The organism is Streptomyces sp. KPB2, assembly GCF_003950055.1.
Taxonomy (GTDB): Bacteria; Actinomycetota; Actinomycetes; order Streptomycetales; family Streptomycetaceae; genus Streptomyces; species Streptomyces salinarius.
In genome coordinates this window covers 3,376,438-3,487,926 of sequence record NZ_CP034353.1, presented here as the reverse complement: position 1 = coordinate 3,487,926, position 111,489 = coordinate 3,376,438, and the positions used below count along the sequence as shown (strand labels likewise).

The window sequence follows — 111,489 nt, the reverse complement described above, 5'->3', positions numbered from 1 at the left end:
CCGCCAGCACGTCCTGCTTGCGGCTGCGTCCGAGCAGCTGCGCGACCACCTCCGGGTCCAGCGCCGTACCGCCCTGCGCCACGCGCACGACCGCGTCCACGAACTCCCGCACCTCGGCCACCCGGTCCTTGAGCAGATAGCCGACGCCCCGGCTGGAACCGGCCAGCAGCTCCGTCGCGTACCGCTCCTCCACGTACTGCGACAGCACCAGCACGCCGAGACCGGGATGCGCCTTGCGCAGCCGCACCGAGGCCCGCACCCCTTCGTCGGTGTGCGTCGGCGGCATCCGCACGTCCGCGACCACGACGTCGGGCAGCTCGCCCTGGGCGTCCAGCTCGGTGATGGTCTTGATCAGTGCCTCACCGTCGCCGACACCGGCCACGACGTCGTGCCCGCGGTCGGTCAGCAACCGGGTCAGCCCCTCTCGGAGCAGCACTGAATCCTCGGCGATGACCACCCGCACCCTGTCCTCCACGATCCTCGGCCCCCCACAGCCCGTGCACCTCACGGTCCGCGCGGCCCGCGCCGCGTCCACGAACCGTCCGTGCGACGGGTCCAGCATTCCAGCATCCGAGGCCGGACGCCTTCAGGCAACGGAAAGGGAACGCGAAGTCCTGGGCGACGGTCCGGGTTCGGCCGCACGATGGCCGGTTCTCGACCACACCGAACCAGCCGGGACGGCCGGGGAGGGGCCGAGGGGAGGGGGAGGGAGAGGAACTGGCCGGCCGGAGGCGGTATGGACGTCCGGTGGCGGCCGTGGCCTGCGCGCGGCCCGTGCGACGCGATGGCCGAACGACTGCGTCCGCGCCGGGGCCCCGGCCGCCGACCAGCGCCCGGGTCGGCGCGGGCGCCCAAGCCGGGGTGGGCGCTGGTCCGGGTAGGCGCCGCCGGGGCCGGACCCGGCCCCGGCGGGGGCCGGGGACAACCCCGGCCAGGGCCGGGGCTCGGGCGGCTCAGCCGGTGGTCGGCTCGGTTCGCCACGGCAGCTCCGCCGTGATCCGGGTCGGCCCTCCGGCCGGTGAGTCCACCACGAGGATTCCGTCCACCGCGTCGAGCCGTTCCGCCAGACCGGCCAGCCCGGAGCCCGCGGACGCGTCCGCGCCGCCCACGCCGTTGTCCACGACCTGGAGCAGCAGCCGGTTCTCCACCCGCCACACCTCCACCGCGGCCGACGTGGCCCGCGCGTGCTTGCTGATGTTCTGGAGCAGTTCCGAGACCGTGAAGTAGGCGATGCCCTCGATCGCCGACGCCGGGCGCTGCTCCAGGTCGACCTCCACCCGCACCGGCACGGTGCAGCGCGAGGCGACCGCCGACAGCGCCGCGTCCAGACCGCGGTCGGTCAGCACCGCGGGGTGGATGCCCCGAGCGAGATCGCGCAGCTCCTGGAGCGCCGTCTTCACCTCGCCGTGCGCCTCGTCCACCATGACGGCCGCGGCCCGGGGGTCCTCCTTCAGCTTCTCCTTGGCCAGCCCCAGATCCATGGCGAGGTTGACCAGGCGGGCCTGTGCCCCGTCGTGCAGGTCGCGCTCGATGCGCCGCAGGTCGGCCGCGGCCGTGTCGACCACGACCCCCCGGTCCGACTCCAGCTCCACGACCCGCGACGCCAGCCGGGACGGCCCGAGCAGCCCGTGCACTATGACCCGGTCCACCGTCGTCAGCGCCCGCACCAGCCACGGCGTCGCCAGCGTGAACAGCAGCCCGACCAGCGCCGTCACGGTGATCTCGAACGGGTTGTCCAGGTAGACCCGGTGCGTCTCGTCGCCGTACAGCTGAAGGCCGTCCTGGCCGGCGTACATCGGGAACACCCAGAACCACAGCGGGTACGTCAGCATCGCCCACCCCATCGCCCAGAAGTTCACGGCGACGACGAACGAGAACACCGACCACGGGAACTGCACCAGCGCGTACAGCAGGCTCCGCCAGGAGACGCCGCTCTTGAGCACGGCCCCCATCCAGCCCATCGGGCCCTGCTTCTTCAGCCGCAGCGGTTCCGGGTCGGACACCCGCAGCCCCAGCAGGGCCCGGGCCCGCGCCCGCTCCATCGCCCCGAAGCCCCTGCACCCGGCGAGCGCCGCCGCCAGCACCGGCACGCCCAGGAACGTCACGAGCAGGCCCGCCCCCAGCGACACCATCGTGACCGCATAGGTGAAGAGCAGGATGCCCACCGGCAGACCCGCCAGGACGTAGCCGAACTCTCGCCAGCTGCGCGCCTCGAACGGCGCCCGCAGCCCCACCGGCAGCCGGTGGCGCCGCGCACCGGCGTCCCCGGGGAAGCCGGACCCGTCTCCGAGTCCGTAACTCTGTCCGTAATCCGTGGCCATCGGTGCCGTCCCTCTCCTCGTCGCCCTACGGCTGAGCTGTCCTATCTCCACCCTCCTGGACCGCACCGCCCCGGCCAATGCAGCCCGTCGGCGTCTGGGAAGGGGGGTTTTCCCTACCTCCCGGGCGCGGAGCCGGCCGCGTCGGCCTGCGTACGGTCGCGCCACGGCAGCTCGGCCGTGACCGTCGTCGGACCGCCTTCCGGCGAGTCGACGACGAAGAGACCGTCGACGGCGGACAGCCGGTCGGCGAGGCCCTTCATCCCCGTCCCGCCGTCGAGGCGCGCACCACCGCGGCCGTCGTCGCCCACCTGTATGAGCAGCCGGTCGGACGACCGCCACACCTCCACGGAGGCCGACCTCGCCCCGCTGTGCTTGCTGACGTTCTGGAGCAGCTCCGAGACCGTGAAGTAGGCGATGCCCTCGATGGCGGCCGCGGGGCGCTCCATCAGGTCGACGGTCACCTTGACCGGCACGGTGCAGCGGGAGGCGACCGAGGAGAGCGCCGCGTCCAGGCCCCGGTCGGTCAGGACCGCGGGATGGATGCCGCGAGCCAGGTCCCGCAACTCCTGCAGGGCCAGCTTCACCTCCCCGTGCGCCTCGTCCACCATGGCCGCCGCCGCGTCGGGGTCCTCCAGAAGCTTCTCCTTCGCCAGACCGAGCCCCATGGCAAGGTTGACCAGGCGGGCCTGTGCCCCGTCGTGCAGGTCGCGCTCGATGCGCCGCAGGTCGGCCGCGGCCGTGTCGACCACGACCCCCCGGTCCGACTCCAGCTCGGCGATCCGCCGCTCCAGCTCATCGGACGGCGACAGCAGAGCGCGCACCATCGCCCGGTCGACGTTGGTCAGGGCCCGCGCGATGAACGGAAGCACCGGCCACAGCACGAACAACGACGTCAACGTGGTGACGAAGGTGAGAACGCCCCAGGGAAACCGGATGACGTCGTACAGGACCGTGCGCCAGCCCACCGGGTCCTTCAAGGACAACCACAACTGCGCGAAGAAGCCGCGCCTGCCCCGCCACGGCAGCGGACTGGGTTCGTCCACCCGCACTCCGAGCAGCGCCCGGGCCCGCGCCCGCTCCAGCTTGCCCAACTGCCGCGCGCCCAGCAGACCGGCCGCCAGCAGCGGGAGCCCGATCACCGTGACCGTCAGTCCCGCACCGACGGACAGCATCGTCACGACGTAGACGAAGCCGAGCAGCGCCGCCGGGAAGTTCGCCAGCAGGTGGGCGATCTCCTTCCAGGTGTGCCGGTCGTAGGCGAAACGGGCCGGCGGAAGGCGGTCGTCGGCCGCTGCGCCGGTGGCCCGGGCGAGGCTCGATGTCGAGAGGCGTTCGGTCATACACGTCAGCGTGCCGTGCGGCGGGGCGCGGCGCCATGAGGTGGACCGCCGGGACGCACTGAGGAAAACCCCACCCCCGTCTCAACGTACGACGGGCTGCTTACCGTCTCTTTATCAGGCTCTAGACTCCCGTGCGTACAGATCGTCGAACGGCAGCACCACGAGGAACAGCGGCTTCACGACGTTTCACGATGGTCGTGATGTTCACGACGTTCACGACAGGGAGCGAGGGCGCACGTGCCGGAACCGACCGTCGGCGGGGCGACCGCCGACGCCGTGACCACCGCCGATGCGACCGTCGGGCTCGCCGCGGACTACTTCCAGTCCTACTCGGTCGTCGGCCTGCTCGCCGTCGTCGGGGTGCTCTTCGTCGCCGTCGCCTTCGGCGCCGGGCGCCTGCTGCGACCCGTGGTCCCGACGCCCGAGAAGCTGCTCACCTACGAGTGCGGCGTCGACCCCGTCGGGGAGGGCTGGGCGCACACCCAGGTCCGCTACTACGTCTACGCGTTCCTCTACGTCATCTTCGCCGTCGACTCGATCTTCCTCTTCCCCTGGGCGACGGTCTTCGCCGACCCTGGTTATGGCGCCACGACCCTCGTGGAGATGTTCATCTTCCTCGGGTTCCTCGCCGTGGGCCTGTTGTACGCATACAAGAAGGGCGTCCTGTCGTGGACGTGAACCCCTCATCTCCCGCACCCTCCGCCGGACCGGTGCCCGCCACCGCACCCGGGCCCGTGCCGCTGCCCGAGCCCAAACGGCTGGGCACCCTCGCACGCCTCGCCCCGGAGCCGATGAAGGTCGTCCTGAACTGGGGCCGCCGCTACTCGCTCTGGGTCTTCAACTTCGGTCTCGCCTGCTGCGCGATCGAGTTCATCGCCGCGTCCATGGCCCGGCACGACTTCATCCGGCTCGGCGTCATCCCGTTCGCGCCGGGCCCCCGCCAGGCCGACCTGATGGTCGTCTCCGGCACCGTGACCGACAAGATGGCGCCCGCCGTCAAACGCCTCTACGAGCAGATGCCCGAGCCGAAGTACGTCATCTCCTTCGGCGCCTGCTCCAACTGCGGCGGCCCCTACTGGGACTCCTACTCCGTGACGAAGGGCGTCGACCAGATCATCCCCGTCGACGTCTACGTTCCCGGCTGCCCACCGCGCCCCGAGGCGCTGCTCCAGGGGATCCTCAAGCTCCAGGAGAAGATCGCGCGGGAGTCCCTGGGGGAGCGGTACGGCGCTTCGCCCCGGCCGTCGACGGCCGCGCTGCGGAGCGGCCTGGTACGACCGCCGGGTTCGGCCTCCGACACCGGGGAGGGGCGATGACCGCTGTCGGCTGGCTGCCCGCCGGCGCCGAGGAACTCTTCGGTGCGGACGCCACGGCCGAGGAGTCGTACGACCTCCTGACCGTCGACGTGCCGCCCGGTTCCTGGATCACCGCCCTGGAGACGGCGCGCGACCGGCTGGGCTGCACGTACTTCGACTGGCTGAGCGCGGTCGACGAACCGGGCGTCGGCTTCCGCGTCGCGGCACACGTCGCCGCGCTGGGACCGGTACGCCGACTGCTGCTGCGTACGACCGTCCCGCACGAGGCACCGGTCCTGCCCACCGCCGTGGGGGTGTACGCGGGCGCCGCCTGGCACGAACGCGAGACCCACGAAATGTTCGGCGTCGCCTTCGAGGACCACCCCGCCCTCGACCACCTGCTCCTGCCGGAGGGCTTCGAGGGCCACCCGCTGCGCAAGGACTTCGTCCTCGCCGCACGCGTCGCCAAGGCCTGGCCCGGGGCCAAGGAGCCCGGCGAGTCCGACCACGGTGGTCCCCGCCGGCGCCAGATGCTGCCGCCGGGTGTCCCCGACCCCAACGAGTGGGGCCCGCTGAAGGGCCAGCTGCCGCCCGCCCCGGCCCGCCCGGCACGAGGCGCGGGGAGGGCGGCGGGGGAGCGCCCGGCCCGCGCGGCGGGCGAACGTCCGGCCCGCCGTACCCGTACGGCCGCCGAGGGCTCCGTCGGTCAGCAGACGCCCGGCGCCGAGACCCCGGCCGCACCGCGCCGCTCCCGTACGGCGGCCGAGGGCTCGGTCAGCCAGTCCTCCCCGGCGGGCGAGCCGACGGCCGCACCGGCGCCCCGGCGGTCGCGCAGCGCGAGCCAGGGCTCCGCGTCCCAGCGAGCGGCCGCCCCGACCGGCGGCGCGACGGACAGCCCGACGGGGAACGCGACGGACAGCCCGACGGGCAACTCGACGGGCAGTCCGTCGGACGGTTCGATGGGCAGGCCGACGGACGGTTCGATGGGCGGACCCACGGCCGGGCCCCCCGCCGACACCGTGGCCGAGCAGCAGGACGTCGCCGGGAACGTCCGCCCCCGGCGTGCCCGGAGCGCGTCGCAGGGTTCGGCGAGCCAGCGGGAGGCCTCGCCCACCGAGGAACCGGCTCGCAAGCCGGCGCCCTCGACACCGCGCAGTCCGGACGCCCCGTGGCACCACGCCCGCCCGGCGTTCGACGAGCCTGCGGAGGCGGCGGCGGAGGGGGAGCCGGAAGCTTCCCAGCAGCCGCCGGACACTCCCGACGGGACAGAGACCCCCAACGAGCCGGACACCCCCGGAGAGCAGGCATCCTCCCGAGAGCCGGCCACCTCCGAAGGGCCCGACCCCGCCGAAGAGTCGGACGCCCCCGGAGACTCGGACGCCACCGAGGAGCCGGGCACATCCGCAGGCCCGGGCACATCCGCAGGTCCGGACGCTTCCGGAGCGTCGGGCACCGCCGGTGAGTCCGACGTTCCCCACACCCCACCGAACCCTCCAGGAGGCCCGCAGTGAACGACGCGCTCGACGTCACCCTGCGCCTCCTGGTCGTCTTCGTCGTCTTCCTCGCGTTCCCCCTGATCGTCGGCCAGACCGAGCACAAGGTCATGGCGCACATGCAGGGCCGCCTGGGCCCGATGTACGCGGGTGGCTTCCACGGCTGGGCCCAACTCGTCGCGGACGGCGTGAAGTTCGCGCAGAAGGAGGACGTGGTCCCCGCCGACGCGGACCGCCGCATCTTCCAGCTCGCCCCGGCCGTGGCCCTGCTGCCGTATCTCCTGGTCCTCCTGGCCATCCCCGTCGGGCCCGGAGAGGGCGCGGTCGGTCAGGTCGTCGACGCGGGAGTCTTCTTCGTCCTGGCCGTCATGGGCGTGGGCGTCCTCGGCTCGCTCATGGCCGGCTGGTCCTCCGCCAACAAGTTCTCCCTCCTCGGCGGCCTGCGGACCGCCGCCCAGCTCCTCGCCTACGAACTCCCGATGCTGCTGACCGCGGCCTCCGTCGCCATGGCGGCCGGCACGGTCTCCCTCGTCGGCATCCTCGACGCCTTCGAGTGGTGGTGGCTGCCCTGGCAGATCGTCGGCGCGGTCGTCTTCTTCGTCGCCGGGCTGGCCGAACTGCAGCGGCCCCCGTTCGACATGCCGGTGGCCGACTCGGAGATCATCTTCGGTGCCTACACCGAGTACACCGGTCTGCGCTTCGCCCTGTTCCTCCTCGCCGAGTACGCCGGGATCGTCGTCCTGTGCGGTCTGACCACCGTCCTCTTCCTGGGCGGCTGGCACGGACCCTGGGGAGCCGACGGCCTCGGCTGGGTCTGGACCCTGCTGAAGGCGGCCGTCCTCGCCTTCGTCGTGATCTGGCTGCGCGTGACCTACCCGCGCCTGCGCGAGGACCAGCTCCAGAAGCTGTCCTGGACCCTCCTCGTCCCCCTGTCCCTCGCCCAGATCGCCCTCACCGGCATCGTCAAGGTGGTGATCGCGTAATGGCCCCCGTCCCCGGCAGCGGCCTGGCCAAGGGCCTGGCCGTCACCCTGCGCACGATGACGAAGAAGACCGTCACCCAGCAGTACCCGGACGCCCAGCCGGACCTGCCGCCCCGCACCCGCGGCGTGATCGGCCTGTTCGAGGAGAACTGCACGGTCTGCATGCTGTGCGCCCGCGAGTGTCCCGACTGGTGCATCTACATCGACTCCCACAAGGAGACGGTCCCGGCGGCCACTCCCGGCGGACGCGACCGCAGCCGCAACGTCCTCGACCGCTTCGCCATCGACTTCGCCCTGTGCATGTACTGCGGTATCTGCATCGAGGTCTGTCCTTTCGACGCCCTGTTCTGGTCCCCGGAGTTCGAGTACGCCGAGACCGACATCCGCGACCTCACCCACGAGCGCGACAAGCTGCGCGAGTGGATGTGGACCGTGCCGGCCCCGCCCGCCCTCGACCCCGGAGCGGAGGAGCCCAAGGAACTCGCCGCCGCCCGCAAGGCCGCCGACAAGCTGGCCGCGCGGCAGCAGGAGACGGACGGGCCCGGCGAGGAGGACCGGACATGACCCTTGCCGCCGCATCGCACGGATTCCTCTCCCCGACCGGTGTCGAGATCGCTTTCCTCCTCGTCGGTCTGGTCACCTTCGGCGCCGCCGTCATCACCGTGACCACCCGTCAGCTCGTCCACGCGGCGCTCTGGCTCGTGGTGGCCCTCGGCGGCCTGGCCGTCGAATACCTGTTGCTCACCGCCGAGTTCATCGCCTGGGTCCAGGTCCTCATCTACGTCGGTGCCGTGGTCGTCCTCATCCTGTTCGGGCTGATGCTGACCAGGGCGCCCATCGGCCGGTCCCCGGACGCCGACTCCGCCAACCGCTGGGCCGCCCTCACCGTGGCCGTGGCCTCCGCGGCGGCCCTGGTGTGGGTCGTCGCAGACGCCTTCCGCACCACCTGGATCGACCTGGACGGGCCGGCCGCCGGCTCCACTGCCGTCACCGGAGCGAGCCTCTTCCAGAACTGGGTCCTCCCCTTCGAGGCACTCTCCGTCCTCCTCCTCGCCGCCCTGGTCGGCGCCATCGTCCTGTCCCGCAAGGCCAAGTCGGCCCGCGCCGGGGAAACGTCCCGGGACGGGGCCTCCCCGTCCGACGCCTCCCCGTCCGATGCCTCCCCGTCCCCGTCCGGCGCCTCCCGCTCCGGCACTTCCCAGACGGGCGGTGCCCGCTGATGCACCTCGCCTATCCCGCCGTCCTCTCGGTCCTCCTCTTCTGCACGGGCCTCTACGGTGTCCTCGCGCGCCGCAACGCGATCCTGGTCCTGATGTCGGTCGAGCTGATGCTCAACGCCGTCAACCTCAACCTCGTCGCCTTCGACGTCTGGCTCAGCAAGGCCGCGGAGGAGACCCTGCACTCCGGCCAGGCCCTGACCCTGTTCACGATCGCCATCGCTGCCGCCGAGATCGGCATCGGCCTGGCGATCGTCCTCGCCGTCCACCGCAACCGCGGCACCTCGGACATCGACAAGCTCCGCGACACCGCCGAGGGCCACGAGCCGGACGGCCCCGACACCGACACCCCCGCGACCGGGACGGCCGCCGAGAAGGCTGAGGCCACCGCGTGACCACGACCACCCTCGCCGTACTCGTCCCCCTCCTTCCCTTCCTCGGGGCAGCCGCCGGTCTTCTGCTGGGCCGGACGGCGCCCGGGTTCGTCCGTCCCCTCGCGGTCCTGCCGACGCTGGCGGCCCTCGTCCTCGCCGTACTCGTCGTGGCCCGCCAGGGCGGCGGCGGGGCGATCGACGCCGTCACGGAGCTGACACCGACCGGTTCGGTCCCCGTCGAACTCGCCCTGCACATCGACGGCTTCGCCGCCCTCGTCGCCGTACTCGTCGGCACCGTCGCCACCTGCGTGCAGATCTACTCCACGGGCTACCTGCGCGACGACCCGCGCTACGCCTCGTACGCCGCTCTCGTCTCCCTGTTCACCTCCGCCATGTTCCTCGTCGTCTACTCCGGCGACCTGATGGTGCTGCTGGTCGGCTGGGAAGTCATGGGCATCTGCTCCTACTTCCTGGTCGGCCACTACTGGGAGACCCCGGAGGCGCGCGCCGCCTCCCTCAAGGCCTTCCTGGTCACCAAGCTCGGCGACGTCCCCTTCCTGATCGGCCTGCTGGCGCTGGCCACCGAGGCCGGCTCCTTCCGCATCACCAAGATCCTCGGCGCGGTGGCGAGCGGATCGCTCGACCACCCGACACTGATCGCGCTGCTCCTCCTGGCCGGTGTGGCGGGCAAGTCGGCGCAGTTCCCGCTGCACACCTGGCTTCCCGACGCGATGGCCGGCCCGACGCCCGTCTCGGCGCTGATCCACGCCGCGACGATGGTCGCCGCCGGCGTGTACTTCGTCGCCCGGCTCCTTCCGCTCTTCGAGGCCTCGCGGGCCGCGATGGTCGTCCTCGCCGTCATGGCCGCCGTCACGATGGTCGGCTCCGCACTCGCCGCCCTCGCCCAGGACGACATCAAACGTGTCCTGGCCTACTCGACGATCGGACAGCTCGGGTACATGACCGGCGCCCTCGCCACGGGCGACCGGGGTGCCGCCGTGTTCCACCTCCTGTCCCACGGCGCCTTCAAGGCGCTCCTCTTCCTCGCCGCGGGCGTGATCATCCACGCCGCCGGCACCAACTCGCTGGCCGCCATGTCCCGCATGCGGGGCCTGCGCGACCGTGTCCCGGACGCCTACTGGACGATGACCGTGGCCCTGCTCGCGCTCGCCGCGATCCCGCCCTTCAGCGGCTTCTTCTCCAAGGAGTCCGTCCTCGGTGCCGCGGAGCACGTGGCCACCGGCCACACCGGGCACGCGCCCGGCGCCGCGGGCTGGACCGTCCTCGTCGCCGGTCTGATCACGGCCCTGCTGACCGCCGCGTACGCGACCCGCATGTGGCTGCTGGCCTTCCGCGGCCGGGGCGCAGAGGCCCCCGACCACGGCAGGCAGCCGCCGGCCATGAACGCCGTGCTCTGGGCGCTCGCCATCCCCTCCCTCGCACTGGGTGGGCTCACCTTCCGCCTCCTGCCCGACTGGTTCGACGACCACGCGCTCACCCCGACCCTGACCACCTCCGTGCTCGGCACGGGAGTGGCACTGGTGGGCGGCATCGTCACCTACGCCGCCTGGCGGCACACCACGGCGCTCGCGGCCCGCACCCCGCTGGGCGCGGTCGCGGCCCACCCCGAGGGCGACGCCGGCCTGGTGGAGGCCGAGGCCATCGCCAGCCACCGGCCCGCCTACGGCGACGTCGCCTCGGCACCGGACCCGTCCGACCCGGGACGGCTCCTGCTGGGCCCGGTGCACCGGCACGCGGCGGCCGGCTTCCACCTGGACGCGGTGTACACGGCCCTCTTCGTCCGCCCGGTCCGGGCCGGAGCGAGTCTCGTCCGGTTCCTCGACCGCGAGGTCGTCGACACCTACGTACGCGCGGCGGGCGCCCTGCCCCGCTTGCTCGGGGCCGCCGTACGACGTGCCCAGACCGGCAATGTGCAGACCTATGTGAGCGCGCTGCTCGCCGGCACCGTCGTCCTCGCGGTCGCCGCCGTCCTCGTCGCCACGGGAGCGTGAGCAGGCGTGATCGATATCAACGAGTCCGTGATGCGGGTCCTTCTCGCGTTCCTCGTCGTCGGCCCGCTCCTCGGTGCCGTCGCCGCCCTCCTGCCGGCCCCGCCCGGACTGAAGGGGAAGTCGCCCGAGCAGGCCGTGCTCCGGCACGGTGTCACCGTCACCGGTGCCGTCCTCCTCGCCGCGGTCGTCCTCGTGCTCGGCTTCGACCACGACCATCCGTCGAAGATGCAGGCCAGCACCGACATCAGCTGGATCCCCGCACTCCACGTGCGCATCCACCTCGGCATCGACGGCATCTCCCTCCCCCTACTGGTCCTGACCGCGCTGCTGACCTTCCTCTGCGCGCTCTACTCGTACTTCAAGCAGCGGCACGAGCGGCTGACGCCGCGGGCTTCGGGCCCGAGCCCGAAGGCGTTCGTCGCGCTGCTGCTCGTCCTCGAGTCCGGCACCCTCGCGACCTTCGCCGTCCTCGACCTGATCCTGTTCTTCCTCGCCTTCGAGATGGTCCTCATCCCGATGTACTTCCTCATCGCCCGCTGGGGCGGCGAGGGACGGGCCGCGGCCGCCTGGAAATTCATCCTCTTCACGTTCCTCGGCTCCGTCGTCATGCTGCTCGGCCTGCTCCTGATCGGAATCACGGCGGGCACATTCGACATGGTGGCACTCGCCACTGACAACGGCCGGTCACTGACCGCGTCCGTGCAGGTCATCGCCGTTCTGGCGATCGGGATCGGGCTCGCGGTCAAAGCCCCGATGTGGCCGCTGCACAGCTGGCTGCCCGACGCCCACACCGCCGCGCCGACCGTCGGCTCGGTCCTGCTGGCCGGCGTCCTGCTGAAGATGGGCACATACGGGTTCGTCCGGATCCTGCTCCCGATCGCGCCGGACGGCTTCCGGACCTTCGCGCCCTACCTCGCGGCCTTCGCCGTGGTCGGCATCATCTACGGCTCCCTGGCCTGCCTGGCCCTCGCCAGGAGAGGTGCGAAGGGCGACCTCAAGCGGCTCATCGCCTACTCCTCCGTCGGCCACATGGGCTTCGTCCTGCTCGGCGTCGCGACCATGACCCCGACCGGCGTGAACGGTGCCCTGTTCGCCAACATCGCCCACGGCCTGATCACCGGCCTGCTCTTCTTCGTGGTCGGCGCGCTCAAGGACCGCACCGGAACCACCGACCTCGACGCCCTCGCCGAGGGGTCCGGCCACGCCCTGTACGGCAAGGCGCCGCGCCTCGGCGGCCTGCTCGCCTTCGCCGCGGTCGCCTCGCTGGGCCTGCCCGGCCTGGCCGGTTTCTGGGGCGAGATGCTCGCGCTGTTCGGCGCCTTCGACCCGGCCCGGAACCTGAGCCGTCCCGCCTTCCTCACCTTCATGGCCATCGCCGCCTTCGGCACCCTGCTGACCGCCGCGTACATGCTGATCGTGGTGCGCCGCGTCTGCATGGGCGCCGTACCGCAGGACGCCCCGCAGCCGCGACTCCCCGACGTGCGCACGTACGAGTTCGCCGCCTGGACCCCGCTCGTCGTCCTCACCGTCGTCGCCGGACTGTGGCCCAGGACCCTCCTCGGGCTGACCGACCCGGCCGTGCAGCAGCTCCTCTCAGGAGGCACCCGATGAGCTCCCCGGCCCAGCCCCTCGCCGAGGCGGCCCTCGCACAGCAGCCACTGGCCCAGAACCTCGTCCAGTCCGTCGACTGGCTCGCCGTCGCACCGCCCACCATCACGGCGGTCGTGGGCCTCGTCGTCCTCGTCGCCGACCTGTTCGTCAAGGACGCCCGCAAGAGCCTGCTCGGCTGGATCTCGGTCGCCGGACTGGCCGCCTCCGCCCTCATGCTGCTGCCCCTGGTGAACGACGACCGCTCGACGTTCTGCCAGAACGGCGAACCCGGCGTCTGCAGCTACACCGCGGACACCTTCACCCTCGCCATCCAGTTCCTGGTCCTCGGCGGCGCCCTGCTCACCGCCCTCCTGTCGGTCACCGCGGTGAAGGACGCCGACCGGGGGCTGCCCGAGGGCGAGTTCTGGTTCCTGCTGCTCTCCTCCGCGGCCGGCGCCGCCCTCCTGCCCGCCTCCCGCGACCTCGCGACCCTCGTCGTCGCCCTGGAGGTCGCCTCCCTGCCCGCCTTCGCCCTGGTCGGCCTCCGCCAGGGCGACCGCAGGTCCTCCGAAGCGGCCCTGAAGTTCTTCCTGTCCTCGGTCACCGCGACCGCGGTCAGCCTCATGGGCATCAGCTTCGTGTACGCCACCACCGGCACCCTCTACCTCACCCAGGTGGCCGACCGCATCCAGCACGTCGACGGGCAGTTCACCACCCTCGCCCAGACCGGCGTCGTCCTCACCCTCGTCGGCTTCGCCTTCAAGACGGCCGCCGTCCCCTTCCACTTCTGGGTGCCCGACACCTACGTCGGCGCACCGCTGCCGATCGCGGCCTACCTGTCCGTGATCGGCAAGGCGGTCGGCTTCTCCGGCCTCATCCTCGTGACCGTCGTCGCCCTGCCGTCCTACGCCGACGTCTGGGGCCCCGCCCTCGCGGCGCTGGCCGCGCTCACCATGACCGTCGGCAACGTCGGCGCCCTCCGCCAGCAGGCCACGCGCGCGTACAGCGCGGTCCGGCTGCTCGCCTGGTCGTCCGTCGGCCAGGCCGGCTACCTCCTGGTGCCGATCGCCGCCGCCGCGTACTCCGACGACCCGGAACGCTCGATCGGCTCCACCGTCGCCTACGCGCTCATGTACGCCGCGGTGAACCTCGGCGCCTTCGCGGTGGCCGCGCTCGTGGGCCGCACGAGAGCCCTCAACCGCGTCGCGGACTACCGCGGCCTGTACGTCTCCAACCCCCTCACCGCCCTGCTCCTGGCCTTCTTCCTGCTCTGCCTGGCCGGACTGCCGCCCGGCATCATCGGCCTCTTCGCCAAGGTGACGGTGTTCTCCGCTGCCGTCGACGCCGGACTCGGCTGGCTGGCCGTCGTCATGGCCGTCAACGTCGTGATCGCGCTCTTCTACTACCTCCAATGGACGGCACTGCTGTTCCGGGCGCCCAAGGAGGCGACCGCCGGCCACCGGGTCCCGGCCCCCCTCACGGCCGCGATCACCGTGACCGCCGTCCTCGCCGTAGCCCTCTCCGGCGCACCCCAGCTGATCCTGCGTTTCGCCGACACCGGGCTCTTCTGAACGCGGCCGCCGGGCACGCGCGCGTGCGGCCCTCGCCCTCCACGCGTGCGTGCCGCCCGCCACGGCGGTCACCCGTACGGCTCACACGCGCCGCGCCGGGCGCCGGGGAACTGGTGGCCCTCGCCTGGCGTTGACCAGTACGGAAGGGTCCACTGGACGTGTCACCCACGGCACCGGTGGCATCCGGAGACCGGGAAGCAACAACAGCGAGCGAGACCAGCAAGCAAAGGGTTCCCCTGCTGCACGACTTGGAGGGCGTACCGTGCACCGCCGGCACAACGGGCTCAGGACCGCAGTACTCCTCGGGGGACTGTCCGCGCTCATCATCGTCATCGGCAGCTTCTTCGGCCGAGCGGGGCTCGTCGTCGCCGTCCTCGTCGCCCTGGGCACCAACGCGTACGCGTACTGGAACAGCGACAAACTCGCCCTGCGTGCGATGCGCGCCCGCCCGGTCAGCGAGTTCGAGGCTCCGGCGCTCTACCGCATGGTCCGCGAGCTCTCCACCCAGGCCCGCCAGCCGATGCCCCGTCTGTACATCTCACCGACGGAGGCACCGAACGCCTTCGCGACCGGCCGCAACCCGCGCAACGCGGCCGTGTGCTGCACCGACGGCATCATGCGCCTGCTCGACGAGCGCGAGCTGCGCGGCGTCATCGGACACGAACTCAGCCATGTCTACAACCGGGACATCCTGATCTCCTCCGTCGCCGGTGCCCTCGCCTCCGTGATCATGTTCCTGGTCAACTTCGCCTGGCTGATCCCCGTGGGCCGGTCCAACGACGACGACGGCCCCGGTCTGCTGGGCATGCTCCTCATCATGCTGCTCGGACCCCTCGCCGCCACCGTCATCCAACTGGCGATCAGCCGGTCGCGGGAGTACGAGGCCGACGCTTCCGGCGCCCAGCTGACCGGCGACCCCCTCGCCCTGGCCGGCGCCCTGCGCAAACTGGAACTGGGCACCAAACAGCTCCCGCTCCCCCCGGAGCCCCGGCTCGAGACCGCCAGCCACATGATGATCGCCAACCCCTTCCGGCCGGGGCAGGGGCTCTCGAAGATGTTCTCCACCCACCCGCCGATGGCGGAGCGAATCGCCCGACTCGAAAAGATGGCAGGTCGTCAGCAGTGAAGACCATCCTCAACGTCATTTGGCTCGTGCTCAGCGGCTTCTGGCTGTTCCTCGGCTACCTGCTCGCGGGCGCGCTGCTCTGCATCACGGTCATCGGAATCCCGTTCGGCATCGCGGCCTTCCGCATCGGTGTCTACGCCCTGTGGCCCTTCGGGTACACGGCGGTCGAGCGCCGCGACGCCGGGGCACCCTCCTGCATCGGAAACGTGCTGTGGCTCGTCCTCGCGGGCTGGTGGCTGGCGCTCGGCCACATTGCCACCGGCATCGCGCTGTGCGTCACGATCATCGGCATCCCGCTCGGCATCGCCAACTTCAAGCTGATCCCCGTCTCGCTGCTCCCGATGGGACGCGAAATCGTGCGCACGGACCAGCCCTTCACGGCGGCCGGAACGACACAGCGGAGCGGCTGGTAAACGACACGGCGGACCGGCTGATAACGGCCTTTGCCGCCTTGGTTGTCCACAGCTTCCGGGTTGTCCACAGGCCCGCCCCGATGTCCGTGAAGGCCTGCATCATGCATGCATGACCGAGACCGAACAGTCGCCGGACCGGATGGCCGTCAAGGCGCGGAACACGTGCAGAGACCGAGGCCCCCGATCACTGCCGGGGAGACGCTTGCCCACAGCGACCTACCGCGACACCTGCTGCCCCCGCACGCCGTACGTCACCACGCCCACCGCCAGGACACCCACGCCCACGACGACCGAGACGGCCGGCAGCGAGAAGGCGAGCACCGCACAGCCGGTCAGACCCAGCGCGGGTACGACCCGGGACATCCTCGAAGAGTCCAACGTCCAGGCCGAAGCGTTGGCCACGGCGTAGTACGCCAGCACACCGAAGGAGGAGAAGCCGATCGCCCCCCGCACGTCCACCGTGGCCGCCACGACCGCGACCACCGCGCCCACCGCCAGCTCCGCCCGGTGCGGTACCTGGAACCGCGGATGCACCGCCGCCAGTGCCCGGGGCAGGTGACCGTCCCGGGCCATGGCCAGCGTCGTCCGTGATACGCCCAGGATCAGCGCCAGCAGTGAACCCAGCGCGGCCACGGCGGCGCCCACCCGCACGACCGGTGCCAGCCCCGGCAGGCCGGCCGCCCGTACCGCGTCGGCCAGGGGCGCCGTCGCCTGCCCCAGACCGACGGGGCCCAGCACGGAAAGGACGGCCACCGCGACACACCCGTACACGGCCAGCGTGAGGCCCAGCGCCAGCGGGATCGCCCGCGCGATGGTGCGCCGCGGGTCCCGCACCTCCTCACCGAGGGTCGCGATGCGCGCATACCCCGCGAACGCGAAGAACAGCAGCCCGGCTGCCTGCAACACCCCGCCGGTGCCGCCCGACAGACCGATGTCCAGCCGCCCGGCGTCGGCCCGCCCCGACCCCAGGCACACCACCACCACGGAAGCGAGGACAGCGAGGACCACCGCCACGATCACCCGCGTCAGCCAGGCGGACTTCTGAATTCCGCCGTAGTTCACCGCGGTCAGCGCCACCACCGCCGCGACCGCCACCACGTGCGACTGCTCCGGCCAGACGTACACGCCCACGGTGAGCGCCATGGCAGCACAGGAGGCCGTCTTGCCGACGATGAACGCCCAGCCCGCGAGGAACCCCCAGAACTCCCCGAGCCGCTCACGTCCGTAGACGTACGTGCCACCCGAGGCCGGATACCGGACGGCCAGCCTGGCCGACGACACGGCGTTGCAGTAGGCGACCACCGCTGCCACCGCGAGGGCGAGGAGCAGCCCCGAGCCGGCCGCGCGCGCCGCCGGCGCCAGGGCGGCGAAGATCCCGGCGCCGATCATGGAACCGAGTCCCACGACGACGGCGTCGCCCAGACCAAGGGTGCGACGCAACCCCGAACCCGCAGGTGTCATGGGTCGCACCCTACTGATCGGCGCAACCACCCGGCGCGGCCGGAACGTCCTCTCCACCAAGACGACATGAACACCGCGGAGGAACTGGCCCGCACCACTGGCACAGTGTGGGCACAGCGAGAAAGGGCAGGGTCACGGCATGACCGTCATCAGCTGGATCATCCTCGGACTGTTGGCCGGAGCCATCGCCAAGTTCCTGCTGCCGGGCCGCGACCCCGGCGGGCTCATCGGCACCACGCTCATCGGTATCGCCGGCGCCTTCATCGGCGGCTGGATATCGGCCCGCTGGCTGGACCACCCGATCAGCAAGGACTTCTACGACGGCGCGACCTGGGCCGCGGCGATCGGCGGTTCGCTGGTGCTCCTGGTCGCCTACCGGCTCCTGTTCGGCAACTCGCGCGACTGAACACGCGCGGACCGGACGAGAAAGGGTGGGCACCCCTGGGCGCCCACCCTTCGCGTCGCCGGCTCAGCACATCACCGGTAGTTCACGAACTGCAGCGCGAAGTCGAAGTCCTGGCCCTTGAGGAGGGCGATCACCGTCTGCAGGTCGTCCCGGCTCTTCGAGGAGACCCGCAGCTCCTCGCCCTGGACCTGGGCCTTCACGCCCTTGGGGCCCTCGTCGCGGATGAGCTTGGCCACCTTCTTCGCGTTGTCCTGGGAGATGCCCTCCTGGATCGACGCGAAGATCTTGTACTCCTTGCCGGAGAGCTGGGGCTCGCCCGCGTCCAGAGCCTTCAGCGAGATGCCGCGCTTGATCAGCTTGGACTGGAAGACGTCGAGGATTGCGTTCACCCGGTCCTCGGAGTTGGCCTCCATGAGGATCTTCTCCCCGGACCACGAGATCGAGGCGCCCACGCCCTTGAAGTCGTAGCGCTGCGAGATCTCCTTGGCGGCCTGGTTGAGGGCGTTGTCGACCTCCTGCCGCTCGACCTTCGAGACGATGTCGAAACTGGAGTCGGCCATGTCCTGTGGCTCCTTGTATCTGGGTGCGTGTCGGGCCGCGTATCGGGTCCGTACCGGCATACGTGGGCGGCCACCGGGCCCGGCTGGGTCCTCGGCCGCATCCGGACAAGCCTAGCCACCCGCCGCGGTCCGAGCGGCGATCAATCGGGTGGCGAAGCACCCCTCCGCATCGGGTATTGTTTACGTCGTTGCCACGGAGCACCGCCCCAAAGCGGTTCGACGGGCAGCGAACCCCGGCGGTGTGCCCGAGCGGCCAAAGGGAGCAGACTGTAAATCTGCCGGCTCAGCCTTCCCAGGTTCGAATCCTGGCGCCGCCACACGGGAACGAAAGGGCCCCGTGACCTGTCCGAATAGCAGGTCACGGGGCCCTTCGTCATGAGCGGATCCGGAAGGGTGGCCCGTGGGGCGGCTCCGGGGCCTGCGCCCGGCGGGCAGACTGGGGTCATGGCCTCGTCCTCCCGTCGCAGAACCTGCCCCGAGTGCCGTCGCGAGATCGCCGTGGTCGCGGGGCGGTACGCGCGCCACGACCCGCCCGGCGCACGGGGGAGTGGCGAGCTCGTGTCCTGTCCCGGTTCGCGCCGGTCGGCGCAACTGGGCGCGGTGCAGCCGTCCTTGGACGGGTACGTCGTCCCCGACTTCCCCGGGCAGCTGCCCCTTTTCTGACCGCTCGTTCAAAGGCCCCCGGGACACCGAGCCCGAGTCGCCGCCCTCAGTTCCCGGCCACCGACTTCACCGCCACCGACACGGGCGTCGAACCGCTGATCAGCTCCAGGGTCAGGCCGTTGGTGGCCGGGGTGTCGATCAGTTCCGCGAGGACGGCGGCGACGTCGTCGCGCGGTACGGGACCGCGGCCGGTGTGCGCCTCCAGGCGTACGAGGCCCGTGCCCGCGTCGTCCGTCAGGGCACCGGGGCGCAGGATCGTCCAGTCCAGGGCGTCCAGGGAACGGACGTACGCGTCGGCCTCGCCCTTGGCGCGCAGGTAGACGTCGAAGATCTCGTCCCCCTGGTGCCGGGGGTCGGCGCCCATGGACGACACGACGACGAAACGCCGTACGCCCGCCCGGACCGCCGCGTCCGCGAAGAGGACCGCGGCCGCCTTGTCCACCGTGTCCTTGCGGGCCGCCCCGCTCCCCGGGCCCGCCCCTGCCGCGAAGACCGCCGCATCCGCGCCCCGCAGCCGCTCCGCCACCTCGTCGACCGAGGCCGACTCCAGGTCCAGCACGACCGGTTCGGCGCCCGCCGCACGCAGATCGTCGGCCTGCTCGGCCTTGCGGACGATGCCCGCCACCTCGTCACCGCGCGCGGCGAGCAACCGCTCCAGCCGCAGCGCGATCTGACCATGACCACCAGCGATGACAATGCGCATGTCTTCGACCGTACGCCCCGACGACCGCCCCCGCCGCCCCGACAGCCGCCCCCGCCCCACGACTTCGCCCCGGCGCCCTGCCCGGGCGTCAGCCTTCAGGTCATGTCCCCGGGCCCGCCCTGCCCGTCCCCGCCGGGTCCCACCGGCCCGCCCTGCCCGTCACGCCGTCCGCGTCCGCCACGCCCCTGCCGGGGCAGCCCCAGGTCGGTCGAGGCGGTCGCGTCGCCGTACTCCCGTACCGCGCTGGTCCGCGCCACCACGCGCCCCCGGTGCACCACGACCCGGCTGTAGGCCAGCGACAGCGCGCCCGCCAGGCGGTCTCCGCGTACGGCGACGAGTTCGGCCGGGAAGCCCGCCTCCACCCGTACCTCGGGCAGCCCGAGAGCCGCCCGTGCCGCCGCGCTCACCGCGTCGTACGCCTCCTCCGGGCGCAGCCCGTGACGCGAGGCCAGCAGGTAGGCGGCCTCCAGGGGGTCGCCCCGCCCCACCGGGTTGGACACGTCCCGCAGCGCACCGCTCCCCGCCGTGACGCGCACCCCGGCCGCCCGCAGCAGCCGTACCGGAGCCGTGCCGTCGGGGCGGTCCGACGCCCCGCAGGCGCCCTGCGGCAGGCAGACCACCGTCACTCCGGCCGCCGCGAGCCCGTCCGCGGCCCGGGAGACCACCTCGGCGGGGAGCCGGCCCAGCCCGTCGCAGGGACCGACGGCCACCCCGGGACGCAGCCCGCCCGCCATGGCGGCGAGGCGGGCCAGCCGTGCCGGGTCGGCGGCGTCCGTGTGCAGGTCGACCGGGCAGCCGTGCTCGGCGGCGACCTCCAGGACGGCCTCCACGTACCCTGTCGGATCGGGGTCCAGGTCCGGACACCCGCCCACCACGTCCGCGCCCATCTTGACCGCGTCCCGCAGGATCGCCAGTCCCTCGGCACCGGCCACCCCGGTCAGCACCCTCGGCATCGCCACCGCGGTCAGGTCGGCGAGCCCGCGCAGCGAGCGGCGGGTCCGCAGTACGGCGGTCAGCGCGCCCAGTCCCGCGACGTCGCCCACCCGTACGTGCGCCCGGAACGCGGTGGCACCGTGCCCCAGCTGGAGCAGGGCGGCCTCGGTGACCCGGCGCTGGACGTCCTCGGGGTCGTAGGAGACGGGGCCCGCGGCGTCGGCCGTGAGGGCCGTGTCGGCGTGGACGTGCGGATCGGCGGGGGCGGGGAGGAGCAGGTATCCGCCCAGATCCACGTTTCCACCGGGGCCGGGGCCGGGGCCGGGGCTGGGAGCGCGGCGTGGGGTCAGGCTGCCGGCCGTGCCGACGGCCTCGATGCGCCCGCCGTGGAGCCGTACGTCCACGGTCCGGCCGTCGGCGAGCCGGGCGCCGGTGAGCAGGAGGGAGCCGGGGCCGGCGGAGTCCGAGGGGGAGGGCGAGTGGGGCGGCTGCGGCTGGCTGTCGGGCATCGCGCTCCTCTGGGCTCGGGGCTGCGCAGTGGGGGACGCAAGATCACGCAGAGTGAGTCGAGCCTAGGACGGTGGTCAGCCCGTGGCGCGGAGGAGCGCAATAGTCGTACCGGTGCCGTCCGCGCGGTCGGGGCCGCCCCGCAGCGGTCCGGACGGGTCGGGGCAGGGTCGGCGAAACGGATTTGGGCGAACGGCGGGCGACCGTGTAATGTCTTCATCGCTCGCCCCAATAGCTCAGTCGGCAGAGCGTCTCCATGGTAAGGAGAAGGTCAACGGTTCGATTCCGTTTTGGGGCTCTGGTGTGAGAGGTTCCCGTCGCAAGGCGGGGCCCGATCGCATCACAGCGGTGTAGCTCAGTCGGTAGAGCAAGCGGCTCATAATCGCTGTGTCACCGGTTCAAGTCCGGTCACCGCTACTCTCAGTAGCCGATTGCGGGGTCGGTCCTTCAATCGGCTACTCTTTCCTGCGTTAATAACATCAATCCGTTCGTCAAGGAGCACTCACGTGGCTGCCACCGACGTCCGCCCGAAGATCACGCTGGCCTGCGTGGAGTGCAAGGAGCGGAACTACATCACCAAGAAGAACCGGCGTAACAACCCGGACCGACTGGAGATGAAGAAGCACTGCCCGCGTTGCAACGCGCACACCGCGCACCGCGAGACGCGATAAATCAGGCTCGTACACGAGGCCGTCCCCGAAACCTGGGGGCGGCCTCGTGTCGTTGTCACCGTTGTCGTTGTCACAGAAGAAGAGCAGCAGCAGGAGGTAGCGAGCACATGGCGCTCGACCAGTCGTTCGTGGGGCGGAGCTATCCGCCGACCGCGCCTTATGAGGTGGGCCGGGAGAAGATCCGCGAGTTCGCGGAGGCGGTGGGCGACGCCAATCCGGCGTACACCGACGCGGAGGCCGCGAAGGCGCTCGGTCATCCGGACGTGATCGCTCCGCCGACCTTCGTGTTCTCCATCACGTTCAAGGCGGCCGGTCAGGTCATCGAGGACCCGCAGCTCGGGCTGGACTACAGCCGGGTGGTGCACGGCGACCAGAAGTTCGCCTACGCCCGCCCGGTGCGGGCCGGTGACCGGCTCACCGTCACCTCGACCATCGAGGCGATCAAGTCGATGGCCGGCAACGACATCCTGGACATCCGCGGCGAGGTCCACGACGAGGCCGGCGAGCACGTCGTGACCGCCTGGACCAAGCTCGTGGCCCGCGCGGCCGAGGAGGCGTGAGCACCGCATGACGAAGATCGCGTACAGCGACGTCGAGGTCGGCACCGAACTGCCCGCGCAGAGCTTCCCCGTGGACCGCGCCACGCTCGTCCGGTACGCGGGCGCCTCCGGCGACTTCAACCCGATCCACTGGAACGAGAAGTTCGCCAAGGAGGTGGGCCTGCCGGACGTCATCGCGCACGGCATGTTCACCATGGCCGAGGCGATTCGCGTGGTCACCGACTGGACCGGCGACCCGGGCTCGGTCGTGGAGTACGGCGTCCGCTTCACCAGGCCCGTCGTCGTCCCGAACGACGACCGGGGTGCGGCGATCGAGGTCAGCGGCAAGGTGGCGGCCAAGCTCGACGGCAACACCGTCCGTGTCGACCTCACGGCCACCAGCGCCGGCCAGAAGGTCCTCGGCATGTCCCGGGCGGTCGTCCGACTGGCCTGACGGGCACCGTCGGGTCCTGTCTCGGGCCGGTCCTCGACCTGTCGGGTCCTGTCTCGGGCCGGTCCTCGACCTGTCGGGTCCTGTCTCGGGCCGGTCCCGCACGCGGTGCGGCCGGCCCGGGCGGGCGGATCCGGGTCAGTCGGCGCCGGTGCGCACCGCCGTGGTCGCCAGCGTCGTGTAGCGCATCGTGAAGCGGCCGCCCAGGGCGTCGATGGCGTGGCCGACCGCGCCCAGTACCGCGGCCAGCTGCTCGGGACGCAACCGGGTGAGACCTCCGGTGGTGGGGAGCAGCTCCAGCCACTCCTCGCGGGTGTAGGACCGCTGCCAGTCGAATCGCCACTGCTCCGGGTCCCCGAACCGCCCGGTCTCGCGGATCCGGTCGGCGATCTTCGCGTACCCCGCCTGGTACGTCTCCAGCGGACGACGCGCCGGCTGACCGCTGAACGGCGAGTCCGGCGCCGCCCGGCGGTAGGCGGCCGCGAACGGCTCGGCCACCTCGGCCGGCGGCTCGAAGACGTGCCCGAAGACGGCCAGGCGCCCGTGCGGGCGCAGCACCCGGGCCGCCTTTTCGGCGCCGGCGACCGGGTCCACCCAGTGCCACGACTGAGCGGCGATCACGGCGTCGAAGGTTCGGCCGGCGGGCTCCCAGGACTCGAAGGTCGCCACCTCGACCGGCAGGCCGCGGGCCCGCGCGAACTCGGCCATCCGCGCGTCCGGCTCGACACCGAGCACGGAGCAACCGGCGGCTGTGAACTGACGGGCCGCTATGCCCGTGCCGCAGCCGACATCGAGGACGTCGAGGACGTCCGGGACATCGGGGCCCGGGCTCCCGGCGACGACCCGCGCCACCAGGTCGTCGGGGTAGCGCGGCCGGGCCCGGTCGTAGCGTCGCGCGTCCGTGCCGAAGGACTCGGCCGTGTGCCGGGCCCGATGCGGTGGCACGGGCTGCGGTTGCGGGGCCGGTTGCGACTGCTGTGGCACGGGCTCGCACTGCTCCGGAAGCCCCGGAAGCCCCGGGCGCCCCGGAAGCTCCAGCGGCTCGGTCGGCTCGGTCGGCTCGGTCGGCTCGGACGGGTCCGGCGGCTCGGGCGAGGATAGAGTGGGCATGCGTTCACTTTAGTGGGCAAGCGCCCACTCGCCAATGCGTGGTGGGCGGGCAAGCGATGAGAGTGCCAGGGGTGCCTGGCGTGAGGGAGGTTCCGCGAGTGCCGACCGGAGTGCATCTTCGTGACGCGCGGCAGCAGCTGTTCGACGCCGCCGAACGCGTACTCCTGCGGGACGGCCCGAACGGGCTGACCAGCCGGGCCGTCACGGACGAGGCGGGCTGCGCCAAGGGCGTGCTGCACCGGCACTTCGCCGACTTCGACGCTTTCCTCGCCGAGCTGGTGCTCGACCGGGCCGCGCAGCTCGAGACCCAGGCACTGGCGCTGCGCGAGGCCGTGGGGACCGGCACCGTGGCCGCCAACCTCACCGATGCGCTGACCACTCTGTTCGGGCCGGTTCCGGTGGCGATCATCCCGCTCATCACCTTCCGGGGCGAGCTGCGCGCACGGCTGCGGCAGGCCATGCCCGGAGGTGGCATCGCGATCCTCTCCCAGGTCGCGGCCGCCGTCTCCGCCTACCTGGCCGACGAGCGCGCGAGGGGGCGCATCTCGGCCGACGCCGACATCGACTCGCTCACCCTTTCCCTGGTCGGCGGAGGGCACCTCCTGTTCGCGGACCGCGATCCCGGCCCGCCGGCCGCGGCGACCGTCGGCAAGCTGGTGAACACGGTGCTCGCCGACGTGCTGCAACGGCGCCCGCGCTGACTCGCCGCCACCTCCCGCGCCACCCGGGACGCAAGGCCCTTGACCAAGTTAGTGATTGAGTACTAACTTAGCCGCATGGTCAGGATGAGCGCAGAGGAACGGCGTGAGAGCGTCATTCGCGCGGCGACGAGCGAGTTCGCCCGGGGCGGCTACCACGGCACGTCCACGGAGGACATCGCCAAGCGCGTGGGCGTCTCCCAGCCGTACCTCTTCCGTCTCTTCCCGGGCAAGAAGGCGATCTTCCTCGCGGTGGCGGAGCGCTGCCTGCGGGACACGCGGGAGGTTTTCGAGAGGGCGTCCGAGGGACTGCACGGCGAAGAGGCCCTGCACGCCATGGCCGAGGCCTACTCGCAGCTGATCGCGGACCAGCCCGAGAAGCTCCAGATGCAGTTGCAGGTGTACGTCACCGTCGCCGCCGCCGAGGCGGCCGGGGACCACGAGTTCGGCGAGATGGTGCGCAAGGGGTGGCTCGAGATCTGGGACACCGTGCATCTGCCGCTGGGGGCGGACATCGGGCAGACGACGACCTTCCTGGCCTACGGCATGCTGATCAACACCCTGGTCGGGATGGGGTTCCCGCCGGGGCACCGCGTCTACGGCGGCATCTACGAATCCGGGCAGGCCAAGACCGGCCGGGAAGGCGCGTAGGGGCGCGCGAACGAGGGCTGGGAGCGAGTACTCGTCGCTCACGCACGCCCGTAAAAGTTAGTCATCAATTACTAATCAATCATCACGTCACGGCGAGTGCACACCCTCTGGGGGAGAGATGTCACAGCACGGAGCACGTCGGAACACACACCACACACCTCGCGGGGGAGCCGTCTGGGCCCTCGTCATCACCAGCGTCGCCGGCTTCATGGCGGCCCTGGACAACCTCGTCGTCACCACCGCCCTGCCCTCCATCCGCGAGGATCTGGGCGGCGCGCTGCACGACCTGGAATGGACCGTGAGCGCCTACACGCTCACCTTCGCCGTCCTCCTGATGTTCGGCGCGGCACTCGGCGACCGCTTCGGCCGCCGCAAGCTCTTCCTCGTCGGCCTCACCGTCTTCACCGGGGCCTCCGCCGCCGCGGCCGTGGCGCCCGGCATCGACTCGCTCATCGCGGCCCGCGCGGTGCAGGGCGTCGGCGCGGCGATCATGATGCCGCTGACGTTGACCCTGCTCACGGCTGCGGTACCCGCCGAGCGCCGCGGAATGGCGTACGGCATCTGGGGCGCGGTCAACGGGCTCGCGGTGGCCTCCGGGCCGCTGGTCGGCGGCAGCCTCACCGAGCACATCTCGTGGCAGTGGATCTTCTGGCTGAACGTTCCGCTGGGCCTGGCCCTGCTGCCGCTCGCCCGCCTCCGCCTCGCCGAGTCCCACGGCACCGGCGCCCCGCTCGACATACCCGGCACCCTGCTCGCCAGCGGCGGACTCTTCGGCATCGTCTACGGCCTGGTCCGCGGGCCCGTCGACGGCTGGACCGGCGCCGTGGTGCTGACCGCCCTCTTCGCCGGGGTCGCACTGCTGGTCGGCTTCGTCCTCTACAGCACCCGTGCCAAGAACCCCATGCTCCCCATGCGGCTGTTCCGCTCCCGCGCCTTCTCCGGCGTCAACGCGGCGAGCCTGCTGATGTTCCTGGGGATGTTCGGCTCGATCTTCCTGCTCAGCCAGTACATGCAGCTCGTGCTCGGCTACTCGCCCACCGAGGCGGGCCTGCGCATGCTGCCCTGGACCGGCATGCCGATGCTGGTCGCGCCGATCGCCGGCATCCTCTCCGACCGCGTCGGAGGCCGCCCGGTGGTCGCCGCCGGACTCGTCCTCCAGGCGGCCGGGCTCGGCTATCTGGCCTCCGTGATCACGGCCGACGCCTCCTACGCGATCCAGCTGCCCGGTCTGATCGTCAGCGGAATCGGCATGGCCCTCTACTTCGCCCCCGCCTCCGCCCTGGTGATGTCCAGCGTCGCTGCGAAGGAGCAGGGCATCGCCTCCGGCGCCAACAACGCACTGCGCGAGGTGGGCGGCGCGCTCGGTATCGCGGTCATGTCGTCGATCTTCGCGGCGCAGGGCGGCTACGAGTCGGCGCAGACCTTCGTGGACGGACTGCGACCCGCGGTCGCCGTGGGCGCCGCGGTGGTGGCCCTCGGCGGCCTCGCGGCCCTGGCGATCCCGGCGCGCCGCCGGACCGGCGACGGGGAAGGGGGCGCCTCGGCCGGACCGGCGCCGGAGCCGGCCCCGGCGCCGGAACCGGTCCTCGCCGCGACGCGCCCGACGACCCCCCACTGACCGCGCGACACCTGAAGCCCGAGCACAACGGACACGAGAGGAGTACGACATGCCCACCCTTCCCTGGACCGTGCCGAACCGCCCTCCCCGGGCCACCGAGGTCCACGTCTTCGCCTCCCGCTTCGAGACCCGCACCCTGTGGGGAGCGCTGAAGTTCCTGGCGCGCACGCCGGGCGTGTGGCGGCAGGTCGGGAGCGCGCCCGGGGCATACGGCGCCTCCCTGAGGGCGGAGCCGTTCAAGCGGACCTTCTGGACGCTCTCCGCCTGGGAGTCGCCCGAGGCCCTCAAGGCCTTCGCCCGCTCCGGCACCCACGCGCCGACCTCCCGCGGCCTGTCGGCACAGATGCGGGACTCGAAGTTCGCCTCCTGGCCGGCGTCGAGCGACGAACTACCGGTGAGCTGGGCGGAGGTACGCAGGCGCCTGACGTGAGAACGGGCCCGGGCACCCGCCCGGCGACGCCCCGGCCGGGCCGGCCGGGGCGTTCCCGCGTTCCCCACCGCTCGGTGCCGTGGGTGCCGTCGGCGGCGTCTCGTAGTCTTGAGCGCGTGCAGGAACTCCACGACGCTCCCCTCGCCCCGCTGACCACCTTCCGACTGGGCGGGCCCGCGACCCGGCTGGTCACGGCCACGACCGACGCCGAGGTGATCGCCGCCGTCCGCGAGGCCGACGACACCGGGACCCCGCTCCTGCTCATCGGCGGCGGATCCAACCTGGTCATCGGCGACAAGGGCTTCGACGGCACCGCCCTGCACATCGCCACGCGCGGCTTCCGGCTCGACGGCACGACGCTCGAGCTGGCGGCCGGCGAGATCTGGACCGACGCGGTCGCCCGTACCGTCGAGGCCGGTCTGGCGGGCGTCGAGTGCCTGGCCGGCATCCCCGGCTCGGCGGGCGCGACCCCGATCCAGAACGTCGGCGCGTACGGCCAGGAGGTGTCCGCCACGATCACCGAGGTCACGGCGTACGACCGCCGCAGCCGCGAGACGGTCGCCCTCTCCAACGCGGACTGCGCCTTCTCCTACCGCCACAGCCGCTTCAAGGCCGAGCCCGAGCGCTACGTCGTCCTGCGGGTCCGCTTCGAGCTGGAGGACGCCGACGGTCTCTCCGCGCCGCTGCGCTACGCCGAGACGGCCCGCGCCCTGGGCGTCGAGGCCGGCGACCGGGTGCCGCTGACGGCCGCCCGGGAAACGGTGCTGAAGCTGCGCGCGGGGAAGGGCATGGTGCTGGACCCCGAGGACCACGACACCTGGTCGGCCGGGTCGTTCTTCACCAACCCGATCCTCACGGACGAGGAGTTCGCCGCGTTCCGCTCCCGCGTCGCCGAACGCCTGGGTGACGCCGTGGAGCCGCCCGCCTTCCCGGCGGGTGAGGGCCGCGTCAAGACCTCCGCGGCCTGGCTGATCGACAGGGCGGGCTTCACCAAGGGGTACGGCGACGGCCCCGCCCGCATCTCCACCAAGCACACCCTCGCCCTCACCAACCGCGGCGGGGCGACCACCGAGGACCTGCTCGCGCTGGCCCGCGAGGTCGTCGCCGGAGTCCACGAGGCCTTCGGCGTGACGCTGGTCAACGAACCGGTGACGGTCGGCGTCGGCCTCTGACGGCCGGCCTCAATAGGCGACGCCCGGCCGGGGGGCTCAGTAGGCGACGCCCACACCCTGCTTGACGGTCCCCGTGTCCTCGATCATGGCGAGCATCGCGTGGGCGACGTCCGCCCGGCCCGCGAAACGCCCCTTGGGCGGGAAACCGCCGACCACCGTCCGGTACCGGCCGGTCAGCGGCTTGTCCTGCAATCGCGGCGGGCGGACGGCCGTCCAGTCCAGGCCACTGCGCGCCACCTCGTCCTCCATGGCGCGCAGATCGACGTACACGTCCTTCAGCACGGCGGAGACGATGCCGCGCACGGCGCGGTCCACGAACCCGCTCTCGCGTGGCTCGGGTCCCACCGGGGCGGCACTGACGACCAGCAGCCTGCTCACGCTCTCGGCCCGCATCGCGTCGAGCACCGTGTGGGTCAGCCGGGTGGCGACCCCCGCGTCCTTCCGGCTGCGGGCGCCGAGCCCGGACAGCACGGCGTCCCGCCCGGCCACCGCCGGACGCACCGCCGCCGGGTCTCCCAGCTCCGCGCGGAACACCTCCAGGCCCTCGCCGGTCACGGACAGCCGCGCCGGGTCCCGTACGACGGCGGTCACCCGGTGTCCCGCGCCGAGCGCCTGCCGGACGATCTCCTGACCGATTCCTCCGGTGGCACCGAAGACGGTGAGTCTCATGGCACACCCCATCCATACGCGTCCGAACGGACCGGTGGGTGAGTACTCACTCACCCCCACTCCCTCTAGAGTGAGCAAGCACTCACCCCCGAGTCAACCCCCGACTGGAGCAGCCATGCCCTCCGCCAAGCCGGCCAGGGAACGCATCCTGGACGCCGCCCACGAGCTGATGCTGACCGTCGGGCTCGCCCGGGCCACCACGAAGGAGATCGCCAGGGTGGCTGGCTGCTCCGAGGCCGCGCTGTACAAGCACTACGCGAGCAAGGAGGAGCTGTTCATCCGGGTCCTGTCCGAGCGGCTGCCCCGGCTGACCCCCTTGCTCCGGGGCCTCGCGGCCGAGCCCGGACGGGCCCCGCTCGAGGACAACCTCACGGAGATCGCCCGCCAGGCCGCGCTCTTCTACGAACAGAGCTTCCCGATCGCCGCCTCGCTGTACGCGCAGACCCAGCTCAAGCGCCGGCACGACGACACGATGCGTGAACTCGGCACCGGGCCGCACCTGCCGATCGAGGGCCTCGACGCCTATCTGCGGGCCGAGCAGGCGGCGAAGCGGGTCAGGTCCGACGCGGACACGTTCGCGGCCGCGTCGCTTCTGCTGGGCGCCTGCGCACAACGGGCCTTCGCGTACGAGGCGACACCGACCGGCGTACGCCCGCCGGTCGACGCGTTCGCGCGCCGTCTGGCCCGGACGCTGCTCGCGGGACTCGGCTGACCCGCGCCCCGCCCGCGGCCCTTCCTAGGCCGCCAGCCAGTCGTCCACCCCCGCGAGCAGCTTCGCCTTCATCTCCTCCGGCGCCGCCGACCCCCGCACCGACTGGCGCGCCAGCTCCGCCAGCTCCGCGTCCGTGAACCCGTGGTGCTCGCGCGCGATCTCGTACTGGGCGGCCAGCCGGGCCCCGAACAACAGCGGATCGTCCGCGCCCAGCGCCATCGGCACCCCCGCCTCGAACAGCGTCCGCAGCGGCACGTCCTCCGGCTTCTCGTACACGCCCAGGGCGACGTTCGACGCCGGGCACACCTCGCACGTCACCTGCCGGTCCGCCAGCCGCTTCAGCAGCCGGGGATCCTCCGCCGCCCGCACACCGTGCCCGATCCGGTCCGCCTCCAGGTCGTCCAGGCAGTCCCGCACCGACGCCGGGCCGGTCAGCTCACCCCCGTGCGGCGCGCTCAGCAACCCCCCGTCCCGCGCGATCGCGAACGCCCGGTCGAAGTCCCGCGCCATGCCCCGCCGCTCGTCGTTCGACAGTCCGAAGCCGACGACGCCGCGCTCCGCGTACCGCACCGCCAGCCGCGCCAGCGTCCGCGCGTCCAGCGGATGCTTCATCCGGTTCGCGGCCACCAGCACCCGCATCCCGATCCCGGTGTCCCGCACGGTCGTCTCCACCGCGTCCAGGATGATCTCCAGCGCCGGAATCAGCCCGCCCAGCCGGGGCGCGTACGACGTCGGATCGACCTGGATCTCCAGCCACCCCGACCCGTCCCGCAGATCCTCCTCGGCGGCCTCCCGCACCAGCCGCTGGATGTCCTCCGGCGTTTGCAGGCACGACCGCGCCGCGTCGTACAGCCGCTGGAAGCGGAACCAGCCCCGCTCGTCCGTCGCCCGCAGCTTCGGCGACTCCCCGCGGCCCAGCGCCTCGGTCAGCGTCTCGGGCAGCCGTACGCCGTGCTTGTCGGCCAGTTCCAGCAGGGTGGTGGGCCGCATCGACCCGGTGAAGTGCAGGTGGAGATGGGCCTTGGGCAGTTCAGAGACATCACGTACACGCTCCATTCCGTGATCCTGCCGTACGACACGCCCGGCCCGACAGCACTTTCCCCGTACGTGGTCTTGCTCGCACAAACAAAGGGGGCCACACCGGAACGTTCCGGTGTGGCCCCTGGAGCGGGCGGGGGACGGTCAGTCCCGCGCCTCCGCCAGCAGCTTCTGGATCCGGCTCACGCCCTCGACGAGGTCCTCGTCCCCGAGCGCGTACGACAGCCGCAGGTACCCCGGCGTGCCGAACGCCTCACCGGGCACCACCGCGACCTCGGCCTCCTCCAGGATGAGCGCGGCCAGCTCGACCGAGTCCTGCGGACGCTTGCCGCGGATCTCCTTGCCGAGCAGCGCCTTCACCGACGGGTAGGCGTAGAACGCGCCCTCGGGCTCCGGGCAGAGCACGCCGTCGATCTCGTTGAGCATCCGCACGATGGTCTGGCGGCGCCGGTCGAAGGCCTCCCGCATCTTCGCCACGGCGTCCAGGTCGCCGGAGACCGCGGCCAGCGCCGCCGCCTGGGAGACGTTGGCCACGTTGGAGGTGGCGTGCGACTGGAGGTTGGTCGCGGCCTTGACCACGTCCTTCGGGCCGATGACCCACCCGACCCGCCAGCCGGTCATCGCGTACGTCTTCGCCACGCCGTTGACCACGACGCACTTGTCGCGCAGCTCGGGCAGCAGCGCCGGCAGGGACACCGAGACGGCGTCGCCGTAGACGAGGTGCTCGTAGATCTCGTCGGTCAGCACCCACAGGCCGTGCTCGACGGCCCACTCGCCGATCGCCTTGGTCTCGGCCTCGCTGTACACGGCGCCCGTCGGGTTCGACGGCGACACGAACAGGACGACCTTGGTCTTCTCGGTGCGCGCGGCCTCCAGCTGCTCCACCGTCACCCGGTAGCCGGTCGTCTCGTCGGCGACCACCTCGACCGGGACACCGCCGGCCAGCCGGATCGACTCCGGGTACGTCGTCCAGTACGGCGCCGGGACGATGACCTCGTCGCCCGGGTCGAGGATCGCGGCGAAGGCCTCGTAGATGGCCTGCTTGCCGCCGTTGGTGACGAGGATCTGCGACGGGTCCACCTCGTAGCCGGAGTCGCGCAGCGTCTTCGCGGCGATGGCGGCCTTCAGCTCGGGCAGCCCGCCGGCCGGTGTGTAGCGGTGGAACTTCGGGTTCTTGCACGCCTCGACGGCGGCCTCGACGATGTAGTCCGGCGTCGGGAAGTCGGGCTCACCCGCGCCGAAGCCGATCACGGGACGTCCGGCGGCCTTGAGGGCCTTCGCCTTGGCGTCCACGGCGAGGGTCGCGGACTCGGAGATCGCGCCGACTCGGGCGGAGACCCGGCGCTCGGTGGGAGGGGTTGCAGCGCTCATGACCCCATCGTTCCAGACCGGAAACCTCACGGGCACAGGGGTTTCACGGACTGAACCGGACCGGTCCACGCCCTGAACTCCAGTCCGGTCCACGGCCTGAACATCAGTCCGGACGTGCTTTCTGTTCGACGCCCGGCCCGTGAGCACGTACACTCTCACCTCGTTGGCCTTCAGCGGCCCGCGATCACCCGGTGCACACCAAGCATCCGGGCGGATGCGGTACGTTGGGGGACGAACAAAGGGTCGTAGCTCAATTGGTAGAGCACTGGTCTCCAAAACCAGCGGTTGGGGGTTCAAGTCCCTCCGGCCCTGCTACACACACCATCGCCAGGATGTGTGCGCATGTACGTACAGCAATGCACCGCCGTGCGGCTCCAACCGGGCGCGGCACGGCCACGACCCGGAATCAGGTGAGGACGAGTGACGGACGCCGTGGGCTCCATCGACATGCCTGATGCCCAGGACGAGGCGCCGGACTCCAAGAAGAAGTCCCGCAAGGGCGGCAAGCGAGGCAAGAAGGGCCCGCTGAAGCGGCTCGCGCTCTTCTACCGCCAGATCGTCGCGGAACTGCGCAAGGTCGTCTGGCCCAGCCGCAACCAGCTGACGACGTACACCACCGTGGTGATCATCTTCGTGGTCATCATGATCGGCCTGGTGACTCTGATTGACTATGGCTTCTCTCACGCCGCCAAGTACGTCTTCGGCTGAGTCGAGAGCGAAGGGCGCCGAGGTACCCGGCGCCCCTTTCGCGTGTTCCACCCCTATGTATCCAGGAAGAAGCAGCCACAGTGTCTGACCCGAACGTGAACGACGCCATCGAGCCGGTCGAGTCCGTCGAGGACGAGCTCGGCACCGTCGAGGGCGCCGACAACGAGGACACCGAGGCCTCCGTCGAGGCCGAGGCTGCCGACGACACGGTCGTCGCGGAGACGACGGAGACGGACCGGGCGGACGAGGCGGACGCCGAAGCGGACGAGACCGCCGAGGCGGCCGACGAGGCCGACGCCGAAGCCGGTGAGGCCGAGGCCGAGTCCGACGAGCCCGACGTCGACCCGATCGAGAAGCTCCGCCAGGAGCTGCGCGTCCTGCCCGGCGAGTGGTACGTCATCCACACCTACGCCGGTTACGAGAACCGCGTGAAGACCAACCTCGAGCAGCGCGCCGTCTCGCTCAACGTCGAGGACTACATCTTCCAGGCCGAGGTGCCGCAGGAAGAGGTCGTCCAGATCAAGAACGGCGACCGCAAGACGATCCGCCAGAACAAGCTGCCGGGTTACGTGCTGGTCCGCATGGACCTCACCAACGAGTCCTGGGGCGTCGTCCGCAACACCCCCGGCGTCACCGGCTTCGTCGGCAACGCCTACGACCCGTACCCGCTGACGCTGGACGAGATCGTCAAGATGCTCGCCCCGGAGGCCGAGGAGAAGGCCGCCCGCGAGGCCGCCGAGGCCGAGGGCAAGCCGGCGCCGCAGCGCAAGGTCGAGGTCCAGGTGCTGGACTTCGAGGTCGGCGACTCGGTCACCGTCACCGACGGCCCCTTCGCCACCCTCCAGGCCACGATCAACGAGATCAACGCCGACTCGAAGAAGGTCAAGGGCCTCGTCGAGATCTTCGGCCGCGAGACCCCGGTCGAGCTGAGCTTCGACCAGATCCAGAAGAACTAGTTCTTCTCGGACGTACGCTTCCGCGCAGGTCAGGCAGGACCCTCGGGGACTGTCTGACCTGCTCGGTTTTTGGCCGCGCATCCATACCCGTTATCGTTGTGCGGTATGCCTGTGTCCGGGTAGCTCCCGGACGTGGGCAGGACCCGAATCGAAAGGACCCGGAGAGCTATGCCTCCCAAGAAGAAGAAGGTCACGGGGCTCATCAAGCTCCAGATCCAGGCCGGTGCCGCGAACCCGGCTCCGCCGGTCGGCCCCGCGCTGGGTCAGCACGGCGTCAACATCATGGAGTTCTGCAAGGCCTACAACGCCGCGACCGAGTCGCAGCGCGGCTGGGTCATCCCGGTGGAGATCACGGTCTACGAGGACCGCTCCTTCACCTTCATCACCAAGACGCCGCCGGCCGCCAAGATGATCCTCAAGGCCGCGGGCGTGGAGAAGGGCTCCGGCGAGCCGCACAAGACCAAGGTCGCGAAGATCACGCGTGACCAGGTCCGTGAGATCGCCACCACCAAGATGCCCGACCTCAACGCCAACGACCTGGACCAGGCGGAGAAGATCATCGCCGGTACCGCGCGTTCCATGGGCGTCACGGTCGAGGGCTGACCCTCCACCCCCGTAAGTCAAGCAGTAGTGGCAGGGCCTGCTCGGCCCGGACCACGACTCCTAAGAAGCCACAGGAGCAGTAGTGAGCAAGCGCAGCAAGTCTCTCCGCGCTGCGGACGCCAAGATCGACCGGGACAAGCTCTACGCCCCGCTCGAGGCCGTCCGTCTCGCCAAGGAGACCTCCACCTCCAAGTTCGACGGCACCGTCGAGGTCGCCTTCCGTCTGGGTGTCGACCCGCGCAAGGCGGACCAGATGGTCCGTGGCACCGTGAACCTCCCGCACGGCACCGGTAAGACCGCCCGGGTCCTGGTCTTCGCGACCGGTGACCGTGCCGAGGCCGCGCGTGCCGCGGGCGCCGACATCGTCGGCGCCGACGAGCTGATCGACGAGGTGTCGAAGGGGCGTCTGGACTTCGACGCCGTCGTCGCCACCCCGGACCTCATGGGCAAGGTCGGCCGCCTCGGCCGCGTGCTCGGTCCCCGTGGTCTCATGCCGAACCCCAAGACCGGCACCGTGACCCCGGACGTCGCCAAGGCTGTCAACGACATCAAGGGCGGCAAGATCGAGTTCCGCGTCGACAAGCACTCGAACCTGCACTTCATCATCGGCAAGACGTCGTTCGACGACACCAAGCTGGTGGAGAACTACGGCGCGGCGCTGGAGGAGATCCTCCGTCTGAAGCCGTCCGCCGCCAAGGGCCGCTACATCAAGAAGGCCGCCATCAGCACCACGATGGGCCCCGGCATTCCGCTGGACTCCAACCGCACCCGCAACCTCCTCGTCGAGGAGGACCCGGCCGCGGTCTGAGCGAACAGCTCGCCCCACCGGTTCACGGGCCCCGCACCTTCCGAGGTGCGGGGCCCGCGCCTTTTCGGCCGACCCCTTTTCGGCCGGCCCCTTCGGCGGCCCCCTATCGGCCGTCCCTTTCGCCCCGTCCCCTTTTCCGGCGCCCTGGGTTAGCGTGCGGGCACCGGACCCGCGCATGGGGCGCAGGAGCCGTACGGGGCGCAAGGGGTGGGCGGATGACGGGTACGAGGGCACGCCGTACGGTCGCCTCGATCGCGGTGTCCGCCGCGCTGGCGTGCGGCAGCGCGTGCACCGCCGGCGAACCGCCCGCGGCCGCGCCGGCCACCTCCACCCCACCGCGGCCGACCGCCCCGTCCTCTGGTCCCCCGGCCCTCACCGGCCCCTCGGCGGACGCCCTGCGGGCCGTCGAACGGGCCACCGGGCGGGCGGGTTCGGCGCGGGTGGAGTCCACGACCGTGATGGGCCGCGAGCTGTCCCTCGAGGCCGAGGGCGCCCTCGGCTGGCGCGACGACGGCCTCACCGGCACCCTGACGATCACCTACACCGGTGGCACGACAGCCGAGACCATGCGCCGCCTCGGCACCACCGCGATGGAGGCCCGGTACCTGCCCGACGCCTACTACGCCCGGGTCGGCGACGAGTTCGCCGAACGGGTGGGTGGCCGGCACTGGATCAAGTACGTCTACGAGGACCTGGAGGACCTCGGCGGCGGGGCGGGCGCCGGGTTCGCCGACCAGATGCGCAACACCACGCCGAACCAGGCGGTGAAGCTGCTGCTGACGGCCGGGGACGTGCTCAAGGTGGGCGAGGAGACGACACGCGGCCGGAGCACCACGCACTGGTCCGGCACGGTGGGCACGGAGACCGCCCAGACCGTCGACATCTGGGTCGACGACCGGGACCTGCTGGTCAAGAAGGTCGAGCGAGGACGCACGAAGACCGGAGAGCTGACCCAGACCGCCTACTACAGCGACTACGGCGTCACGGTCTCCGCGCAGCGCCCGCCGGCCGGGGACACCACGGACTTCAAGGAACTGCTCAGGTCACAGGCGGGTTGAGGTTCGTCCGGCGGCCCGGAATTCACAAGATCGTTCGAACCGATTCGGATACGCTCGCGTCCTTGTCCTGGAGAACTCCTGTGGAGCAGCGGTGCGTTTCCTGTGACGACCGCGCCCCTTGTGCTCCCTGAATCCCGTGGGGGGATATCGATGAAGACTTCCGTACGCGTGCCCGTGGGCGCCGGTCTCGCCGCACTGCTGCTCGCCGCCGGGGCGGTGGGCTGCGGCAAGGAGGACTCCGCGTCCCCGGAGATGACGCCCGCGGCCGCCGTCGCCAAGGCGGCGAAGAACTCGGAGGAGATCAACTCCCTCCACTACCGCCTGACCGGCAAGACGCCCGAGGAGGGCCGCATCAAGGCCGAGGCCGAGATGCAGATGAAGCCGACGCTCGCGATGAGCATGAAGATGACGGCCCTCGACCAGGGAGCCGAGGGCACCGCGGAGATCCGGCTCGTCGACAAGGCCATGTACATCGGCGGCGGCCCCGAGGCGGCCAAGGAGATGGACGGCAAGCGCTGGATCAAGTTCGACCTGTCCGGCACGGGCGTCGACGAGCAGATGAACCAGATGGGCAGCGCCTCCCAGGCCGACAAGAACCCGGCGACCGAGTCCACCTTCCTCACCGGGGCCAAGGACGTCGAGAAGGTCGGCACCGAGACCGTCGAAGGCGTGAAGACCACCCACTACAAGGGCACCGTCACCCTCGCCGACCTGGAGAAGACCATCGGGGACGAGGGAGAGGCCACCCGGGAGAAGCGCCAGAAGAGCCTCGAGCAGTACGAGAAGATGGGCGTCGACAAGCTCACCATGGACATGTGGGTCGACGGCGACGACCGGACCAAGCAGTTCCGCATGCGGGCCGACGCGGACAAGGGCCCGCTGGACATGACCTTCACCTTCCTCGGCGTCAACGAGCCCGTGAAGGTCAGCGCCCCGCCGGCCGCGGAGGTCGCCGACCTGGCCGAGATGATGGAGGAGTCCCAGCAGGGCTGAGGCGTCGCACGCCGGGCCCGGCCGGGTCGCCGCTGGGGCGGATTTGCTTGACACTGCCCCGTTCACGTACGCTTCCACAGAAGCCAAAGACCGCTGGTCGTTGCCGTGTGTTCGAAAGAGGGCACGGTGGCCGAAGGATCCGCTGAACTGCGGACGACCCGCGCAGGTGACTGTGGATGAGCTCCCGGAAGTCCCCGCCCCGTGCGGATGACGAACGGTCGAGCCACGCCCCGAGCGCCTGCGCCGGGGCGTTTCGTTTTCCCCAGTCCTCCTTCGGGTCCGCGCGGTCCGAATCACCCGGAAGGAGGCCGAGGCTCTATGGCGACGCCCGAAAAGGCTGCCGCGGTTGCCGAGCTGACGGACAAGTTCCGCAGCTCCAACGCCGCCGTGCTGACCGAGTACCGCGGTCTCACCGTGGCGCAGCTCAAGACGCTGCGCCGGTCGCTCGGTGAGAACGCCCAGTACGCCGTGGTGAAGAACACGCTGACCAAGATTGCGGCCAACGAGGCCGGGATCACGCTCGACGACCAGCTCTTCGCTGGTCCGACGGCCGTCGCCTTCGTCACCGGTGACCCGGTGGAGTCGGCGAAGGGTCTGCGCGACTTCGCCAAGGACAACCCGAATCTCGTCATCAAGGGCGGTGTCCTTGACGGCAAGGCGATGACCGCCGACGAGATCAAGAAGCTTGCGGACCTCGAGTCCCGCGAGGTTCTGCTCTCCAAGCTGGCCGGTGCCTTCAAGGCGAAGCAGTCCCAGGCTGCCTCCGTCTTCCAGGCGCTGCCCTCGAAGCTCGTCCGCACCGTGGACGCGCTCCGTGCCAAGCAGGACGAGCAGGGCGGTGCCGAGTAACTCGGCTCGCTTTCTGATCCGGGCCGCCTGAGCGGCACGGGTCGCAGCGGGCCGACGTACGCCCGCCACACCCCGTACATCCGGCACCTGCCGAATTAGTGGAAGGACCGCCATCATGGCGAAGCTCAGCCAGGACGACCTGCTCGCCCAGTTCGAGGAGATGACCCTCATCGAGCTCTCCGAGTTCGTGAAGGCCTTCGAGGAGAAGTTCGACGTCACCGCCGCCGCGGCCGCCCCGGTCGTCGTCGCCGGTGGCGGTGCCGCCGCCGGTGGCGCCGAGGCCGCCGAGGAGAAGGACGAGTTCGACGTCATCCTCACCGGTGCCGGCGACAAGAAGATCCAGGTCATCAAGGTCGTGCGCGAGCTGACCTCCCTGGGTCTGAAGGAGGCCAAGGACCTCGTGGACGGCGCCCCGAAGCCCGTCCTCGAGAAGGTCGCCAAGGACGCCGCGGACAAGGCCAAGGAGTCCCTCGAGGGCGCCGGCGCCTCCGTCGAGGTCAAGTAAGACCGCACCGGCACCACGGATCCGTCAGGGTCTGTAACGCCGTAGCACCGAAGAGCGATCATCCATCCGGGTGGTCGCTCTTCGGCGTATCCGGGGTCCGGCGGCGGCTGCCTTGCACCTGTGACGGTGAAGAGTAGGGTGATCTTCGTCGTGCCGTCTCCGGGGCCCTGAGAGCCGCTGGAGACAACCGGTTCGGGCCAAGGGGGGCCTTGACGAACCGCACGCAGCGCGCAATTCTCAGGGCGTCGTCAAAGGATCCGAATCCGAGGCATGGATCGACGGCGAAGAGGGCAGTATCTGGGTGCGTTGAGGGCGAGGCCTTGCCGCACAGGTGGTGAGAACAACGAGGAGCGAACACGGTCCCCGAGAACCGCACTGGACATCAGTGGGCCAAGTGGCTACACTGACCCTTTGCGCTGCCTGTTAGCTGCCCCCTGCCCGTCACCAGGGGTCTGCCCTCGCCCGAGCACTGACGACCAGAGCATGTCTGACCTGGCTCTTTAGCCACATCAGGCACCCCCTGTCTCCGTGCACGGAAGAGGGGCCGGTACGCGCGTAGTGAGTCCGAGCCCTCGGAAGGACCCCCTCTTGGCCGCCTCGCGCAATGCCTCGACCGCGAATACGAACAACGCTGCCAGCACCGCCCCGCTGCGCATCTCCTTTGCAAAGATCAAGGAGCCCCTCGAGGTTCCGAACCTCCTGGCGCTGCAAACCGAGAGCTTCGACTGGCTCCTCGGCAACGACGCCTGGAAGGCTCGCGTCGAGTCGGCTCTGGAGTCCGGTCAGGACGTCCCCACCAAGTCCGGTCTGGAGGAGATCTTCGAGGAGATCTCCCCGATCGAGGACTTCTCCGGGTCGATGTCGCTGACGTTCCGCGACCACCGCTTCGAGCCCCCGAAGAACAGCATCGACGAGTGCAAGGACCGCGACTTCACGTACGCGGCCCCGCTCTTCGTCACCGCCGAGTTCACCAACAACGAGACCGGCGAGATCAAGTCCCAGACGGTCTTCATGGGCGACTTCCCGCTCATGACCAACAAGGGCACCTTCGTCATCAACGGCACCGAGCGTGTCGTGGTCTCGCAGCTGGTCCGTTCGCCCGGCGTCTACTTCGACTCCTCCATCGACAAGACGTCCGACAAGGACATCTTCTCCGCCAAGATCATCCCGTCCCGGGGTGCCTGGCTGGAGATGGAGATCGACAAGCGCGACATGGTCGGTGTGCGCATCGACCGCAAGCGCAAGCAGTCCGTGACCGTCCTCCTCAAGGCCCTCGGTTGGACCACCGAGCAGATCCTCGAGGAGTTCGGCGAGTACGAGTCCATGCGCGCCACCCTGGAGAAGGACCACACCCAGGGCCAGGACGACGCGCTGCTCGACATCTACCGCAAGCTGCGTCCGGGCGAGCCCCCCACGCGTGAGGCCGCGCAGACGCTGCTCGAGAACCTCTACTTCAACCCGAAGCGCTACGACCTCGCCAAGGTCGGCCGCTACAAGGTGAACAAGAAGCTCGGCGCGGACGAGCCGCTGGACGCCGGCGTGCTCACCACCGACGACATCATCGCCACCATCAAGTACCTGGTGAAGCTGCACGCCGGTGAGACCGAGACGGTCGGCGAGTCGGGCCGGGAGATCGTCGTCGAGACCGACGACATCGACCACTTCGGCAACCGCCGCATCCGCAACGTCGGCGAGCTGATCCAGAACCAGGTCCGTACGGGTCTCGCCCGTATGGAGCGCGTCGTGCGCGAGCGCATGACCACCCAGGACGTCGAGGCGATCACGCCGCAGACCCTGATCAACATCCGGCCGGTCGTCGCCTCCATCAAGGAGTTCTTCGGCACCAGCCAGCTGTCCCAGTTCATGGACCAGAACAACCCGCTGTCGGGGCTGACGCACAAGCGTCGTCTGAACGCCCTCGGCCCGGGTGGTCTCTCCCGTGAGCGGGCCGGCTTCGAGGTCCGCGACGTGCACCCGTCGCACTACGGCCGCATGTGCCCGATCGAGACGCCCGAAGGCCCGAACATCGGTCTGATCGGCTCGCTCGCCTCGTACGGCCGCATCAACCCGTTCGGCTTCATCGAGACGCCGTACCGCAAGGTCGTCGACGGCCAGGTCACCGACGAGGTGGACTACCTGACCGCCGACGAGGAGGACCGCTTCGTCATCGCGCAGGCCAACGCCACGCTCAACGACGACATGCGGTTCGCCGAGGCCCGCGTCCTGGTCCGCCGCCGCGGCGGCGAGGTCGACTACGTCCCCGGTGACGACGTCGACTACATGGACGTCTCGCCGCGCCAGATGGTGTCGGTCGCCACCGCGATGATCCCGTTCCTGGAGCACGACGACGCCAACCGTGCCCTCATGGGCGCGAACATGATGCGTCAGGCGGTGCCGCTCATCAAGAGCGAGTCCCCGCTGGTCGGCACCGGCATGGAGTACCGCTCCGCCGCCGACGCCGGCGACGTGGTCAAGGCCGAGAAGCCGGGTGTGGTCCAGGAGGTCTCCGCGGACTACATCACGACGACCAACGACGACGGCACGTACATCACGTACCGCCTGGCCAAGTTCTCCCGGTCCAACCAGGGCACCTCGGTCAACCAGAAGGTCATCGTCTCCGAGGGCGACCGCGTCATCGAGGGCCAGGTCCTCGCCGACGGTCCGGCCACCGAGAACGGCGAGATGGCGCTCGGCAAGAACCTGCTGGTCGCGTTCATGCCGTGGGAGGGTCACAACTACGAGGACGCGATCATCCTGTCGCAGCGCCTCGTGCAGGACGACGTCCTCTCCTCGATCCACATCGAGGAGCACGAGGTCGACGCCCGTGACACCAAGCTCGGCCCCGAGGAGATCACCCGGGACATCCCGAACGTCTCCGAGGAGGTCCTCGCCGACCTCGACGAGCGCGGCATCATCCGCATCGGTGCCGAGGTCGTCGCCGGCGACATCCTGGTCGGCAAGGTCACGCCCAAGGGTGAGACCGAGCTGACGCCGGAGGAGCGCCTGCTCCGCGCGATCTTCGGTGAGAAGGCCCGTGAGGTCCGCGACACCTCGCTGAAGGTCCCGCACGGCGAGATCGGCAAGGTCATCGGCGTCCGCGTCTTCGACCGCGAGGAGGGCGACGAGCTTCCCCCCGGTGTGAACCAGCTGGTGCGCGTGTACGTCGCGCAGAAGCGCAAGATCACCGACGGTGACAAGCTCGCCGGCCGGCACGGCAACAAGGGCGTCATCTCCAAGATCAACCCGATCGAGGACATGCCGTTCCTGGAGGACGGCACGCCCGTCGACATCATCCTGAACCCGCTGGGTGTCCCGTCCCGAATGAACCCGGGACAGGTCCTGGAGATCCACCTCGGCTGGCTCGCCAGCCGCGGCTGGGACGTCTCCGGCCTCGCGGAGGAGTGGGCGCAGCGCCTCCAGGCGATCGGCGCCGACAAGGTCGAGCCCGGCACCAACGTCGCCACCCCGGTCTTCGACGGTGCGCGCGAGGACGAGCTGGCCGGCCTGCTCCAGCACACCATCCCGAACCGGGACGGCGAGCGCATGGTGCTCCCGACCGGCAAGGCGCGGCTGTTCGACGGCCGCAGCGGTGAGCCGTTCCCGGACCCGATCTCGGTCGGGTACATGTACATCCTCAAGCTCCACCACCTGGTCGACGACAAGCTGCACGCCCGGTCGACCGGCCCGTACTCGATGATCACCCAGCAGCCGCTGGGTGGTAAGGCCCAGTTCGGTGGCCAGCGCTTCGGTGAGATGGAGGTGTGGGCGCTGGAGGCTTACGGCGCCGCGTACGCCCTCCAGGAGCTGCTGACCATCAAGTCCGACGACGTGACCGGCCGCGTGAAGGTCTACGAGGCCATCGTCAAGGGCGAGAACATCCCTGAGCCCGGCATCCCCGAGTCCTTCAAGGTGCTCATCAAGGAGATGCAGTCCCTGTGCCTCAACGTGGAGGTGCTGTCCTCGGACGGCATGTCCATCGAGATGCGTGACACCGACGAGGACGTCTTCCGCGCAGCGGAGGAGCTCGGCATCGACCTGTCGCGGCGCGAGCCGAGCAGCGTCGAAGAGGTCTGACGGGAGTCAGGCGGGGCCTCTCACGCAGAGGCCCCGCCGATCCCGCGACCCCCGTTTCAGACCACAGACTTACAACCCTGAGAGGGATTGACGCATAGTGCTCGACGTCAACTTCTTCGACGAGCTCCGGATCGGTCTGGCCACCGCTGACGACATCCGTCAGTGGAGCCACGGCGAGGTCAAGAAGCCCGAGACCATCAACTACCGCACCCTCAAGCCCGAAAAGGACGGACTCTTCTGCGAGAAGATCTTCGGTCCGACCCGGGACTGGGAGTGCTACTGCGGCAAGTACAAGCGCGTCCGCTTCAAGGGCATCATCTGTGAGCGCTGCGGCGTCGAGGTCACTCGCGCCAAGGTGCGCCGTGAGCGGATGGGCCACATCGAGCTGGCCGCTCCCGTCACCCACATCTGGTACTTCAAGGGCGTCCCGTCGCGCCTGGGCTACCTGCTGGACCTGGCGCCGAAGGACCTCGAGAAGGTCATCTACTTCGCCGCGTACATGATCACCTTCGTGGACGAGGAGCGCCGCACGCGCGACCTGCCCTCGCTGGAGGCCCACGTCTCCGTCGAGCGTCAGCAGATCGAGCAGCGCCGCGACTCCGACCTGGAGGCCCGCGCCAAGAAGCTCGAGACCGACCTGGCCGAGCTGGAGGCCGAGGGCGCCAAGGCCGACGTGCGCCGCAAGGTGCGCGAGGGTGCCGAGCGCGAGATGAAGCAGCTGCGCGACCGTGCGCAGCGCGAGATCGACCGCCTCGACGAGGTGTGGAACCGGTTCAAGAACCTCAAGGTCCAGGACCTGGAGGGCGACGAGCTGCTCTACCGCGAGCTGCGCGACCGCTTCGGCACCTACTTCGACGGCTCGATGGGCGCCGCCGCGCTGCAGAAGCGCCTGGAGTCCTTCGACCTCGACGAGGAGGCCGAGCGCCTCCGCGAGATCATCCGCACCGGCAAGGGCCAGAAGAAGACCCGTGCGCTCAAGCGCCTCAAGGTCGTCTCCGCGTTCCTGCAGACCAGCAACAGCCCCAAGGGCATGGTGCTCGACTGCGTGCCGGTCATCCCGCCGGACCTGCGTCCGATGGTGCAGCTGGACGGTGGCCGCTTCGCGACCTCCGACCTGAACGACCTGTACCGCCGTGTCATCAACCGCAACAACCGCCTGAAGCGGCTTCTCGACCTCGGCGCGCCCGAGATCATCGTGAACAACGAGAAGCGCATGCTCCAGGAGGCCGTCGACGCGCTCTTCGACAACGGCCGCCGCGGCCGCCCGGTGACGGGCCCCGGCAACCGTCCGCTGAAGTCGCTGTCCGACATGCTCAAGGGCAAGCAGGGCCGCTTCCGTCAGAACCTGCTCGGCAAGCGAGTCGACTACTCGGCGCGTTCCGTCATCGTCGTCGGCCCGCAGCTGAAGCTGCACCAGTGCGGTCTGCCCAAGGCCATGGCGCTGGAGCTCTTCAAGCCGTTCGTGATGAAGCGCCTGGTCGACCTGAACCACGCGCAGAACATCAAGAGCGCCAAGCGCATGGTCGAGCGCGGCCGCACGGTCGTGTACGACGTGCTCGAAGAGGTCATCGCGGAGCACCCGGTCCTGCTGAACCGTGCGCCCACCCTGCACCGCCTCGGCATCCAGGCCTTCGAGCCGCAGCTGGTCGAGGGCAAGGCCATCCAGATCCACCCGCTCGTCTGCACCGCGTTCAACGCGGACTTCGACGGTGACCAGATGGCCGTGCACCTGCCGCTGTCCGCGGAGGCGCAGGCCGAGGCCCGCATCCTGATGCTGTCCTCGAACAACATCCTGAAGCCGGCCGACGGCCGTCCGGTGACGATGCCGACCCAGGACATGGTCCTCGGTCTGTTCTTCCTCACCACCGACGGAGAGGGCCGCGACCTCAAGGGCGAGGGCCGTTCCTTCGGGTCCGCCGCCGAGGCGATCATGGCGTTCGACGCGGGCGACCTGTCGCTCCAGTCGAAGGTCGACATCCGCTTCCCGGTGGGCACCATCCCGCCCCGCGGCTGGGAGCCCCCGGCCCGCGAGGAGGGTGAGCCGGAGTGGCAGCAGGGTGACACCTTCACCCTGAAGACCACGCTGGGCCGCGCGCTCTTCAACGAGCTGCTGCCCGAGGACTACCCCTTCGTCGACTACGAGGTCGGCAAGAAGCAGCTCTCCGAGATCGTCAACGACCTCGCCGAGCGCTACCCGAAGGTCATCGTGGCGGCGACGCTCGACAACCTGAAGGCGGCCGGCTTCTTCTGGGCGACCCGTTCCGGCGTCACCGTGGCCATCTCCGACGTCGTCGTTCCCGAGGCGAAGAAGGAGATCGTCCGCGGCTACGAGGCGCAGGACGAGAAGGTCCAGAAGCAGTACGAGCGCGGTCTGATCACCAAGGACGAGCGCACGCAGGAGCTCATCGCGATCTGGACCAAGGCGACCAACGAGGTCGCCGAGGCGATGAACGACAACTTCCCGAAGACCAACCCGATCTTCATGATGGTGAACTCGGGCGCACGAGGCAACATGATGCAGATGCGTCAGATCGCCGGTATGCGTGGTCTGGTGTCGAACGCGAAGAACGAGACGATCCCGCGTCCGATCAAGGCGTCCTTCCGTGAGGGCCTGTCCGTGCTGGAGTACTTCATCTCCACGCACGGTGCCCGTAAGGGTCTGGCGGACACCGCTCTGCGTACCGCCGACTCGGGTTACCTCACGCGTCGTCTGGTCGACGTCTCCCAGGACGTCATCATTCGCGAGGAGGACTGCGGCACCGAGCGCGGCCTCAGGCTCCGGATCGCCGAGCGCGGCGCCGACGGCGTGCTGCGCAAGGCGGAGGACGTCGAGACCAGCGTCTACGCCCGCATGCTCGCCGAGGACGTCGTCATCGACGGCAAGGTCATCGCGCCGGCCAACGTCGACCTCGGTGACGTGCTCATCGACGCCCTGGTCGCCCACGGCGTCGAGGAGGTCAAGACCCGCTCGATCCTGACCTGCGAGTCCCAGGTCGGCACCTGCGCCATGTGCTACGGCCGCTCGCTGGCCACCGGCAAGCTGGTCGACATCGGTGAGGCGGTCGGCATCATCGCCGCCCAGTCCATCGGTGAGCCCGGCACCCAGCTGACGATGCGTACCTTCCACACCGGTGGTGTGGCCGGTGACGACATCACCCAGGGTCTGCCGCGTGTCGTCGAGCTCTTCGAGGCCCGTACCCCGAAGGGTGTCGCCCCGATCTCCGAGGCCTCCGGCCGCGTCCGGATCGAGGAGACCGAGAAGACCAAGAAGATCGTCGTCACCCCCGACGACGGCAGCGACGAGACGGCGTTCCCGATCTCGAAGCGTGCCCGTCTGCTGGTGGGCGAGGGCGACCACGTCGAGGTGGGCCAGAAGCTCACCGTGGGTGCCACCAACCCGCACGACGTGCTGCGCATCCTGGGTCAGCGTGCCGTCCAGGTCCACCTGGTCGGCGAGGTCCAGAAGGTCTACAACTCGCAGGGCGTGTCGATCCACGACAAGCACATCGAGATCATCATCCGGCAGATGCTGCGCCGCGTGACGATCATCGAGTCCGGCGACGCCGAGCTGCTGCCCGGCGAGCTGGTCGAGCGGACCAAGTTCGAGACCGAGAACCGTCGTGTGGTCCAGGAGGGCGGTCACCCGGCCTCCGGTCGTCCGCAGCTGATGGGTATCACCAAGGCCTCGCTGGCGACGGAGTCCTGGCTGTCGGCCGCCTCCTTCCAGGAGACGACCAGGGTCCTGACGGACGCGGCGATCAACGCCAAGTCCGACAGCCTCATCGGCCTCAAGGAGAACGTCATCATCGGTAAGCTCATCCCGGCCGGTACGGGTCTGTCCCGCTACCGCAACATCCGGGTGGAGCCGACCGAGGAGGCCAAGGCCGCGATGTACTCGGCCGTCGGCTACGACGACATCGACTACTCGCCGTTCGGCACGGGCTCCGGCCAGGCCGTTCCGCTGGAGGACTACGACTACGGTCCGTACAACCAGTAAGCGGGCAGGTTGAACGAAGGGCGGTCACCCCGTGGGGGTGGCCGCCCTTCGGCGTGGGTCAGTGCAGGACCTCCCACAGGGCGACGGCGACGCCGGCCGTCGCGGCGAGCGCGGTGATGCTCGCGAGAGGCCAGCGGGAGCGTTCCAGCGTGTCGAGCCGGGCCTCGTGGTCGGCGAGCTGCTTGTCGGTCTGGTCGCTGCGCTGCACCAGGAGGGCGAGCTGGCCGTCGGCGCGGGCGAAGCCGGCCTCCAGGCTGCCGCGCAGCCGCTCCAGTTCCAGCGCGACGGCGACCGGGTTGTTCGGGTCAGTCTCCGTCATGGGCGGCTCCCGACGGTGCGGCTCCGGGCGGCGCGGTGCGCAGCCACGCCGGGAGCAGGGCCTGCACCCCGGGCACGGCCATGACCCGGGTCAGCGCCCCCGCGACGGCCAGGGCCCCGGCGATCCGGGGCAGGGTCGCCGGGATTCCGGCCGCGTCGACAAGCGCGGGCAGAAGCAGGGCAAGGGCGACGGCGGTCTGGACGACGGTGCGGGCGGTACGCCTGGCGGCGTCGGACATGGCAGGCTCCTCACTTCGTGTACGGGACCTTGAGGGCGTTCCATGAGGTGCGCCCCGGAATGCCGTCGGCGTCGGCGCCCCGGAAGCCGAGCCTGCGCTGCCAGGCGGCGTAGGAGCGGCGGTCGGCGTCGGTCCAGCGGGGGCCGGGCCCGACGGCGTACTCGGAGCAGCCCTCGGCGACGAGCCGGCGACCCATGGCGGTGATGACGGGGGAGCTGGTGCGAGTGGTGAAGAAGCCGGCGCCGGGGAAGGGCTGGTGGCGCGGTGCGGCCGGGCCGCCGGAGGGGCGGGACGGGGACGCGCCCCCCTTGCCCGCCCCGCTCGCCGGGGAGCCGAGCCGGGCGGCGACCCGGTCCCGCAGGGACGGCATGGTGAAGCCGCGCGGATCGACCTTCCAGTCGGACCACTCCAGGTGTCCGACGACACTGCGGGCGCTCCAGCCGTGGGCCCGGCAGATCGCCGCCGAGACCCGCTCGATCGCGTCCAGCTGGGCGGCCGGCCACGGGTCCTCGCCGTCGCCGAGGTTGACGCACTCGAAGCCGTAGAAGCGGGCGTTGCCGTCGACGGCGCCCGCGCTGCCCTCGTGTTCGTGCGGGGCGGGCGGGCGGTCGCCGTAGTCCTCGGCGATCACCCGGTCCAGCACGTCGGGGTCGCCGCCGCCGGCGTGGTTGGCGCGGCCGTTGCCGACCAGGTGGACGGCGCCGGCCTTGTCGATGACGCCGTGGCACAGCGGGCCGGGGAGGGCCGAGTGGCCGTTGTAACAGAGGGCGACGGAGGACTCGGTGCCGCTGCTGACGGTGTGGTGGATCATCACGCCGTTGACGGGGCCCCAGGCGCCCTTGTGGTTGCGGTTGTGGGTGCGCCAGGAGCCGTACTCGACGACGTCGACGCCTTCGGCGCGCAGCGCGGCGAGCAGCCGGTCGGCGCTCAGGGGAGTGGCCACGAGGGGTTCCTCTCGTTTCGGGTGCGCGAAGGCCCCGCACCGCTCGGGCACGGGGCCTGGGCACGGGCGGCGGGTCAGGACAGGGCGGCCCAGATCGCGTTGGAGTCGGCCACCACGGTTCCCGGGTCGAAGGTGGTGGGCAGCGAGGTCTGGCCGGTGACGCCCAGCCGGCCGTGGCGGATGAACCTCCCCGGCATCCGGGCGCTGCCGCCCGGGGCCTCGCCCATGCTGGCGCCCCGCATGAAGGCCGGGCCGTTGCTGGTGGGGCTGGGCCCGTTGACGACGAGGGCGACCCAGTACCGGCCCGGCTGCGCGTTGTACTGGGCGGACAGGGGGCAGATCACGGTCCGGCCCTCGGTGGCGGGGATCAGCGTGGTCAGCGACGCGGTCAGGCCCACCCGCTTGCCCGCCTCGGTGTACAGGCCCGCGTACGAGGAGGAGCTGAGCGCGTTGTTGCCCGCGTAGCCCGGGACGTAGAACACGACGTTCTTCACGAGGGCGGGGGCGTGCAGCGGGATGCCGATGAGGTACACCCAGCCGTTGATGCAGTACTGCACCGAGTTGGCGGAACTCGCCGCCGGGTCGAAGGACCAGCCGTGGAAGCCCATCGCCGACGGGGACCAGGTGCCGGCGGAGGACACCGCGTCCACGTAGCCGCGCCGGGTCAGGGCGTCGTCCGTGGTGGGGGCGGCGGTGGTGGCCGGCGGGACGGCGAAGGTCTTGGTGCCCTCCACGGTCTGGTCGCCGGCCAGCAGCACCGCCTCGCCCGCGGGCACCGCCGTGACGTCGGCCGCGGTGAGGACGACCTCGCCGGTGAGGTCGTTGACGGACCGTACCGGGGCGGCGCCGAGCGCCACGTAGCGGGCGTCGCCCGCCGCCGGGGTCAGCGCGCCCAGGGCGTCCGCCGTCAGCTGTACGTCCCCGGTCATGCCGTTGACGGAGGCGACGGCGCCGCCGCCGGCCGGGAGCTGCGCGGCCGGGACCAGCCCGTCCGCGCCGAGGGTGGCCACACCGCCGGGCGCGCCGGCCGACGCGGCGGCGAGGGCGGCCACGTCGGCGGCGCCGAGCACGATGTCGGCCTCGGTGTGACCGTTGACCGAATGCACCGCGCCGGCCGGGCCTGCGGGCCCCTGCGGGCCGAGCTCTCCGGCGGGTCCCGGCGGCCCCGGCACGGCCACGTACTGCGGGGTGCTCGGATCGGCCGGCGCGATGTCGGCGAGGTCGACCGCGGGGACCGACGCCGCCAGCGCGATCTGGTACGTACGTCCGCCGCGGGCGAGCCCGGCGAGCTTCTCGGTGACGGTGTACGTCCAGACCACGGGGTTCCAGCCGGGCGCGTCGGTGGCCGGCAGGACGACGCTGATCCTGCCGTCGGCGTCGAGGGTGGCGCGGGTCGGGCCGCCCAGGAAGAGGTCCGCCTCGGCATGGGTGAGCAGCGCCGGGGGCCGGAACTCGACGGTGCCGCTCATCGGGCGGCCGTCGGGTGTCAGGTAGCGGGCGGTGAGGGTGACGGTGGGGATGTTCTCAGGCAGCACGCGGGTGCCCTCCTCGGTGATGGATGGGGTGCCGTCCGCGCGGCGGGACGGAGTGTCGTAGGCGGTGCGGGACATGGCACCGGCCGTCGTGTGGGACATGGCACCGGGCGCGGTGCCGGCCGTGGTGTGCGAGGTGGTGCCGTTCGCCGGGGCGGGACGGTTGTCGTTCGCGGGGCGGTCGTGGCGTGGGGCATGGCACCGGGCGCGGTGGCGGTCGTGGTGTGGGGCATGGCACCGGGCGCGGTGTGGGACATGGCACCGGCCGTGGTGCCGGGCGCGGTGTGGGGCGCGGTGGCGGTCGTGGTGTGCGTGGTGGTGTCGTTCGCCGGGGCGGGACGGGTGTCGTTCGCGGGGCGGTCGTGGCGTGGGGCATGGCGCCGGGCGCGGTGGCGGTCGTGGTGTGCGTGGTGGTGTCGTTCGCCGGGGCGGGACGGGTGTCGTTCGCGGGGCGGTCGTGGCGTGGGGCATGGCGCCGGGCGCGGTGGCGGTCGTGGTGTGCGAGGTGGTGTCGTTCGCCGGGGCGGGACGGGTGCCGTTCGCGGGGCGGTCGTGGCGCAGGGGATGGCACCGCCCGCGGTGGCGGACCGGTGGCCGGGTCAGGACTGGACGCCGTACAGGGCGAGGGGGCGGCAGCGGACGGTGTCGCCCGCGGTGGCGACCCTGGCCTGGATCTCGAAGGTGACGGTGGCGCCGTACGCGGCGCGTATCCGTTCGGTGAGGACCAGGCCGTCGCCCGGGCCGCCCACCGGGCCGAGCTGGACGCCGTCGACGAGCAGGCGCACCTCGGCGCCCGCACCGCCCTCGGCGGCGATCGCGCAGTACAGCCGGGGGTGCTGGACGATGCCGGGGCCGCGGTGGAGCGTCGTCCAGTCGGTCGCGCCGGTGGACTCCCACCGGTCCGCGGCGGCGGGGCCGGGCAGCGGGTACGGGACGTAGGGGCGGGCCAGGCCGCCGAGGGCGGCGTCGTCCGCGAGGACGACGTTCCCCCGGCGGTCGATGACCTGCACCGGCTGCACCGGCAGGGTGTCGGGCGCCGCCGTCCACACGGTCAGCGCCAGGGACCCGTCGTCACGGCGTACGACGAACCCCTGCTGGGGCTCGTCCTCGCCCCGGTCCGGCTGGACCCGCCCCAGATAGAGGAGGTCCTGGTCGCCGGAGGTGCGCACCCGAAGCCGTCCCTGCTCGCCGATGACCACCTCGCCGCCCATGATCCGGTTCTGCGCCGGGGTGGTGTTGGCGCTGCCCATCAACTCCCTGACCTGGCGCTCCAGCGCGCGGATACGGTCCAGCAGGTCGGTGGGGATGATCGCCACGGGTCACACTCCTTCCAGGTAGAGCACGGCGGTCTCGGCCTTGGTGCGCTGCGGCGGGGTCACCGCGATGCCGACGATCCGGTACGTGGTGTCGAGCCCTTCGTGGTGCCACAGGTCGTGGATGCGCAGCCGGATGCCGGCCCCCAGCAGCGCCGGCGTGATCCGCCCGTCCAGCAGCACGGTGAGCTCGGGGATGACCTCCGGCCGGTTCTGCCGGGCGAGTTCGGCGCGGGCCAGCGAGCGCAGGGTGGCCTCGTCCGCGACCCCGCCGTGGTCGGAGGTGGCCTCCAGGCGCGGCCAGCCGCCCGCCAGGTCGCCGGGGAACTCCTCGCGCACGGTCAGCGGCTGGGAGCCCTGGGACTGGTCGGTGTTGGCCGACTCGCCGCGCGCCACCCACACGTTCGCCTGCACGGTGGAGTCCGTCGGCAGGCTGTAGGTGAGTACGGGCCCGGGATGGTCCAGGACGATGTCCGTGTGCCCGGTGCGGATCCGCGGGTGGCCGAGCTGGAGCCGTTTGACCCGGCGGCCCTCCGCGTCCCGGTAGCAGCGGATGCGCCACTCGAAGCCGTCGCTCAACTGGCCGAGCTTGTCCAGCAGTTCGCGGACCCGGGCGAGCGCGGAGTAGGCGTACGCGTAATCCCGCACCACCCCGGAACGCTCGTGGCCGAGGCTGATCCCGATGTCGCCGCCGGCCTGCTCCTGGGCGTGGGCGATCAGGGTCCGGGCGATGTCGAACTGGTCCAGGCCGGTGCCCGCCAGGTCCTGGCCGAGGATGCGGTGGTCCAGGTACGAGTCGAAGGTGCCGGCCTGGAACTGCACCTTCAGTCTGCCCTGCTCGTCGGAGACCGGTGTGCAGGTCCACAGGACGCCGCCCCACCAGATGTCTCCGTCGCGCTCCAGCCAGACCGCGGTGCGGCCCGGCTGGAGCGCGGCCCGGGCCCGGGCGGCCAGGGAGCCCTCGGGCAGCGGGACGGTGGCGCTGAGCGAGCCGGGCTTTCCTATGTAGTCGTCGAACTTGGTCTCCGTGAGCGGCAGCACGTCCAGGAGCCGGTCGGTGCGCAGGTCGCAGAAGAGCGCCCGGTAGACGGGCGTGGTGACGGATGCGGTCATGGCTGTCCTCACCGTCCTCACACGAGCGGGTCGACGCGGATGTAGCGGTTGTCGAACCAGCCCCGGTTGCTGGTCGCGGAGGAGCAGTAGGCGGAGACGGCGGTGTAGACCTCGCCCGCCTTGAGGCCGGTGACGCGGAAGGTGTCGGAGACGGACGTCAGGGTCTTGGAGCCGGCCGACGCCGACCGGACCTCGTCGGCACCGAGCACCAGCACGCCGTCCTTGCGGATGTTGACGCCCATCCGGCACCACTGGCCCTCGACGCCGTTGTTGCCCATGAAGCCCACCGTCACCAGGATCGCGCCGGTGACCGGGACGGTGAACGTGGCGGTGACCGTGGGGCCCTTGGTGTCCTCGACCGCCTCCACCCAGGCGGTCGAGGTGCAGTAGCCGCCGTCGTTGTTGTAGGCCCAGGCGGTGGACGGGACGGCGGGCCGCCACACGGTGCCGTCCCAGCGCTGCAGTGCCCCGGCCTCGTCGCGGTACTGGCCGGTGTACTCGCCGGCGGCGAGCGCGCCCTGCGGGGCGATGCCGCCGACCTGGCGGGGGTAGTCGGCCCAGCGGGTGCCGTCCCAGCGCTGCAGGGTGGCGACGGTGTCGCGGTACTGGCCCGGGTAACCGCCCGGCACCTCACGGTTCCAGGACTCCGGCTGGATGCCGCCGGCGGCCACGGTCGGCGTGCGCAGGTCGTAGACGTCCGTGTCCCAGTCGATGCCGTCGGTGCCGGCCGAGGCGCCCGCGGGCACGGTGATCCGGGCCAGCGGCATCGAGGCCGGCGGCGTCTGCGGCGGTTCGGGGGTGGCGGCGGCCTCGCCCTTGACGATCTCCAGGGCGGCCTCGGTGCGGTCGCCGCCGTCGAACTGGGCGTCGTGGACGCGCAGTACGACGAGGTCGATGCGCGGGTTGGAGGCGTCGCCGTCCTCCAGGAGCAGGCTGGTGTAGTCGGTGAGGACGACCGGGTAGGCCCCGGCCGGCCCCTGGCCCTGGATCACCGCGCGGCCCGGCGCGACGGTGGCCCGCATGCCGGCGCTCTCGCCGAACACGTACAGCCCCGACATCAGGTGCTCGCCGGTCTGGGACCCGGGAAGTACGCCACCGAGGCTGGTCAGGGCACCGTTCGGGCTCATGGTGCCGACGGGGGCGAGGCGGGTGTCGGCCCGGGACTGGCCGGATTCGGTCTCGGTGCGGTTGATCAGCCAGGCGCTGCGTACGGGCATGGTGTCCTCCTGAGGGGTGTGGGAACGGGAAGCCGGACCGGAGCCGGGTTCACCAGTGGGCGTCGCGCCAGCGCAGGGTGGCGGAGGCCCTCGGGTCCGGGGTGGTGTCACTGGAGCGGAAGGCCAGTTCCGTGGTGCCGGGCGGCAGCTGGAACAGCTGCTCGGGCGCGGAGTCGGGGCTCGCGGTGTAGAGCCGGGACGCGGTGCCGTTGAGCAGGACGGTGCCGGACTCGGTGTCGACGGTCAGCACGTCCTGCGGGCCGAGCACGATGTCGTACCGCAGCCGTCGGCCGTCGTCGAGCCGGGACAGGGTGGGCCGCAGCACCGGGCCGCGGAACTCGATCACCGGGTGGGCCGCCGCCTCCCCGCCGTTGACGGCGGTGCAGGTGCCGGCGGCTCCGGTGGCGCCCCACTCCAGCGGCCAGGCGAGCCCCGCCGGGGTGGCGCCGGGCTCGGCGGGCCAGTCCAGGCCCGGTTCGGCGCGGGGCAGGGTGGTCCGGGCCTCCCGCAGGACGGTGCCGAAGCGGCGCGGGTCGGTGGCGGTCCACTGGAGGCTGGTCCGGGACGCGCCGTGCACCACGAAGGAACGGTCCTGCGGTACGACCCGGCGGCTCACCCGGGCCCGTACGGCCAGGGTCTCGCCGTGCAGCCGCACGGCGAGCCACTGTTCGCCGCCGCCGACGCCGGTGGCGGCCCGGAAGGCGCCGATGACGTCGCGGGCCCGTGCGGCGGCCGGGGGCAGCAGCCAGACGGAGGCACCGACCAGCCGGGGCTGGGCCCAGCGGGCACCGGGCCAGGCGCCGTGCTGGTCGGGGCGGACGATGTCGCCGGTGTCGAGCACCGGAAGGTCGTCCCAGCCGGTGATGCCGGTGCGGTCGATCTCGTAGGGCGTGCCGGGGCCCATCAGCAGTCCGGCCCACTGGATCTGCCCGTCGCGGGTGATCAGTGAGCCGGGTGCGGTCTCCTGCGGGTATGGGGTTGTCGTCTCGGCCATGGAGGGCCGTCACCTCGCTTCATGGGTGGGGCGGGCACGGGCTCATGCCGCCGCGTGCAGGAACAGCAGGTCGGCGGCGACGGCGAGCGGGCCGTTGCCCTCGGCCGCCCGGTAGCTGCGCAGCCGGGCCCGGTCCGGTGCGGCGACGGTGCCCGGGGTCCTCGGTGCGGCGGCCTCGGCGGGGCGCAGCCGGCTGAGCGCGGAGAGCGGCAGCACGGAGGGGGTGCCGCCGGTGCCCGCGGGCTGGACGACGCCGCCCTCGGCGAGCTGCGGGATCTTGGGCAGGTCGACGCCGAACTTCTTGCCGAAGAAGTTGAAGCTGAGCCTGTTCAGGCCGTCGATCACCCAGTTGGCGAACGAGATCAGGGCCTTGACCGGCCCGGTGACGGCGGCCATGACGCCCTGCATGCCGGTGCTGATGAAGCGGCCCATGCCGCCGAGGGTCCGGGACACGGCGTCCTTGACCCGCTTGAACTTGTCGGGGATCTTCTTGGTGATCCAGTCCAGGACGGGCTGGACGGCCGTGCGGAAGCCGCCGAAAGCACGGCGGACCAGGCCGGACAGGGCGCGGGTGGCCGAGGTTGCGGCGGTGCGGGTGCCGTTGAACCCCTTGGACAGGGCGGCGCCCACGACCTTCAGGACCGTCGTGATGACCGTGACGTAGGCCTTGAAGTAGGCCGAGATCACGGTGGCGTACGTCTTGAGGACGGGACCGAGGAACTTCACGATGCCCTGGAACACCTTCAGGACCTGGTCGAAGACCTTCTTGATGATCCGTTGCCCGGTCTCGGAGTTGACCGCGTAGTCGATCAGGTAGCCGACCAGCGGGGCGACCAGGCCGAGCAGGAACCCGAGCGGGTTGGCGCGCATGGCGACGTTGACGGCGGTCATCGCGCCGGAGGCCACGGTGAGCGCGCCGCCGAAGAGCCCCATGAGCTTGGAGACGGTGCCCGAGCCCTTGCCGAGCGCGCCGACGAGCCCGCTGAAGGCGGCGCCCTCGGAGGCGATGGAGTTCAGCGGCGCGAGGGTGGCGCGGGCCTTGCCCCGGCCGGTACGGAGCTGGGTCGCCGTACGGCCGGCGGTGCGGCCCGTCCTGGTGAGGGACCGGCCGGCGGCGTCCGCACGGGTCTTCAGCTGCTTGAGCGCGGTACTCCCCGAGGCGGCGCCGCCCTTGATGCGGTCGACGGCGGTCCCGGTCCGGCCGATGTCCCGGACGGCGGACCGTACCGAGCGGGCGCTGCCGGCGAGGTGGGTGCGGAACGAACGCAGCGCTCCCGCGACTCCCGCGAGCGGGTCCGCGCCGGCACCGAGCGCGGCGGCGCTCATCCGCGGGCCTTGGACAGGAACAGCAGGGCGGCGGCGGTCTCCTGGAGGTCGGCCGAGGACGCCTCGTAGTAGTTCTCGATCTGGAAGCCGGAGACGGCGCCGGCCGTCGCGTTGACGGAGTCGGCGCGGCTGCGGCGCGCGGTGTGCCGCAGCAGCCGGTCCAGCTTGGACAGCGGCAGCACGGCCTCGGCCTCACCGGCCTCGGCGACGATGGTGTGCACGCCGCCGCTGCGGGGCTGGACGATGCCGCCCGCGGCGAGCCGCGGGATCTGCGGCAGGCTGATGCCGAAGGACTTGCCGCCGACGCCCGGGACCCAGCCGGGGATCTTGACCTTGATGCGGTTGAGCTTGCCGATGGCGGAGTTGATGAGGCCGATCACGGAGTTGATCGGGCCCTTCACCGCGCCCTTGATCTTGCCGAAGGCGCGGCTCGCGATGCCCTTGAGACCGCCCCAGATGCTGGACAGCTTCTCCTTGACCCGGCTGAAGGCCTTCGGGATGACGGTGCGGATCCAGTTGACGACGGGTGTGATGATCTTCTTGATGCCGTTCCAGACGCTGGAGACGACCTTCTTGACGGCGTTCATCACCGTCGTGATGATCTTCTTCCAGGCGTTGAAGTAGGTCTTGATGACCTTGGCGACGGCCTTGATGACGACGGTGATCGCCTTCTTGATGCCGTCCCAGACCTTCTTGATCAGCGCGGCGCCCTTTTTCATGATCGGGCCGATGACCTTCATGGCCGCGCTGATGACCTTCTTGATCGCGGCGAAGGCGACCTTGAGGACCTTCTGCATGGTCTTCGAGCGGGCGGCCATCTCGACCACCTTCTCGACGAGCGGCGCGAGCAGCGACAGCAACTGGCCGACGAGGTTGCCCTTCATCGACTTGTTGAGCCCCTTCATGCCCTTGGACGCCTTGTCGGCCCCGGACTTGAACTTCCCGACCTGGCCACCGCTCTTCTGCCCGGTCTTGCCGGCCTTCGACATCGACCGCTCGGCCTTGTCGGCGGCGCGCTGGATGTTCTGGAACTCGCGGGCTGAGCCGTGGGCGGAGGTCTTGAGTTTCTTCAGCTCACGGTCGCCGGTGCCGATCGCACGGCCGAGGCTCTGAGCCGCTCTGGCTCCCGCCGTGGCCTGGGTCTGGAGCCCGCGGACCGCTGCTGACGCCCGGCCTGCCGCTGTGGCGAGGGACATGGTTCTCTCCTTGAACGTCTCGGTGAGGCGATGCCCGGATCACGCCAGTGCACGCGACAGGGAATCCGCCTGCGTCTGTACGTCCCGGAGGGCCCGCTGGACCTGCCGAAGTTGATCCGCTTCCGCACGCGCGGACCGGCGCTGGGAAGGAGTGGCGAACGACCGCTGCGCGCGTTGCTCGGCTTGGCGCGCCTGGCGTGCGACGGACGTCGCCGTGTGCCGGGCCGCCGAGGACTGGCCCGCCGCGAGTTGGCGGATCTTGAGCCCGTGGGTGGTGAGGGTGCGGCGGGTCAGCGTGCCCGCCCGCTTGAGGTTGGTGATCTTGAGAGTGTGGCCGCGCAGGGTCCGCTCCAGGTCGGCCGACCTGCCGGCCGATCCGTCGCCGTTTCCGGCCGAGTCCTCGGCCTCGTCGTCGCGCATGCCCGCACGGCGCGCCCGGCCCACGATGCCGAGACGGGTGTTCTCCAACCTGGTGACCCAGGGGAACTTGTACACCTCCGCGCCCGCGAGCGTGATGCCGGTGGGAGTTATGGCCAGCGCTTCCATGTCCCACTTGACGAGCTGATTGCTGAAGTACTCCAGCTGATTCGACGCGTTGACCGCTTTGTGGGCGAAGTGGTCGTCGAACTTCTGGTACTTGGAGCGGAGTTCGTCGACCTCCTGCTTCACGACGGCGTAGGCCGCTTTCCAGTCGTCGAGTGTCGGAGCGGTTGGGCCGTAGGGGCTGTAGCCTGACCCGTCAATCATGGGGCTTCCCTTCACTGTTGCTTCCGGCTTGGATGGGCGTATGGCATCCGCGTACCTCGCTGCTTCGGGCTCGGCGTATTTCCTCCCCCACACCCTCGTGCTGCTGGGGTGCGCCGGGGTCATGGCCTTTATGGCCCAACGGGCGTTCGCCGTGCGTGCAAGGGGTGTGCGAGTCGCGGGAGTCTGCGTCAGGCACACGTTCGCCAAGGACGGTGTCGCCGTGATCGTCAGGTACGAGGTGGCGTCGGGTGAGAAGTTCACCTGCCTGAGCCGGCCGGCGGCGGTTGCGTGCGCGCGGGTGGGGGAGCCGGTGGACGTGGTTTACGACCCCCGCCGACCGAAGAACGCCGAGGTACCGCCGATCGGGTACGGCATGGCCGTCATGCTGTCGGTTCTGGCGCTGGTGCTCGGGGTCCCCGGGCTCGTGCTGCTGGGCTGGATCGTCGGCGGTTAGAGCGGCCCGACCGGCTTGCGGAGGCACGGCACCCCTCCCGGAGCGCTCCCCGGCCGGCTCCCGGCCCCGGGTGCCTGGCCGGTCGACCCGCGTCAGGCGAAGAAGCGCATGGGTTCCGCACGGCCGCGGTGTGTCGGCGGGGTCAGACGCCTGCTCGGGCCGGCCGGGTCGGTGAGTGCGGATCAGCGCCTTCGGTCGGAGGTCCGACCGTACGAGCAGTTCTGAGACGGCAGATTCGTCCGCCTTCCCCCCTGTGAGCGTCCCTGATCTCTGAACTGTCCTCGGCGAGTTCTTCGTTCGCGGGCCCTGCCGCAATCTCTCAACACCTCGGCCAGACCGGTGTGGTGTGATGGAACACTTCCGGTCCGTTCTGTCTCTCGAAGGAGTGGCGCGTGAGTTCGGGTGCCCTGCTTTTCATGCCGTCGGTTCTCGGACTTCTGGCCATCATCTGGATATCCAGGCGGCGACTGCTGGTACGAAAGCGTGGTGTCGAGGCAAAGGCGCGCTGTTACGACCGTGAGTGGCGCACCCAGGGCGGCGGCCCCACGTTCCTTCTGAGCTTCCCCATCGGGGACGGCAGCCGGATGACCTGTTCGGCGAACGAGAGCGATGTGCCCGCTGGGACCCGGGTGGGGGACTTTGTCGCGGTCCTGTACGATCCGCAGGCTCCCGGCCGGGTGGAGACCGTCCTCTCCGCCCGCAAGCCCTTGTGGAAACGCATGGATCTGATCATGCTCACGGCGGTCGAGATCGGTCTCCTGGCGATGGCCCTCGGTTGAGCGGCAAAACGGCCAGCGAGAACAACAGCATCGGTCTTTCAGGATTGCGCGGGAGTCTTTCTGGCTCTGTGAGGCGGGTAGGGAACGTGCGCGACGAAGAGACCGTAGTGAATAATGCACTTGCGTCCCGAATGCTTGTGCTCATTGCCAATCTGGTGATATGGGCAGGTGTGGGCAGCTTCCTGACGGCCATGTGGGAATTGGCCGGGAGGCATTCGAACTGCGGTCCGCGTATCGGTGTTCCCTGTCCGTCCGGCACCGGATACTCGGTGGCGGGGTTGTTCGCAGCGGGGGCCGGGGTGCTCGTCCTGCTCGCCCACCTGTGGCGGGAGGGCGTGCGCGGGCCCATGCCGGCCGCTGTGGTGCCCGTCGTCATGGGTGCGGTCCTCGGGGCCCGCTTTCTGTGGTCTGCCGTGTTCGTCGCCGACACGTTCCAGAGCCGGGTGGTCATGGCTGTCGTAGGCCTGCTGAGCGCCCTGCTGCCCGGCGTGCTGTACGGGCGCTGGTTGTTCCGCAGGTGGGGGACCGCCCTGTTGCTGTGGAGCGTGCGGATCGACCGCGGCGGCACGGTGGCCGCGTCGGGCCCCGCGGAGGAGCGCGCGCGCAACGTCCTTCTCGCGCTGAGCCTGGTGGGCGCTGTGCTCGGTTGCTGCGCCGGGATGGCGCTGGTCTGACGCTCACGCGAAGAAGCGCATGAGTTCCGCACGGCTGGGGGCGGCGACCGGCGATTCCGCCTCTTCCCGGGTCGGGTCGGCAGAGGGTGCCTCGTCTCCCGGCCGCGGCACCGGCACCGGTGGCTCGGGCGGTTCGGAGTCCTCGTCCGTGTTGACGGAGGCGAACATCCAGTTGGCGGCGGCCAGGTGGTCGACGGCGGCGGCCAGGAGGTAGTCCGTGACCGTCCACTCGGCGCCGTCGCCGTGGAGTTCCTGGTTGACTGCGCTGTCGCGTGGCATGTGCTTGACCAGCACCGCGAGCCGGCGGGAGGAGAGCCGGCCGCGGTGCCAGTCGAGCAGGTCCACACCGAAGTGCCGCAGCAGGTCGGCTTCCAGAGCCTCGGCGTGTTCTTCTACGAACGCGTCGAGGCTCAGCCTTCCCCCAGGCCGAGCCCGGTCTCCTTGCCGTACGCCTCCAAAATCGCGGCGATGTCCTGCATGGTGATGTCGTGCTGCTCGAAGCGGGCGAACTGGTCGTCGCCCAGCAGCAGTTTCAGCAGCCCGTCGACGTCGTTGTCGTCGAGGCCGCGCAGCGCCCTGGCGGTGGCGCGGCTCAGCTCGGTGGGTAGTTCGAAGGCGTCGCCGTCCAGGGCGAACGACCAGGAGCGGCCGACCGCCTCCATGCGCTGGGCGCGGGCGGCGTTCACGTCGAATGAGGCCATGGGTGTCAGTTCTCCGTCCGTGGTGGGGTGTGAGGGGCCCGGCCCGGGCCGGGGATCAGGCGGTCGGCGCGGAGGCCGGCACCGCGTAGGCGGCGTCCTTCATGACGAAGGTCGCCAGGGCCTGGCCGTCACCCGGGGACAGCGCCGTGAAGGTGACCCCGAGCAGCGCGGCCGCCTTGCGGGCGAGCTTGATGTCGTCGGTGGCCGTCACCTGGCCGCGCGGGATGACGAAGCGGTACGTGACCGCCGAGCCGTCGGTGAACTCCAGGCCGAGCGCGCGCTCGTCGAAGGTCGGGCCGTCCGGCACGTCGAACTGGACGGCGCCGGACGTGGCGTCCCGGCGGAAGTCCGCCGACTTGCCGCCCAGGAAGAAGGGCAGCGTGTCCTCGTTGAACTGCAGCATCGAGAACTTCAGCGTCAGGTCCCGGTCCGCGTAGACGAACCGGGCCGGGCTGATCGACTGCCACGTCTCGACCGGGTCCAGCTTGTCCTTCTTGGAGAAGGTCACGCCGTCGGTGGAGGTGTAGCCGAGGTCGATCCACCCCGACCCCCAGTCGGCCGCCGGGTTGTCGGAGAAGGCGGCCGGGAGGGCCGCGCCCACGTCCGCGATGAGGACGCGGCCCGTGCCGGCGACGCGGATCTCGGACGAGTTGTTGCCTGCCATGGATGTCTCCTTGGGATGGGTTTCCGTGGGTGGTGCCTGGGTGGCGCCCGGGTGGCGCCCGCCGTGGATACGGCGAAGGCCCCGCCGGTCGACGGGGCCTCGTCTGGGGGTGCGGGGTCCGGCCCGCGCCCGGGTGGTCCGGTGCCGCCGGGGTCAGCCGATGCGCAGCGAGACGCGCAGCACGCAGAGGTAGCGGTTGGCCGCCGGGTACAGGTACTCCGGCAGCCAGCGCGGGCCGTCGGCCTCGACCACGTCGCTGATCACGACGTTCGTCCCGTACGTCCGGCCGGCCGCCGCGAGCAGTTCGGCGCGGGCGGCGTTCGCCAGGCGGTGGGCCGTCGGCTTGTCCGGCCCGTAGGCCTCCAGCTCGATGAGCGGCTGGTCCAGGTGGAGGTCGTCGATCCACGCGCCGCCGCGCCGGGAGACGATCACCGCCGGCTGGGTGCCGTCGAAGCCCGGCGGCGGAGTCTCGTCCACGACCGCCTCCGCGAGGTCCGGGCGGTCGGAGAGGAGTTCCACGACGATGGCCTCCACGTCGGGGAAGGTGCTCGGAGAGGAACTCATGAGAGGGCATCACTCCTGTCGGTGGTGGGGTGCCCGCAGCGGGCGGGGCGAGGGCGGGAACGCCAACGGCGGAGCGGTGCCCGGAAGGGAGGGATGGGCACAGCTCCGCCGCTGCATCTAGTGTGACGCACTCTGTGCGTGTGCGCAACTAACTAGCGCGGACGCGCAATCAATCGCCGGTGAGAGGTGTCGGCGCACCGCGTCCGTAACTCCCGCATCGCGGCGCCCCGTTTGTTAGTCTGCCCCTATCGAACAGACATTCGAGTGAGGCGATTCGAAGGGTGGCGGTTCTGAAGCGGGGAGCGCCGTGACGCGGCGCGAGCACGAAGGAGCTGCGGCGGGGTGAACGGAGCGTGATGGTGATCAGTGCCCAGGAACGGCTGGACGACGTCGTGGTCGCGGTGGTCGAAGTGGCCGCGGAGGCGGGGGAGTCGGGTACGTACACCGCCGACGTCGCCCGCACACTCGCCGCCGTCGTCGGCAAGGTCGGGGCGCGGATCGCCGCCGAGGCGGAGACGCGGGGGTTCCGCTGCGGCTGGCGCGAGGCGGTGGTCCTGTCGGCGGACGGAGCGCAGGACGGGGCCCGGGTCTTCCGGATGCCGGCCGGGCCGGGGAAGTAGCGGCGCGCACATGAAGAGGGGCGGTCCGGGTGGACCGCCCCTCTTCCCCTTTGTATGTCTTGCGCGCGGACGCCCTACGCGTCTTGGCCGGACGCACCCGGCCGCCCGCCCTGACCGCCCCGCCCGCCCCGGGCGTCGCGCTCGGCGGCGAAGACGTCCTCCAGCCGGAACAGCTGGGCCCGCCCCTGCTTGCCGGCGGGGGAGAGGCGTCCCAGCTGCACCCACTTGCGGATGGTCGCCGGGGACACGCCCGCCTCGGTCGCGGCCAGCGCCCCCGTGAGCAGGGTCGGCGTCGTCATCGGCGTACCTCCCGGTCCGCGGTGTCGGTCGCCGAGCCGGTCAGTTCCGCGAGGTCGGCACCGGACTCGGCCGCCAGCCGGGCCCACTCGCCGACGCCCCAGGCGTGCCGGTGCGCCGGGTCCGTACGGCAGTCGCAGTCCTGGTCGGCGCACCGGCAGGCGGGGTTGACGCAGAGCACCGCGCGCCGGGCCGGCAGGGCGCGCAGGGAGACGGAGTCGCACCACGGGCAGCGGCCGCTCACCCGCACCACCGGTTCCGCGGCGCCCAGCGCGCGGGTGCAGCGCCGGGCCATCCGGCGGGCCTCGTCGCGGACGTGCTCCACGAGCAGGGGGTCGTCGGCGGCCCGGCCGAGCAGCGCGGCGACGCGCAGCAGCCGTCCTGCCACCTGGGCCCGGCGGGGGCGGGGCAGCCGGAGCCGGTCGTGCACGGCCTCGTCGAGCTCCACCACGCCGTCGGTGATGTCGCGGACGGCGTCGGAGACGTGCAGGCGCAGGGGTGCGGTGGACGGTCCCGACGGGGTGAGGCCGTGCAGTTGTTCGGCTCGCAGTGCCTCCTCCCGTTCGGCGCGGGTGCGGCCCGGCGCCGGGGCGGTCGGCCGCACCACGGCCGGCGGCGGGGCCGAGGGGGAGTGGTGGGCGGGCGCCAGCTCGGCCAGCAGCTCGGGGAACTGCCGCAGCAGCAGTTCGATCCAGAGCAGGGCGTCACGGGCCGGCTGGGCCGTCTTCGCGGCGTCGTTCGGTGCGGACATCGGTGGTCCTTTCTCCCCGGGCAACGTGGTGTTGCGAGCCCGCACACTGGCATGTTGCGCGCTCGCTCGCAAGTGGCATATGCCGATCCGATCGAATCCGGCCAATCCCCGCCGCACCGACCCCGACTGGGCGCGGCTCGACTCGACAAAACCCTCACAAACGAGACGACGTAAGCCGGTAATTCCTTGCGCGCAAGCGCGATACGCTGATATCCGCTCTGGAGGGAGGCGACCGCACGTGAGCACAGGAGAACTCGACCGCTTCGCGGCCTGGATCGAGGAGCTGATCCGCCGACGCGGCTTCGACATCGACAACCCGCGTGGTGGCGGGAAATCCCGCCTCGCCGACGAGGCCGGGGTGCACCGGGCGGCCATCACCCGGCTGCTCCAGCGGCAGAGCATGCCCGACCTGGAGACGACGCGCAGGCTGGCGCACGTCCTTCAGGTGCCGGTGCGCGACATGCTCATCCGCTCCGGCCGCCTCACCGAGGACGACCTCCCCCTGCCCTCGGCGCCACCCGCCGGCCGGGGCGACGCCCAGGAACGCCGCCTCACGCTCGAAGAGGCCGCCGACGGACTCGGTGTCGCCGCCGAGCAACGGGAGATGTTCATCAGGGTCGCCGGCCAGTTCCTCCCCGACGCGTCGGCGCCGGTGCGCGAGGAGCGGACCCCGCTGGCCTCCGACTGACCCCGCCCGGCGACCCGCGGCTCCCGCGTGTGGATCTTGCCGCGTGCCTGGCCGAGGGGGCCGAAAGGGCTGCCCGTAAACTGTGCGGGCCTGTCCCCCCACCCCGGCAGGCGCAAGCATCAGCGTCGGCGCACGCCCTTCGGGCGAGGGGGTGCGCGCGCCGTCCTGACTCGGATCTGCCGCGAACGCAGCGTCGGCACTTCGCGTGGGACGGGGGGACTCCTCATGGCCGAGCAGGGCGACCAGCCCCTCCCGCCCTCCGGCGACCCGGCCCCCGCGCCCGGCGACTCCCCGCCCCCCTCCGCCGACGACCCGCCGGCCCCCCTCGCGGGCGCTCCCGGCCCCGACGACTACGCGGGGCTCCTCGCCATGCTCGGCCACTACCTCGACCGGCATGCGCCCGACGAGGTGGTCGTGCTGCTCCGGGCGGAGCTGGACCGCCGCGAGACGGCGGCGTACGCCAGCGGCTGGCGGGACGCCGCGGCCCGGTACGAACCCGCGCTGGCCGAGGCGAGGGCCGCGAACGGACGCGCCTTACGGCTGGTACGGCGCGCACCGGGCCAGGCGGTCGTGATCCCGCTGCGCCAGGAGGGACCGGAAACGGACGGCGCCGACCCCGACGGAGCGCGCGCGAACGGCGACGGAACACGCGCGAACGCCGAAGCGGGGCAGGCGCGGAAGCGGAGCGGCTCCGGCGGGCCCGGCGGACCCGGTGGGGCCGGCGCCCCGGCGTCACAGGCGAACGCGACGGGCGGCCGGAGGTCGGCCGCACCGCCCGCACTGGTCCCCAAGAGCCCCGGCTCCCGCGCGCCCACCATTCCCCGGCTGCGCACGAACCGCCGTCGACCGGACGACGACGGCCGCGCCGGCGCCTCGGACGGCGGTGCGCTGTGAGCGCGCTCCCGTCGGCGATCGGGGCAAAACCCGCCGAACCGGGCGGGGCCGCCGGTGTCGCCCATTTGTTTTGACCGCAGCGAATGCGCTAGGTACGCTCAGACCTTGTGCCTGGGGTGTGCCCTGGCCTCGTGCGTGCCTACAACCGCACCGGGGCCGTATGTGGCCACCGCATTTCGCGTCTCCCACCGCCTCGCGGACGGGGCTCGCGGTTTCGACACACCCGACCGCGTGGGTCGGTGACGTTCCAGGTTAGCTTCACCATTCGGCACACAGAAACCGGAGAAGTAGTGCCTACGATCCAGCAGCTGGTCCGCAAGGGCCGGCAGGACAAGGTCGAGAAGAACAAGACGCCCGCACTCGAGGGTTCCCCTCAGCGCCGCGGCGTCTGCACGCGTGTGTTCACGACCACCCCGAAGAAGCCGAACTCGGCCCTGCGTAAGGTCGCGCGTGTGCGTCTGACCAGCGGGATCGAGGTCACCGCTTACATTCCGGGTGAGGGGCACAACCTGCAGGAGCACTCCATCGTGCTCGTGCGCGGCGGCCGTGTGAAGGACCTGCCGGGTGTTCGCTACAAGATCATCCGCGGTTCGCTTGACACCCAGGGTGTGAAGAACCGCAAGCAGGCTCGCAGCCGCTACGGCGCCAAGAAGGAGAAGTAAGAATGCCTCGTAAGGGCCCCGCCCCGAAGCGCCCGGTCATCATCGACCCGGTCTACGGTTCTCCTCTGGTGACCTCCCTGATCAACAAGGTGCTGCTGAACGGCAAGCGCTCCACCGCCGAGCGCATCGTCTACGGCGCCATGGAGGGTCTGCGCGAGAAGACCGGCAACGACCCGGTCATCACGCTCAAGCGCGCTCTCGAGAACATCAAGCCGACCCTCGAGGTCAAGTCCCGCCGTGTCGGTGGCGCGACCTACCAGGTCCCGATCGAGGTCAAGCCGGGCCGTGCGAACACGCTCGCCCTGCGCTGGCTCGTCGGTTACTCCCGCGCCCGTCGCGAGAAGACCATGACCGAGCGTCTGCTCAACGAGCTCCTCGACGCCTCCAACGGCCTGGGTGCCGCTGTGAAGAAGCGCGAGGACACGCACAAGATGGCCGAGTCCAACAAGGCCTTCGCGCACTACCGCTGGTAGTCGCTACCCACATCGAGACCGAGAGAAGACTGAAGCCTTATGGCTACCACTTCACTTGACCTGGCCAAGGTCCGCAACATCGGGATCATGGCCCACATCGACGCGGGCAAGACGACGACCACCGAGCGGATCCTGTTCTACACGGGTGTGTCGTACAAGATCGGTGAGGTCCACGACGGCGCCGCCACGATGGACTGGATGGAGCAGGAGCAGGAGCGTGGCATCACGATCACGTCCGCTGCCACCACCTGCCACTGGCCGCTCGAGGACAACGACTACACGATCAACATCATCGACACCCCGGGGCACGTCGACTTCACCGTCGAGGTGGAGCGTTCCCTGCGTGTGCTCGACGGTGCCGTGACCGTGTTCGACGGTGTCGCCGGTGTCGAGCCGCAGTCCGAGACGGTGTGGCGTCAGGCCGACCGTTACGGCGTGCCGCGTATCTGCTTCGTCAACAAGCTGGACCGTACCGGGGCCGAGTTCCACCGCTGCGTGGAGATGATCTCGGACCGCCTGGGTGCCCAGCCGCTCGTCATGCAGCTCCCGATCGGTGCCGAGGCCGACTTCAAGGGCGTCGTGGACCTGGTCCGCATGAAGGCGCTCGTGTGGTCCGCCGAGGCCGCCAAGGGCGAGATGTACGAGACCGTCGACATCCCGGCCACGCACACCGAGGCCGCCGAGGAGTGGCGCGGCAAGCTGGTCGAGGCCGTCGCGGAGAACGACGAAGAGGTCATGGAGCTCTTCCTGGAGGGCCAGGAGCCCACCGAGGAGCAGCTCTACGCCGCGATCCGTCGTATCACCATCGCGTCCGGCAAGTCCGACGAGACCACGGTCACCCCCGTGTTCTGCGGCACCGCGTTCAAGAACAAGGGCGTCCAGCCCCTGCTCGACGCGGTCGTGCGCTACCTGCCGACCCCGCTCGACGTCGAGGCCATCGAGGGCCACGACGTCAAGGACCCCGAGGTCGTCGTCAAGCGCAAGCCGTCCGAGGACGAGCCGCTGGCCGCGCTCGCGTTCAAGATCATGAGCGACCCGCACCTCGGCAAGCTCACCTTCGTCCGGGTCTACTCGGGCCGCCTGGAGTCCGGCACCGCAGTGCTGAACTCCGTCAAGGGCAAGAAGGAGCGCATCGGCAAGATCTACCGCATGCACGCCAACAAGCGTGAGGAGATCGAGTCGGTGGGCGCCGGCGACATCGTCGCCGTCATGGGCCTGAAGCAGACCACCACCGGTGAGACGCTGTCCGACGACAAGAACCCGGTCATCCTGGAGTCCATGGACTTCCCGGCGCCGGTCATCGAGGTCGCGATCGAGCCCAAGTCCAAGGGCGACCAGGAGAAGCTGGGTGTCGCCATCCAGCGTCTCGCGGAGGAGGACCCCTCCTTCCAGGTGCACACCAACGAGGAGACCGGCCAGACCGTCATCGGCGGTATGGGCGAGCTTCACCTCGAGGTGCTGGTCGACCGGATGAAGCGCGAGTTCAAGGTCGAGGCCAACGTCGGCAAGCCGCAGGTCGCGTACCGCGAGACGATCCGCAAGACCGTCGAGCGCGTGGACTACACCCACAAGAAGCAGACCGGTGGTACCGGTCAGTTCGCCAAGGTGCAGATCGCGATCGAGCCGATCGAGGGCGGCGACGCCTCGTACGAGTTCGTGAACAAGGTGACCGGTGGCCGCATCCCGAAGGAGTACATCCCTTCGGTGGACGCCGGTGCGCAGGAGGCCATGCAGTTCGGCATCCTGGCCGGCTACGAGATGACGGGCGTCCGCGTCACGCTCATCGACGGTGGCTACCACGAGGTCGACTCCTCCGAGCTCGCCTTCAAGATCGCCGGTTCGCAGGCCTTCAAGGAGGCCGCGCGCAAGGCTTCGCCCGTGCTCCTGGAGCCGATGATGGCCGTCGAGGTCACCACGCCCGAGGACTACATGGGTGAGGTCATCGGCGACATCAACTCCCGCCGTGGCCAGATCCAGGCCATGGAGGAGCGTGCGGGCGCCCGCGTCGTCAAGGGCCTCGTGCCCCTGTCGGAGATGTTCGGCTACGTCGGCGACCTCCGCAGCAAGACGTCGGGTCGCGCAAGCTACTCGATGCAGTTCGACTCCTACGCCGAGGTTCCCCGGAACGTCGCCGAGGAGATCATCGCGAAGGCCAAGGGCGAGTAACGGGCTACTCCGTTTAACGGACCCCGTTCTCACGCTTTAGGCTTGACCCCGGAGCCTGCATGGGGCATTCCGCCGCGAACCCGGCGGAATGCCCCCGGCACCCGGGCTTTCCAGCAAAGATCATCCTGGCGCCGATGAGTAAGGCGTACAGAACCACTCCACAGGAGGACCCCAGTGGCGAAGGCGAAGTTCGAGCGGACTAAGCCGCACGTCAACATCGGCACCATCGGTCACATCGACCACGGTAAGACGACCCTCACGGCCGCCATTACCAAGGTGCTGCACGACGCGTACCCGGACCTGAACGAGGCCTCGGCCTTCGACCAGATCGACAAGGCGCCCGAGGAGCGCCAGCGCGGTATCACCATCTCCATCGCGCACGTCGAGTACCAGACCGAGGCGCGTCACTACGCCCACGTCGACTGCCCCGGTCACGCGGACTACATCAAGAACATGATCACGGGTGCCGCGCAGATGGACGGCGCCATCCTCGTGGTCGCCGCCACCGACGGCCCGATGCCGCAGACCAAGGAGCACGTGCTCCTGGCCCGCCAGGTCGGCGTTCCGTACATCGTCGTCGCCCTGAACAAGGCCGACATGGTGGACGACGAGGAGATCCTGGAGCTCGTCGAGCTCGAGGTCCGTGAGCTCCTCTCCGAGTACGAGTTCCCGGGCGACGACGTTCCGGTCGTCAAGGTCTCCGCCCTGAAGGCCCTCGAGGGCGACAAGGAGTGGGGCAACTCCGTCCTCGAGCTCATGAAGGCCGTGGACGAGGCCATCCCGGAGCCCGAGCGCGACGTCGACAAGCCGTTCCTGATGCCGATCGAGGACGTCTTCACCATCACCGGTCGCGGTACGGTCGTCACCGGCCGCATCGAGCGTGGTGTCCTCAAGGTCAACGAGACCGTCGACATCATCGGCATCAAGCAGGAGAAGACCACCACCACGGTCACCGGCATCGAGATGTTCCGGAAGCTCCTCGACGAGGGCCAGGCCGGTGAGAACGTCGGTCTGCTCCTCCGCGGCATCAAGCGCGAGGACGTCGAGCGCGGCCAGGTCATCATCAAGCCGGGCTCGGTCACCCCGCACACCGAGTTCGAGGCCCAGGCCTACATCCTGTCGAAGGACGAGGGTGGCCGTCACACCCCCTTCTTCAACAACTACCGTCCGCAGTTCTACTTCCGTACGACGGACGTGACCGGCGTCGTGACCCTCCCCGAGGGCACCGAGATGGTCATGCCGGGTGACAACACCGAGATGAAGGTGGAGCTCATCCAGCCCGTCGCCATGGAAGAGGGCCTGAAGTTCGCCATCCGCGAGGGTGGCCGGACCGTGGGCGCCGGCCAGGTCACCAAGATCAACAAGTAAGTTCCGCTTGCTTGTCGGTCACCTGACCTGACATGGGCTGATGCCTGAGAAAGGGCCCGTACGACTTCGGTCGTACGGGCCCTTTCGCCGTGTCGTGGTGATGGCCACGACCCGATGGCGTCAACGGCCGCGGGCGGGGAGTCACTCGTTCGCGGGAGTCGTCGGCATATGTCTGCGGCCAGTGCCTCGGCGGTTCTAATTTCTGCCGCATGGTCAGTTCATCCCATGAGACGCTGCACCGGATCTTCCAGGAGGACCCGGGTCTCTTCGTACGCGCGGTCAAAGGCGTGGGCGTCACCTTCGCCGACCCCGTCGCGGCCGTCCCCTTTCCCACCGACCTCACCGAGAACCGCCCGGTGGAACGGCGCGTGGACACGCTGCTGCGCCTGGAGACCGGGGACGGCGCGAGGTTTCTCCTCGCCGTGGAGTCCCAGGGCAAGCCGGACTGGACAAGCCCGCGAGCTGGGCGTACTACCTGTCCCACCTGCACGCCAAGTACCGCCTGCCGCCGCTTCTCCTGGTCGTCTGCGCCGACCGCCGCACCGCCGACTGGGCGTCCCGGCACGTCGACATCGGCCCGGTGCAGTGGCCCTCGCTCACGGTGCGCCCGCTGGTCCTGGGGCCGGACAGCCTGCCGGTCATCAACAGCCCCGACGAGGCCGCGCGCGACATCCCCCTGACGGTCCTCTCCGCGGCCGTGCACCGCCGGGACCCGGATGCCGGTGCCATACTGAAAGCGCTGGCGACGGCACTGAAAGACCTGTCGGCCGACGACGAGAGCACCGCAAGCAAGTTCATCGAACTCACGGAACAAGGCCTCGGCACGACGCCGGCCGCGAACCTCTGGAGGCAGATCATGGCCGCCGACCTCTCCTTCTTCCAGTCGCAGACCGCGCAGAACCTTCGGGCGGAGGGGCGCGAGGAGGGGCGGGCGGTCGGCCGTGCCGAAGTCGTTCTGCTTCTGCTGGGGGATCGGGCGGTTGAGGTGTCCGAGGAGGCGCGGGAGCGCATCCTGGGCTGTCAGGACCTCGAAATCCTCGACGTCTGGCTCAGGCGGGCGACCACGGCGGTGTCGGTCGCCGAAGTGTTCGGGGACACCGAGGGATGAGCGGGACGAGTCCCGACCTCTCCTTCTTCCAGTCGCAGACCGCGCAGAACCTTCGGGCGGAGGGGCGGGCGGTCGGCCGCGCCGAGGCCATTCTGCTTCTACTCGGGGACCGGGGGGTCGAGGTGTCCGAGGAGGCGCGGGAGCGGATTCTGGGCTGTCATGACCTGGGTGTTCTCGGTGTCTGGTTCCGGAGGGCGATCACCGCGGTGTCGGTCGCCGAGGTGTTCGGGGCGTCCGACGCCGGCTGAAGTCCTGGTCATTCGCGGACGAGCGCGCGGCGGCGCGCCAGCAGCGCGGCGGCTGTGAGCGTCGCCGCCACGGTGAGTGTCGCGCAGGCACCCGCGACCGTGGTGACGGCCGCCCACGGCACGACCGGGGCGGCGGGTACGGCGAGCAGGTTCAGGGCGGCCCCCATGCCCGCCAGGTTGAGACCCGCGACCAGCAGCCCCAGCAGGGTGCCCACTGCCGTGACCGTCAGTGACTCGACGGCCAGCAGCCGCAGCACCTGCCCTTCGGTGGCGCCCGTGAGCCGCAGGACCGTCAGCTCGCGGACCCGGTCGGACGTCGCCGTCAGCATCGTGTTGACCACGGAGATCCCCGTGTAGAGCAGGGCGATGCCCAGGACCAGGAACAGACCGGCCCGCGTCGTGTCCTTCGAGCCGGGGGAGGCGGCCGCGGCCCACTGGTCCCCGCTCGCCACCCGTCCGCCCACCGGCGTCACCGCCTCGCGCAGCCCTGCGGCCACCGCGTCGGCGTCGGCGCCGTCGGCGAGGGCCACGTCCACCCGGTCGACGGGGGCGCCGGCGGCGGTGACGTAGACGCCGTTGTCTCCGGTGCCGGTGTGCATCACGGCGGCGATGCGCAGGGTCTTGCGCGTGCCGTCCCCGAGCCGGATCCGTACGCTCCGGCCGACCGTGTGCTCCTCCCACTCCTCGTTCACGATGATCGAGTGGTCGTCGAGGTCGGACACCTTGCCCGCGACGAGCGGGAGTCGGGTCGTGGCGGTGAAGGCCTCGGGGTCGGCGACGGCCCGCAGGTCGCACCTGATGAGGGCCACGCCGTCCTCCAGGGTGTACACCGCGCCCGACGAGGTCGGAGAGATCTCCGCCCCGGGCACCGCGCGCAGGCGGTCCAGGGCCGCCGCGTCGAAGCCCGTACCGGACGGCGCCGTGACCACGAAGGCGGCGGCGGTCCGCTCCCGAACCTCTGCGGCCTTCGCCTCGTTCAGGGTCGCGACGGCGCCGAGCAGGGAGCCCGTGAGCGCCACCGTGACCAGCACCGGCGCCGCGACGGCCGCGGTACGGCGTACCCCGGCCGCCGTGTTCGCCCGGACCAGCAGGCCCGTGGCGCCGGGCAGGCGGGCGGGCAACCAGGTGAGCAGCCGCGTCGCCGGGCGCACCACGACCGGTGCGAGCAGCGCGACCGCGGTGATCAGCAGCATCGGGCGGGTCACGTACGTCTTGCGGTGCAGCAGGTCGCCCGGGTCGCCGGCCAGTGAGACACCCAGCGTCACCAGCGCGGTCAGCAGCAGCCCCGCCCCGCACACCCACCGGCCCCGGGTCATCGTCCCGGTGTCGACGGACGCCTCGCGCAGGGCCTCGACGGGGGCGGTGCGTCCCGCCCGCCACGCCGCCGCCGTCGCGCCGCACAGGGCGACGCCGAGTCCCGTCCAGAAGGCCAGGTGGTACGGCCAGGTGGGGTCGCCGATGGTGAACCACGCCGGTGCGAGGCCGCGGTCCACCACGTGTGCGGCCAGGAGCGGCGCGGCGTACGCGCCGAGTACGCAGCCGGCCCCGGACGCGAGGGCGCCGACTCCGAGGGCCTCGGTCAGCACCATCCGGCGCAGCTGCCCCGGCGTCGCCCCGGCCGTGCGCAGCAGCCCGAACTCCCGGCGTCGCTGCGCCACCGCGAAGGCGAACGTGGACGCCACGACGAACACCGACACGAACGCGGTGACGCCGCCGGCGGTGCCGAACAGGGCGTTCAGGGCGGTCAGCGCCGTACGGTCCCGGTCGGGGTCGGGGTCCGCGTACCGGCGTTCGTCCCCGGCGAGCACGCGGACGCCCGCGCCGGCCGGCACCGAGTCCCGTACGGCCTGCCGTACGGCGGGCGCCTCCGCGTCGACCACCAGCTGCGCGCTGACGGGGGCGAGCCGGGAGGCCCGTACGTCGGTGAAGAAGACGGCGTCCTCGAATCCGAGGCCGGGCACCGTGCCCACCACGCGCAGCGTGCCCCGGTCCGTGCGCAACCGCTCGCCCGGCGCGGTCCAGTCGCCGGTGACGACGACCTCGTCGGCGGTGCGGGGCGCGCGGCCGGCGTCGAGGCGGTACGGGGCGAACGCGGCGGTGGACCACGGGTGGCCGACCAGGTCGCCGGGGGCGTGGCGGCTGTGGTCGCCGTGGTCGCCGTGGACGCGGACCGGGAAGGAACGGTCCTCGACGACGGTGCCGAGCTCTTTCAGGCGGGTCACGAGCGGCGCCGGTACGGGGTGGGGGCGCGCCAGCTTCTGCGTCTTCTCGCCGGAGGGCGTCGGCACGCGCAGGGTGTCCTGTCCCCGTACCACCACCGGTGCGGCGGCGAACCGCTCGGGTTCGCGGTCGGGCGCGTCCAGTGTGGAGGCCAGTGCCAGGCCCATGACCGTCAGGAGCGCTACTCCGAGGGAGAGGGCGACGAAGCTGCCGGTGAAGGCGGGCCAGCGGGTGCGTAGGGTGCGCAGGGCTGTGATCAGCACGGGGTGGCCTCCGGCCGGGGTGGGGTGGATGGTGCCGGTGTGAGCGGGAGGGGGTAGGGCGGGTAGGGCCTCGGTGTCGGTGGGGTGGGCCAGCGCTGGTGCGGGCGCGGGGGTGGGTCACGCGGCCCGGCGTTGCGGGGTGCCGCCTGCGCCCACCCGTGCCGCCCCAGCGGCACGACTGCCCGCAGCGGGGAGGGGGCAGCGACCGCCCGCAGCTACCGCGAGTGTGCGGCTGCTACGACGGGGACGGCTCCAGGCCGGTCAGGTGGGTGGCGATCGTGGTGGCGGTCGGGGCGGTGAGGTCGCCGTGTACGTGGCCGTCGACCAGGAAGACCACGCGGTCGGCGCAGGACGCGGCCACCGGGTCGTGGGTGACCATGACGACCGTCTGGCCGGTGTCGTCGACCATGCCGCGCAGCAGGGCCAGCACCTCCCGGCCGGTCCCGGAGTCCAGCGCCCCCGTCGGCTCGTCGGCGAACAGCACCTCCGGGCGGGTGATCAGGGCGCGGGCGAGGGCGACGCGTTGCTGCTGGCCGCCGGACAGTTCGGTCGGCCGGTGCCGGGCGCGGTCCGCGAGTCCGACCTGGCGCAGTGCCTCGCGCACCCGGCCCCGCGCGGGGCGACGGCCGGACAGCCGCAGCGGGAGCGCCACGTTCTGCGCGGCGGTCAGGGACGGCAGCAGGTTGAACGCCTGGAAGACGAAGCCGACGCGCTCCCGTCGCAGCAGGGTCAGCCGCCGCTCGCTCAGCCCCGTCAGCTCCGTGCCGCCGACCACGACCGACCCCGACGTGGGCCGGTCGAGACCGGCCGCGCACTGCAACAGGGTCGACTTGCCCGAGCCGGACGGTCCCATCACCGCGGTGAACGTGCCTCGCGGGAAGGTGAGGGAGACGTCGTCGAGGGCTGGCACCGCGCCGTCGCCCGCCCCGTACCGCCGGCTGACGGAGCGCAGCCGTACCGCGTCGTCGTCGCTGCCGTCCATGTCGTGCCCTCTCGCCGGTGCCGTATCGCTCGCTGACCGGCCCCAGACAACCGTTCGCGACCACGTCGGCGCAGTGCGGCAGGGGTGAGAAGAGGGGTAGGGCAGGCCATACCCCCGAGACGCCCACTGGGCCGATGGCCCCGGCGCGCGCACCGGCTCTACGGTGATCCGCATGCGTCCCCGCCCCCGCACCGGCCCCGGCACCGTGTGGCAGGCCCTGCCCGCCCGCGGCTACCTGCTCTCACCGTGGCCCTGGCGCGCCCTCGCCTACCTGGCGACCGGGGCGGTGGCCGGAGCCGCGACCCTGGTGGGCATCGTGGCCGCGGTCGCCGCAGGGGGCGTACTCGCCGTCGTCCTGGTGGGGTTGCCGCTGCTGGTGCTCACCGCCCTCGTCGGCATCCCCGTGGCCCGCCTGGAACGGCACCGGCTGCGCCTGATCGACCGCGCCCCCGCCCCCGCCCGCCCCGTACGGCAGCCGCCCGCCACCGGCCCGTGGCCCTGGCTGACCACCCGGCTGCGCGAGCGGGCGACCTGGCGGGAACTGGGCCACGCCCTCCTCTTCGCCCTCGTCCTGTGGCCGCTGGACGCGCTGGTCGTCGCGTTCGCGCTCGCCGCGCCCCTCCATCTCGCCGTCACCCCGCTGCTGATGGCCACGGCCGGCGGCGGCGAGGAGGCGAAGGTGCTCAAGCAGTGGACGGTCACCACCTGGCCGGCCGCGTCCGGCGTCGCCGCGCTCGGGCTGCTGCTCCTCGCCCTCGGCGGCTACGCGCTGGGCCTGGCGGCGGGCGCGCGGGCCGAGCTGACGCGCGTGCTCGTGGGCGCCCCGCGCGAGGACGACCAGGAGGCCAGGGTCGTCGAACTCACCCGCTCCCGCGTGCGGTTGGTGGACGCCTTCGAGGCCGAGCGGCGCCGCATCGAACGCGACCTGCACGACGGCGCCCAGCAGCGCCTGGTCGCCCTGACCATGGCCCTCGGCCTGGCCCGCCTGGACGCGCCGCCGGGACCGCTCGCCGACCAGCTCGCCAAGGCGCACGGCGAGGCGGGAAAGGCGCTGGAGGAGCTGCGCGAGCTGATCCACGGCATCCACCCGAAGGTCCTCGCCGACTACGGCCTGCCCGCGGCCGTCGCCGACGCCGCCGACCGTTCCGCCGTCCCCGTCGACGTCTCCCTGGAACTGCCCGGACGGCTGCCCCAGGCCGTGGAGGCCGCCGCCTACTTCGTGGTCTGCGAGGCCCTCGCCAACATCGGCAGGCACAGCGGCGCCACCCGCGCGGCGGTGACCGGCGGCCACCGTGACGGACGGCTCGTGCTGCGGGTCCGGGACGACGGCCGGGGCGGGGCGGACGCCGCGGCGGGCAGCGGGCTGACCGGACTGGCCGACCGGGTGTCGGTCCTGGATGGCAGACTCTCCCTGTCCAGCCCGCCGGGCGGACCGACCCTGCTGAGCGTGGAGATTCCGTGCGAGCCCTGCGATCCCCGCGACCACCGCGAGCGGACCGAGCCCTGCGCGTAGTGCTGGCCGAGGACAGCGTGCTGCTGCGGGACGGCCTGACCGGCCTGCTCGCCCGCTTCGGCCACGAGGTCGTGGCGGCCGTCGGCGACGCGGACGCCCTCGTCACCGCCGTACGGGAACACGACCCGGACATCGTCGTCACCGACGTCCGCATGCCGCCCGGCTTCCAGGACGAGGGCCTGCACGCGGCCGTACGCCTGCGCGGGGAGCGGCCCACGCTGCCCGTCCTCGTCCTCAGCCAGTACGTGCAGCGGACCTACGCCGCCGACCTGCTGGACTCCGGCGACGGCACCGGCGTCGGCTACCTGCTCAAGGACCGCGTCGGCCAGGTCGAGGAGTTCGTCGACGCGCTGGCCGAGGTGGCCGGCGGCGGCACGGTCGTCGACCCGGAGGTGGTACGCCAGTTGCTGCGCCGCCGCCGTGACCCGCTGGAGCGGCTCAGCCCGCGCGAGCGCGAGGTGCTGGCCCTGATCGCGGAGGGCCGGTCCAACGCGGCCATCGCCCGCGAACTCGTCGTCTCCGAGGCGGCCGTGGGCAAACACATCGGCAGCATCCTCACCAAGCTCGACCTGCCCCCGGCGACCGAGACCCACCGCAGGGTGCTGGCGGTGCTGACCTACCTGCGGGCCTGAGCGCGCTGCGCGCTGGTTCGGGCGCCACGGCCCGTGGCCCCGCGGCCGGTCAGTGCGGCAGGGCGATGCCGAACGCGTCGCCGTCACTGCCCGCAGTCCATCCCAGGTCGGCCTCGGCGAGGGCCTTGGCCGACTCCAGCGTGCCGGGCCGCACCTTGAGGACGGTGACCGTGCCGGCGCCGTTGCCGGGTGAACCGACCAGGGGCTCGCCCCGGCCGTTGCCGTCCGTGTCCAGGGCACCGACCGTCCAGCCGAAGTGATCGCCCTCGGACACGACTCCGGGCACGCCCGCCGTGTCCTGGTCGACCCACACCGCGCCCTTCGTGGTGATGCCCCCGGTGGCGTTGCCGAAGAGGACGAGGGCCGCTCCGGAGCCCTTCACCGAACCGATGGCCTCACTGCGCATGCCGACCACCAGGTCGTCCACACCGTCGCCGTCGAAGTCGCCCCCGGCGAGGGAGGCGGCGAAGTAGTCCTCGGTCTCGGGGCCGCCCGCGATCCCGGGGGTGTCCTGGTCGAAGAGCTTCACGCGGCTGTTGGCGGACATCCCGTGCGAGCCGCCGTAGAGCACGGCGAGTCGGCCCGCGGCGCCCTTGCCGCCGACCTGCTCGTCGGACACGCCGACGGCCACGTCCGCGTACGCGTCGTCGTTGAAGTGGCCCACCGCGAGGGCGCTGCCCGCGAACGCGCCGATGCCCGTGACATTGCCCGAGTCGACGTAGTCGCTGTCGGCCGGGGCGTCCTCGATGGGGCCGTACAGCACGTGCAGTGAGCCGCGGTCCGAACTGCCGGGGATCTGCTCGCCGATGGTCGCGACCACCAGGTCCCCGATGCCGTCACCGTTGACGTCGCCCACCGCCATCCGCTCCCCGAAGCGGTCCTCGGTCTCCGGGCCGCCGGGCACGTTGGGTGTGTTCTGGTCGAGCTGGACGGTGTCGGCGGCGTTGAGGCCGGAGGCGGTGCCGTGCATGAGCTTGATGGTGCCGGCGTTGGACTCGCCGCCCGCGAGGTCCAGGGGCTGGCCCACGACCAGGTCGCAGTAGCCGTCGCCGTCCACGTCGCCGGCGGCGAGCGAGTAGGCGAAGACCTCGTCCCAGCCGACCGTCCCGGGGTAGTCGGCGGTGTCCTCGGAGAAGGTCTCGGTGGTGCCGTTGTAAATGCCTCCGGAACCGCCGTAGTGCACGCTGAGCAGGCCGGCGCCCTCGGTGGTGCCCATCATCTCCAGCGGTGAGGACACCGCCAGGTCCGCGTAGCCGTCCGCGTCGAAGTCGCAACTGGCGACGGACTGGCCGAAGCCGTCGTCGGTCTCGGACGCGCCGCCCACGCCGGGGGAGTCCTGGTCGATGCGGACCGAGGTGCTCGCGGGGCCGGTGGAGGTGCCGTTGGCGATGACGACCGAACCGGCGCGCGGATGACCGCCCACCGAGTTGCCGGGCAGGCCCACGACAAGGTCGGGTGTGCCGTCACCGTTCAAGTCGTACGGCGCCGCGGCGCCGCCCGACCCGGCGGTGAGAACCGCCGCGGTCGCGGCGGCCGTGCAGACGAGCAGTGCGACGGCCGCGTACCAGACCCGGGGACGGCGCTTGGACGCTTTCTCTTCGGCCATGACTGCCTGACTGCCCTTCACTTCACTGCGGCCGCACGGAGGTTCCGGATGGCTCGAAGGCGTCGCCCGGACCTTGTGGCGGAGGTGTGGACCACTGTGGGGGAAATGCCCCCTCCACACGATGACGCCGCAGGTTATCCAGGTGATCGTCTCGACTTGATCACGGTCGTGGAGCGTATCGAGCGGGCTGCCGATGCTTGGCTGAAATTGTTTGTCGCAGGTCAGGCGGGGTAGCGGACGGTCTGGAGCTCCTGTGACCGGCCTGTGGAGGGCGGGCATGTCGGAGGATGTCGTTATAAATCCGTTGTCATGGTCATGGTTCAGTGGTCGCCCGATCATCTAGCGTGTACGCCGCCCGGGTGCCTCCCGCCTCTTCCGGTACGAGCGCACCCGGCCCCCTGCTTCCGGCCGATCGCCCCACCCGCGGGCGATCGGCCTTGTGGTTCCAAGGAGTTCCGTGCCCAGCCGCCCCCGCCACCGCTCCGGGCGCGCCAAGCGTGCCGTCGTCCTGACGTCCGGCAGCCTGCTGCTGGCACTGGGTGCCACCCTGCTGCCGCCGCCCGGGCTGACGCCGTTCGTGCACTCCGCCCAGGCCGCACCCTGGGACGACAGCACGCCGCCCGAGCAGCGCACCGGCACCGCGGCCGGTCGGAAGCACGAGGTGGGCGCGGGACGCACCGACGCCAACGGGCGGGGCGAGGCCGACCCCGCCCGCCTGGCGGTGGACGAGGACGCGCTGGCCCTGCACGACCCGGGCGCCGGGTTCACCCCCGTCGAACCGGAGATCACCACGCCCTCCCTGGCCCCCGGCAGCACGGACACGGACCGGCAGGCACCCACTGGCTACGATCCCGCCGCCAGTGTCGAGCTGCCGGGCGAACGCACCGCCACGTCCAAGGAGTTCCGCAACACCGACGGCACCCGCACCACCCGCGTCTACACCGAGCAGGTGCACTTCCGGGCCGCGGACGGCACCTGGCAGCCGATCGACACCTCACTCGTCCCGGCGGCCGACGCCGAGGGCACGCCGGTGACCACGGAGGCCGGTGACGACCGGCTCGCCGCCGCCGCCGACGACACCGGACTCACCCTGGGGACCCGCGGCGACGACCCCGCACTGGCCACGCTGCGGGTGGACGGCGGACGCCACGAGGTCGGCTTCGGTCTGGCGGGCGCGGCCGGCGCCAAGGCCGACGTCCGGGACGACACCGCGCACTACGAGGACATCCGCCGGGACTCCGACCTGGCCCTGGAGGCCGCACACGGAGCGGTCAAGGAGACGATCGTCCTCAACTCGCCCGACGCGCCCAGCACCTGGACGTTCCCGCTCAGCCTCGACGGACTCACCCCGTCGCTCGACGAGCACGGAGCCGTCCTGCTGAAGGACACGGCCGGCCGGACGCAGGCAGTCATCCCCAAGGGGTGGATGGAGGACTCCGGGCACGACGCGACGACCGGGGGCCCCGCCCTGTCCGGCGACGTCGACTACCGGCTCGTGGAGAGCGACGGACAGTGGTCGCTGAAGGTCCAGCTGGACGAGGCCTGGCTGGACTCCCCGGACCGCGTCTACCCGGTCCGGGTCGACCCCAGCGTCGACGACGTCGACGACAACGGCGACTCCTTCGTCCAGAACTCCTGGCCGGACAACAACTTCGCGGGCGACGACGAGCTCAAGATCGGCAGCTACGACGCCGGCACCAGCCGGGCCATCAGCTACCTCAAGTTCGACAACGTCACCAGCAGGCTGAGGAACCGCCACATCCTCGACGCCGACCTGCGCCTGTACAACGTCTGGTCCTCCAGCTGCAGCGCCCAGAAGATGACCGTCCACCGGGTGACCGGGTCCTGGAGTTCCACCACGGTCACCTGGAACAACCGCCCGCCCAGCTTCGACCACCAGATCGCCTCGGACTCCTTCGCCTACGGCGTCAACTGCGGCGGCTCCAAGTGGCGCGTCCTCGACCTCGGCAAGAAGGGCGTCGACCTGGTCGAGGGCTGGGTCCACGGGTCGATCGCCAACCAGGGCCTCGCTCTGTGGGCCGACTTCGACACCAGCGGCCCCTGGAAGCGGTTCGGCAGCGCCAACTCCGCCGACAAGCCCTACCTGACCGTCACCCACACCGGGTGGGGAGCGCAGTACACCGTCGGTTCCCAGACCGCCCCGCTGACCGGCGGCCAGAGCGGCGAGATCAACGTCAAGGTCAAGAACCTCGGCGACTTCACCTGGGAGCCGCTCGGCTGGAACGAGGTCCGGCTCGGCACCCGCGTACGCGACTACAGCACCGGCGAACTGATGGGACAGGAGGCCTTCACCCGCCTCAACGAGCGTCTCACTCCGGGCGACGACACCACGCTCGGCGCGCGGATACCCCCGCTGCCGCCGGGCAAGTACAAGGTCAGCTTCGATCTGCAGCGGCTGCGGGACCAGAGGTGGTTCTCCAGCGAGAAGGTGCCGGCCGCCACGATCAGCATCACCTCCCAGGACATCGGCCCGCGCATCACGGACGTGTACCCGAACCCGGGCGGACAGGTCGGCAGCCTCACCCCCGCCCTGTTCACCGACTCGGAGAGCATCGACCACTACCCCTCCGGGGCGGACATCGAGCACTACTTCGAGGTCTGCGCCGGTACAGCGAAGGCACCCACTGGCTGCGTGAACTCCGGCTGGACCGGGCGGCGGACCTGGAACGTGCCAGCCGGCAAGCTGACCTGGGGCAAGCAGTACCTGTGGCGGGTCAAGGCCCGGGAGAATGGCCTGTCGACCCCGCTCAGCCCCTTCTACACCTTCACCACCGCCGTCGAGCAGCCCGCCGTCACCTCGCACCTGGGCGGCCAGGGACCCGGCGGCTCGGGCCGGGAGATCGACCCCGGCATCGGCAACTACACCACGACCGACACCGACGCCACCGTCGCCACGGTCGGCCCCGGCCTGACCGTCACCCGCACCTACAACAGCCGTGACCCGCGCTCCGACAACGCCTTCGGCGCCGGCTGGTCCACCCGCTACGACATGCGGATCGAGCCGGACGGCGACGGCACCGGCAACGTGGTCGCCACCCTGCCCGCCGGCCGCCAGGTCCGTTTCGGCAAGAACCCCGACGGCAGCTACGCGCCCCCGTACGGCAGCTTCTCCACCCTGACCGCCGAAACCGGCGGCGGCTGGCGTCTCACCGACAAGGAGCAGACCGCCTACGTCTTCGACGCCGACGGCCGGCTCACCGGCACCACCGACTACCGGGGCCGCGCCCAGACCCTCGCCTACGACGCCGACGGCGACCTCACCACCGTCACGGCCACCGGCGGCCGGGCCCTGCGCCTGACCTGGGCCGACGGCCATGTGGCCACCGTGAGCACCGACCCGCCCACCACCGGCGCCGAGCCGCTGACCTGGACGTACACGTACGACGGCGACCGGCTCACGCTGGTCTGCGGCCCCGAGGACACCCTTGGCGCCTGCACCACATACGGCTACGGCGACGGCTCCCACCACCGCACCGTCGTCCACGACGCGGGCCCGTTCTCCTACTGGCGTCTCGACGAGGAGGACGGCGCCACCGACGCGGCCAGCGACCTGCCGCTCGACCGCGACGAGCACGCCGCCACCTACCGGGACGTCACGCTTGGCGGCGCCGGCGCGCTCGCGGGCAGCCCCGACACCTCGGCCGCCTTCAACGGCACCTCGTCCTACGTGCAACTGCCGGACCAGGTGGTCTCCGACACCCCGTACCTGACCGCCGAGCTGTGGTTCCGCACCACCGGCAGCGGTGTCCTGCTCAGCTACCAGGACCACACCCTGGAAGAGGCCACGACCGGCAAGTACACCCCAGCCCTGTACGTCGGCACGGACGGCAGGCTGCGCGGCGAGTTCTGGAACGGCACCTCCGCGCCCCTGACCTCCGCCGCCCCCGTCAACGACGGCGCCTGGCACCACGCGGCGCTCACCGCGGCGGGCAACACCCAGACCCTCTACCTCGACGGGAAGAAGACCGGCAGCCTCAGCGGCGAGATCACCCAGTACGACCAGCGCTTCGTCTACCTCGGCGCCGGCTACTGGAACAACTGGCCCGCCACCACCGGCACCGTCGGCCACTTCGCGGGCGACATCGACGAGGCCGCCGTCTACTCCCGTCCCCTGGGTGCCCGCACCGTCGCCGAGCACCACGCCGCCGCCCGGGTCGCCCAGCAGCTCACCAAGGTCACCCGGCCCGACGGCCGGACGCACGCCGAGGTCGTCTACGACACGGTCCACGACCGCGTGTCCGCGTACACCGACGCCAACGGCGGCACCTACCAGCTCTCCGACCTCGCCGTCACCGGCACCGAGGACGCCCTCGCCACCGACGATCAGCCGGCCGTCGCCGGGACCACCACCCTCACCGTCACCGTCACCGACCCCGACGAACGGAAGTCCGGCTACACCTACGACCCGCTGCAGGGTAACCGCCTGATCGCCCAGACCGACGCGCTCGGCCACACCGCGCGCTTCGCCTACGACACCGGCGGCTTCCTCGCGGCCACCACCGGACCCGACGGCTCGGTCACCCGGTTCGGCAACGACGAGCGCGGCAACCGGATCTCGCAGACGACCTGTCGCGAGACCGGCGACGACGGAACCTGCCACACCTCGTACAACAGCTACTTCCTGAACGCCGACGATCCGCTCGACCCCCGCAACGACCAGCTCACCGCTGTCCGCGACGCCCGCTCGGCGAGCGCGACGGACGACACCTACAAGACGACCCACGCCTACGACGCCCACGGTGACCGGACCTCCACCACCACCCCGGCCGGCACCGAGTCCTTCACCTTCACCGACGGCACCGAGACCGCCGTGGGCGGCGGCACGGTCCCAGCGGGCCTGCTCGCCACCAGCACCGACGCGCGGGGCGCGGTCACCCGCCGCCAGTACACGGCGGCCGGTGACCTGGCCAAGGTCACCGACCCCCGGGGCGCCGTCACCGAGTACACCTACGACGCCCTCGGCCGTGAGACCGGCACCAAGGCGGTGTCCGACGCGCACCCGGACGGCGTCGCCACGACCACCACGTACGACGGAGAGTCCCGCCCGCTGACGGTCACCGGCCCAGTCACCACCAATCAGGTCACCGGCACCGACCACCGGACCCGCACCACGTACACCTACGACGCCGACGGCCGAGTCCTGACGGAGTCCGTCTCCGACCTCCTCGACGGCGACACCACCCGCACCACGAAGCGCGCCTACGACACACACGGCCGACTCGCCACCCTCACAGGTCCCGAGGGCGCCGAGGAGACCTACGCCTACGACGTCTACGGCCGGCAGACCGGCCGCACCCTGCCGGGCGACCGGACGTTCCGGTACACCTACACGGCGCTGGGGTCCCTCGCCACGGTCACGCTGACCGGCTTCACCGGCGATCCAGGCGACCCCTCCGACCCCCGCGACGTGGTGCTCGACTCCTACGCGTACGACCAGGCCGGCCGCCTGGCCGAGCACACCGACGCGATGGGCCGCACCACCCGCCACACCTACTACGACGACGGTCTGCCCGCCCAGGAGATCCTCACCGGTTTCCACGACCCGGACGGCACCACCCGCGACCTGGTCCTCAGCGACCGCGCCTACGACGCCGCCGGCCACCTCGTCCGAGAGACCACTGGCAACGGCCGGGTCACCACCACCTACGAGGTGGACGCCGCCGGACGCGTCACCGCCGATGTCCTCGACCCGGGCGGCCTGGCCCGGCGCACCGCCTACACCTACGACGCCGCCGGCGGCGTCCGGACCGTCACCCGCACGGGCGGCACCCGCACCGAGAGGATCACCTACGACCGTGACACCGCTGGTGACCTGACCCGGCAGACGGTTGAGAACGGCACCGCCGACCTGGTCACCACGTACGAGGTCGACGACCGCGGCCTGGTGGTCTCCACCACCGGCCCGCGCGGCAACGCCGCCGGCGCGGACCCTGCCGCGTTCACCATCGAGCGCGCCTACGACGCGCTCGGCCGCCCGGTCCTCACCCGCGCGGCCCCGGTCACCGCCGAGACCCGGCAGACCGAGGCGGCGACGGTACGCCCCACCACCACCGTCGGCTACAACGCCTTCGGCGAGACCACCGACGTCAGCGACCCGAACGGCCACGTCACCCACACCGCGTACGACCGCGCGGGCCGCGCCACGAGCACGACCCTGCCCGACTACACTCCGCCCGGCGCCACGTCCGCGCTGCCCGGCACGGCGACCCGCGCCTACGACGCGGCGGGCAACCTGGTGAGCGAGACCGACCCCCTGGGCCGGGTCACGTCCTACGCCTACGACCAGCTCGGCAACCTCGCCCGGGTGACCCTGCCCGCTCCCGAGGAGGGCACCCCCGCCCCGGTGTCGACGTTCACCTACGACCTGCTGGGCGAGCAGCTGTCCACCACCGGCCCGACCGGCGCCCGCACCGAGGCCACCTACGACGACCTCGGTCGGCAGATCACCTCGACGGTGCTCGAACGCCGCCCGGCGCAGGGCGCGTTCACGACGACGTACACCTACGACGACGCGGGCAACCTGCGCACGACGAAGAGCCCGACCGGCCTGACCACCACCAGCACCTACAACGCGGCGGGAGACCCGCTCACCGTCACGGACACCGCGGGCGGTGTCACGGCGTACGGCTACGGCCCCACCGGCCTGCCCACCTCCGTGACGACCCCGCAGGGCCGCACCACGCGCACCACGTACGATCCGGCGGGTCGCGTGACGGAGGTCCGCGACGAGGACGGCGCGGGCAAGGTCCTGCGCACCACGACCTCCGCCTACGACGCGGCCGGCCACCCAGTCGCCGTCACCGACGCCCTCGGCCACACGGTCCACCAGACGTTCGACGCGACGGGGCGCCTGACCGAGCTGGTCGAGCCGGTCGACGCCGACACGTCGATCACCACGACCTACGGCTATGACGCGGCGGGCAACCGCACCCGTTTCACGGACGGCAGGAACAACACCACCTGGTACGGCTTCACCAGCAGGAACAGCCTGGAGTCGGTGGTGGAGCCCGCCACCGAGGCCCACCCGGACGTGCCAGACCGCACCTGGACGACCGTGTACGACGCGCTCGGCCTCCCGGTGAGGGAACTCCAGCCGGGCGGCGTGACGGTCGAGCGGACCTTCGACGCGCTGGGCCGCGTCACCCGGTCCACTGGTTCGGGCGCCGAGGCGGCGACGAGCCCGGACACCTACGGCTACGACGCGGCGGGCAGCCTCACCTCGGCGAGCGCGCCCGGTGGCACGAACACCTACACCTACGACGACCGCGGGAACCTGCTCTCCGCCGACGGCCCGTCCGGCACGGCGACCTTCGCCTACGACGAGGAGAGCCGTCTGACCGGCCGCACGGACGCGGCGGGACGTGGGACCTTCGGCTACGACGTCGCGGGCCGGCTGAAGACGGCTGCCGACCCGCTGACGGGAACGATCCGGACGTACGGCTACGACGCGGCCTCCCGTCTGACGTCGGTGGCGTACGGCAGCACCGGCGCGGCGCGCGGGTACGCCTACGACGTCCTGGACCGCGTCACCTCCGACACCTTGAAGGCACCGGGCGGTACGACGACGGCGTCCGCCGCCTACGCCTACGACGAGGCGTCCCGCCTCACGGGCGAGACCACCACGGGCACGGTGGGCGCGGGCTCCCAGACCTACGGTTACGACTGGGCGGGCCGGCTGACCGGCTGGACCGCCGCCGACGGCACCAAGACGGCGTACACGTGGGACGCGGCGGGCAACCGCACCGGCGCGGGCGGCGTGCCGGCGACGTACGACGCGCGCAACCGCCTGCTGGCGGCCGGGGACGTCACGTACACGTACTCGGCGCGCGGCACCCGTACCGGCAGCAGTGACGCGAGCGGCACCCACGCGGCGCGGTTCGACGCGCTGGGCCGGATGGTGGCGGCGGACGGCACGGCGTACCGGTACGACGCGCTGGGGCGCCTGGTACGACAGGGCGACGCGTCGCTGACGTACGCCGACCAGTCCAACGCCCCCGTCGCCACGGCTGCTGGGCCGGTCTTCCGCGACCCGTCCGGCCAGGCCCTGTCCACGGCGCACCCGGACGGTACGAACGCGGCGGCCCTGCTGTCCGACCTGCACGGCGACGTCGTCGGCGCCTTCACCGCCGCGACCGGCACGGTGACCGGGTCGAAGGGCTACTCCCCCTTCGGCCAGGTGACGGGTTCCTCGGGCAGCACCGGCCCGCTGGGCTACCAGGGCGAGTACACCGACCCGGGCACCGGACAGGTCAACATGCACGCCCGCTGGTACGACCCGGCGGCCGGCGGTTTCTCCTCCCGGGACTCCTGGACGCTGAGCCCCGCCCCGTCGGTCAACGCCAACCGGTACACCTACGCCGGCGGCAGTCCGTTGCTGAACACCGACCCCAGTGGGCACGACACCTGCTTCCTGGGCGTGTGCGTCGACATGGACTGGGTCAACAAGGGCATCGACGAGGCCGAGCGCTACGCCAACTCGGCGGGCAGCGCCGCCAGGTCCGGTGCCCGCTGGGTCACCCGGCACCCCGGCAAGGTGCTCAGGTTCGCCGGCAAGCGGGCCCTCGGACCGATCGGCTGGGCCTGGGACGCGTACGACCTGTACAAGAGCCTGACGAACAAGCCCAGGACCCACTTCGCCCCGATCCGCCCGTACAACAACTACTCCACGGGCCCCTACCGCGGCTCCCCGGTCAGTCCGGGCAGCGGCTACCGCATCGGCTACCTCGGCTCCGGTGGTGGTGGCGGAGGCGGCGGCGGTGGCCTCGGCCCGGGCGGCGGGCTCGGCCCGTGTGTCCACGGCTGTGTGGACGCCGGACCTCCGCCGCCCCCGCCCCCGCCTCCGTGGGCGGACATGATCGCCGACGCCCTGAGGAAGGAGGCGCCCAAGCCGGTCAGCAGGGCCACCACGGACAAGGAGTACGCCGAGTTCGTCGACGATTCGTTCACCACGGTGATCAAGGAATTCGAGACCTCGGCCAAGGACCTCGCGGCGTACTTCAAGTACTTCCCCGACAGCTCTGGCGTCTGCACGGGCGGCCTCATCGGTTTCCAGTGCTCCGGCAACGGGAACTTCCTCGACCCCGACACGGGCGCCGCCTACTGCAACCCCGCGGCTGGCTGGACCGTCGGCAACACCTGTCTGACCTCGGCCCACGGCAGCGGCGCCATGCCTGGGGGCTCCACCGGGCAGGCGGAGGACCGTGCGAGTGCCGCCGCGGCGCTGAAGGCACGTGTGGACGCCCTGCACCGGCTGCTCCCGAAGTCGGCGCAGGGCCGACGCTCCACGGCGATCATCAGGGCGATGGACCAAGAGGGGACCATCCACGATGTCGTGGGCTGGAGTGGTGACGCCAAGCGCGGTCTGGACCGCCTGATCAGGGAGGGGCTGCAGGGCAACGAGGAGATGGCCGACCGCGTCGCCGGCGATGCCGAGACCAGTGCGCTCAACCACATCCGCGACAGGAAATGGACCCCAGTGGCAGGCGCTGCGAACAGGCCGGTCTGTCCTTGGTGTCAGAACACGCTGTTCGACCTGTTCAGCAGTTCGGTCGGTCCTGCCCGCCTCGTCGGCCCCAGTGATCCGACTGCTATTCTGCGGCGCATCCGATCCGCCCCCGATGGCAGCAAGTTGACAGGGCAGAGTCAATTTATATGGGATTGAGCAGAGGGACTCATGTTTGATCGTGATCGTGCCGGGGCGGCAGTCGCGCATCTTTCCGCTCCGGCTCGGGGGAAACTGGCGACACTGTGTCTGGTGCGGATCGCCGGACTCGTCGACGGTGAATGGATTTCCGGGGAGTTTCCCGAAGTGGCCACATTGGTCGGAGATATCCGGTCCTACTCCATGGCACGGGCTGCGGAGCAGGTCACAGAAACGGATCCGGCCGACCTCGACCGACGTCTGCGTGCGTTCCTCGGCCCCGACGGCGAACCGTTCGAGGAACTCCCGGGCTGGGGGGCCTGGGCCATGGACATCGCGGCCCTGGGAGACTACGCGCTTCGCACATGGACGAGTCCCGCCGACAGCCTCGACCACACTTTCGAAGTCCTGCTGTCCGGCTACTCCATTGCCGGCTATCTGGAGGACGACTCTTCAAGTCCAGATGTCCCGAACCTGGGCGAGCAGGAATTCGAGCGGCAGATGAGTGATGCGGGGCTCCTCGACCAGGGCGTGGAATGGAACGCGCTCGTCGGCCCGTCGGTGGAACAGGCCCGTACTTATGAGCAGTGGCTGGGGTTCGTCGAAAGCTGACCACGGAGGCCGACCCGATCGGCGCCGGTACGTGTTCCGATGTGAGGCAGTACATGGCTGATGTCCCGCTCCCCGAACGTCCTGACGGCCCGTCCCACGAGCCATCCTCCATATCCGACGAGGAGTTGGAATCGTTCCTGCGGGAGGCCGCCGAAGGCGGTGGGGCCCCCGCGCCCAAGGAGCCGTCGGCGCGGGCGCGGATGGTGGCGGCCCGGCTGCGCGAGCAGGAGGAGCCCACGCCCTGGCGCGGCCCGCAACCCGCCCCGAAGCCCCGGCGCCGCTGGGGCGCGGTCGTCGGCGTGGTGGCGCTGGCGGCGGTCGCGGTGATCGCTCTGCGGCCCTCCCTGGTCACGGACCACTTCCCCGGCGGCGAGGCGGGGGCCGCCGCGTCGCCGGCGCCGCTGCCCGCCGAGACGGCGCGGCCGAGCGGTGCCCCCGGGGACACCGGCGGGTCGGAACAGGCCACGCGCGACGCACCGTTCCGCGGCTCGCCCGCCCTGCGCTGGGCCGAGGGAGCCGACGCCATCGAGCTGCCGGAGGCCAAGGCGGTGGCCGGGATGAGCAAGGCCGACGCGGAGCTGGCCCTGCGGCGCACCAAGGAGTTCCTGGTCGCCGCGAACCTCGATCCGGACGTGATCGCGGGTGGACGGCCCGACGAGGCGCTGGACCTGCTCGACCCCGAGGCGCAGAAGGACCTGCTGCCGGACCAGCGGCGGGGGCTGCGCGAGCCGTCGCGCGAACACGACCCTGTCGGCCTGTTCAGCCGGTTCGACCCGGACGAGGTGCGGCTCGCGGGCGACGTGGTCAAGGTGCGCGGCCGCATGTCGCTGGCCGGGGGCAAGCCGGGCGAGATCAAGGTGCACGCCGACTACACCTTCGTGTACCCGCTGGTGAGGGCCGAGGGCGGCGACCACGTCGAGCGCACCATCGTGCGCCGGGAGATCACGACGCTGCTGCTGGACCCCGACCGCTGGTACGCCACGGAGGGCAAGCTCGCGATCCACGAGTACAAGGTCAACACGTTCAACACCGCCTGCGCGGTGTACGACGGCTACCTGCACCCCGTCTTCCCCGAGGACCGGGAGCGGGCGACCGGGCCCTCGGTCGACCCGTACGACCGCAGCGGGGAGTTGAGGGACACGCAGGGCGAGGAGTGCGGCACGGTCACCCGCACCTGACCCGGGCCGGCCCGTACGACGACGTGACCGGGCCCGGGCGCTCTCCCTCACGCACGCCCGGACCCGTCCCCCGTTGTCCCCTGTGGGGGTCAGTGGGGTGTCACACTCGCTGCCACAGCGCGGGAACGTTGGGCGGCTCCCAGCCCGCGTAGGCCTGGTGGCCCTGAAGGCAGCGGTAGGTGGCGCCGCCGTACGTCACGGTGTCGCCCGCCTGGTAGACGGTGCCGGCCGCCCAGGTGCCGCCGGGCTCCTCGCCGCCGTCGTCACCGCCACCGTCGTCACCGCCGCCGGTCGTCTTGAGCGTGAGCCCGTAGTTCTGCAGCAGCGCGTTGATCGGCTGGAAGAAGGTCTCACCGCCACTCCGGCAGTCGCCGGAGCCGCCCGAGGTGACGCCCTGCGCCTGGCTGCCCGAGATGAAGGAGCCGCCGGAGTCACCGGGCTCGGCGCACACCGTGGTCCTGGTGACCGGGGAGATGGTGCCTTCCTGGTAGGTGACGCTGGTGTTGAGCTGCGCCACGGTGCCGCAGTGCCAGCCGGTCGTGGAGCCGGACCGGCAGACGGACGCGCCGACCGGGGACACCGTGGAACCGGTGACCTGGACGTTCTGCCCACCGGCGCCGAGCACGTACGGGGTCGCCGTCCAGCTGGAGTTGGTGGCCACCCACGCCATGTCGCGGCCGGGGAAGATCGAGCCCTGGAAGGTGCCCTGGGCCACCCGGTTGGCGCCCGTCGTGCTGGCTCCCGCCCGGCCGCAGTGGCCCGCGGTGGCGAAGCCCTGCTGGGTGCCCTTGGTGACCGGGAAGCCGATCGAGCAGCGACTGCTGTTGTTGATGTAGTACGCCTCGCCGCCGCGCAGGTCGTAGAAGGTGCGCGGCCGCTCGGTGCGCTTCTCGACGCGGGAGAGGGAGTCGTCGACACCGGCCGCCACGAGCAGCTTGTGGGCCGCGGCCGGTCGTATCGCCTCGACGACCACGGCGTTGGTGCGCGTGTCGACGTACCAGACGGGCGCGTCGGCGGTGTTCAGACCGGCCGCCGCCTTGTCCATGCGGGCCTTGGCCGCGTCCAGGTCGGCGAGCGAGTGGCGTACGACCTTCGCCTCGGCACCGCGCGCCTCGATCGCCGCGACGTCGGCCGCGTCGGTCGTCGCCACGGTCAGCGTGGCGGACTCGGCACCGCGCACCCAGGCGCCCGCGAAGTCCGCGCCGAGCGCGGCCCGCAGCCGGCCCGCCGTGGCGCCGGCGTCGGCCTCGTTGGCCAGGCGGCGCTCGGCCTGCCGGCGGTCGAGGCCGAGGTCCCGCTGCATGGCCTTGAGCAGAGCGGGCGGCGCGGCGTCGGTGCGCAGCGTCTCGGCCGCGGTGGGGGCCGCGTCGGCGGGTGCCGTCCCGGCGCTCGCGGAGCCGCTGAGCCCGGCCACGAGCAGGGCCGCGGTCGCGGCTACGGCGGCACCCATGGCTCTGCGGTGTCGGAGTCGGTGGTGCATGGGGGATCTCCTCGGTCTCGGTGGGGAGGTGCCGAAACCGTAGGGAGGGACGCCCGGCCGCCATAAGAGCTCAGTCGTCCCTCCCCCCGGCGTTATGGAACGCCGGCGCACGCCGCCTCACGGAACCCGGTGTGCCGACATCCACTCCGTGTAGCTGTCGCTGTTCGCCGCCACGCTCGCGTGCGCCATGCGCGCCTGGGCGAGTACGGCGGTCGCGGTGTCCTGCCGCTGCGTCGCCGCGTGCCAGCCCAGCAGGTGCCGCCAGGTCAGCGGGGTGCCGGTGAGCGGACGGGTCACGGTCCGGGGCGTGGTCGGAAAGGTCGCCCGGCACAGCCCGACCGCCCGCCCCACCTGCACCAGGTGGACGACGGAGGCGGTGTCCGTCTCGTACATGCGGCGCGGGGTGAAACCGGCGCGGGCGCAGGACGCGGTGAAGCAGTCGCCGAAACAGCCGTCGCCGGGTACGCAGGCCCACTCCTCGTCCGCCAGGTCGGTCAGGTCCACCTCGGCGCGGTCGGCGAGCGGGTGACCGTCCGGCATCATGACGAACACCGGGTCCACGGCGACCTCCCGCCACACCAGCCCCTCGCCGCCGGGCGGCGACGCGGTGCCGCAGGTCCCGGCCAGGGCGAAGTCCAACCGCCCCTCCTCCAGCTGACCGGCCAGCTCACGCTCGGACCAGGAGGTGCAGGTCGTCATCCGGGCGTCGGGCGCCACACCGGCCAGCCGGTCGAGGAGGGCGCCCAGTAAGGGCCCGTGGGTGCCGCCGATCCGCAGCCGCTCCGTCGTACGCGGCGCCCGGGCGAACCGGGCCGCCTCCTGCTGCAGCTCGGTCACCGCCGGGAGCACGATCCGGCTCCGCTCCAGCACCAGTTCGCCCAGCGCGGTGGCCCGTACGCCGTGCCGGCCCCGGACGAACAGCGCGCCGCCCAGGGCCCGTTCGATCCGCTTGAGCTGTGCGCTCAACGCGGGCTGCGCGAGCCCGAGAGCCGTCGCCGCCCTGGTGAGACTGCCGGCGTCGGCGATGGCACGGACCGTCTTGAGATGCCGCAACTCCAGCTCCATGAGGGGAGCTTGCGACGCGGGGAGGGCGGGGGCAAGGGGTTGGTACGGACCTGTGGAGGAAACTTCAAGTACTTGCGTCCTCGTGCGCCGCGAGCAGCTCCCGCGTCCGGCGCAGCAGGGTCTCCCGTACGGCGTCGGGTGCCAGGACGCGCAACGGCGTGCCGAGACTCGCCAGATACCCGGCCAGCCCCTCCGCACTGGATCCGCCGACCTCGACGACGGTGGCGTCCGGACCGTCGGCCCGGTGCAGCCCGACCGTGGCGGGAATCAGCCGCAGCGCCTGCTCCATGGGCACCGGCAGCCGGACGGTGGCCAGCACCGCGTACGGCCCGGTCGCGCTCGCGCGGGACACGAGGAGCGCCGGATCGGGCAGCGGTTCGGTGAACTCGACGGACCGCCCGGTCGGTTGCAGCCGCTCGACCCGGTCGGCCCGGAAGGTCCGCCACTCGCCCCGCGCGACATCCCGCGCCACGAAGTACCAGCGCCGCCCGGTGTGCACGAGCCGGTACGGGTCGACGTCCCGCACACTGGCCCGCCCCTCCCAGTCCCGGTACGCCATCCGCGCCCGCTCGCCCCGCCGGCACGCGGCCGCCAGCTCCAGCAGCGTCCCGGCCGCGACCTGCGGTTCCCCGGCCGCCCTCGGCGTCTGCACGAACGCGTCGTCCATGTCCCCGAGCCGCTCCGCGACCCGCCGGGGCAGCACCTGCCGCAGCTTCAGCAGCGCCGACAGCGCGGCCTGGTCCCCGCCGAGCGCCCCGCTCAGCGCGGCCTCCCGCAGCCCGACGGCCACGGCGAGGGCCTCCTCGTCGTCCAGGATCAACGGCGGTGTCCGCGTCCCCGGCCGCAGCCGGTAACCGCCCCACGGACCGGGGTCGGAGTCGACGGCGTACCCCAGCTCCCGCAGCCGCGCCACGTCCCGCCGCACGGTCCGGTCCGTGACCTCCATCCGCTCTGCGAGCTCACCACAGGTCCAGGCGGGACGGACGGCGAGCAGGGAGACCAGTCGCAGCAGCCGGGCGGAAGTACTGAGCACGGTGGTGAAGTCTGCCACCGAATGGCGAATGACCAGGACCGAACCTGTCCTGGTCACGTCCTACGGTTCCTTCCATGACGACAACGGAGAACACCCCCGCCCCTTCCGCCCCGGCCTTCCGCTACTCGGCCGTCACCTTCGACTGCTCCGACCCCGCCGAGATGGCCCGCTTCTGGGGCGAGGCCCTCGGTCTCACCGTCGCCTTCCACACGGACGACTTCTACTTCCTCGGCGGCAAGGACGGCGCCGCCGGCCTCGGCTTCCACCGCCTCCCCGACTACCGCCCGCCGACCTGGCCCGGCACCGACCAGGAGAAGCAGGCCCACATCGACATCGCCGCCGACGACCTGGACGAAGGCGAGGCCCGCCTGCTGGCCCTGGGCGCGACGAAGCCCGACTTCCAGCCGTCACCGGACCGCTGGCGGGTCCTGCTGGACCCGGCCGGGCATCCGTTCTGCGTTTCCACGGTGGCTTGAGGGCGGGAACGGAAGCCGTTCAGTAGACGAAACCGCGCATGAGGCCGCTCACGTTGGGGGACCGGAAGTCCGGGGTAGCGGCACCGGCCGGGACCACTCCGACACAGACCTCGCTGCCGCCTGACCGGCGGTACGGCTGGGGCCGTAGTGGGGGACAAGGGACGCCACGTTCCGTACCTGGGCGTGCACCGGCTCAGAAGCCTAGGTAGGTGAACATCCCGCCGGGGACCGCGATGTCGCCGCCCCTCGGATCGCCTTCGCTGTACGCACGGCCGTGCAGGTACTGGGCTTCCGCTGCTCTGACCAGCTCGGCGGCCTTGCGTTCCACAGCGGTGAGAAAGACGGGCGGGGCGGTGCGGGCGGCTTCCTCCGCGCCGAAGGCGTACTCCCAGGCCCAGCTCAAGCGTGTACTGCCTTCATCGCCTCGTCCAGGACCGCGCTCAGCTCTCGCAGGGCTTCACGGGCCACGTCCGCGTCCTCGTGTTCCAGGTTGTCCTTGGCCCGGGTGTGGCGGGCCGCGAGGTCGGGTCGACGGGCGATCTCGATGTCACGGGCCCACGCCAGGGCCCAGCTGCGTACCGGGCTGAGGGACTGCCATTCCAAAGCCTTGGCGAACGCTTCTTCCTTGGTCTGCTGCATCTCCGGCAGACGTCCGGGCGCGACGACGGCGAGGGCGGCGCGCAGCGCGTCCGGCGTCTGTTCGGGGCGGGGGACCAGCTCGTGTCCGTGGTCGGCCTGAGTGCTCATGAAGTCCTCCCGGGAGTGCTGGGGAATCGGGACGCGAACATCGAGGCGTGTTTCTCCTGGTCAACGAGCGGGTGAAGGGACATGCCCAGGGGGCGTCCCGGGTGGTGCGTCGCCTGTGGTCGTGCGGCAGTCGCGGCAGCGGCTCTCGGGGGCGGGCGCCCGGAAGCCGCGGTCGCAGCCCTCGCAGTTCTGGAGTGGGTGGCGCGGCGGCGGTACGGCGGCCGACGGCGTGCGGAACGGCGGCGGTGGTGGCAGCCGGTCGGCGAGGCGGTGAGCCAGGAGGGCGGCCGGGCGGCGCAGGGGCTCGTCAGGGAGGCCGGCGGTCAGGGCGTCCCGTACGGCGCCGGGGGCGACGTCCCGCTCCAGCCAGGCCGCGACCCCTGGGACCAGGTGAGCCGTGTCCGTCGCGGAGAGCAGCAGCCGGGCGTCGCGTCGTCGCAGGTCGGCCAGGAGGTCGAGGGCCGTCTGAAGGAGGGCTGGGGCGGTGCTGCTCGGCCGCGGTACAGCGGGGAGCGCCTTGGGTCCCGCACGGCGTGGCGGCGGAGGCGTGCGCTTCGCGGGCGGGCAGCCCGTGTCGGCTGCTTCTCGCCGGTGACGGGGCTGGTTGCAGGAGACGGTGCGGGTGACGATCCGGCCGGTCTCCGTGCGGTGGCGCTCGCGGCGCAGGTAGCCGTGGGCCTCCAGCTCGCGCAGGGCGGCGGCGATACGGGTCGGGCCCTCCGGAAAGCGGGCGGCGAGCGACTTGATGTCGGCGCCCGCGCCGGTGGGCAGCGACTGGAGGTGGCAGCTCAGGCCGATCGCGAGCAGCGACAGCTCCTTGTGCTGGACCAGGTGGTTGCCGATCACCACGAAGCGGGTGGTGTGGCGGGTGTTGTCGTGGGAGATGCCGCCGCCGTGGCGACGCGTACGGGTCGGATTGTCGGCGGGGGCTGACTGGGCGCGCGGGGGCGCGCTAGGGTTTTGGACATCCATCGGGAAGGTCCTTTGCTTTGCTTCCTGGGTGGTAGGCCCTCGCACCGGGATGCCAGTCCCAGCGGGGGCCGATGTCTTTTCGGTTGTTTGCGCTGAGAGTAGGGGAGTTGGGGACCCGGAAATCCAGCTCAACCAGTGATGTTCACCCACCCGAGTGACGACGCGCCTCGGGCGGGAGGGGTGGGGCTTGGTTGGGGTCATTTCCCCCGGTTTCTTGTCTTGGTAGGGCGCCGACGGCACCGGAACCTCAGAACGTGGGTTCCGGTGGCGTACAGCGCAGTTCCGCCCAGACCGTCTTGCGCGGGAACCGGCCCTCGGTCACTCCCCAGCGGTGCGCCAACGCCTCCACGAGGAGCAGGCCGCGGCCGGATTCCGCGTCGGGGGACGGCTCTTGCGTGGCGGGGAGTTCCTGGCCCCTGGTGTCGGTGACCTCGACGCGGAGGATGTCGCCGACGACGTAGAGCGTGAGCCGGAAATCGCGGCCGGGGACGCGCCCGTGGTCCGCCGCGTTGTTGGCCAGCTCGGCGACGAGGAGGCGGGCCGGGTCCAGGGGCAGTCCCCAGGAACGCAGCTGCTCCGTGGCGAGCAGACGGGCCAGCCGGGCTCCGCGTGGCGTGGGGGACAACTGCACGCTGAAGTTGCGGACGGATGCGCTGAGTTCGGTGATGGATTTCTGGTTCACGTCACTCAGCGTCGCGATGTGTGCGTACCGTGAGAAGTGACTCAGCGGGTACGTACGGTGACTGTCCGGCGCTTGTCCAGTGGTGTCGGAGCTGTCGGGGAAGGGACAGGGGATGACGGTCGAGACGGACGAGTCGGGGTGGGAGGTCGACCCCGACGACGAGTGGGGCGTCGCGGTCATCACCACGGTGGGACGGCAGTTGAAGCTCCGCCGCGAGGCGGCGGGCATGCGGGCCGGCGACTTCGGCGTGGCGGTCGGGTACGGCGAGGACCTGGTCTACAAGGTCGAGGGCGGCAAGCGGATTCCCCGGCAGGAGTATCTGGACAGGGCCGACGAGGTGCTAGGCGCCGATGGGCTCATCTCGGCGGCCTGGGAGGACGTGAAGAAGGTCCGGTACCCGAAGAAGGTTCGGGAGCTGGGGAAGTTGGAGGCGAAGGCTGTCGAGATCGCGCTGTACGAGTGCCACATCGTCCCCGGCCTGTTGCAGACACGGGACCACGCGCGTGCTGTGATCGGGGCGGCTCAACCGCCGTACTCGCCGGACGACGTGGAACGCATGGTGGCCGCGCGACTGGCCAGGCAGACGGTATTCGAGCGCGAGCCGGCTCCAGCGCTGAGTTTCGTCCTGGAAGAGGGCCCTCTGCGACGCCCCATTGGCGGCACAATGGTCTGGCGTGAGCAGCTCGAACGCCTGTTGGAGCTGGGGCGGTTGCACAACGTCGTGCTTCAGGTGATGCGGACGGGTTGTGATACCCACTCCGGCCTGGACGGGAGGATCGAGTTGCTGAAGTTCCCGGACGGCACGGCGGTGGGGCGCTCCGACGGAGCCTTCAACAACCGGCCGGTCACCGAGCCCAGACACCTGCGCATCCTTGAGTTGCGGTATGGCACGATCCGGGCTCAGGCGCTCTCACCAGGGGAGTCGCTGGCGTACATCGAGCAACTGCTGGGAGAGACATGATCCGCGAGGCCGAACTGGTCTGGTTTAAGAGCAGCTACAGCGGCGGCAATGACGGCAACTCCTGCGTAGAACTGGCGTTGACCCCCACCGCGATCCACGTCCGTGACTCCAAGACCGCCGACGGCCCCCGCCTGACGCTCACCCCCGCTGCCTGGGCGACGTTCCTGCCGTACGCGTCGCGGCGCTGACCGTCGGTTCGACGACCTCCTGCGTGCCGACCACCGACAGCAGCTCCAGCAGCCCCGCGCTGTCGGTCCCGACGGCCGGGGTGAACCAGAGGAGCCGCTGGCGCCCGTCCTCGCTGAAGAGGTGGAGGCAGTTGACCTCGATCAGGCCCAGCGTGGGATGGACGAGGCGCTTGCGGTCCTCCCGCCGTCGGAAGGCCACGTCGTGGTCGGCCCACAGCGCGGCGAACTCGGGGGAGACGCGGAGCAGCGTGCGGATCATCGAGCCGACCTCCGCGTCGTCCGCGTCCCGGCGCCCGGCGGCGGCCCGCAGATCGGCGACGAAGGAGCGGGACTTCTCCTCGTGGTCGTCCTCCGGGTACAGGCGCCGCGCGTCGGGTTCGGTGAACCACCGGTGGACGAGGCTGGCCCTGGGCCCCCGGAAACCGGACTGGTCCCCGAGCAGCGCCACCGCCAGCGGATTCTGTACGAGGGTGACGTGCAGGTCGGTGATCACCTGCGCCGGGGTCGAGTCCAGCCGCCCCAGCAGGTCCAGCATGCCGGGGTGGACGTGCGACGCGGCCCCGCCCTGCACGGGCACCGGCCGGTCGGCGATCCGGTACAGGTAGTCCCGCTCGTCGCCGGACAGCCGCAGCGCACGCGCCAGCGCGGCCAGCATCTGCTCGGACGGCTGGGACCCGGCGCCCCGCTCCAGCTCGTTGTAGTAGTCCACCGACGCCCCGGCGAGGTGCGCGACCTCCTCGCGGCGCAGCCCCGGCACCCGGCGGCGCGGCCCCGACGGAAGTCCGACGTCGGCCGGGCGGATCCGCTCCCGCCGCGACCGCAGGAAAGCTCCCAGCTCGGCGTACTTCACAGCGCTCATGCCGTCCATTCTGCGCCGGGCCGGGCCGGTGACCCAGGGGATGGCATCCCCTGGCTGCGCGGGCGGGCCGGGCGCATCGTGGACGCATGACCACGAACACCAACCAAGACACGGCGGCGGTCACCCGCGTGGCGATCGTCACCGGCGGGTCGCGCGGCATCGGCCGTGCCGTGTCGCAGAAGCTCGCCGAGGACGGCCTGGCCGTTGTCGTGAACTACGCCCGGGACACCGCGTCCGCCGACGAGACGGTGACGGCGATCGCCGAGGCCGGCGGACGCGCCGTCGCCGTACAGGCCGACGTGGCGGAGGAGAAGGAGATCGCCGCGCTGTTCGACCGGGCGGAACAGGAGTACGGCGGCGTCGACGTGGTGGTGAACTCGGCCGGCCGGATGTCCCTGTCGACCATCGCCGACCTGGACCTGGCGGCGCTGGACGCCATGCACCGCACCAACATCCGCGGCACCTTCGTCGTCGCGAGGGAGGCGGCCCGGCGCCTGCGGGCTGGGGGCTCCTTCGTGGGCTTCTCGACGTCCGTCGTCGGCACGCAGTTCCCGACCTACGGCGCGTACGCGGCGAGCAAGGGCGCCGTGGAGACGATGACGATGATCCTGGCGCGCGAGCTGCGCGGACGGGACGTCACCGTGAACACGGTCGCCCCCGGCCCGACGGCCACGGACCTGTTCCTCACCGGCAAGACCGAGGAACAGATCGACCGGCTCGCGAAGACCCCGCCCCTGGAGCGGCTGGGCACCCCGGAGGACATCGCCGAGGTGGTCGCCTTCCTGTCCAGCCCCGCCGGTCACTGGGTGAACGGCCAGATCCTGCGCGCCAACGGAGGAATGATCTGAGATGCCCTTCGCACACTTCAAGGTCCCCGCGGACACGCTCACGGCCGAGGACAAGAAGAAGATCATCGAGCGCACCACCGACCTCTACGCCGAGATCTACGGCGAACGGGCCCGTCCCACGACCGTGGTCCTCGTCGACGAGGTGCCCGACGGCGGCTGGGGCGTCGCCGGCAACGTGCTGACCGCCGAGATGCTCAACGGCGGGGGAGACTGACACGATCCCTCCGAGGGGTGGCGCTCGTGGCGCTCCGTGCTCACTATCACCCGAAATGCGAAAACTGCGTCTCACATAGTGATCGCACTCTGCTCCGGGTGCTGGCGTGGATGTTTACATGCGCGTAACACTTAAGTGTCCCGCGCGCGGCAACGGCGCCGAGCGCCCACCACCGGACCCGACCGGACAGGCGTGCCACCGTGCACCACGCGTGTGCGCCGGCGCATCACGTGGACGTGTGTCCCGTGGCCGTGCCCCCGTGCTCCCTGCCCGGTCTCCGGTGTCCAGCCGTGCCAGAAAGGGCCCACGTGACGACGCGAAGCGAGACGCAGAGCACCCTCACCCACCTGCTCACCGAGATCGAGCACCGCAATCCGGCCCAGCCCGAGTTCCACCAGGCCGCCCACGAGGTGCTGGAGACCCTGGCCCCGGTCGTCGCGGCCCGCCCCGAGTACGCCGAGCCGGGCCTGATCGAGCGGCTGGTGGAGCCGGAGCGCCAGGTGATCTTCCGGGTGCCGTGGCAGGACGACCAGGGGCGCGTCCACGTCAACCGCGGCTTCCGCGTCGAGTTCAACAGCGCGCTCGGCCCCTACAAGGGCGGTCTGCGCTTCCACCCCTCCGTCAACCTGGGCGTCATCAAGTTCCTGGGCTTCGAGCAGATCTTCAAGAACGCGCTGACCGGCCTCGGCATCGGCGGCGGCAAGGGCGGCAGCGACTTCGACCCGCACGGGCGCAGCGACGCCGAGGTCATGCGGTTCTGCCAGTCGTTCATGACGGAGCTGTACCGCCACATCGGCGAGCACACCGACGTCCCCGCCGGTGACATCGGCGTCGGCGGCCGCGAGATCGGCTACCTCTTCGGCCAGTACCGCCGGATCACCAACCGCTGGGAGGCCGGCGTCCTCACCGGCAAGGGCCAGGGCTGGGGCGGCTCGCTGATCCGCCCGGAGGCGACGGGCTACGGCAACGTGCTCTTCGCGGCGGCGATGCTGCGCGAGCGCGGGGAGGACCTGGAGGGCCAGACCGCGGTCGTCTCGGGCTCCGGCAACGTCGCGATCTACACCATCGAGAAGCTGACCGCCCTCGGTGCCAACGCGATCACCTGCTCGGACTCCTCCGGCTACGTCGTCGACGAGAAGGGCATCGACCTCGACCTGCTCAAGCAGATCAAGGAGGTCGAGCGGGGCCGCGTCGACGCGTACGCCGAGCGCCGGGGCGCCTCGGCCCACTTCGTCGCCGGCGGCAGCGTCTGGGACGTCCCGGCCGACCTGGCCCTCCCGTCGGCCACGCAGAACGAGCTGACCGAGGCCGACGCCGAGACGCTGATCCGCAACGGCGTGAAGGCGGTCTCCGAGGGCGCGAACATGCCGACGACCCCCGAGGCCGTCCACCTCCTCCAGAAGGCCGGTGTCGCCTTCGGCCCCGGCAAGGCGGCCAACGCGGGCGGCGTCGCGGTCAGCGCCCTGGAGATGGCGCAGAACCACGCCCGTACGGCGTGGACGGCCCAGCGCGTGGAGGAGGAGCTGGCGACGATCATGGCCAACATCCACACCACCTGCCACGAAACCGCCGAGCGCTACGACGCCCCGGGCGACTACGTCACCGGCGCGAACATCGCGGGCTTCGAGCGGGTGGCCGACGCGATGCTGGCGCAGGGCGTCATCTGACGGACGCGTCCGCGAGAACACGGGCGGCGGTGTGCCCCGTATGGCCCTGGTGGCCGTCCGGGGCACCCGACGACACTGGCGCCCATGCGGAAACTCTCCCTCGACGCCCTCGCCCGCGAACACCTCGAACAGGCCGCGGCCTCCTCCAGCGGCCGCAGCGCCACCACGGTCCACGGCGGCCACGAGCTGGTCCTGCGCCAGACCCTCCTCGCCCTGACCGCCGGCACCACCCTCGCCGAACACGAGAACCCCGGCGAGGCGACCGTCCAGGTCCTGCGCGGCCGCGTCCGCCTCACCAGCGGCGACGATTCCTGGGAGGGCCGCACGGGCGACCTCATCCTGATCCCCCCGGCCCGCCACAGCCTGGATGCCCTGGAGGACTCGGCAATCCTGCTGACGGTGGCGAAGCGCTGAGCGACTCGCCCATCAGCTGCGGCAATGCCTCAGTGGTCGGAGTAGCTGAAGTCGCCCACGGTCCAGGCGCTGACGTCCTCGATCGCCACGCGGTACATCCCGCCGGTCTCCGGGATGCCCATCGTGCCCTGGAGGATCCGGGCGACGTGGAAGTGCAGGTGCGTGGGCGCCGCCGCCGTCTCCGCCGGAGCGTCGAACACGGCGGAGAAGGCGCCCAGGTCAGTGGAGCCGGTCAGTACCTCCGACACCCTCTGGCGCCACACGGACTCGGGGGCCAGACGACCGGTGATGACGGCGCCGTGGGTGACCACGGTCAAGGACATGCGACTGCTCTGCGCGGACTCCACACGGGCAGCAATGTCAAGGAGCAGCTCATCGGGCTTCGACATGAGTACGGATTTTATCCGCAGGCCCGTCCGCTCGAAACGGCCGGCCGGTGGCACTACCGGGCAGGGCGGGCGGTACTTCCCGGCTCGCCCCGGGATGCCCCGGCGCCACCGCGGCGCAGCTCCTCGTTGATGCGCTGAGCCTCTTCGAGCTGGTCTTCCAGGATGATGATGCGACAGGCCGCGTCGATGGACGTTCCCTGGTCGACCATCTCGCGGGCGCGAGCGGCGATGCGCAGCTGGTAGCGGGAGTAGCGGCGATGTCCCCCCTCCGAGCGCAGGGGCGTGATCAGCCGGGCCTCGCCCAGGGCGCGCAGGAAGGCCGGCGTGGTGCCCAGCATCTCGGCCGCCCGCCCCATGGTGTACGCGGGGTAGTCGTCGTCGTCGATCGGGTCGAGCGGTGTGTCTGCGGTCATCTGCACCTCTGTTTGTGGAACGCGTCGAGGGGCCTTGGTGCCGTACGGCACCAAGGCCCCGAGGGATTTGTAACACCATCCGCCGGCCTACTGCACGGCCGGCCTTCTGTTGCGGGATCGCGGATGCGTGACCGTGAGACCACCTTCCGTTCCGGGGTCTGCGGTACCCGGTGAGAACGTGCTCGCCGGGCGATCCTGATGGCGTCCTCCTCCTTCTTCTTCTCTGTTCGCATGCGGGCAGTTCGTCTCTGCCGCGCCCTACGGACTTTCTTGGCTACGACAGAAGACTAACCACAGCCGCAGCCGCATGTCTACATCAGCCACTACAGATTTTCCCCCAAGCAGGTGAGTGACTTTCTGTACCGGGAGAGCACGCGGCGCCCGCCGCGCCCCCCGTACCGGACACCACCAGCCCCCGGGCCGCCGATCAGTGGGACGATGACGCTTCAGCCGATCGAGCGACGCGCGGGGAGGCCGGGCACGACATGGCCCGTTACACGGAGGCACTGACCGTCGAACGGGGCGGTTTCCGTATCAAGGTCCCGGACTCCTGGTGGGAGTTCGACGTACGCCCGGAGTCCCGGGACGACTCGATCCGCCGCATGGTCGACGACCGAATACGCCGGCACCCGGAACTGAAGCCCTCCCGGTCCGCGTACGTCACCTTCCTCCAGAAGGCGGCGTCCGACGCGTGGAAGTCGGGTGCGCTGTACTGCGGTTGCATGGCCGAGAGCTTCGGCGGCGACACCCCGATCACCGGCTCGGTCACCGTCTCCCTGGTCGGCGGCCGCACGTCCTCCGGCGACCCCCTCCCCACCGACCCGGCCGCCATCGCCGGCCAGTTGGCGGCCAAGGAAGCCAGGAAGCCCGGCGACTCCTGGCGCAAGGTCACCACGGTCGACATCCCCGGCGTCGGCCCCGCCGCCCGCACCCAGGGCGTCGAGGACATCCCGGTCCCGGACGACGCCCTGAACCGCACGGTCCGCGCGGTCCTCATGCAGACGTACATCCCGGTCCCCGGCCAGGAGGGCAAGGTCGCCCTGGTGTCGGGCAGCAGCCAGGTCCTCGACCTCGCGGACTCCTTCTTCGACATCTTCGACGCGATCACGTCCACGTTCCGGTTCGTGGGCTGAGGGGGGCGGGGGAGCGGTGACCGCGGAGTTCGTCCTCGACCTGGACGAGGGCATGCTGGAGTACTTCCGCGAGATGGCGAACGTCCTCGTGGACCGCTGCGGCATCTCCCGCCCCGAGGCGGTGGCGAGGATCAACCGCCAGTACGCGGACCTGGAGATCGCCCCGTACCCGGACCTCATGTGCCACGAGGCACCGGAGTTCTGGGCCCTGTCCGCCTACTACGGCCGTGGCGACCACCTGCTCCCCCCGACCGGCGACCCGGACGCCGACGCCCACATCGACTTCTCCCGCCTGCCGATCCATCCGGCCCCGGCCCGGGACTCGCGCTTCTGGACGCTGAACGGATGAGACGGCGGTGGATGTCACGCACGGAGCAAGTGCTCCGCCGAGCGGGCTGGCGCCCGGGCCGCTCGGTCCCCACGGCCACCTGGGAGTCGATCCTCCATGACCGCGGCTCCTTCGTCGCCTATGACGCCGCACGCCGCTTCCTCTCCGAATTCGGCGGCCTGGTGACGTACGGCTGGCCCGCCGACTCGATCACCACGTCGGCGGCCATCCGGTTCGATCCCCTCGTGGCGGAGTGGCAGCACGAGCGTCTGGCGGAGGCGGGCAGGGACGCGGGAGCGCGCTTGTACCCCGTGGGTGCCAGCGACGAGGGCGTCGGCTTGTTGGGCATGAGCGAGGCCGGCGCGCTCCACCTCGTGAGGGACCGAGTGAAGTTGCTGGCCTCGACCACCGACAGGGCCCTGGACCGCCTCGTGGATGCCCACAGGCACCGGTCCCACCTCTGGGTCCCTGCCGAGCCTCGGTCCGATCACGCGTTCTGGCAGCGGCTCGACACCGCGGTCACCGGCCCGGAGGCCGGTCCGGACGCGAAGCCGCGGTGGTCCGGGGAAACGGAACGGTTGCTGAGGGCGGGCGGCTGGTTTCCGGATCGGTCGGTCCCCACCGACACGTGGGAGGGCATTCTGCTGGAGATCGGCCAGTTCGAGATGCCCGAATCCGCCAGGCGTTTCCTGGCCGAGTTCGGTGCCGTGACAGTGCCCTACCGGAGCCCACGGACGTCGATGCCCTGTCCGGAATTTTCTCTGGACCCGCTGCTGGCCTTCTGGGACGCCGAGATCATCGAAGACCTCAGTGAACAGGCGGGCGTCACTCTCTACCCCATCGGCATGCGCGACCGCAGGAACCGGCACCTGCTCATGGCCGAGGACGGCGCGGTCTACGAGGGCATGGACTCGGTCTGGCTGCTGGCCCCCACTCCGGACCAGGCCGTGGAGCGCCTCACCGGAGGGGTCGGCAGAGTGGCGTAGGCCACTGACAACTCGGCGCAGTCGGCAACGCACTTGGCGCCCTGGCCGGCGGAGCCGTCTTTCTTCGAACTTCTGCGCCTTGTAAGTTCACGTGTGCGTACAGGCGTTGATGATGCGGCGCGTGAGTTGACGGGGGTTGCGGGGATGGTGGGCCACAGGCCGAGTGACTGGCATGTCCTGGACCTGGACAAGGACCCGACGCCGGGGGATCCACAGCGGGTGCGCACGCTCGCCAAGACGCTGCACGACTTCGCCGACGACGTCTCGGAGGCGTTGCGTCTGGTGAAGGGCATGGCGGGCGAGACGCGGACCTCAACTACATCAAGAAGTGAGAACTTCGCCGTCAGGGTGCTGGCCACCCCGCCCCCGAGCCGGAGCGAAGGCGCCGGCGAAGCCTTGGGTTGCATCAGAGTGGGGGAGTTCGAGGAGCGTTTCCCCATGAGCCTGAGCCACTGGAGCGTCGTCCAGTATGAAGCGAGCTGGCGGCGATGCCTGGGGCTACTCGTCGAAGGTGGGCCGGACACGACATCGTGCCTCGTCACGTCGATCACAGACCCGGCGAACAGTAACTTTCTCTTCTGCTGGCCCCTGTACAGATCCGGAAGCGTCATCTACGTGCAGAACTCGATCATCTTCCTGAACGAACTGGCGGAGGAGTTCGCTCCCGACGAGCCCTGGCGCTTCGTGGAGCCGCGGTCCACGGTCGACGAAGACGGGCAGGCGATCTCCGAGTGGCGGACGACCGTTCAGGACGTGGAGGAGTTCCTCCGTACTGGGGCGCTCTGAGGCGCGTCGGTACACCCCCTCGGTGACGTGGGGTACAGTCATCCGCTTCGATTGGCCAGCCCCGCGCCCCGTATGGCAGACTAGCGGGGTTGCTCGGTCGAGTGCCGATGCTGCGCGCCTCCCGCCGGGGGGACCGGAAGCGAGTCCCACAGTACTCGTCGTCCCTGTTCAGGGGCGGACGTACGGGAATCTTCCGGGAAGCGTCAGCGGGGTTCCGGCCAGGCACCCGGTGGGCCTCTCGCCCCCGGTCCGCGGTTCCGGAAGGGCCCGCACTCCCATTGCAGGGAAGTCCCGAAAAGGGACATCCATGTCAGCGGGAGCGCGACACGCCCGACCGCGTGGGTCGGAGGGGGAGCGGAATGGACAAGGACCACCGGGTCCAGAGCGTTACGAGAGACAGGACTACTGAGTAGCCATGGCGGGACAGAAGATCCGCATCCGGCTCAAGGCCTACGACCACGAGGTCATCGACTCCTCGGCGAAGAAGATCGTCGAGACGGTGACCCGCACTGGTGCGTCGGTCGCGGGCCCGGTGCCGCTGCCCACTGAGAAGAACGTGTACTGCGTCATCAAGTCGCCGCACAAGTACAAGGACTCGCGCGAGCACTTCGAGATGCGCACGCACAAGCGCCTGATCGACATCCTCGACCCGACCCCCAAGACCGTTGACTCTCTGATGCGACTCGACCTCCCGGCCGGTGTCGACATCGAGATCAAGCTCTGAGGCCGGTGATCTGAAGATGACGAAGCAGATCAAGGGCATCCTGGGCGAGAAGCTCGGCATGACGCAGGTGTGGGACGAGAACAACCGCGTTGTTCCGGTCACCGTCGTCAAGGCCGGCCCCAACGTCGTCACCCAGGTCCGCACGAACGACGTCGACGGCTACGAGTCCGTCCAGATCGCGTTCGGCGAGATCGACCCGCGCAAGGTGAACAAGCCCCTCAAGGGCCACTTCGCCAAGGCCGACGTCACCCCCCGCCGCCACCTCGTCGAGATCCGTACGGCCGACGCCGCCGAGTACACCCTCGGTCAGGAAGTCACCGCCGAGGTCTTCGAGGCCGGCATCAAGGTCGACGTGACCGGCAAGAGCAAGGGCAAGGGCTTCGCCGGTGTCATGAAGCGTCACAACTTCAAGGGCCTCGGCGCCGGACACGGCACCCAGCGCAAGCACCGCTCGCCCGGTTCCATCGGTGGCTGCGCCACCCCGGGCCGCGTGTTCAAGGGCCTCCGCATGGCCGGCCGCATGGGCAACGAGCGGGTCACCACCCAGAACCTGACCGTCCACGCCGTTGACGCGGAGAAGGGTCTGCTGCTCATCAAGGGCGCGGTTCCCGGTCCGAACGGCGGCCTCGTCCTGGTCCGCACCGCGGCCAAGGGGGCCTGAGGTAACCGATGAGCACTGTTGACATCCTTTCGCCGGCCGGCGAGAAGACCGGAAGCGTCGAGCTGCCCGAGGGCATCTTCGGCGTGGAGAAGGTCAGCATTCCGCTGATCCACCAGGTCGTCGTCGCGCAGCTGGCCGCTGCCCGTCAGGGCACGCACAAGACCAAGACCCGCGGCGAGGTCCGTGGTGGCGGCAAGAAGCCGTACCGCCAGAAGGGCACCGGCCGCGCCCGTCAGGGTTCGACCCGTGCGCCGCAGTTCGCCGGCGGTGGCGTCGTCCACGGTCCCGTGCCGCGTGACTACTCGCAGCGGACCCCGAAGAAGATGAAGGCCGCGGCCCTGCGCCACGCCCTCACCGACCGGGCCCGCCACAACCGCATCCACGTCGTCTCCGGCGTCATCGAGGGCGAGACCCCGTCCACGAAGGCCGCCCGGACGCTGTTCGGCAAGATCTCGGAGCGCAAGAACCTGCTCCTGGTCGCCGACCGCAGCGACGAGGCCGCGTGGCTGTCCGCCCGCAACCTGCCCCAGATCCACATCCTGGAGCCGGGCCAGCTGAACACGTACGACGTTCTCGTCTCGGACGACGTGGTCTTCACCCAGGCCGCCTTCGAGTCCTTCGTGTCCGGCCCCAAGGCTGCTGACACCGAAGGGAGCGAGGCCTGATGGCTACGCGTCACCCGAGCATCGCCTCCAAGGCGGCCAAGGCCGCCAAGGCCGCGCGCGTCGCCAAGGCGCGCCGCCACGAGGCCGAGGGCAAGAACACCGTCGTCACCCCGGCCAGCAAGGCGTTCACGGACCCCCGTGACGTGCTGCTGAAGCCGGTCGTGTCCGAGAAGAGCTACGCGCTCCTCGACGAGAACAAGTACACGTTCATCGTCGCGCCGGGCTCCAACAAGACCCAGATCAAGGAGGCCGTCCAGGCGGTCTTCTCGGTCAAGGTCACCGGGGTCAACACGATCAACCGCCAGGGCAAGCGGAAGCGGACCCGCACGGGCTTCGGCAAGCGTGCCGACAGCAAGCGCGCGATCGTGACCCTCGCCGAGGGCGACCGTATCGACATCTTCGGCGGTCCGACCTCCTGACGGAGGTCCGGATCGTCCGGAATCGGACGAGGACTGAGAAATGGGAATCCGCAAGTACAAGCCGACGACGCCGGGCCGCCGTGGCTCCTCCGTCGCCGACTTCGTCGAGGTCACGCGGTCCACGCCGGAGAAGTCGCTGGTCCGCCCGCTGCACAGCAAGGGCGGCCGTAACAACGCCGGTCGTGTGACCGTTCGCCACCAGGGTGGCGGACACAAGCGCGCCTACCGCGTCATCGACTTCCGTCGGCACGACAAGGACGGCGTGCCGGCGAAGGTCGCGCACATCGAGTACGACCCCAACCGCACCGCGCGCATCGCGCTGCTGCACTACGCCGACGGCGAGAAGCGCTACATCCTCGCCCCGCGCAACCTGCAGCAGGGCGACCGCGTCGAGAACGGTCCCGGGGCCGACATCAAGCCGGGCAACAACCTGGCGCTCCGCAACATCCCGGTCGGTACCACGATCCACGCGATCGAGCTCCGTCCCGGTGGCGGCGCCAAGTTCGCCCGCTCCGCCGGTGCCTCCGTGCAGCTGCTCGCGAAGGAGGGCTCGATGGCCCACCTGCGCATGCCGTCCGGAGAGATCCGCCTGGTCGACCAGCGCTGCCGCGCCACGGTCGGCGAGGTCGGCAACGCCGAGCAGAGCAACATCAACTGGGGCAAGGCGGGCCGCAAGCGGTGGCTGGGCGTTCGCCCGACCGTCCGTGGTGTGGTCATGAACCCGGTGGACCACCCGCACGGTGGTGGTGAGGGCCGGACCTCCGGTGGTCGTCACCCCGTGTCCCCGTGGGGCAAGAAGGAAGGCCGTACTCGTTCGCCCAAGAAGGCGTCGAACAAGTACATCGTCCGCCGCCGCAAGACGAACAAGAAGCGCTAAGGACGGGTTGAGATGCCTCGTAGCTTGAAGAAGGGACCCTTCGTCGACGACCACCTGATCAAGAAGGTGGACACGCAGAACGAAGCCGGTACCAAGAACGTCATCAAGACCTGGTCCCGTCGCTCGATGATCGTCCCGGCGATGCTCGGCCACACGATCGCGGTGCACAACGGCAAGACCCACATCCCGGTGTTTGTCACCGAGTCCATGGTCGGCCACAAGCTCGGCGAGTTCTCGCCGACGCGCACCTTCCGGGGTCACGTCAAGGACGACCGGAAGTCGAAGCGCCGCTAACAGCGGGGTGGAATGACCATGACAAACACTGAAGGGACAACCATGGAAGCCAGGGCCCAGGCGCGGTACATCCGCGTCACGCCCATGAAGGCCCGCCGCGTGGTGGACCTCATCCGTGGCATGGATGCCACGGAGGCTCAGGCGGTCCTGCGTTTCGCCCCGCAGGCCGCGAGCGTGCCGGTCGGCAAGGTGCTGGACAGCGCCATCGCCAACGCCGCGCACAACTACGACCACACCGACGCCGACAGCCTCTTCATTTCCGAGGCGTACGTCGACGAGGGCCCGACCCTGAAGCGGTTCCGTCCGCGCGCCCAGGGCCGCGCCTACCGGATCCGCAAGCGGACCAGCCACATCACCGTGGTCGTCAGCAGCAAGGAAGGAACCCGGTAATGGGCCAGAAGGTAAACCCGCACGGGTTCCGGCTCGGTGTCACGACCGACTTCAAGTCGCGTTGGTACGCCGACAAGCTGTACAAGGACTACGTCAAGGAAGACGTCGCCATCCGTCGGATGCTGACGTCCGGCATGGAGCGCGCCGGCATCTCCAAGGTCGAGATCGAGCGCACCCGTGACCGCGTCCGCGTGGACATCCACACGGCTCGTCCGGGCATCGTCATCGGCCGCCGCGGTGCGGAGGCCGACAAGATCCGCGGTCAGCTCGAGAAGCTCACCGGCAAGCAGGTCCAGCTGAACATCCTCGAGGTCAAGAGCCCCGAGACCGATGCCCAGCTGGTCGCCCAGGCCGTCGCCGAGCAGCTCTCCTCCCGCGTCTCCTTCCGTCGCGCCATGCGCAAGAGCATGCAGGGCACGATGAAGGCCGGCGCCAAGGGCATCAAGATCCAGTGCGGTGGCCGCCTCGGTGGCGCCGAGATGTCCCGCTCGGAGTTCTACCGCGAGGGCCGTGTGCCCCTGCACACGCTCCGCGCGAACGTGGACTACGGCTTCTTCGAGGCCAAGACGACCTTCGGCCGCATCGGTGTGAAGGTCTGGATCTACAAGGGCGACGTCAAGAACATCGCCGAGGTCCGCGCCGAGAACGCCGCCGCCCGCGCCGGCAACCGTCCGGCCCGTGGCGGCAGCGACCGCCCGGCCCGCGGTGGCCGCGGTGGCGAGCGTCGTGGGCGCAAGCCGCAGCAGCAGCAGGCTCCGGCCGCCGAGGCCCCCAAGGCCGACGCGCCCGCCGCTGCCGCTCCGGCTGAGAGCACCGGAACGGAGGCCTGACCGTCATGCTGATCCCCCGTAGGGTCAAGCACCGCAAGCAGCACCACCCGAAGCGCCGTGGTATGGCCAAGGGCGGTACGCAGGTTGCGTTCGGCGAGTACGGCATCCAGGCCCTCACGCCGGCGTACGTGACCAACCGCCAGATCGAGGCGGCCCGTATCGCGATGACCCGCCACATCAAGCGTGGCGGCAAGGTCTGGATCAACATCTACCCGGACCGCCCGCTCACGAAGAAGCCGGCCGAGACCCGCATGGGTTCCGGTAAGGGTTCTCCGGAGTGGTGGATCGCGAACGTGCACCCGGGTCGGGTCATGTTCGAGCTGTCCTACCCCAACGAGAAGATCGCCCGTGAGGCGCTGACCCGTGCGGCCCACAAGCTGCCGATGAAGTGCCGGATCGTCAAGCGCGAGGCAGGTGAAGCGTGATGTCGGCCGGTACCAAGGCGTCCGAGCTGCGCGAGCTGGGCAACGAGGAGCTTCTGGCGAAGCTCCGCGAGGCCAAGGAAGAGCTGTTCAACCTCCGCTTCCAGGCGGCCACGGGTCAGCTCGAGAACCATGGCCGTCTCAAGGCGGTCCGCAAGGACATCGCCCGGATCTACACCCTCATGCGTGAGCGTGAGCTCGGCATCGAGACGGTGGAGAACGCCTGATGAGCGAGAGCAACGTGACTGAAGAGACGAAGGCCGCCCGCGGCTTCCGCAAGACCCGTGAGGGTCTGGTCGTCAGCGACAAGATGGACAAGACCGTCGTCGTCGCCGTCGAGGACCGCGTCAAGCACGCGCTGTACGGCAAGGTCATCCGCCGTACGGAGAAGCTGAAGGCGCACGACGAGCAGAACGCCGCGGGTGTCGGCGACCGCGTCCTCCTCATGGAGACCCGGCCGCTGTCCGCGACGAAGCGCTGGCGCGTCGTCGAGATCCTCGAGAAGGCCAAGTAAAAGATCTCCTGCGGGGCATTCCCCACAGGACAGTTCCGCCAGGCTCCGGGAGCCGCTCACCCAGGTGATCGGCTCCCGGGGAACCGGCAGACATTCAGGAGATAGACGTGATCCAGCAGGAGTCGCGACTGCGCGTCGCCGACAACACGGGTGCGAAGGAAATCCTCACCATCCGTGTGCTCGGTGGCTCCGGTCGCCGCTACGCGGGTATCGGTGACGTCATCGTCGCCACCGTCAAGGACGCGATCCCCGGTGGCAACGTGAAGAAGGGTGACGTCGTCAAGGCGGTCATCGTTCGCACCGTCAAGGAGCGCCGCCGTCCGGACGGCTCGTACATCCGCTTCGACGAGAACGCCGCCGTCATTCTGAAGAACGACGGCGACCCTCGTGGCACCCGTATCTTCGGCCCGGTCGGCCGTGAGCTGCGCGAGAAGAAGTTCATGAAGATCATCTCCCTCGCGCCGGAGGTGCTGTGAGCATGAAGATCAAGAAGGGCGACCTGGTCCAGGTCATCACCGGTAAGGACAAGGGCAAGCAGGGCAAGGTCATCGCGGCCTTCCCCCGCGAGGACCGCGTCCTGGTCGAGGGTGTCAACCGGGTCAAGAAGCACACCAAGGCCGGTCCGACCGCTCGCGGTTCGCAGGCCGGCGGCATCGTGACCACCGAGGCCCCGATCCACGTCTCCAAC

General features: G+C 71.0%; 115 protein-coding genes and 4 tRNA genes (2 of these 119 cut by a window edge). 78 read left to right on the top strand and 41 right to left on the bottom strand.

From position 1 onward, the window contains the following. The 3 genes from D1J63_RS15320 to D1J63_RS15310 all read right to left on the bottom strand — a co-directional run. A protein-coding gene (locus D1J63_RS15320) for a response regulator transcription factor (RefSeq protein ID WP_276209026.1) crosses the window boundary here: on the bottom strand, positions 1 to 463 show its 5' portion. It extends 197 nt beyond the left edge of the window; only the first 463 of its 660 coding nucleotides appear in the window; it begins with the start codon at positions 461 to 463; the stop codon falls past the left edge of the window. A gap of 490 nt (positions 464 to 953) precedes the next feature. Then, positions 954 to 2,321 carry a sensor histidine kinase gene (locus tag D1J63_RS15315; RefSeq protein ID WP_125629286.1) on the bottom strand — a complete coding sequence of 456 codons (1,368 nt, stop codon included), beginning with the start codon at positions 2,319 to 2,321 and terminating at the stop codon, positions 954 to 956. Positions 2,322 to 2,434: 113 nt separating this feature from the next. After that, complete coding sequence (locus tag D1J63_RS15310) at positions 2,435 to 3,661, bottom strand: sensor histidine kinase (RefSeq protein ID WP_125629285.1); 1,227 nt, start codon at positions 3,659 to 3,661, stop codon at positions 2,435 to 2,437. Positions 3,662 to 3,898: 237 nt separating this feature from the next. Between D1J63_RS15310 and D1J63_RS15305 the strand changes: the two genes are divergently transcribed. The 12 genes from D1J63_RS15305 (at position 3,899) to D1J63_RS15250 (ending at position 15,734) form a co-directional block, all read left to right on the top strand. Further along, on the top strand, positions 3,899 to 4,339 hold the full coding sequence (locus D1J63_RS15305; RefSeq protein ID WP_125629284.1) for an NADH-quinone oxidoreductase subunit A: 441 nt from the start codon (positions 3,899 to 3,901) through the stop codon (positions 4,337 to 4,339). Beyond that, entirely contained in the window at positions 4,336 to 4,977 is a 642-nt protein-coding gene (locus tag D1J63_RS15300) for an NADH-quinone oxidoreductase subunit B (protein ID WP_164713184.1), read from the top strand. The genes D1J63_RS15305 and D1J63_RS15300 overlap by 4 nt, the downstream gene beginning before the upstream one ends. After that, a complete protein-coding gene (locus D1J63_RS15295) occupies positions 4,974 to 6,467 on the top strand; it encodes an NADH-quinone oxidoreductase subunit C (protein WP_125629283.1) in 1,494 nt (497 codons plus the stop codon). Before D1J63_RS15300 ends, D1J63_RS15295 begins: the two co-directional genes overlap by 4 nt. Further along, positions 6,464 to 7,432, top strand: a complete 969-nt coding sequence (locus D1J63_RS15290) for a complex I subunit 1 family protein (RefSeq protein WP_061443103.1) — start codon at positions 6,464 to 6,466, stop codon at positions 7,430 to 7,432. Before D1J63_RS15295 ends, D1J63_RS15290 begins: the two co-directional genes overlap by 4 nt. Then, entirely contained in the window at positions 7,432 to 7,995 is a 564-nt protein-coding gene (locus D1J63_RS15285; RefSeq protein ID WP_125629282.1) for an NADH-quinone oxidoreductase subunit I, read from the top strand. The genes D1J63_RS15290 and D1J63_RS15285 overlap by 1 nt, the downstream gene beginning before the upstream one ends. Beyond that, positions 7,992 to 8,651, top strand: coding sequence for an NADH-quinone oxidoreductase subunit J (locus D1J63_RS15280; RefSeq protein ID WP_125629281.1), 660 nt, complete (start codon positions 7,992 to 7,994; stop codon positions 8,649 to 8,651). Before D1J63_RS15285 ends, D1J63_RS15280 begins: the two co-directional genes overlap by 4 nt. Continuing rightward, a complete protein-coding gene (gene nuoK, locus D1J63_RS15275) occupies positions 8,651 to 9,043 on the top strand; it encodes an NADH-quinone oxidoreductase subunit NuoK (protein ID WP_102930256.1) in 393 nt (130 codons plus the stop codon). Before D1J63_RS15280 ends, nuoK begins: the two co-directional genes overlap by 1 nt. Beyond that, entirely contained in the window at positions 9,040 to 11,034 is a 1,995-nt protein-coding gene (locus tag D1J63_RS15270; RefSeq protein ID WP_125629280.1) for an NADH-quinone oxidoreductase subunit L, read from the top strand. The genes nuoK and D1J63_RS15270 overlap by 4 nt, the downstream gene beginning before the upstream one ends. 6 nt (positions 11,035 to 11,040) lie before the next feature. Continuing rightward, positions 11,041 to 12,645: an NADH-quinone oxidoreductase subunit M gene (locus D1J63_RS15265; RefSeq protein ID WP_125629279.1), complete on the top strand. Its 1,605-nt coding sequence runs from the start codon at positions 11,041 to 11,043 to the stop codon at positions 12,643 to 12,645. Continuing rightward, positions 12,642 to 14,195 carry an NADH-quinone oxidoreductase subunit N gene (locus tag D1J63_RS15260; RefSeq protein WP_125629278.1) on the top strand — a complete coding sequence of 518 codons (1,554 nt, stop codon included), beginning with the start codon at positions 12,642 to 12,644 and terminating at the stop codon, positions 14,193 to 14,195. Before D1J63_RS15265 ends, D1J63_RS15260 begins: the two co-directional genes overlap by 4 nt. 262 nt (positions 14,196 to 14,457) lie before the next feature. Then, positions 14,458 to 15,321, top strand: coding sequence for a zinc metalloprotease HtpX (gene htpX / locus D1J63_RS15255; protein WP_102930252.1), 864 nt, complete (start codon positions 14,458 to 14,460; stop codon positions 15,319 to 15,321). Then, positions 15,318 to 15,734 carry a YccF domain-containing protein gene (locus D1J63_RS15250; RefSeq protein WP_125629277.1) on the top strand — a complete coding sequence of 139 codons (417 nt, stop codon included), beginning with the start codon at positions 15,318 to 15,320 and terminating at the stop codon, positions 15,732 to 15,734. Before htpX ends, D1J63_RS15250 begins: the two co-directional genes overlap by 4 nt. A gap of 216 nt (positions 15,735 to 15,950) precedes the next feature. Here the strand turns inward: D1J63_RS15250 and D1J63_RS15245 are convergent, their stop codons facing one another. Then, complete coding sequence (locus tag D1J63_RS15245) at positions 15,951 to 17,195, bottom strand: amino acid permease (protein WP_125629276.1); 1,245 nt, start codon at positions 17,193 to 17,195, stop codon at positions 15,951 to 15,953. Between the two features lie 139 nt (positions 17,196 to 17,334). Between D1J63_RS15245 and D1J63_RS15240 the strand changes: the two genes are divergently transcribed. Further along, entirely contained in the window at positions 17,335 to 17,601 is a 267-nt protein-coding gene (locus D1J63_RS15240) for a GlsB/YeaQ/YmgE family stress response membrane protein (protein ID WP_030145422.1), read from the top strand. Positions 17,602 to 17,672: 71 nt separating this feature from the next. Here D1J63_RS15240 and D1J63_RS15235 read toward each other — a convergent pair whose 3' ends face one another. Then, positions 17,673 to 18,161, bottom strand: a complete 489-nt coding sequence (locus D1J63_RS15235) for a YajQ family cyclic di-GMP-binding protein (RefSeq protein WP_102930249.1) — start codon at positions 18,159 to 18,161, stop codon at positions 17,673 to 17,675. Positions 18,162 to 18,396: 235 nt separating this feature from the next. Here D1J63_RS15235 and D1J63_RS15230 point away from each other — a divergent pair. Both D1J63_RS15230 and D1J63_RS37170 read left to right on the top strand, forming a co-directional pair. Beyond that, positions 18,397 to 18,478, top strand: a tRNA-Tyr gene (locus tag D1J63_RS15230). A gap of 127 nt (positions 18,479 to 18,605) precedes the next feature. After that, the gene (locus D1J63_RS37170) at positions 18,606 to 18,824 is read left to right on the top strand and encodes a hypothetical protein (protein ID WP_102930259.1); all 219 of its coding nucleotides are present in this window, start codon (positions 18,606 to 18,608) and stop codon (positions 18,822 to 18,824) included. 46 nt (positions 18,825 to 18,870) lie between these two features. Here the strand turns inward: D1J63_RS37170 and D1J63_RS15220 are convergent, their stop codons facing one another. Further along, positions 18,871 to 19,527 (bottom strand): SDR family oxidoreductase, encoded by a 657-nt coding sequence (locus tag D1J63_RS15220; RefSeq protein ID WP_125629275.1) that lies wholly within the window; start codon positions 19,525 to 19,527, stop codon positions 18,871 to 18,873. 95 nt (positions 19,528 to 19,622) lie between these two features. Further along, on the bottom strand, positions 19,623 to 20,969 hold the full coding sequence (locus D1J63_RS15215) for an amidohydrolase family protein (protein ID WP_125629274.1): 1,347 nt from the start codon (positions 20,967 to 20,969) through the stop codon (positions 19,623 to 19,625). A 223-nt stretch (positions 20,970 to 21,192) separates the two neighbouring features. Between D1J63_RS15215 and D1J63_RS15210 the strand changes: the two genes are divergently transcribed. The 5 genes from D1J63_RS15210 (at position 21,193) to D1J63_RS15190 (ending at position 22,631) form a co-directional block, all read left to right on the top strand. Further along, positions 21,193 to 21,265, top strand: a tRNA-Thr gene (locus D1J63_RS15210). 46 nt (positions 21,266 to 21,311) lie between these two features. After that, positions 21,312 to 21,384 (top strand) — tRNA-Met (locus D1J63_RS15205). A gap of 89 nt (positions 21,385 to 21,473) precedes the next feature. Then, complete coding sequence (gene rpmG, locus D1J63_RS15200; protein ID WP_003948671.1) at positions 21,474 to 21,638, top strand: 50S ribosomal protein L33; 165 nt, start codon at positions 21,474 to 21,476, stop codon at positions 21,636 to 21,638. A 107-nt stretch (positions 21,639 to 21,745) separates the two neighbouring features. Next, the gene (locus D1J63_RS15195) at positions 21,746 to 22,198 is read left to right on the top strand and encodes a MaoC family dehydratase N-terminal domain-containing protein (RefSeq protein WP_115743674.1); all 453 of its coding nucleotides are present in this window, start codon (positions 21,746 to 21,748) and stop codon (positions 22,196 to 22,198) included. Between the two features lie 7 nt (positions 22,199 to 22,205). Next, entirely contained in the window at positions 22,206 to 22,631 is a 426-nt protein-coding gene (locus D1J63_RS15190; RefSeq protein WP_125629273.1) for a MaoC family dehydratase, read from the top strand. Positions 22,632 to 22,766: 135 nt separating this feature from the next. On the opposite strand, the gene D1J63_RS15185 is transcribed toward D1J63_RS15190, so the two are convergent. Further along, positions 22,767 to 23,738, bottom strand: a complete 972-nt coding sequence (locus tag D1J63_RS15185) for a class I SAM-dependent methyltransferase (protein WP_241235569.1) — start codon at positions 23,736 to 23,738, stop codon at positions 22,767 to 22,769. 98 nt (positions 23,739 to 23,836) lie between these two features. Between D1J63_RS15185 and D1J63_RS15180 the strand changes: the two genes are divergently transcribed. The 5 genes from D1J63_RS15180 (at position 23,837) to D1J63_RS15160 (ending at position 28,307) form a co-directional block, all read left to right on the top strand. Further along, on the top strand, positions 23,837 to 24,439 hold the full coding sequence (locus D1J63_RS15180; protein WP_125629272.1) for a TetR/AcrR family transcriptional regulator: 603 nt from the start codon (positions 23,837 to 23,839) through the stop codon (positions 24,437 to 24,439). 75 nt (positions 24,440 to 24,514) lie between these two features. Next, positions 24,515 to 25,087: a TetR/AcrR family transcriptional regulator gene (locus tag D1J63_RS15175; RefSeq protein ID WP_125629271.1), complete on the top strand. Its 573-nt coding sequence runs from the start codon at positions 24,515 to 24,517 to the stop codon at positions 25,085 to 25,087. 118 nt (positions 25,088 to 25,205) lie between these two features. After that, positions 25,206 to 26,705 carry an MFS transporter gene (locus D1J63_RS15170; protein ID WP_125629270.1) on the top strand — a complete coding sequence of 500 codons (1,500 nt, stop codon included), beginning with the start codon at positions 25,206 to 25,208 and terminating at the stop codon, positions 26,703 to 26,705. 49 nt (positions 26,706 to 26,754) lie between these two features. Further along, on the top strand, positions 26,755 to 27,135 hold the full coding sequence (locus D1J63_RS15165; RefSeq protein WP_102929481.1) for a DUF3291 domain-containing protein: 381 nt from the start codon (positions 26,755 to 26,757) through the stop codon (positions 27,133 to 27,135). Between the two features lie 83 nt (positions 27,136 to 27,218). Further along, positions 27,219 to 28,307 carry a UDP-N-acetylmuramate dehydrogenase gene (locus tag D1J63_RS15160; protein WP_277601475.1) on the top strand — a complete coding sequence of 363 codons (1,089 nt, stop codon included), beginning with the start codon at positions 27,219 to 27,221 and terminating at the stop codon, positions 28,305 to 28,307. A 36-nt stretch (positions 28,308 to 28,343) separates the two neighbouring features. Here the strand turns inward: D1J63_RS15160 and D1J63_RS15155 are convergent, their stop codons facing one another. Further along, the gene (locus D1J63_RS15155; protein WP_125629268.1) at positions 28,344 to 28,976 is read right to left on the bottom strand and encodes an NAD(P)-binding oxidoreductase; all 633 of its coding nucleotides are present in this window, start codon (positions 28,974 to 28,976) and stop codon (positions 28,344 to 28,346) included. Positions 28,977 to 29,091: 115 nt separating this feature from the next. Here D1J63_RS15155 and D1J63_RS15150 point away from each other — a divergent pair, with 115 nt between their 5' ends. Beyond that, positions 29,092 to 29,688, top strand: a complete 597-nt coding sequence (locus D1J63_RS15150; RefSeq protein ID WP_125629267.1) for a TetR/AcrR family transcriptional regulator — start codon at positions 29,092 to 29,094, stop codon at positions 29,686 to 29,688. Positions 29,689 to 29,712: 24 nt separating this feature from the next. Here the strand turns inward: D1J63_RS15150 and D1J63_RS15145 are convergent, their stop codons facing one another. Both D1J63_RS15145 and D1J63_RS15140 read right to left on the bottom strand, forming a co-directional pair. Then, complete coding sequence (locus tag D1J63_RS15145; RefSeq protein ID WP_125629266.1) at positions 29,713 to 30,744, bottom strand: adenosine deaminase; 1,032 nt, start codon at positions 30,742 to 30,744, stop codon at positions 29,713 to 29,715. A gap of 126 nt (positions 30,745 to 30,870) precedes the next feature. After that, positions 30,871 to 32,097: a pyridoxal phosphate-dependent aminotransferase gene (locus D1J63_RS15140; RefSeq protein ID WP_125629265.1), complete on the bottom strand. Its 1,227-nt coding sequence runs from the start codon at positions 32,095 to 32,097 to the stop codon at positions 30,871 to 30,873. A gap of 239 nt (positions 32,098 to 32,336) precedes the next feature. On the opposite strand from D1J63_RS15140, the gene D1J63_RS15135 reads away from it, so the two are divergent. The 11 genes from D1J63_RS15135 to D1J63_RS15080 all read left to right on the top strand — a co-directional run bounded on the left by D1J63_RS15135 (position 32,337) and on the right by D1J63_RS15080 (position 46,648). Beyond that, positions 32,337 to 32,409: transfer RNA gene (locus D1J63_RS15135), tRNA-Trp, on the top strand. Positions 32,410 to 32,517: 108 nt separating this feature from the next. Beyond that, a complete protein-coding gene (secE, locus tag D1J63_RS15130; protein ID WP_007443916.1) occupies positions 32,518 to 32,805 on the top strand; it encodes a preprotein translocase subunit SecE in 288 nt (95 codons plus the stop codon). Positions 32,806 to 32,885: 80 nt separating this feature from the next. Next, positions 32,886 to 33,761, top strand: coding sequence for a transcription termination/antitermination protein NusG (gene nusG, locus D1J63_RS15125; protein WP_125629264.1), 876 nt, complete (start codon positions 32,886 to 32,888; stop codon positions 33,759 to 33,761). 168 nt (positions 33,762 to 33,929) lie between these two features. Next, complete coding sequence (rplK, locus tag D1J63_RS15120; protein ID WP_003974315.1) at positions 33,930 to 34,364, top strand: 50S ribosomal protein L11; 435 nt, start codon at positions 33,930 to 33,932, stop codon at positions 34,362 to 34,364. An 82-nt stretch (positions 34,365 to 34,446) separates the two neighbouring features. Further along, positions 34,447 to 35,172, top strand: a complete 726-nt coding sequence (gene rplA / locus D1J63_RS15115; RefSeq protein ID WP_030145437.1) for a 50S ribosomal protein L1 — start codon at positions 34,447 to 34,449, stop codon at positions 35,170 to 35,172. Between the two features lie 215 nt (positions 35,173 to 35,387). Beyond that, positions 35,388 to 36,230, top strand: coding sequence for a hypothetical protein (locus D1J63_RS15110; RefSeq protein WP_125629263.1), 843 nt, complete (start codon positions 35,388 to 35,390; stop codon positions 36,228 to 36,230). Between the two features lie 150 nt (positions 36,231 to 36,380). After that, entirely contained in the window at positions 36,381 to 37,223 is an 843-nt protein-coding gene (locus tag D1J63_RS15105; protein WP_125629262.1) for a DUF1396 domain-containing protein, read from the top strand. A gap of 318 nt (positions 37,224 to 37,541) precedes the next feature. Next, positions 37,542 to 38,072 carry a 50S ribosomal protein L10 gene (gene rplJ, locus D1J63_RS15100; RefSeq protein ID WP_030145440.1) on the top strand — a complete coding sequence of 177 codons (531 nt, stop codon included), beginning with the start codon at positions 37,542 to 37,544 and terminating at the stop codon, positions 38,070 to 38,072. Between the two features lie 115 nt (positions 38,073 to 38,187). Further along, positions 38,188 to 38,577: a 50S ribosomal protein L7/L12 gene (rplL, locus tag D1J63_RS15095; RefSeq protein ID WP_030400191.1), complete on the top strand. Its 390-nt coding sequence runs from the start codon at positions 38,188 to 38,190 to the stop codon at positions 38,575 to 38,577. A 588-nt stretch (positions 38,578 to 39,165) separates the two neighbouring features. Then, entirely contained in the window at positions 39,166 to 42,651 is a 3,486-nt protein-coding gene (gene rpoB / locus D1J63_RS15085; RefSeq protein ID WP_102931490.1) for a DNA-directed RNA polymerase subunit beta, read from the top strand. 97 nt (positions 42,652 to 42,748) lie between these two features. Continuing rightward, the gene (locus tag D1J63_RS15080) at positions 42,749 to 46,648 is read left to right on the top strand and encodes a DNA-directed RNA polymerase subunit beta' (RefSeq protein ID WP_102931491.1); all 3,900 of its coding nucleotides are present in this window, start codon (positions 42,749 to 42,751) and stop codon (positions 46,646 to 46,648) included. 58 nt (positions 46,649 to 46,706) lie between these two features. Here the strand turns inward: D1J63_RS15080 and D1J63_RS15075 are convergent, their stop codons facing one another. The 11 genes from D1J63_RS15075 to D1J63_RS15025 form a co-directional block, all read right to left on the bottom strand. After that, on the bottom strand, positions 46,707 to 46,967 hold the full coding sequence (locus D1J63_RS15075; protein WP_061443073.1) for a hypothetical protein: 261 nt from the start codon (positions 46,965 to 46,967) through the stop codon (positions 46,707 to 46,709). Next, positions 46,954 to 47,205 carry a hypothetical protein gene (locus D1J63_RS15070; protein ID WP_125629261.1) on the bottom strand — a complete coding sequence of 84 codons (252 nt, stop codon included), beginning with the start codon at positions 47,203 to 47,205 and terminating at the stop codon, positions 46,954 to 46,956. Before D1J63_RS15070 ends, D1J63_RS15075 begins: the two co-directional genes overlap by 14 nt. 10 nt (positions 47,206 to 47,215) lie before the next feature. Continuing rightward, positions 47,216 to 48,148, bottom strand: coding sequence for a peptidoglycan-binding protein (locus tag D1J63_RS15065; RefSeq protein WP_125629260.1), 933 nt, complete (start codon positions 48,146 to 48,148; stop codon positions 47,216 to 47,218). A gap of 74 nt (positions 48,149 to 48,222) precedes the next feature. Beyond that, entirely contained in the window at positions 48,223 to 49,683 is a 1,461-nt protein-coding gene (locus D1J63_RS15060; protein ID WP_125635487.1) for a phage tail protein, read from the bottom strand. A gap of 596 nt (positions 49,684 to 50,279) precedes the next feature. Further along, positions 50,280 to 50,996, bottom strand: a complete 717-nt coding sequence (locus D1J63_RS15055) for a hypothetical protein (protein ID WP_125629259.1) — start codon at positions 50,994 to 50,996, stop codon at positions 50,280 to 50,282. Between the two features lie 3 nt (positions 50,997 to 50,999). Further along, positions 51,000 to 52,106 carry a hypothetical protein gene (locus D1J63_RS15050; protein ID WP_125629258.1) on the bottom strand — a complete coding sequence of 369 codons (1,107 nt, stop codon included), beginning with the start codon at positions 52,104 to 52,106 and terminating at the stop codon, positions 51,000 to 51,002. Positions 52,107 to 52,123: 17 nt separating this feature from the next. Further along, complete coding sequence (locus tag D1J63_RS15045) at positions 52,124 to 53,323, bottom strand: hypothetical protein (protein ID WP_102931496.1); 1,200 nt, start codon at positions 53,321 to 53,323, stop codon at positions 52,124 to 52,126. Positions 53,324 to 53,372: 49 nt separating this feature from the next. Next, a complete protein-coding gene (locus D1J63_RS15040; protein ID WP_125629257.1) occupies positions 53,373 to 54,317 on the bottom strand; it encodes a phage tail domain-containing protein in 945 nt (314 codons plus the stop codon). A 42-nt stretch (positions 54,318 to 54,359) separates the two neighbouring features. Further along, positions 54,360 to 55,643, bottom strand: coding sequence for a tape-measure protein (locus D1J63_RS15035; protein WP_125629256.1), 1,284 nt, complete (start codon positions 55,641 to 55,643; stop codon positions 54,360 to 54,362). After that, positions 55,640 to 56,839 carry a phage tail protein gene (locus D1J63_RS15030; protein ID WP_125629255.1) on the bottom strand — a complete coding sequence of 400 codons (1,200 nt, stop codon included), beginning with the start codon at positions 56,837 to 56,839 and terminating at the stop codon, positions 55,640 to 55,642. Before D1J63_RS15030 ends, D1J63_RS15035 begins: the two co-directional genes overlap by 4 nt. 39 nt (positions 56,840 to 56,878) lie before the next feature. Then, positions 56,879 to 57,586 (bottom strand): hypothetical protein, encoded by a 708-nt coding sequence (locus D1J63_RS15025; RefSeq protein ID WP_125629254.1) that lies wholly within the window; start codon positions 57,584 to 57,586, stop codon positions 56,879 to 56,881. Positions 57,587 to 57,626: 40 nt separating this feature from the next. On the opposite strand from D1J63_RS15025, the gene D1J63_RS15020 reads away from it, so the two are divergent. The 3 genes from D1J63_RS15020 (at position 57,627) to D1J63_RS15010 (ending at position 59,493) form a co-directional block, all read left to right on the top strand. Next, on the top strand, positions 57,627 to 58,040 hold the full coding sequence (locus D1J63_RS15020; RefSeq protein WP_125629253.1) for a DUF3592 domain-containing protein: 414 nt from the start codon (positions 57,627 to 57,629) through the stop codon (positions 58,038 to 58,040). Between the two features lie 392 nt (positions 58,041 to 58,432). Further along, complete coding sequence (locus tag D1J63_RS15015) at positions 58,433 to 58,819, top strand: DUF3592 domain-containing protein (RefSeq protein ID WP_125629252.1); 387 nt, start codon at positions 58,433 to 58,435, stop codon at positions 58,817 to 58,819. 86 nt (positions 58,820 to 58,905) lie between these two features. Continuing rightward, positions 58,906 to 59,493 carry a hypothetical protein gene (locus tag D1J63_RS15010; RefSeq protein WP_125629251.1) on the top strand — a complete coding sequence of 196 codons (588 nt, stop codon included), beginning with the start codon at positions 58,906 to 58,908 and terminating at the stop codon, positions 59,491 to 59,493. A gap of 3 nt (positions 59,494 to 59,496) precedes the next feature. On the opposite strand, the gene D1J63_RS15005 is transcribed toward D1J63_RS15010, so the two are convergent. The 4 genes from D1J63_RS15005 to D1J63_RS14990 all read right to left on the bottom strand — a co-directional run bounded on the left by D1J63_RS15005 (position 59,497) and on the right by D1J63_RS14990 (position 61,422). Then, positions 59,497 to 59,838, bottom strand: coding sequence for a hypothetical protein (locus D1J63_RS15005; protein WP_125629250.1), 342 nt, complete (start codon positions 59,836 to 59,838; stop codon positions 59,497 to 59,499). 65 nt (positions 59,839 to 59,903) lie between these two features. Beyond that, a complete protein-coding gene (locus D1J63_RS15000) occupies positions 59,904 to 60,194 on the bottom strand; it encodes a hypothetical protein (RefSeq protein WP_125629249.1) in 291 nt (96 codons plus the stop codon). Between the two features lie 55 nt (positions 60,195 to 60,249). Further along, positions 60,250 to 60,858, bottom strand: a complete 609-nt coding sequence (locus D1J63_RS14995; RefSeq protein ID WP_125629248.1) for a phage tail protein — start codon at positions 60,856 to 60,858, stop codon at positions 60,250 to 60,252. 153 nt (positions 60,859 to 61,011) lie between these two features. Then, on the bottom strand, positions 61,012 to 61,422 hold the full coding sequence (locus D1J63_RS14990) for a hypothetical protein (RefSeq protein WP_061443059.1): 411 nt from the start codon (positions 61,420 to 61,422) through the stop codon (positions 61,012 to 61,014). A gap of 356 nt (positions 61,423 to 61,778) precedes the next feature. Here D1J63_RS14990 and D1J63_RS14985 point away from each other — a divergent pair, with 356 nt between their 5' ends. Beyond that, the gene (locus D1J63_RS14985; RefSeq protein ID WP_102927615.1) at positions 61,779 to 62,042 is read left to right on the top strand and encodes a hypothetical protein; all 264 of its coding nucleotides are present in this window, start codon (positions 61,779 to 61,781) and stop codon (positions 62,040 to 62,042) included. 74 nt (positions 62,043 to 62,116) lie between these two features. Here D1J63_RS14985 and D1J63_RS14980 read toward each other — a convergent pair whose 3' ends face one another. Both D1J63_RS14980 and D1J63_RS14975 read right to left on the bottom strand, forming a co-directional pair. Further along, complete coding sequence (locus D1J63_RS14980; RefSeq protein WP_125629247.1) at positions 62,117 to 62,341, bottom strand: hypothetical protein; 225 nt, start codon at positions 62,339 to 62,341, stop codon at positions 62,117 to 62,119. After that, positions 62,338 to 63,090 (bottom strand): hypothetical protein, encoded by a 753-nt coding sequence (locus D1J63_RS14975; protein WP_125629246.1) that lies wholly within the window; start codon positions 63,088 to 63,090, stop codon positions 62,338 to 62,340. The genes D1J63_RS14980 and D1J63_RS14975 overlap by 4 nt, the downstream gene beginning before the upstream one ends. 238 nt (positions 63,091 to 63,328) lie before the next feature. Here D1J63_RS14975 and D1J63_RS14970 point away from each other — a divergent pair, with 238 nt between their 5' ends. The 8 genes from D1J63_RS14970 (at position 63,329) to D1J63_RS14935 (ending at position 70,697) form a co-directional block, all read left to right on the top strand. Then, positions 63,329 to 63,778, top strand: a complete 450-nt coding sequence (locus tag D1J63_RS14970) for a helix-turn-helix transcriptional regulator (RefSeq protein ID WP_125629245.1) — start codon at positions 63,329 to 63,331, stop codon at positions 63,776 to 63,778. A gap of 225 nt (positions 63,779 to 64,003) precedes the next feature. Continuing rightward, entirely contained in the window at positions 64,004 to 64,672 is a 669-nt protein-coding gene (locus tag D1J63_RS14965) for a hypothetical protein (RefSeq protein WP_125629244.1), read from the top strand. Between the two features lie 290 nt (positions 64,673 to 64,962). Next, positions 64,963 to 65,334 (top strand): 30S ribosomal protein S12, encoded by a 372-nt coding sequence (gene rpsL / locus D1J63_RS14960; RefSeq protein WP_003948652.1) that lies wholly within the window; start codon positions 64,963 to 64,965, stop codon positions 65,332 to 65,334. Positions 65,335 to 65,336: 2 nt separating this feature from the next. Beyond that, positions 65,337 to 65,807: a 30S ribosomal protein S7 gene (rpsG, locus tag D1J63_RS14955; protein WP_003974303.1), complete on the top strand. Its 471-nt coding sequence runs from the start codon at positions 65,337 to 65,339 to the stop codon at positions 65,805 to 65,807. A 39-nt stretch (positions 65,808 to 65,846) separates the two neighbouring features. Beyond that, a complete protein-coding gene (fusA, locus tag D1J63_RS14950; protein ID WP_102929271.1) occupies positions 65,847 to 67,973 on the top strand; it encodes an elongation factor G in 2,127 nt (708 codons plus the stop codon). Positions 67,974 to 68,147: 174 nt separating this feature from the next. Continuing rightward, on the top strand, positions 68,148 to 69,341 hold the full coding sequence (gene tuf / locus D1J63_RS14945) for an elongation factor Tu (RefSeq protein ID WP_007443930.1): 1,194 nt from the start codon (positions 68,148 to 68,150) through the stop codon (positions 69,339 to 69,341). A gap of 580 nt (positions 69,342 to 69,921) precedes the next feature. Further along, positions 69,922 to 70,449 carry a hypothetical protein gene (locus D1J63_RS37660; protein WP_346656448.1) on the top strand — a complete coding sequence of 176 codons (528 nt, stop codon included), beginning with the start codon at positions 69,922 to 69,924 and terminating at the stop codon, positions 70,447 to 70,449. Next, complete coding sequence (locus D1J63_RS14935) at positions 70,446 to 70,697, top strand: hypothetical protein (RefSeq protein ID WP_125629243.1); 252 nt, start codon at positions 70,446 to 70,448, stop codon at positions 70,695 to 70,697. Before D1J63_RS37660 ends, D1J63_RS14935 begins: the two co-directional genes overlap by 4 nt. A gap of 8 nt (positions 70,698 to 70,705) precedes the next feature. On the opposite strand, the gene D1J63_RS14930 is transcribed toward D1J63_RS14935, so the two are convergent. Beyond that, entirely contained in the window at positions 70,706 to 73,180 is a 2,475-nt protein-coding gene (locus D1J63_RS14930) for an FtsX-like permease family protein (RefSeq protein ID WP_164712847.1), read from the bottom strand. A gap of 235 nt (positions 73,181 to 73,415) precedes the next feature. Continuing rightward, positions 73,416 to 74,162: an ABC transporter ATP-binding protein gene (locus D1J63_RS14920; protein ID WP_125629242.1), complete on the bottom strand. Its 747-nt coding sequence runs from the start codon at positions 74,160 to 74,162 to the stop codon at positions 73,416 to 73,418. Between the two features lie 172 nt (positions 74,163 to 74,334). Here D1J63_RS14920 and D1J63_RS14915 point away from each other — a divergent pair, with 172 nt between their 5' ends. Both D1J63_RS14915 and D1J63_RS14910 read left to right on the top strand, forming a co-directional pair. Continuing rightward, complete coding sequence (locus tag D1J63_RS14915; RefSeq protein ID WP_125629241.1) at positions 74,335 to 75,675, top strand: sensor histidine kinase; 1,341 nt, start codon at positions 74,335 to 74,337, stop codon at positions 75,673 to 75,675. Further along, positions 75,675 to 76,307, top strand: a complete 633-nt coding sequence (locus D1J63_RS14910; RefSeq protein WP_125629240.1) for a response regulator transcription factor — start codon at positions 75,675 to 75,677, stop codon at positions 76,305 to 76,307. Before D1J63_RS14915 ends, D1J63_RS14910 begins: the two co-directional genes overlap by 1 nt. A gap of 49 nt (positions 76,308 to 76,356) precedes the next feature. On the opposite strand, the gene D1J63_RS14905 is transcribed toward D1J63_RS14910, so the two are convergent. Next, positions 76,357 to 77,913 carry an FG-GAP and VCBS repeat-containing protein gene (locus D1J63_RS14905; RefSeq protein WP_164712846.1) on the bottom strand — a complete coding sequence of 519 codons (1,557 nt, stop codon included), beginning with the start codon at positions 77,911 to 77,913 and terminating at the stop codon, positions 76,357 to 76,359. A gap of 457 nt (positions 77,914 to 78,370) precedes the next feature. On the opposite strand from D1J63_RS14905, the gene D1J63_RS14900 reads away from it, so the two are divergent. The 3 genes from D1J63_RS14900 to D1J63_RS14890 are packed head-to-tail and all read left to right on the top strand — an operon-like array spanning position 78,371 to position 89,364. Further along, on the top strand, positions 78,371 to 87,595 hold the full coding sequence (locus D1J63_RS14900) for a DNRLRE domain-containing protein (protein ID WP_125629238.1): 9,225 nt from the start codon (positions 78,371 to 78,373) through the stop codon (positions 87,593 to 87,595). A 12-nt stretch (positions 87,596 to 87,607) separates the two neighbouring features. Next, a complete protein-coding gene (locus tag D1J63_RS14895; protein ID WP_125629237.1) occupies positions 87,608 to 88,186 on the top strand; it encodes a hypothetical protein in 579 nt (192 codons plus the stop codon). A 53-nt stretch (positions 88,187 to 88,239) separates the two neighbouring features. Further along, complete coding sequence (locus D1J63_RS14890) at positions 88,240 to 89,364, top strand: hypothetical protein (protein WP_125629236.1); 1,125 nt, start codon at positions 88,240 to 88,242, stop codon at positions 89,362 to 89,364. 100 nt (positions 89,365 to 89,464) lie between these two features. Here the strand turns inward: D1J63_RS14890 and D1J63_RS14885 are convergent, their stop codons facing one another. From D1J63_RS14885 to D1J63_RS14875, 3 genes are all read right to left on the bottom strand, one after another. Further along, complete coding sequence (locus D1J63_RS14885) at positions 89,465 to 90,844, bottom strand: carbohydrate-binding protein (protein WP_125629235.1); 1,380 nt, start codon at positions 90,842 to 90,844, stop codon at positions 89,465 to 89,467. Between the two features lie 117 nt (positions 90,845 to 90,961). Further along, entirely contained in the window at positions 90,962 to 91,909 is a 948-nt protein-coding gene (locus D1J63_RS14880; RefSeq protein ID WP_102929047.1) for a LysR family transcriptional regulator, read from the bottom strand. Positions 91,910 to 91,973: 64 nt separating this feature from the next. Then, positions 91,974 to 92,942: a YafY family protein gene (locus tag D1J63_RS14875; protein WP_241235568.1), complete on the bottom strand. Its 969-nt coding sequence runs from the start codon at positions 92,940 to 92,942 to the stop codon at positions 91,974 to 91,976. A gap of 74 nt (positions 92,943 to 93,016) precedes the next feature. Here D1J63_RS14875 and D1J63_RS14870 point away from each other — a divergent pair, with 74 nt between their 5' ends. Beyond that, entirely contained in the window at positions 93,017 to 93,418 is a 402-nt protein-coding gene (locus D1J63_RS14870) for a VOC family protein (RefSeq protein ID WP_125629234.1), read from the top strand. 193 nt (positions 93,419 to 93,611) lie between these two features. On the opposite strand, the gene D1J63_RS14865 is transcribed toward D1J63_RS14870, so the two are convergent. The 4 genes from D1J63_RS14865 to D1J63_RS14850 form a co-directional block, all read right to left on the bottom strand. After that, on the bottom strand, positions 93,612 to 93,821 hold the full coding sequence (locus D1J63_RS14865; RefSeq protein WP_125629233.1) for a hypothetical protein: 210 nt from the start codon (positions 93,819 to 93,821) through the stop codon (positions 93,612 to 93,614). Further along, a complete protein-coding gene (locus D1J63_RS14860) occupies positions 93,818 to 94,165 on the bottom strand; it encodes a hypothetical protein (RefSeq protein ID WP_061446934.1) in 348 nt (115 codons plus the stop codon). The genes D1J63_RS14865 and D1J63_RS14860 overlap by 4 nt, the downstream gene beginning before the upstream one ends. Positions 94,166 to 94,225: 60 nt before the next feature. Then, entirely contained in the window at positions 94,226 to 95,137 is a 912-nt protein-coding gene (locus tag D1J63_RS14855; protein ID WP_125629232.1) for a helix-turn-helix domain-containing protein, read from the bottom strand. 247 nt (positions 95,138 to 95,384) lie between these two features. Next, on the bottom strand, positions 95,385 to 95,819 hold the full coding sequence (locus tag D1J63_RS14850; protein ID WP_125629231.1) for an ATP-binding protein: 435 nt from the start codon (positions 95,817 to 95,819) through the stop codon (positions 95,385 to 95,387). A 112-nt stretch (positions 95,820 to 95,931) separates the two neighbouring features. On the opposite strand from D1J63_RS14850, the gene D1J63_RS14845 reads away from it, so the two are divergent. Both D1J63_RS14845 and D1J63_RS14840 read left to right on the top strand, forming a co-directional pair. Continuing rightward, complete coding sequence (locus tag D1J63_RS14845) at positions 95,932 to 96,780, top strand: helix-turn-helix transcriptional regulator (RefSeq protein WP_125629230.1); 849 nt, start codon at positions 95,932 to 95,934, stop codon at positions 96,778 to 96,780. Further along, positions 96,777 to 96,968 carry a DUF397 domain-containing protein gene (locus tag D1J63_RS14840; RefSeq protein ID WP_125629229.1) on the top strand — a complete coding sequence of 64 codons (192 nt, stop codon included), beginning with the start codon at positions 96,777 to 96,779 and terminating at the stop codon, positions 96,966 to 96,968. Before D1J63_RS14845 ends, D1J63_RS14840 begins: the two co-directional genes overlap by 4 nt. Here the strand turns inward: D1J63_RS14840 and D1J63_RS14835 are convergent. After that, positions 96,919 to 97,818, bottom strand: coding sequence for a helix-turn-helix transcriptional regulator (locus D1J63_RS14835; RefSeq protein ID WP_102929051.1), 900 nt, complete (start codon positions 97,816 to 97,818; stop codon positions 96,919 to 96,921). The genes D1J63_RS14840 and D1J63_RS14835 overlap by 50 nt on opposite strands. 95 nt (positions 97,819 to 97,913) lie before the next feature. On the opposite strand from D1J63_RS14835, the gene D1J63_RS14830 reads away from it, so the two are divergent. The 4 genes from D1J63_RS14830 to D1J63_RS14815 all read left to right on the top strand — a co-directional run bounded on the left by D1J63_RS14830 (position 97,914) and on the right by D1J63_RS14815 (position 100,970). After that, positions 97,914 to 98,675, top strand: a complete 762-nt coding sequence (locus tag D1J63_RS14830) for an SDR family oxidoreductase (protein WP_125629228.1) — start codon at positions 97,914 to 97,916, stop codon at positions 98,673 to 98,675. 1 nt (position 98,676) lies between these two features. Further along, the gene (locus D1J63_RS14825) at positions 98,677 to 98,889 is read left to right on the top strand and encodes a 4-oxalocrotonate tautomerase family protein (protein WP_061443035.1); all 213 of its coding nucleotides are present in this window, start codon (positions 98,677 to 98,679) and stop codon (positions 98,887 to 98,889) included. Positions 98,890 to 99,197: 308 nt separating this feature from the next. Further along, entirely contained in the window at positions 99,198 to 100,556 is a 1,359-nt protein-coding gene (gdhA, locus tag D1J63_RS14820) for an NADP-specific glutamate dehydrogenase (RefSeq protein WP_125629227.1), read from the top strand. A gap of 84 nt (positions 100,557 to 100,640) precedes the next feature. Then, entirely contained in the window at positions 100,641 to 100,970 is a 330-nt protein-coding gene (locus D1J63_RS14815) for a cupin domain-containing protein (protein ID WP_125629226.1), read from the top strand. A 29-nt stretch (positions 100,971 to 100,999) separates the two neighbouring features. Here the strand turns inward: D1J63_RS14815 and D1J63_RS14810 are convergent, their stop codons facing one another. Beyond that, positions 101,000 to 101,359, bottom strand: a complete 360-nt coding sequence (locus D1J63_RS14810; RefSeq protein WP_125629225.1) for a hypothetical protein — start codon at positions 101,357 to 101,359, stop codon at positions 101,000 to 101,002. A gap of 53 nt (positions 101,360 to 101,412) precedes the next feature. Then, on the bottom strand, positions 101,413 to 101,772 hold the full coding sequence (locus D1J63_RS14805; RefSeq protein ID WP_125629224.1) for a MerR family transcriptional regulator: 360 nt from the start codon (positions 101,770 to 101,772) through the stop codon (positions 101,413 to 101,415). A gap of 485 nt (positions 101,773 to 102,257) precedes the next feature. On the opposite strand from D1J63_RS14805, the gene D1J63_RS14800 reads away from it, so the two are divergent. The 17 genes from D1J63_RS14800 to rplX all read left to right on the top strand — a co-directional run. After that, positions 102,258 to 102,905 (top strand): hypothetical protein, encoded by a 648-nt coding sequence (locus tag D1J63_RS14800; RefSeq protein ID WP_125629223.1) that lies wholly within the window; start codon positions 102,258 to 102,260, stop codon positions 102,903 to 102,905. A gap of 16 nt (positions 102,906 to 102,921) precedes the next feature. Next, the gene (locus tag D1J63_RS14795; protein ID WP_125629222.1) at positions 102,922 to 103,254 is read left to right on the top strand and encodes a hypothetical protein; all 333 of its coding nucleotides are present in this window, start codon (positions 102,922 to 102,924) and stop codon (positions 103,252 to 103,254) included. Next, positions 103,251 to 104,219 carry an SUKH-3 domain-containing protein gene (locus D1J63_RS14790; protein ID WP_125629221.1) on the top strand — a complete coding sequence of 323 codons (969 nt, stop codon included), beginning with the start codon at positions 103,251 to 103,253 and terminating at the stop codon, positions 104,217 to 104,219. Before D1J63_RS14795 ends, D1J63_RS14790 begins: the two co-directional genes overlap by 4 nt. Before the next feature lie 93 nt (positions 104,220 to 104,312). After that, positions 104,313 to 105,005 (top strand): hypothetical protein, encoded by a 693-nt coding sequence (locus tag D1J63_RS37160; protein WP_241235566.1) that lies wholly within the window; start codon positions 104,313 to 104,315, stop codon positions 105,003 to 105,005. Positions 105,006 to 105,420: 415 nt separating this feature from the next. After that, positions 105,421 to 105,729, top strand: a complete 309-nt coding sequence (rpsJ, locus tag D1J63_RS14780) for a 30S ribosomal protein S10 (RefSeq protein WP_003948644.1) — start codon at positions 105,421 to 105,423, stop codon at positions 105,727 to 105,729. Between the two features lie 16 nt (positions 105,730 to 105,745). Then, the gene (gene rplC / locus D1J63_RS14775; protein ID WP_102929061.1) at positions 105,746 to 106,390 is read left to right on the top strand and encodes a 50S ribosomal protein L3; all 645 of its coding nucleotides are present in this window, start codon (positions 105,746 to 105,748) and stop codon (positions 106,388 to 106,390) included. Positions 106,391 to 106,398: 8 nt separating this feature from the next. Next, positions 106,399 to 107,055 carry a 50S ribosomal protein L4 gene (rplD, locus tag D1J63_RS14770; RefSeq protein ID WP_125629220.1) on the top strand — a complete coding sequence of 219 codons (657 nt, stop codon included), beginning with the start codon at positions 106,399 to 106,401 and terminating at the stop codon, positions 107,053 to 107,055. Then, positions 107,055 to 107,474 carry a 50S ribosomal protein L23 gene (rplW, locus tag D1J63_RS14765; protein ID WP_007443985.1) on the top strand — a complete coding sequence of 140 codons (420 nt, stop codon included), beginning with the start codon at positions 107,055 to 107,057 and terminating at the stop codon, positions 107,472 to 107,474. Before rplD ends, rplW begins: the two co-directional genes overlap by 1 nt. Before the next feature lie 40 nt (positions 107,475 to 107,514). Continuing rightward, positions 107,515 to 108,351, top strand: coding sequence for a 50S ribosomal protein L2 (gene rplB, locus D1J63_RS14760; RefSeq protein ID WP_030400225.1), 837 nt, complete (start codon positions 107,515 to 107,517; stop codon positions 108,349 to 108,351). Between the two features lie 12 nt (positions 108,352 to 108,363). Further along, positions 108,364 to 108,645: a 30S ribosomal protein S19 gene (rpsS, locus tag D1J63_RS14755; protein WP_003974263.1), complete on the top strand. Its 282-nt coding sequence runs from the start codon at positions 108,364 to 108,366 to the stop codon at positions 108,643 to 108,645. 42 nt (positions 108,646 to 108,687) lie between these two features. Continuing rightward, complete coding sequence (gene rplV, locus D1J63_RS14750) at positions 108,688 to 109,035, top strand: 50S ribosomal protein L22 (protein ID WP_003974262.1); 348 nt, start codon at positions 108,688 to 108,690, stop codon at positions 109,033 to 109,035. Beyond that, positions 109,035 to 109,865, top strand: a complete 831-nt coding sequence (rpsC, locus tag D1J63_RS14745; protein WP_061443024.1) for a 30S ribosomal protein S3 — start codon at positions 109,035 to 109,037, stop codon at positions 109,863 to 109,865. The genes rplV and rpsC overlap by 1 nt, the downstream gene beginning before the upstream one ends. A gap of 5 nt (positions 109,866 to 109,870) precedes the next feature. Further along, on the top strand, positions 109,871 to 110,290 hold the full coding sequence (gene rplP / locus D1J63_RS14740; protein ID WP_003974260.1) for a 50S ribosomal protein L16: 420 nt from the start codon (positions 109,871 to 109,873) through the stop codon (positions 110,288 to 110,290). Next, positions 110,290 to 110,514 carry a 50S ribosomal protein L29 gene (rpmC, locus tag D1J63_RS14735; protein WP_007494763.1) on the top strand — a complete coding sequence of 75 codons (225 nt, stop codon included), beginning with the start codon at positions 110,290 to 110,292 and terminating at the stop codon, positions 110,512 to 110,514. The genes rplP and rpmC overlap by 1 nt, the downstream gene beginning before the upstream one ends. Next, positions 110,514 to 110,801 (top strand): 30S ribosomal protein S17, encoded by a 288-nt coding sequence (gene rpsQ, locus D1J63_RS14730; RefSeq protein ID WP_019329634.1) that lies wholly within the window; start codon positions 110,514 to 110,516, stop codon positions 110,799 to 110,801. Before rpmC ends, rpsQ begins: the two co-directional genes overlap by 1 nt. 107 nt (positions 110,802 to 110,908) lie before the next feature. Next, a complete protein-coding gene (gene rplN / locus D1J63_RS14725; RefSeq protein ID WP_003974257.1) occupies positions 110,909 to 111,277 on the top strand; it encodes a 50S ribosomal protein L14 in 369 nt (122 codons plus the stop codon). A gap of 2 nt (positions 111,278 to 111,279) precedes the next feature. Beyond that, positions 111,280 to 111,489, top strand: the 5' portion of a protein-coding gene (gene rplX, locus D1J63_RS14720; RefSeq protein WP_003992365.1) for a 50S ribosomal protein L24. It continues 114 nt past the right edge of the window; only the first 210 of its 324 coding nucleotides appear in the window; it begins with the start codon at positions 111,280 to 111,282; its stop codon lies beyond the right edge, outside the window.

Excerpts from the sequence above, each read along its gene's own strand:
- D1J63_RS15315 (WP_125629286.1), bottom strand. The coding sequence starts at position 2,321 with ATGGCCACGGATTACGGACAGAGTTACGGACTCGGAGACGGGTCCGGC.
- D1J63_RS15310 (WP_125629285.1), bottom strand. The coding sequence starts at position 3,661 with ATGACCGAACGCCTCTCGACATCGAGCCTCGCCCGGGCCACCGGCGCA.
- D1J63_RS15295 (WP_125629283.1), top strand. The coding sequence starts at position 4,974 with ATGACCGCTGTCGGCTGGCTGCCCGCCGGCGCCGAGGAACTCTTCGGT.
- D1J63_RS15285 (WP_125629282.1), top strand. The coding sequence starts at position 7,432 with ATGGCCCCCGTCCCCGGCAGCGGCCTGGCCAAGGGCCTGGCCGTCACC.
- D1J63_RS15280 (WP_125629281.1), top strand. The coding sequence starts at position 7,992 with ATGACCCTTGCCGCCGCATCGCACGGATTCCTCTCCCCGACCGGTGTC.
- nuoK (WP_102930256.1), top strand. The coding sequence starts at position 8,651 with ATGCACCTCGCCTATCCCGCCGTCCTCTCGGTCCTCCTCTTCTGCACG.
- D1J63_RS15260 (WP_125629278.1), top strand. The coding sequence starts at position 12,642 with ATGAGCTCCCCGGCCCAGCCCCTCGCCGAGGCGGCCCTCGCACAGCAG.
- D1J63_RS15245 (WP_125629276.1), bottom strand. The coding sequence starts at position 17,195 with ATGACACCTGCGGGTTCGGGGTTGCGTCGCACCCTTGGTCTGGGCGAC.
- D1J63_RS15240 (WP_030145422.1), top strand. The coding sequence starts at position 17,335 with ATGACCGTCATCAGCTGGATCATCCTCGGACTGTTGGCCGGAGCCATC.
- D1J63_RS15235 (WP_102930249.1), bottom strand. The coding sequence starts at position 18,161 with ATGGCCGACTCCAGTTTCGACATCGTCTCGAAGGTCGAGCGGCAGGAG.
- D1J63_RS37170 (WP_102930259.1), top strand. The coding sequence starts at position 18,606 with ATGGCCTCGTCCTCCCGTCGCAGAACCTGCCCCGAGTGCCGTCGCGAG.
- D1J63_RS15220 (WP_125629275.1), bottom strand. The coding sequence starts at position 19,527 with ATGCGCATTGTCATCGCTGGTGGTCATGGTCAGATCGCGCTGCGGCTG.
- D1J63_RS15215 (WP_125629274.1), bottom strand. The coding sequence starts at position 20,969 with ATGCCCGACAGCCAGCCGCAGCCGCCCCACTCGCCCTCCCCCTCGGAC.
- D1J63_RS15195 (WP_115743674.1), top strand. The coding sequence starts at position 21,746 with ATGGCGCTCGACCAGTCGTTCGTGGGGCGGAGCTATCCGCCGACCGCG.
- D1J63_RS15190 (WP_125629273.1), top strand. The coding sequence starts at position 22,206 with ATGACGAAGATCGCGTACAGCGACGTCGAGGTCGGCACCGAACTGCCC.
- D1J63_RS15185 (WP_241235569.1), bottom strand. The coding sequence starts at position 23,738 with ATGCCCACTCTATCCTCGCCCGAGCCGCCGGACCCGTCCGAGCCGACC.
- D1J63_RS15175 (WP_125629271.1), top strand. The coding sequence starts at position 24,515 with ATGGTCAGGATGAGCGCAGAGGAACGGCGTGAGAGCGTCATTCGCGCG.
- D1J63_RS15170 (WP_125629270.1), top strand. The coding sequence starts at position 25,206 with ATGTCACAGCACGGAGCACGTCGGAACACACACCACACACCTCGCGGG.
- D1J63_RS15165 (WP_102929481.1), top strand. The coding sequence starts at position 26,755 with ATGCCCACCCTTCCCTGGACCGTGCCGAACCGCCCTCCCCGGGCCACC.
- D1J63_RS15155 (WP_125629268.1), bottom strand. The coding sequence starts at position 28,976 with ATGAGACTCACCGTCTTCGGTGCCACCGGAGGAATCGGTCAGGAGATC.
- D1J63_RS15150 (WP_125629267.1), top strand. The coding sequence starts at position 29,092 with ATGCCCTCCGCCAAGCCGGCCAGGGAACGCATCCTGGACGCCGCCCAC.
- D1J63_RS15145 (WP_125629266.1), bottom strand. The coding sequence starts at position 30,744 with ATGGAGCGTGTACGTGATGTCTCTGAACTGCCCAAGGCCCATCTCCAC.
- D1J63_RS15140 (WP_125629265.1), bottom strand. The coding sequence starts at position 32,097 with ATGAGCGCTGCAACCCCTCCCACCGAGCGCCGGGTCTCCGCCCGAGTC.
- rplK (WP_003974315.1), top strand. The coding sequence starts at position 33,930 with ATGCCTCCCAAGAAGAAGAAGGTCACGGGGCTCATCAAGCTCCAGATC.
- D1J63_RS15110 (WP_125629263.1), top strand. The coding sequence starts at position 35,388 with ATGACGGGTACGAGGGCACGCCGTACGGTCGCCTCGATCGCGGTGTCC.
- D1J63_RS15105 (WP_125629262.1), top strand. The coding sequence starts at position 36,381 with ATGAAGACTTCCGTACGCGTGCCCGTGGGCGCCGGTCTCGCCGCACTG.
- rplJ (WP_030145440.1), top strand. The coding sequence starts at position 37,542 with ATGGCGACGCCCGAAAAGGCTGCCGCGGTTGCCGAGCTGACGGACAAG.
- rplL (WP_030400191.1), top strand. The coding sequence starts at position 38,188 with ATGGCGAAGCTCAGCCAGGACGACCTGCTCGCCCAGTTCGAGGAGATG.
- D1J63_RS15075 (WP_061443073.1), bottom strand. The coding sequence starts at position 46,967 with ATGACGGAGACTGACCCGAACAACCCGGTCGCCGTCGCGCTGGAACTG.
- D1J63_RS15070 (WP_125629261.1), bottom strand. The coding sequence starts at position 47,205 with ATGTCCGACGCCGCCAGGCGTACCGCCCGCACCGTCGTCCAGACCGCC.
- D1J63_RS15050 (WP_125629258.1), bottom strand. The coding sequence starts at position 52,106 with ATGACCGCATCCGTCACCACGCCCGTCTACCGGGCGCTCTTCTGCGAC.
- D1J63_RS15045 (WP_102931496.1), bottom strand. The coding sequence starts at position 53,323 with ATGCCCGTACGCAGCGCCTGGCTGATCAACCGCACCGAGACCGAATCC.
- D1J63_RS15040 (WP_125629257.1), bottom strand. The coding sequence starts at position 54,317 with ATGGCCGAGACGACAACCCCATACCCGCAGGAGACCGCACCCGGCTCA.
- D1J63_RS15035 (WP_125629256.1), bottom strand. The coding sequence starts at position 55,643 with ATGAGCGCCGCCGCGCTCGGTGCCGGCGCGGACCCGCTCGCGGGAGTC.
- D1J63_RS15030 (WP_125629255.1), bottom strand. The coding sequence starts at position 56,839 with ATGTCCCTCGCCACAGCGGCAGGCCGGGCGTCAGCAGCGGTCCGCGGG.
- D1J63_RS15025 (WP_125629254.1), bottom strand. The coding sequence starts at position 57,586 with ATGATTGACGGGTCAGGCTACAGCCCCTACGGCCCAACCGCTCCGACA.
- D1J63_RS15020 (WP_125629253.1), top strand. The coding sequence starts at position 57,627 with ATGGCATCCGCGTACCTCGCTGCTTCGGGCTCGGCGTATTTCCTCCCC.
- D1J63_RS15000 (WP_125629249.1), bottom strand. The coding sequence starts at position 60,194 with ATGGCCTCATTCGACGTGAACGCCGCCCGCGCCCAGCGCATGGAGGCG.
- D1J63_RS14995 (WP_125629248.1), bottom strand. The coding sequence starts at position 60,858 with ATGGCAGGCAACAACTCGTCCGAGATCCGCGTCGCCGGCACGGGCCGC.
- D1J63_RS14990 (WP_061443059.1), bottom strand. The coding sequence starts at position 61,422 with ATGAGTTCCTCTCCGAGCACCTTCCCCGACGTGGAGGCCATCGTCGTG.
- D1J63_RS14985 (WP_102927615.1), top strand. The coding sequence starts at position 61,779 with ATGGTGATCAGTGCCCAGGAACGGCTGGACGACGTCGTGGTCGCGGTG.
- D1J63_RS14980 (WP_125629247.1), bottom strand. The coding sequence starts at position 62,341 with ATGACGACGCCGACCCTGCTCACGGGGGCGCTGGCCGCGACCGAGGCG.
- D1J63_RS14975 (WP_125629246.1), bottom strand. The coding sequence starts at position 63,090 with ATGTCCGCACCGAACGACGCCGCGAAGACGGCCCAGCCGGCCCGTGAC.
- D1J63_RS14965 (WP_125629244.1), top strand. The coding sequence starts at position 64,004 with ATGGCCGAGCAGGGCGACCAGCCCCTCCCGCCCTCCGGCGACCCGGCC.
- rpsG (WP_003974303.1), top strand. The coding sequence starts at position 65,337 with ATGCCTCGTAAGGGCCCCGCCCCGAAGCGCCCGGTCATCATCGACCCG.
- fusA (WP_102929271.1), top strand. The coding sequence starts at position 65,847 with ATGGCTACCACTTCACTTGACCTGGCCAAGGTCCGCAACATCGGGATC.
- D1J63_RS14935 (WP_125629243.1), top strand. The coding sequence starts at position 70,446 with ATGAGCGGGACGAGTCCCGACCTCTCCTTCTTCCAGTCGCAGACCGCG.
- D1J63_RS14920 (WP_125629242.1), bottom strand. The coding sequence starts at position 74,162 with ATGGACGGCAGCGACGACGACGCGGTACGGCTGCGCTCCGTCAGCCGG.
- D1J63_RS14915 (WP_125629241.1), top strand. The coding sequence starts at position 74,335 with ATGCGTCCCCGCCCCCGCACCGGCCCCGGCACCGTGTGGCAGGCCCTG.
- D1J63_RS14905 (WP_164712846.1), bottom strand. The coding sequence starts at position 77,913 with ATGGCCGAAGAGAAAGCGTCCAAGCGCCGTCCCCGGGTCTGGTACGCG.
- D1J63_RS14895 (WP_125629237.1), top strand. The coding sequence starts at position 87,608 with ATGTTTGATCGTGATCGTGCCGGGGCGGCAGTCGCGCATCTTTCCGCT.
- D1J63_RS14890 (WP_125629236.1), top strand. The coding sequence starts at position 88,240 with ATGGCTGATGTCCCGCTCCCCGAACGTCCTGACGGCCCGTCCCACGAG.
- D1J63_RS14885 (WP_125629235.1), bottom strand. The coding sequence starts at position 90,844 with ATGCACCACCGACTCCGACACCGCAGAGCCATGGGTGCCGCCGTAGCC.
- D1J63_RS14880 (WP_102929047.1), bottom strand. The coding sequence starts at position 91,909 with ATGGAGCTGGAGTTGCGGCATCTCAAGACGGTCCGTGCCATCGCCGAC.
- D1J63_RS14870 (WP_125629234.1), top strand. The coding sequence starts at position 93,017 with ATGACGACAACGGAGAACACCCCCGCCCCTTCCGCCCCGGCCTTCCGC.
- D1J63_RS14860 (WP_061446934.1), bottom strand. The coding sequence starts at position 94,165 with ATGAGCACTCAGGCCGACCACGGACACGAGCTGGTCCCCCGCCCCGAA.
- D1J63_RS14855 (WP_125629232.1), bottom strand. The coding sequence starts at position 95,137 with ATGGATGTCCAAAACCCTAGCGCGCCCCCGCGCGCCCAGTCAGCCCCC.
- D1J63_RS14845 (WP_125629230.1), top strand. The coding sequence starts at position 95,932 with ATGACGGTCGAGACGGACGAGTCGGGGTGGGAGGTCGACCCCGACGAC.
- D1J63_RS14840 (WP_125629229.1), top strand. The coding sequence starts at position 96,777 with ATGATCCGCGAGGCCGAACTGGTCTGGTTTAAGAGCAGCTACAGCGGC.
- D1J63_RS14830 (WP_125629228.1), top strand. The coding sequence starts at position 97,914 with ATGACCACGAACACCAACCAAGACACGGCGGCGGTCACCCGCGTGGCG.
- D1J63_RS14825 (WP_061443035.1), top strand. The coding sequence starts at position 98,677 with ATGCCCTTCGCACACTTCAAGGTCCCCGCGGACACGCTCACGGCCGAG.
- D1J63_RS14815 (WP_125629226.1), top strand. The coding sequence starts at position 100,641 with ATGCGGAAACTCTCCCTCGACGCCCTCGCCCGCGAACACCTCGAACAG.
- D1J63_RS14810 (WP_125629225.1), bottom strand. The coding sequence starts at position 101,359 with ATGTCGAAGCCCGATGAGCTGCTCCTTGACATTGCTGCCCGTGTGGAG.
- D1J63_RS14805 (WP_125629224.1), bottom strand. The coding sequence starts at position 101,772 with ATGACCGCAGACACACCGCTCGACCCGATCGACGACGACGACTACCCC.
- D1J63_RS14800 (WP_125629223.1), top strand. The coding sequence starts at position 102,258 with ATGGCCCGTTACACGGAGGCACTGACCGTCGAACGGGGCGGTTTCCGT.
- D1J63_RS14790 (WP_125629221.1), top strand. The coding sequence starts at position 103,251 with ATGAGACGGCGGTGGATGTCACGCACGGAGCAAGTGCTCCGCCGAGCG.
- rpsJ (WP_003948644.1), top strand. The coding sequence starts at position 105,421 with ATGGCGGGACAGAAGATCCGCATCCGGCTCAAGGCCTACGACCACGAG.
- rplC (WP_102929061.1), top strand. The coding sequence starts at position 105,746 with ATGACGAAGCAGATCAAGGGCATCCTGGGCGAGAAGCTCGGCATGACG.
- rplD (WP_125629220.1), top strand. The coding sequence starts at position 106,399 with ATGAGCACTGTTGACATCCTTTCGCCGGCCGGCGAGAAGACCGGAAGC.
- rplW (WP_007443985.1), top strand. The coding sequence starts at position 107,055 with ATGGCTACGCGTCACCCGAGCATCGCCTCCAAGGCGGCCAAGGCCGCC.
- rplB (WP_030400225.1), top strand. The coding sequence starts at position 107,515 with ATGGGAATCCGCAAGTACAAGCCGACGACGCCGGGCCGCCGTGGCTCC.
- rpsS (WP_003974263.1), top strand. The coding sequence starts at position 108,364 with ATGCCTCGTAGCTTGAAGAAGGGACCCTTCGTCGACGACCACCTGATC.
- rplV (WP_003974262.1), top strand. The coding sequence starts at position 108,688 with ATGGAAGCCAGGGCCCAGGCGCGGTACATCCGCGTCACGCCCATGAAG.
- rpsC (WP_061443024.1), top strand. The coding sequence starts at position 109,035 with ATGGGCCAGAAGGTAAACCCGCACGGGTTCCGGCTCGGTGTCACGACC.
- rplP (WP_003974260.1), top strand. The coding sequence starts at position 109,871 with ATGCTGATCCCCCGTAGGGTCAAGCACCGCAAGCAGCACCACCCGAAG.
- rpmC (WP_007494763.1), top strand. The coding sequence starts at position 110,290 with ATGTCGGCCGGTACCAAGGCGTCCGAGCTGCGCGAGCTGGGCAACGAG.
- rpsQ (WP_019329634.1), top strand. The coding sequence starts at position 110,514 with ATGAGCGAGAGCAACGTGACTGAAGAGACGAAGGCCGCCCGCGGCTTC.